The sequence below is a fragment of the Stenotrophomonas sp. SMYL20 genome (genome assembly GCF_036320045.1).
GTDB lineage: Bacteria > Pseudomonadota > Gammaproteobacteria > Xanthomonadales > Xanthomonadaceae > Stenotrophomonas > Stenotrophomonas maltophilia_A.
Window position 1 is genome coordinate 20,805 of sequence record NZ_JAWIRT010000006.1, and the last position, 112,471, is coordinate 133,275.

At 66.5% G+C, this 112,471-nt stretch carries 100 protein-coding genes, 14 tRNA genes and 1 other RNA gene (1 of these 115 running past the window's edge); 37 read left to right on the forward strand and 78 right to left on the reverse strand.

From position 1 onward, the window contains the following. The first annotated feature begins 189 nt into the window (after positions 1-189). From mgtE to V3B48_RS06025, 3 genes are all read left to right on the forward strand, one after another. A complete protein-coding gene (mgtE, locus tag V3B48_RS06015; protein WP_010483662.1) occupies positions 190-1,551 on the forward strand; it encodes a magnesium transporter in 1,362 nt (453 codons plus the stop codon). A gap of 59 nt (positions 1,552-1,610) precedes the next feature. Next, on the forward strand, positions 1,611-1,877 hold the full coding sequence (locus V3B48_RS06020) for a hypothetical protein (protein WP_010483664.1): 267 nt from the start codon (positions 1,611-1,613) through the stop codon (positions 1,875-1,877). A 70-nt stretch (positions 1,878-1,947) separates the two neighbouring features. Beyond that, entirely contained in the window at positions 1,948-2,766 is an 819-nt protein-coding gene (locus V3B48_RS06025; protein ID WP_329893382.1) for a prolyl oligopeptidase family serine peptidase, read from the forward strand. Positions 2,767-2,953: 187 nt separating this feature from the next. On the opposite strand, the gene V3B48_RS06030 is transcribed toward V3B48_RS06025, so the two are convergent. From V3B48_RS06030 to V3B48_RS06045, 4 genes are all read right to left on the reverse strand, one after another. Continuing rightward, positions 2,954-3,445 (reverse strand): transposase, encoded by a 492-nt coding sequence (locus V3B48_RS06030; protein WP_293798953.1) that lies wholly within the window; start codon positions 3,443-3,445, stop codon positions 2,954-2,956. 199 nt (positions 3,446-3,644) lie between these two features. Beyond that, positions 3,645-4,595, reverse strand: a complete 951-nt coding sequence (locus V3B48_RS06035) for an aspartate carbamoyltransferase catalytic subunit (protein ID WP_329893383.1) — start codon at positions 4,593-4,595, stop codon at positions 3,645-3,647. Positions 4,596-4,611: 16 nt separating this feature from the next. Further along, positions 4,612-5,106 (reverse strand): Holliday junction resolvase RuvX, encoded by a 495-nt coding sequence (ruvX, locus tag V3B48_RS06040; protein WP_253143563.1) that lies wholly within the window; start codon positions 5,104-5,106, stop codon positions 4,612-4,614. Then, a complete protein-coding gene (locus V3B48_RS06045) occupies positions 5,099-5,665 on the reverse strand; it encodes a YqgE/AlgH family protein (RefSeq protein WP_005408377.1) in 567 nt (188 codons plus the stop codon). Before V3B48_RS06045 ends, ruvX begins: the two co-directional genes overlap by 8 nt. A gap of 91 nt (positions 5,666-5,756) precedes the next feature. On the opposite strand from V3B48_RS06045, the gene V3B48_RS06050 reads away from it, so the two are divergent. After that, positions 5,757-7,544: a DUF4153 domain-containing protein gene (locus tag V3B48_RS06050; protein ID WP_253143562.1), complete on the forward strand. Its 1,788-nt coding sequence runs from the start codon at positions 5,757-5,759 to the stop codon at positions 7,542-7,544. Further along, positions 7,541-8,083 (forward strand): DNA-3-methyladenine glycosylase I, encoded by a 543-nt coding sequence (locus tag V3B48_RS06055; protein ID WP_110711396.1) that lies wholly within the window; start codon positions 7,541-7,543, stop codon positions 8,081-8,083. Before V3B48_RS06050 ends, V3B48_RS06055 begins: the two co-directional genes overlap by 4 nt. Before the next feature lie 73 nt (positions 8,084-8,156). Here the strand turns inward: V3B48_RS06055 and V3B48_RS06060 are convergent, their stop codons facing one another. The 3 genes from V3B48_RS06060 to V3B48_RS06070 all read right to left on the reverse strand — a co-directional run bounded on the left by V3B48_RS06060 (position 8,157) and on the right by V3B48_RS06070 (position 9,716). Next, on the reverse strand, positions 8,157-8,864 hold the full coding sequence (locus V3B48_RS06060; RefSeq protein WP_094002035.1) for a YitT family protein: 708 nt from the start codon (positions 8,862-8,864) through the stop codon (positions 8,157-8,159). Between the two features lie 93 nt (positions 8,865-8,957). Next, positions 8,958-9,407 carry a GNAT family N-acetyltransferase gene (locus V3B48_RS06065; RefSeq protein WP_253143561.1) on the reverse strand — a complete coding sequence of 150 codons (450 nt, stop codon included), beginning with the start codon at positions 9,405-9,407 and terminating at the stop codon, positions 8,958-8,960. A 96-nt stretch (positions 9,408-9,503) separates the two neighbouring features. Beyond that, on the reverse strand, positions 9,504-9,716 hold the full coding sequence (locus V3B48_RS06070; RefSeq protein WP_049400678.1) for a DUF4287 domain-containing protein: 213 nt from the start codon (positions 9,714-9,716) through the stop codon (positions 9,504-9,506). Between the two features lie 93 nt (positions 9,717-9,809). Between V3B48_RS06070 and V3B48_RS06075 the strand changes: the two genes are divergently transcribed. After that, positions 9,810-10,709: a LysR family transcriptional regulator gene (locus V3B48_RS06075; protein WP_253143560.1), complete on the forward strand. Its 900-nt coding sequence runs from the start codon at positions 9,810-9,812 to the stop codon at positions 10,707-10,709. Positions 10,710-10,749: 40 nt separating this feature from the next. Here the strand turns inward: V3B48_RS06075 and V3B48_RS06080 are convergent, their stop codons facing one another. From V3B48_RS06080 to V3B48_RS06090, 3 genes are all read right to left on the reverse strand, one after another. Continuing rightward, positions 10,750-11,733: an aldo/keto reductase gene (locus tag V3B48_RS06080; protein WP_253143559.1), complete on the reverse strand. Its 984-nt coding sequence runs from the start codon at positions 11,731-11,733 to the stop codon at positions 10,750-10,752. Between the two features lie 180 nt (positions 11,734-11,913). Then, positions 11,914-13,056, reverse strand: a complete 1,143-nt coding sequence (locus tag V3B48_RS06085; protein ID WP_005408369.1) for a PilT/PilU family type 4a pilus ATPase — start codon at positions 13,054-13,056, stop codon at positions 11,914-11,916. Between the two features lie 100 nt (positions 13,057-13,156). Further along, positions 13,157-14,194, reverse strand: coding sequence for a type IV pilus twitching motility protein PilT (locus tag V3B48_RS06090; RefSeq protein ID WP_006422551.1), 1,038 nt, complete (start codon positions 14,192-14,194; stop codon positions 13,157-13,159). A gap of 87 nt (positions 14,195-14,281) precedes the next feature. Between V3B48_RS06090 and V3B48_RS06095 the strand changes: the two genes are divergently transcribed. Together V3B48_RS06095 and proC are read left to right on the forward strand one after the other, a co-directional pair. Beyond that, positions 14,282-14,959, forward strand: coding sequence for a YggS family pyridoxal phosphate-dependent enzyme (locus V3B48_RS06095; protein ID WP_107431432.1), 678 nt, complete (start codon positions 14,282-14,284; stop codon positions 14,957-14,959). Between the two features lie 18 nt (positions 14,960-14,977). Continuing rightward, on the forward strand, positions 14,978-15,799 hold the full coding sequence (proC, locus tag V3B48_RS06100) for a pyrroline-5-carboxylate reductase (RefSeq protein ID WP_049400673.1): 822 nt from the start codon (positions 14,978-14,980) through the stop codon (positions 15,797-15,799). A gap of 59 nt (positions 15,800-15,858) precedes the next feature. Here the strand turns inward: proC and V3B48_RS06105 are convergent, their stop codons facing one another. Continuing rightward, positions 15,859-16,734 (reverse strand): LysR family transcriptional regulator, encoded by an 876-nt coding sequence (locus V3B48_RS06105; protein ID WP_253143558.1) that lies wholly within the window; start codon positions 16,732-16,734, stop codon positions 15,859-15,861. A gap of 100 nt (positions 16,735-16,834) precedes the next feature. On the opposite strand from V3B48_RS06105, the gene V3B48_RS06110 reads away from it, so the two are divergent. Continuing rightward, positions 16,835-17,437: a short chain dehydrogenase gene (locus V3B48_RS06110; protein WP_164079946.1), complete on the forward strand. Its 603-nt coding sequence runs from the start codon at positions 16,835-16,837 to the stop codon at positions 17,435-17,437. Positions 17,438-17,511: 74 nt separating this feature from the next. Here the strand turns inward: V3B48_RS06110 and soxR are convergent, their stop codons facing one another. Beyond that, complete coding sequence (gene soxR / locus V3B48_RS06115) at positions 17,512-17,946, reverse strand: redox-sensitive transcriptional activator SoxR (RefSeq protein WP_032127734.1); 435 nt, start codon at positions 17,944-17,946, stop codon at positions 17,512-17,514. Between the two features lie 29 nt (positions 17,947-17,975). On the opposite strand from soxR, the gene V3B48_RS06120 reads away from it, so the two are divergent. After that, positions 17,976-19,397, forward strand: coding sequence for an MFS transporter (locus tag V3B48_RS06120; RefSeq protein ID WP_253143557.1), 1,422 nt, complete (start codon positions 17,976-17,978; stop codon positions 19,395-19,397). A 38-nt stretch (positions 19,398-19,435) separates the two neighbouring features. Here V3B48_RS06120 and V3B48_RS06125 read toward each other — a convergent pair whose 3' ends face one another. After that, complete coding sequence (locus V3B48_RS06125) at positions 19,436-21,457, reverse strand: alpha/beta hydrolase (protein WP_253143556.1); 2,022 nt, start codon at positions 21,455-21,457, stop codon at positions 19,436-19,438. Continuing rightward, a complete protein-coding gene (locus V3B48_RS06130; RefSeq protein ID WP_253143564.1) occupies positions 21,457-22,431 on the reverse strand; it encodes a DUF4105 domain-containing protein in 975 nt (324 codons plus the stop codon). Before V3B48_RS06130 ends, V3B48_RS06125 begins: the two co-directional genes overlap by 1 nt. A gap of 171 nt (positions 22,432-22,602) precedes the next feature. Between V3B48_RS06130 and V3B48_RS06135 the strand changes: the two genes are divergently transcribed. Continuing rightward, positions 22,603-23,007, forward strand: coding sequence for a GFA family protein (locus V3B48_RS06135; protein ID WP_012510263.1), 405 nt, complete (start codon positions 22,603-22,605; stop codon positions 23,005-23,007). Between the two features lie 269 nt (positions 23,008-23,276). Here the strand turns inward: V3B48_RS06135 and V3B48_RS06140 are convergent, their stop codons facing one another. Then, entirely contained in the window at positions 23,277-26,378 is a 3,102-nt protein-coding gene (locus tag V3B48_RS06140) for an efflux RND transporter permease subunit (RefSeq protein ID WP_329893384.1), read from the reverse strand. A 4-nt stretch (positions 26,379-26,382) separates the two neighbouring features. Next, positions 26,383-27,561 (reverse strand): efflux RND transporter periplasmic adaptor subunit, encoded by a 1,179-nt coding sequence (locus V3B48_RS06145; RefSeq protein ID WP_049400666.1) that lies wholly within the window; start codon positions 27,559-27,561, stop codon positions 26,383-26,385. A gap of 152 nt (positions 27,562-27,713) precedes the next feature. Here V3B48_RS06145 and V3B48_RS06150 point away from each other — a divergent pair, with 152 nt between their 5' ends. The 3 genes from V3B48_RS06150 (at position 27,714) to V3B48_RS06160 (ending at position 31,950) form a co-directional block, all read left to right on the forward strand. Continuing rightward, positions 27,714-28,397 carry a response regulator transcription factor gene (locus V3B48_RS06150; protein WP_032127741.1) on the forward strand — a complete coding sequence of 228 codons (684 nt, stop codon included), beginning with the start codon at positions 27,714-27,716 and terminating at the stop codon, positions 28,395-28,397. Beyond that, positions 28,375-29,760, forward strand: coding sequence for a HAMP domain-containing sensor histidine kinase (locus tag V3B48_RS06155; protein WP_049400664.1), 1,386 nt, complete (start codon positions 28,375-28,377; stop codon positions 29,758-29,760). Before V3B48_RS06150 ends, V3B48_RS06155 begins: the two co-directional genes overlap by 23 nt. A gap of 99 nt (positions 29,761-29,859) precedes the next feature. Next, positions 29,860-31,950 carry a TonB-dependent siderophore receptor gene (locus V3B48_RS06160; RefSeq protein ID WP_329893385.1) on the forward strand — a complete coding sequence of 697 codons (2,091 nt, stop codon included), beginning with the start codon at positions 29,860-29,862 and terminating at the stop codon, positions 31,948-31,950. Here the strand turns inward: V3B48_RS06160 and V3B48_RS06165 are convergent. Continuing rightward, entirely contained in the window at positions 31,934-33,451 is a 1,518-nt protein-coding gene (locus V3B48_RS06165) for an MFS transporter (protein ID WP_329893386.1), read from the reverse strand. The two genes, V3B48_RS06160 and V3B48_RS06165, sit on opposite strands and share 17 nt — an antisense overlap. Positions 33,452-33,558: 107 nt before the next feature. Here V3B48_RS06165 and V3B48_RS06170 point away from each other — a divergent pair, with 107 nt between their 5' ends. Next, positions 33,559-34,458: a LysR substrate-binding domain-containing protein gene (locus V3B48_RS06170; RefSeq protein WP_253143552.1), complete on the forward strand. Its 900-nt coding sequence runs from the start codon at positions 33,559-33,561 to the stop codon at positions 34,456-34,458. A gap of 13 nt (positions 34,459-34,471) precedes the next feature. On the opposite strand, the gene V3B48_RS06175 is transcribed toward V3B48_RS06170, so the two are convergent. The 3 genes from V3B48_RS06175 to V3B48_RS06185 form a co-directional block, all read right to left on the reverse strand. Continuing rightward, complete coding sequence (locus V3B48_RS06175) at positions 34,472-35,350, reverse strand: LysR family transcriptional regulator (RefSeq protein WP_253143551.1); 879 nt, start codon at positions 35,348-35,350, stop codon at positions 34,472-34,474. A gap of 38 nt (positions 35,351-35,388) precedes the next feature. Then, positions 35,389-36,270, reverse strand: coding sequence for an SDR family NAD(P)-dependent oxidoreductase (locus tag V3B48_RS06180; protein ID WP_253143550.1), 882 nt, complete (start codon positions 36,268-36,270; stop codon positions 35,389-35,391). A 158-nt stretch (positions 36,271-36,428) separates the two neighbouring features. Beyond that, a complete protein-coding gene (locus V3B48_RS06185) occupies positions 36,429-37,292 on the reverse strand; it encodes a DMT family transporter (protein WP_253143549.1) in 864 nt (287 codons plus the stop codon). A gap of 133 nt (positions 37,293-37,425) precedes the next feature. Here V3B48_RS06185 and V3B48_RS06190 point away from each other — a divergent pair, with 133 nt between their 5' ends. Then, a complete protein-coding gene (locus V3B48_RS06190; RefSeq protein ID WP_253143548.1) occupies positions 37,426-38,805 on the forward strand; it encodes a PLP-dependent aminotransferase family protein in 1,380 nt (459 codons plus the stop codon). Here the strand turns inward: V3B48_RS06190 and V3B48_RS06195 are convergent. Next, positions 38,744-39,703: a LysR substrate-binding domain-containing protein gene (locus V3B48_RS06195; RefSeq protein ID WP_329893387.1), complete on the reverse strand. Its 960-nt coding sequence runs from the start codon at positions 39,701-39,703 to the stop codon at positions 38,744-38,746. The two genes, V3B48_RS06190 and V3B48_RS06195, sit on opposite strands and share 62 nt — an antisense overlap. A 100-nt stretch (positions 39,704-39,803) precedes the next feature. On the opposite strand from V3B48_RS06195, the gene V3B48_RS06200 reads away from it, so the two are divergent. Further along, complete coding sequence (locus tag V3B48_RS06200) at positions 39,804-40,502, forward strand: glutathione S-transferase family protein (RefSeq protein ID WP_049421564.1); 699 nt, start codon at positions 39,804-39,806, stop codon at positions 40,500-40,502. Between the two features lie 87 nt (positions 40,503-40,589). Then, complete coding sequence (locus tag V3B48_RS06205; RefSeq protein WP_107431417.1) at positions 40,590-41,264, forward strand: class I SAM-dependent methyltransferase; 675 nt, start codon at positions 40,590-40,592, stop codon at positions 41,262-41,264. A 3-nt stretch (positions 41,265-41,267) separates the two neighbouring features. On the opposite strand, the gene smqnr is transcribed toward V3B48_RS06205, so the two are convergent. Further along, on the reverse strand, positions 41,268-41,915 hold the full coding sequence (smqnr, locus tag V3B48_RS06210) for a SmQnr family pentapeptide repeat protein (protein ID WP_032127748.1): 648 nt from the start codon (positions 41,913-41,915) through the stop codon (positions 41,268-41,270). Positions 41,916-42,074: 159 nt separating this feature from the next. Here smqnr and V3B48_RS06215 point away from each other — a divergent pair, with 159 nt between their 5' ends. Further along, on the forward strand, positions 42,075-42,851 hold the full coding sequence (locus tag V3B48_RS06215; protein WP_100437429.1) for a DeoR/GlpR family DNA-binding transcription regulator: 777 nt from the start codon (positions 42,075-42,077) through the stop codon (positions 42,849-42,851). Between the two features lie 11 nt (positions 42,852-42,862). Further along, entirely contained in the window at positions 42,863-43,996 is a 1,134-nt protein-coding gene (locus tag V3B48_RS06220; protein WP_329893388.1) for an MFS transporter, read from the forward strand. Between the two features lie 9 nt (positions 43,997-44,005). Here the strand turns inward: V3B48_RS06220 and V3B48_RS06225 are convergent, their stop codons facing one another. The 4 genes from V3B48_RS06225 to V3B48_RS06240 all read right to left on the reverse strand — a co-directional run bounded on the left by V3B48_RS06225 (position 44,006) and on the right by V3B48_RS06240 (position 48,784). Then, positions 44,006-45,511 carry a PepSY domain-containing protein gene (locus V3B48_RS06225; RefSeq protein WP_253143546.1) on the reverse strand — a complete coding sequence of 502 codons (1,506 nt, stop codon included), beginning with the start codon at positions 45,509-45,511 and terminating at the stop codon, positions 44,006-44,008. 11 nt (positions 45,512-45,522) lie between these two features. Then, positions 45,523-47,661, reverse strand: a complete 2,139-nt coding sequence (locus V3B48_RS06230) for a TonB-dependent receptor (RefSeq protein ID WP_253143545.1) — start codon at positions 47,659-47,661, stop codon at positions 45,523-45,525. Between the two features lie 130 nt (positions 47,662-47,791). Next, positions 47,792-48,187 carry a DUF2946 family protein gene (locus V3B48_RS06235; protein ID WP_164079958.1) on the reverse strand — a complete coding sequence of 132 codons (396 nt, stop codon included), beginning with the start codon at positions 48,185-48,187 and terminating at the stop codon, positions 47,792-47,794. Positions 48,188-48,403: 216 nt separating this feature from the next. After that, the gene (locus tag V3B48_RS06240) at positions 48,404-48,784 is read right to left on the reverse strand and encodes a tautomerase family protein (RefSeq protein ID WP_253143544.1); all 381 of its coding nucleotides are present in this window, start codon (positions 48,782-48,784) and stop codon (positions 48,404-48,406) included. Between the two features lie 288 nt (positions 48,785-49,072). On the opposite strand from V3B48_RS06240, the gene V3B48_RS06245 reads away from it, so the two are divergent. Further along, complete coding sequence (locus tag V3B48_RS06245; protein ID WP_049463479.1) at positions 49,073-49,636, forward strand: hypothetical protein; 564 nt, start codon at positions 49,073-49,075, stop codon at positions 49,634-49,636. 84 nt (positions 49,637-49,720) lie between these two features. Here the strand turns inward: V3B48_RS06245 and V3B48_RS06250 are convergent. The 14 genes from V3B48_RS06250 to V3B48_RS06315 all read right to left on the reverse strand — a co-directional run bounded on the left by V3B48_RS06250 (position 49,721) and on the right by V3B48_RS06315 (position 61,105). Continuing rightward, positions 49,721-49,795, reverse strand: a tRNA-Val gene (locus V3B48_RS06250). A 135-nt stretch (positions 49,796-49,930) separates the two neighbouring features. Further along, positions 49,931-50,284 (reverse strand): PilZ domain-containing protein, encoded by a 354-nt coding sequence (locus V3B48_RS06255; RefSeq protein WP_005412452.1) that lies wholly within the window; start codon positions 50,282-50,284, stop codon positions 49,931-49,933. Then, on the reverse strand, positions 50,281-51,237 hold the full coding sequence (locus V3B48_RS06260) for a DNA polymerase III subunit delta' (RefSeq protein WP_329893389.1): 957 nt from the start codon (positions 51,235-51,237) through the stop codon (positions 50,281-50,283). The genes V3B48_RS06255 and V3B48_RS06260 overlap by 4 nt, the downstream gene beginning before the upstream one ends. Next, positions 51,234-51,899 (reverse strand): dTMP kinase, encoded by a 666-nt coding sequence (tmk, locus tag V3B48_RS06265; protein ID WP_032127760.1) that lies wholly within the window; start codon positions 51,897-51,899, stop codon positions 51,234-51,236. The genes V3B48_RS06260 and tmk overlap by 4 nt, the downstream gene beginning before the upstream one ends. Continuing rightward, positions 51,896-52,957, reverse strand: a complete 1,062-nt coding sequence (mltG, locus tag V3B48_RS06270; RefSeq protein WP_049400647.1) for an endolytic transglycosylase MltG — start codon at positions 52,955-52,957, stop codon at positions 51,896-51,898. Before mltG ends, tmk begins: the two co-directional genes overlap by 4 nt. A 137-nt stretch (positions 52,958-53,094) precedes the next feature. Continuing rightward, a complete protein-coding gene (locus tag V3B48_RS06275) occupies positions 53,095-54,459 on the reverse strand; it encodes an aminodeoxychorismate synthase component I (protein WP_329893390.1) in 1,365 nt (454 codons plus the stop codon). Positions 54,460-54,660: 201 nt separating this feature from the next. Beyond that, positions 54,661-55,923, reverse strand: a complete 1,263-nt coding sequence (gene fabF / locus V3B48_RS06280) for a beta-ketoacyl-ACP synthase II (RefSeq protein WP_049463472.1) — start codon at positions 55,921-55,923, stop codon at positions 54,661-54,663. A gap of 143 nt (positions 55,924-56,066) precedes the next feature. Then, entirely contained in the window at positions 56,067-56,306 is a 240-nt protein-coding gene (gene acpP / locus V3B48_RS06285; protein ID WP_005415509.1) for an acyl carrier protein, read from the reverse strand. 152 nt (positions 56,307-56,458) lie between these two features. After that, on the reverse strand, positions 56,459-57,202 hold the full coding sequence (gene fabG, locus V3B48_RS06290) for a 3-oxoacyl-ACP reductase FabG (protein ID WP_004146899.1): 744 nt from the start codon (positions 57,200-57,202) through the stop codon (positions 56,459-56,461). A gap of 82 nt (positions 57,203-57,284) precedes the next feature. After that, positions 57,285-58,229: an ACP S-malonyltransferase gene (fabD, locus tag V3B48_RS06295; RefSeq protein ID WP_032127764.1), complete on the reverse strand. Its 945-nt coding sequence runs from the start codon at positions 58,227-58,229 to the stop codon at positions 57,285-57,287. A gap of 135 nt (positions 58,230-58,364) precedes the next feature. After that, positions 58,365-59,147, reverse strand: a complete 783-nt coding sequence (locus V3B48_RS06300) for a hypothetical protein (RefSeq protein WP_032127765.1) — start codon at positions 59,145-59,147, stop codon at positions 58,365-58,367. 77 nt (positions 59,148-59,224) lie between these two features. After that, positions 59,225-60,202, reverse strand: a complete 978-nt coding sequence (locus V3B48_RS06305) for a beta-ketoacyl-ACP synthase III (protein WP_032127766.1) — start codon at positions 60,200-60,202, stop codon at positions 59,225-59,227. A gap of 91 nt (positions 60,203-60,293) precedes the next feature. Beyond that, the gene (gene rpmF, locus V3B48_RS06310; RefSeq protein ID WP_004154640.1) at positions 60,294-60,488 is read right to left on the reverse strand and encodes a 50S ribosomal protein L32; all 195 of its coding nucleotides are present in this window, start codon (positions 60,486-60,488) and stop codon (positions 60,294-60,296) included. Positions 60,489-60,595: 107 nt separating this feature from the next. Next, on the reverse strand, positions 60,596-61,105 hold the full coding sequence (locus V3B48_RS06315) for a YceD family protein (RefSeq protein ID WP_032127767.1): 510 nt from the start codon (positions 61,103-61,105) through the stop codon (positions 60,596-60,598). Positions 61,106-61,218: 113 nt separating this feature from the next. On the opposite strand from V3B48_RS06315, the gene V3B48_RS06320 reads away from it, so the two are divergent. After that, positions 61,219-61,788, forward strand: coding sequence for a Maf family nucleotide pyrophosphatase (locus V3B48_RS06320; RefSeq protein ID WP_049400644.1), 570 nt, complete (start codon positions 61,219-61,221; stop codon positions 61,786-61,788). Between the two features lie 98 nt (positions 61,789-61,886). Here the strand turns inward: V3B48_RS06320 and V3B48_RS06325 are convergent, their stop codons facing one another. Next, a complete protein-coding gene (locus V3B48_RS06325) occupies positions 61,887-63,722 on the reverse strand; it encodes a glycosyltransferase family 39 protein (RefSeq protein ID WP_032127769.1) in 1,836 nt (611 codons plus the stop codon). A 42-nt stretch (positions 63,723-63,764) separates the two neighbouring features. Here V3B48_RS06325 and V3B48_RS06330 point away from each other — a divergent pair, with 42 nt between their 5' ends. Genes V3B48_RS06330 through V3B48_RS06345 form a run of 4 tightly spaced genes read left to right on the forward strand, consistent with a single transcriptional unit; the run spans position 63,765 to position 68,131 of the window. Then, positions 63,765-64,718 (forward strand): MoxR family ATPase, encoded by a 954-nt coding sequence (locus tag V3B48_RS06330; RefSeq protein ID WP_032127770.1) that lies wholly within the window; start codon positions 63,765-63,767, stop codon positions 64,716-64,718. Positions 64,719-64,741: 23 nt separating this feature from the next. Beyond that, positions 64,742-65,665, forward strand: coding sequence for a DUF58 domain-containing protein (locus tag V3B48_RS06335; protein ID WP_032127771.1), 924 nt, complete (start codon positions 64,742-64,744; stop codon positions 65,663-65,665). Beyond that, positions 65,658-67,607: a DUF3488 and transglutaminase-like domain-containing protein gene (locus V3B48_RS06340; protein WP_149908909.1), complete on the forward strand. Its 1,950-nt coding sequence runs from the start codon at positions 65,658-65,660 to the stop codon at positions 67,605-67,607. The genes V3B48_RS06335 and V3B48_RS06340 overlap by 8 nt, the downstream gene beginning before the upstream one ends. Continuing rightward, positions 67,604-68,131 (forward strand): Slp family lipoprotein, encoded by a 528-nt coding sequence (locus tag V3B48_RS06345; protein ID WP_032127773.1) that lies wholly within the window; start codon positions 67,604-67,606, stop codon positions 68,129-68,131. Before V3B48_RS06340 ends, V3B48_RS06345 begins: the two co-directional genes overlap by 4 nt. A gap of 98 nt (positions 68,132-68,229) precedes the next feature. Here the strand turns inward: V3B48_RS06345 and V3B48_RS06350 are convergent, their stop codons facing one another. The 4 genes from V3B48_RS06350 to dnaX all read right to left on the reverse strand — a co-directional run bounded on the left by V3B48_RS06350 (position 68,230) and on the right by dnaX (position 71,760). After that, positions 68,230-68,589 (reverse strand): histidine triad nucleotide-binding protein, encoded by a 360-nt coding sequence (locus V3B48_RS06350; RefSeq protein ID WP_014646179.1) that lies wholly within the window; start codon positions 68,587-68,589, stop codon positions 68,230-68,232. 66 nt (positions 68,590-68,655) lie between these two features. Beyond that, positions 68,656-69,255, reverse strand: coding sequence for a recombination mediator RecR (gene recR / locus V3B48_RS06355; protein ID WP_121504037.1), 600 nt, complete (start codon positions 69,253-69,255; stop codon positions 68,656-68,658). Positions 69,256-69,396: 141 nt separating this feature from the next. Further along, positions 69,397-69,717: a YbaB/EbfC family nucleoid-associated protein gene (locus V3B48_RS06360; protein WP_004154630.1), complete on the reverse strand. Its 321-nt coding sequence runs from the start codon at positions 69,715-69,717 to the stop codon at positions 69,397-69,399. Between the two features lie 6 nt (positions 69,718-69,723). After that, complete coding sequence (gene dnaX, locus V3B48_RS06365; RefSeq protein ID WP_183080197.1) at positions 69,724-71,760, reverse strand: DNA polymerase III subunit gamma/tau; 2,037 nt, start codon at positions 71,758-71,760, stop codon at positions 69,724-69,726. A 162-nt stretch (positions 71,761-71,922) separates the two neighbouring features. On the opposite strand from dnaX, the gene V3B48_RS06370 reads away from it, so the two are divergent. The 3 genes from V3B48_RS06370 to V3B48_RS06380 all read left to right on the forward strand — a co-directional run bounded on the left by V3B48_RS06370 (position 71,923) and on the right by V3B48_RS06380 (position 74,152). Beyond that, a tRNA-Ser gene (locus tag V3B48_RS06370) sits at positions 71,923-72,015 on the forward strand. Positions 72,016-72,526: 511 nt separating this feature from the next. Then, positions 72,527-73,633: a DUF3667 domain-containing protein gene (locus V3B48_RS06375; RefSeq protein WP_049400639.1), complete on the forward strand. Its 1,107-nt coding sequence runs from the start codon at positions 72,527-72,529 to the stop codon at positions 73,631-73,633. 75 nt (positions 73,634-73,708) lie between these two features. Further along, positions 73,709-74,152 carry a GNAT family N-acetyltransferase gene (locus V3B48_RS06380; RefSeq protein ID WP_329893391.1) on the forward strand — a complete coding sequence of 148 codons (444 nt, stop codon included), beginning with the start codon at positions 73,709-73,711 and terminating at the stop codon, positions 74,150-74,152. Positions 74,153-74,209: 57 nt separating this feature from the next. Here the strand turns inward: V3B48_RS06380 and V3B48_RS06385 are convergent, their stop codons facing one another. Then, the gene (locus V3B48_RS06385; protein ID WP_329893392.1) at positions 74,210-85,090 is read right to left on the reverse strand and encodes an autotransporter-associated beta strand repeat-containing protein; all 10,881 of its coding nucleotides are present in this window, start codon (positions 85,088-85,090) and stop codon (positions 74,210-74,212) included. A gap of 357 nt (positions 85,091-85,447) precedes the next feature. After that, positions 85,448-85,765 (reverse strand): quaternary ammonium compound efflux SMR transporter SugE, encoded by a 318-nt coding sequence (sugE, locus tag V3B48_RS06390; RefSeq protein WP_010483859.1) that lies wholly within the window; start codon positions 85,763-85,765, stop codon positions 85,448-85,450. A gap of 300 nt (positions 85,766-86,065) precedes the next feature. On the opposite strand from sugE, the gene ffs reads away from it, so the two are divergent. Continuing rightward, positions 86,066-86,162, forward strand: an RNA gene (gene ffs / locus V3B48_RS06395) — signal recognition particle sRNA small type. 78 nt (positions 86,163-86,240) lie between these two features. Here the strand turns inward: ffs and V3B48_RS06400 are convergent. From V3B48_RS06400 to V3B48_RS06410, 3 genes are read right to left on the reverse strand one after another with little or no spacing between them, the layout of a single operon-like run. After that, the gene (locus V3B48_RS06400) at positions 86,241-86,630 is read right to left on the reverse strand and encodes a nuclear transport factor 2 family protein (protein WP_180838460.1); all 390 of its coding nucleotides are present in this window, start codon (positions 86,628-86,630) and stop codon (positions 86,241-86,243) included. Next, on the reverse strand, positions 86,627-87,394 hold the full coding sequence (locus tag V3B48_RS06405) for an MBL fold metallo-hydrolase (protein ID WP_121504042.1): 768 nt from the start codon (positions 87,392-87,394) through the stop codon (positions 86,627-86,629). The genes V3B48_RS06400 and V3B48_RS06405 overlap by 4 nt, the downstream gene beginning before the upstream one ends. Next, positions 87,394-88,143: a 3-deoxy-D-manno-octulosonic acid kinase gene (locus V3B48_RS06410; RefSeq protein WP_049400634.1), complete on the reverse strand. Its 750-nt coding sequence runs from the start codon at positions 88,141-88,143 to the stop codon at positions 87,394-87,396. Before V3B48_RS06410 ends, V3B48_RS06405 begins: the two co-directional genes overlap by 1 nt. A gap of 20 nt (positions 88,144-88,163) precedes the next feature. On the opposite strand from V3B48_RS06410, the gene V3B48_RS06415 reads away from it, so the two are divergent. Further along, positions 88,164-89,210 (forward strand): glycosyltransferase family 9 protein, encoded by a 1,047-nt coding sequence (locus V3B48_RS06415; protein ID WP_049434295.1) that lies wholly within the window; start codon positions 88,164-88,166, stop codon positions 89,208-89,210. An 18-nt stretch (positions 89,211-89,228) separates the two neighbouring features. Here V3B48_RS06415 and V3B48_RS06420 read toward each other — a convergent pair whose 3' ends face one another. Then, entirely contained in the window at positions 89,229-89,633 is a 405-nt protein-coding gene (locus V3B48_RS06420; protein WP_046982834.1) for a DUF6165 family protein, read from the reverse strand. A gap of 278 nt (positions 89,634-89,911) precedes the next feature. Next, a tRNA-Ser gene (locus V3B48_RS06425) sits at positions 89,912-90,002 on the reverse strand. 164 nt (positions 90,003-90,166) lie between these two features. Here V3B48_RS06425 and V3B48_RS06430 point away from each other — a divergent pair. Then, entirely contained in the window at positions 90,167-90,871 is a 705-nt protein-coding gene (locus V3B48_RS06430; protein WP_032129328.1) for a PP2C family serine/threonine-protein phosphatase, read from the forward strand. Between the two features lie 67 nt (positions 90,872-90,938). Here V3B48_RS06430 and dnaQ read toward each other — a convergent pair whose 3' ends face one another. Genes dnaQ through V3B48_RS06445 form a run of 3 tightly spaced genes read right to left on the reverse strand, consistent with a single transcriptional unit; the run spans position 90,939 to position 92,785 of the window. Continuing rightward, the gene (gene dnaQ, locus V3B48_RS06435; RefSeq protein ID WP_049420978.1) at positions 90,939-91,670 is read right to left on the reverse strand and encodes a DNA polymerase III subunit epsilon; all 732 of its coding nucleotides are present in this window, start codon (positions 91,668-91,670) and stop codon (positions 90,939-90,941) included. A 4-nt stretch (positions 91,671-91,674) separates the two neighbouring features. Beyond that, positions 91,675-92,127: a ribonuclease HI gene (rnhA, locus tag V3B48_RS06440; RefSeq protein WP_032129326.1), complete on the reverse strand. Its 453-nt coding sequence runs from the start codon at positions 92,125-92,127 to the stop codon at positions 91,675-91,677. Between the two features lie 13 nt (positions 92,128-92,140). Further along, on the reverse strand, positions 92,141-92,785 hold the full coding sequence (locus V3B48_RS06445; RefSeq protein WP_049400387.1) for a methyltransferase domain-containing protein: 645 nt from the start codon (positions 92,783-92,785) through the stop codon (positions 92,141-92,143). Positions 92,786-92,796: 11 nt separating this feature from the next. Here V3B48_RS06445 and gloB point away from each other — a divergent pair, with 11 nt between their 5' ends. Together gloB and V3B48_RS06455 are read left to right on the forward strand one after the other, a co-directional pair. Then, the gene (gene gloB, locus V3B48_RS06450; protein WP_032129324.1) at positions 92,797-93,561 is read left to right on the forward strand and encodes a hydroxyacylglutathione hydrolase; all 765 of its coding nucleotides are present in this window, start codon (positions 92,797-92,799) and stop codon (positions 93,559-93,561) included. Further along, positions 93,558-94,757, forward strand: coding sequence for a transglycosylase SLT domain-containing protein (locus tag V3B48_RS06455; protein WP_329893393.1), 1,200 nt, complete (start codon positions 93,558-93,560; stop codon positions 94,755-94,757). The genes gloB and V3B48_RS06455 overlap by 4 nt, the downstream gene beginning before the upstream one ends. A 189-nt stretch (positions 94,758-94,946) precedes the next feature. Here the strand turns inward: V3B48_RS06455 and V3B48_RS06460 are convergent, their stop codons facing one another. The 17 genes from V3B48_RS06460 to V3B48_RS06540 form a co-directional block, all read right to left on the reverse strand. Continuing rightward, positions 94,947-96,902, reverse strand: a complete 1,956-nt coding sequence (locus V3B48_RS06460; protein WP_032129322.1) for a peptidyl-prolyl cis-trans isomerase — start codon at positions 96,900-96,902, stop codon at positions 94,947-94,949. Between the two features lie 182 nt (positions 96,903-97,084). Next, positions 97,085-97,161, reverse strand: a tRNA-Asp gene (locus V3B48_RS06465). Between the two features lie 106 nt (positions 97,162-97,267). Then, positions 97,268-97,344, reverse strand: a tRNA-Asp gene (locus V3B48_RS06470). A gap of 87 nt (positions 97,345-97,431) precedes the next feature. Beyond that, positions 97,432-97,508, reverse strand: a tRNA-Asp gene (locus V3B48_RS06475). Positions 97,509-97,592: 84 nt separating this feature from the next. Further along, positions 97,593-97,669 (reverse strand) — tRNA-Asp (locus V3B48_RS06480). A 26-nt stretch (positions 97,670-97,695) separates the two neighbouring features. Then, positions 97,696-97,770 (reverse strand) — tRNA-Val (locus V3B48_RS06485). Positions 97,771-97,781: 11 nt separating this feature from the next. Further along, positions 97,782-98,054 (reverse strand): HU family DNA-binding protein, encoded by a 273-nt coding sequence (locus tag V3B48_RS06490; protein ID WP_004146343.1) that lies wholly within the window; start codon positions 98,052-98,054, stop codon positions 97,782-97,784. A 217-nt stretch (positions 98,055-98,271) separates the two neighbouring features. Continuing rightward, positions 98,272-100,722, reverse strand: a complete 2,451-nt coding sequence (gene lon / locus V3B48_RS06495; protein ID WP_032129321.1) for an endopeptidase La — start codon at positions 100,720-100,722, stop codon at positions 98,272-98,274. Between the two features lie 142 nt (positions 100,723-100,864). Continuing rightward, positions 100,865-102,154: an ATP-dependent Clp protease ATP-binding subunit ClpX gene (gene clpX, locus V3B48_RS06500; protein WP_032129320.1), complete on the reverse strand. Its 1,290-nt coding sequence runs from the start codon at positions 102,152-102,154 to the stop codon at positions 100,865-100,867. 126 nt (positions 102,155-102,280) lie between these two features. Then, positions 102,281-102,907 (reverse strand): ATP-dependent Clp endopeptidase proteolytic subunit ClpP, encoded by a 627-nt coding sequence (clpP, locus tag V3B48_RS06505; protein WP_004146318.1) that lies wholly within the window; start codon positions 102,905-102,907, stop codon positions 102,281-102,283. A gap of 76 nt (positions 102,908-102,983) precedes the next feature. Then, positions 102,984-104,279 (reverse strand): trigger factor, encoded by a 1,296-nt coding sequence (gene tig / locus V3B48_RS06510; protein ID WP_049400909.1) that lies wholly within the window; start codon positions 104,277-104,279, stop codon positions 102,984-102,986. Between the two features lie 189 nt (positions 104,280-104,468). Next, positions 104,469-104,553 (reverse strand) — tRNA-Leu (locus V3B48_RS06515). A 139-nt stretch (positions 104,554-104,692) separates the two neighbouring features. After that, a complete protein-coding gene (locus tag V3B48_RS06520; protein ID WP_071228865.1) occupies positions 104,693-105,058 on the reverse strand; it encodes a hypothetical protein in 366 nt (121 codons plus the stop codon). A gap of 442 nt (positions 105,059-105,500) precedes the next feature. After that, a tRNA-Lys gene (locus V3B48_RS06525) sits at positions 105,501-105,576 on the reverse strand. 198 nt (positions 105,577-105,774) lie between these two features. Next, positions 105,775-105,850: transfer RNA gene (locus V3B48_RS06530), tRNA-Lys, on the reverse strand. Between the two features lie 79 nt (positions 105,851-105,929). Continuing rightward, positions 105,930-106,006, reverse strand: a tRNA-His gene (locus V3B48_RS06535). Between the two features lie 168 nt (positions 106,007-106,174). Further along, positions 106,175-106,399 carry a hypothetical protein gene (locus tag V3B48_RS06540; RefSeq protein ID WP_149908921.1) on the reverse strand — a complete coding sequence of 75 codons (225 nt, stop codon included), beginning with the start codon at positions 106,397-106,399 and terminating at the stop codon, positions 106,175-106,177. Positions 106,400-106,834: 435 nt separating this feature from the next. Between V3B48_RS06540 and V3B48_RS06545 the strand changes: the two genes are divergently transcribed. Continuing rightward, entirely contained in the window at positions 106,835-107,755 is a 921-nt protein-coding gene (locus tag V3B48_RS06545) for a hypothetical protein (protein WP_032129316.1), read from the forward strand. Between the two features lie 75 nt (positions 107,756-107,830). Then, positions 107,831-108,256: a hypothetical protein gene (locus V3B48_RS06550; protein WP_165929922.1), complete on the forward strand. Its 426-nt coding sequence runs from the start codon at positions 107,831-107,833 to the stop codon at positions 108,254-108,256. A 318-nt stretch (positions 108,257-108,574) separates the two neighbouring features. Here V3B48_RS06550 and V3B48_RS06555 read toward each other — a convergent pair. Then, positions 108,575-108,651: transfer RNA gene (locus tag V3B48_RS06555), tRNA-Arg, on the reverse strand. 39 nt (positions 108,652-108,690) lie between these two features. After that, positions 108,691-108,767 (reverse strand) — tRNA-Pro (locus V3B48_RS06560). Between the two features lie 180 nt (positions 108,768-108,947). On the opposite strand from V3B48_RS06560, the gene V3B48_RS06565 reads away from it, so the two are divergent. Then, positions 108,948-109,706 carry a Bax inhibitor-1/YccA family protein gene (locus V3B48_RS06565; RefSeq protein ID WP_049400915.1) on the forward strand — a complete coding sequence of 253 codons (759 nt, stop codon included), beginning with the start codon at positions 108,948-108,950 and terminating at the stop codon, positions 109,704-109,706. Positions 109,707-109,766: 60 nt separating this feature from the next. On the opposite strand, the gene V3B48_RS06570 is transcribed toward V3B48_RS06565, so the two are convergent. From V3B48_RS06570 to V3B48_RS06585, 4 genes are all read right to left on the reverse strand, one after another. After that, positions 109,767-110,516 carry a sulfite exporter TauE/SafE family protein gene (locus V3B48_RS06570; protein WP_329893394.1) on the reverse strand — a complete coding sequence of 250 codons (750 nt, stop codon included), beginning with the start codon at positions 110,514-110,516 and terminating at the stop codon, positions 109,767-109,769. Positions 110,517-110,541: 25 nt separating this feature from the next. Beyond that, positions 110,542-111,450 carry a LysR family transcriptional regulator gene (locus V3B48_RS06575; protein WP_329893395.1) on the reverse strand — a complete coding sequence of 303 codons (909 nt, stop codon included), beginning with the start codon at positions 111,448-111,450 and terminating at the stop codon, positions 110,542-110,544. A 53-nt stretch (positions 111,451-111,503) separates the two neighbouring features. Further along, entirely contained in the window at positions 111,504-112,247 is a 744-nt protein-coding gene (locus tag V3B48_RS06580) for a cysteine hydrolase (protein ID WP_032129083.1), read from the reverse strand. A gap of 161 nt (positions 112,248-112,408) precedes the next feature. Continuing rightward, positions 112,409-112,471: the 3' end of a hypothetical protein gene (locus tag V3B48_RS06585; RefSeq protein ID WP_329893396.1), read on the reverse strand. 348 nt of this gene lie beyond the right edge of the window; the window shows 63 of its 411 coding nt (coding positions 349-411); its start codon lies off the right edge, out of view; it ends in the stop codon at positions 112,409-112,411.

A 112,471-nucleotide genomic window follows, 5' to 3' on the forward strand; every position in this document is an offset into this window, starting at 1 on the left:
TTGGGGGGGCCCGCCGCGGGCCCGCACCCCCGGGGGCCGCGGGGGGGCCCCCCCCCCGCCCCGCGCCCGCCACTACCACCGCCCGGCGGCTATGCGTTGAAACATCCCCTTGCGATAATGACGCGCTGAACACCCCTGTTGCCGCATCCTTGCCGGGATCGCGGCTTTTCTTATCCCGCGGGAGCTGCGATGGCTGAAGCTGTACGCCACGACAAGACTGCGCGCCAACTGCGGATGCTGTCCGACGCACTGGACAGCGGTCGGCTGGGCCCGGTGCGCCGCCTGGTCAACACCCTGGCCCCGGCCGAGATCGGCAACCTGCTCGAATCGCTGCCGCCGGGCAAGCGCGAGGTGGTCTGGGGCCTGGTCGATCCGGAAGATGACGGTGAGGTGCTGGTCCACGTCGGCGACGACGTGCGCGAGAGCCTGCTCGCCGACATGGACCCGGACGAGATCATCGCCGCGGTCGAAGACCTGGACATCGACGATCTGGCCGACCTGGTCGAAGATCTGCCGGACACGGTCATCGACGAAGTCCTCAAGTCGATGGACCGCGAGAACCGCGAGCGCCTGGAGCAGGTGCTGTCCTACCCCGAGGACAGCGCCGGCCGCCTGATGAACCCGGACGTGGTGACCGTGCGCGCCGACGTCAACGTTGACGTGGTGCTGCGCTACCTGCGCCTGCGTGGCGAACTGCCCGACCACACCGACCACCTGTTCGTGGTCAGCCGGCGCCATCAATACCTCGGCCGGGTGTCGCTGGCGGCACTGGTGACCCACGAGGACACCACCCCGATCAACCGCCTGATCGACGACGAGCAACCGGCGATCGATGTCGGCGAAAGCGACCAGGAAGTCGCCCGCCAGTTCTCCGACCATGACTGGATCTCCGCGCCGGTGGTGGACGACAACAACATCCTGGTCGGCCGCATCACCATCGATGACGTGGTCGACATCATCCGTGGACAGGCCGAGCACCAGGCGCTGGGCGCCGCCGGCCTGGACGAGGACGAGGATCTGTTCAGCCCGGTCTGGCGCGCCATGCGCCGCCGCCTGATGTGGCTGTCGGTCAATCTGTGCACGGCATTCCTGGCGTCCAGCGTGGTCGGCCACTTCGAGGGCACCATCGACAAGCTGGTGGCGCTGGCGGTGCTGATGCCGATCGTTGCGGGCCTCGGAGGCAACGCCGGCACCCAGGTGCTGGCGCTGATGGTGCGCGGCCTGGCGCTGGGCCAGGTGGGCGCCTCCAACGCGCGCACGCTGCTGTGGAAGGAAGTGCGGGTCGCCTTGTTGAACGGCGTGATGCTGGGCTCGGTACTGGGCCTGATCGTATTGGCCTGGTTCCATTCACCCGGACTGTCGGCGGTGATCGCCATCGCGCTGACCTGCAACCTGCTGTTCGCCGCGTTGGCCGGCGTGCTGGTGCCACTGACCCTGAAACGCTTCGGCTTCGACCCGGCGCTGGCCAGCGGCATCTTCCTGACCGCCGTGACCGACTCGATGGGCTTCTTCACCTTCCTCGGCCTGGCCACCCTGGTGCTGCTGCACTGACCGCATAAAGGATCGGGCCCCGCCAAGCGGGGCTCGGACCCCACTCAACGGGAACACCCATGGCAACAACGATAGAAAACTACTTCCAGCCCGGCTGGCGCGACCAGCAGCACACCTGCCCGGCCTGCGAATGGAAGGGCAGCTCGCGTGCCATGGAGATGGAGCTGGACGAGGACGCCACCGAGTACGACTGCCCGGTCTGCGAGAACCCGCTGCTGGTGGTGCTGCACCCGGATATGGCGCAGGTGCAGGCTGCGGCCGCCGAAGGCAATGCCGAGGCCCAGGAGCAGCTGGACATCATCGCCAGCTTCCCGCGCCCGCAGTGACGCGGCGCACGATGCCGGGCCGACGTTGGCGGACTACGATGCAGGCGTTCTCGCCGCTTCGGAAAACCCCATGGTCCGTTTGCTGTCGCGCTGGCTGCCATTGCTGGCCCTTCTGATGATGAGCGGTTGCACTTCGCTGCCGGACAGCGCGCGCGGTCGCTTCGAAGCACGTGCGGTGAAGGTGGATGGGCACACGGCTTACTACCAGGTGTTCATTCCCGCGGGCCTGCAGGCCCGCAGCCCTGGTGGGCAGACGCCCGCAACCTCCACCGTCCCGGTCATCCTGTTCCTGCACGGTTCGGGCGAGCGCGGCGCCGATGGCATCAAGCAGACCCACGCCGGGCTGGGGCCTTATCTGCGCGAGCATCCCGACTTCCCTGCCCTGGTGGTGTTTCCACAGGTACCGGGCCATGAGGAATGGAGCGGCCGCAACAACCGTGCGGCCGTTGCCGCGCTGGACGCGACGATCGCCGAGTTCGGCGCCGACCCGGCACGGCAGTACCTGACCGGCATGTCGATGGGCGGCTACGGCAGCTGGAACATCGCCCTGGACGACCCGCGCCGCTTTGCCGCGATCGTGCCGGTGTGCGGTGCCGTGCTGGCACCACGCGCAAAGCGCCCGACCCTGTTCGTCGAGCAGGTCGCCCAGGAAACCGATCCGTATGCCGTGATCGCGCAGCGCCTGCAGCACACGCCGATCTGGATCTTCCACGGCGCGCTGGATGACGTGGTGCCACCGGATGACGACCGCAGGCTGCATGCCGCATTCCAGAGCGCCAACGCACGCGATGTGCGCTACACCGAGTACCCGGAAGGCAATCACAATGCCTGGGACGCTACCTACGCCGACCCGGCAATGTGGGCGTGGCTGTTCGCGCAGAAGCGCTGAACCGCAGTTTCTGCTGGGAAACAACTGTTGGTGGATGCCTACCCGTTGCTCGGCTTGGGTATTGGTGGATGCCTACCGTTGCTCGGCTTGGGTATTGGTGGACGCCTACCGTTGCTCGGCTTGGGTATTGGTGGGTGCCGACCGTTGGTCGGCTTGGGTATTGGTGGGTGCCGACCGTTGGTCGGCACTATCTCTCCGCCTCGGGGTAATCCATTGCTTGGTACCTCCCATCGATCTCCCATCGGCACCAGGCATACGGATACTCTCCCACGCAGCTCACCAAGTTCGCCCTGACCGGGTTGGCGACGATGTACATCGCATGGCGAAACAGTGATTCTTCAGAACGAATGGCATGATCGTGATAGCTCGATTGCCAGAATGGTCCTGTCCTGCCCAGCATGCGGTTGATCCGCAATGCACTGCTCGATTTGAATCGTTGCATGATGTAGTCCAGCGAGAACGCACGGAGCTCCACAAGCCAATGGATGTGGTCCGGCATGACTACATAGGCAAGTGAGTACGTCAGGCCTTCAGTATCAAGGCGACGGACCACGTCCATCACCAACTGCGCCGCTGTGGCATCGTCGAAGTAGCGTCGACGCCCCTGGGTGACGGTCGTCAGGATGTAGGATTGCCCGATCCGGGAATGGCGGCCAAGCCTCAGGCGTGCGCGGTTCATGGGTACAAGCGTGTGCCTGCCGACCGCCTTCTTCTATCGGGCAACCCCATCAGTCCAGGTAGGCCCGTAGCTATTCAATGTCTGAGCCCGGCACTTCACGGGACTGATGGTTCTGTGCCGACCAACGGTCGGCACCCACCCAGACAGTTCAAGGTGAATCCCTTTTGTGCCGACCAACGGTCGGCACCCACCAAAGTGGTCAGCCCAGCAGCGTTTCCAGCACGGCCATGCGCACGGCGACGCCGTTGGCGACCTGGCGCAGTACCCACGACTGCGGGCCGTCGGCCACTTCGTCGGTCACTTCCACGCCACGGTTGATCGGACCCGGGTGCAGCACCGCGGCATCCTTGCCAGCGCGGGTCAGGCGTTCGTTGGTCAGTCCGTACTGGGCGTGGTACTGCTCCAGCGACGGCACCAGGCCTTCTTCCATGCGCTCGCGCTGCAGGCGCAGCATCATCAGCGCGTCGACGCCTTCCAGCATCGCGTCGAAGTCATCGCCGACCACGCAGCCCTTCAGGGTCTCGTCGTCCGGCAGCAGCGACTGCGGGCCGCACACGCGGATCTCGCCCACGCCCAGCGTGCGCAGCGCATGCAGGTCGGTGCGGGCTACGCGCGAGTGCTTCACATCGCCGACGATCACCACCTTCAGCTTCGAGAAATCCGGGCCCTTGGCCTGGCGCAGGGTCAGCATGTCCAGCAGGCCCTGGGTCGGGTGCGAGCTGCGGCCGTCGCCGGCGTTGATCAGTGCGGTGCCCTCACCCGCGGCGTCGGCCAGCGCGGCCACGGCGCCATCATCCGGGTGGCGCACCACGAAGCCGCGCACGCCCATTGCTTCCAGGTTGCGCAGCGTGTCGCAGGCGGTTTCGCCCTTGCGCGTGGACGAGGTCGAGGCATCGAAGTTCAGCACGTCGGCGCCCAGGCGCTGCGCGGCCAACTGGAACGAACTGCGGGTGCGCGTGGACGGTTCGAAGAACAGCGTGCACACCGCCGAACCGGCCAGCACGTGGCGCTTGTTGCCAACGCGGCCGACCGCGGCATCGCGGATCTGTCCCGCCCGGTCAAGCAGCTGCAGCAGGGTTTCGCGTGGCAGGCCCTCCAGGGTCAGCAGGTGGCGCAGGCGTCCGGAGGCATCGATTTGCTGTGCAGTCATGGCGGGAGTCGGGCAGTCAGGGAATGGGGGTGGCGTCGTCCGGCGACGACAGCCAGCGGTCGATGATCACCGCCGCGGCCACGGCATCGAGGGCGGCCGCATCACGGCGGCGCTTGCGCCCTTCGGCGCGCTCGACAGCGAAGCGGCGGGCAGCCTCGACCGAGCTGGAACGCTCGTCGATCATCACCACCGGCAGCTTGAAGCGTTCCCGCAGCTGGCGGGCGAAGCCCTGCGCGCGCTTGCGGTTGGGCTGGTCCTGGCCGTCCAGGGTCAGCGGGTCGCCGACCACCAGGCCGTCGGGCTTCCATTCCTTGAGCAGGCGTTCGATCGCGGTCCAGTCCGGGCCATTGCCGTGCACATCGACCACGGCCACCGCGCGCGCATGCGCGGCGAAGGCACTGCCGATGGCCACGCCGATCCGCCGCGAGCCGACATCGAAACCCAGGACCGTGCCGTCACGACGGATGGCCGGGACAGCAGGATCCGGCGCGGGCGTGATGGGCTCAGACATGGCCGCTGTAGTCGGTCAGCCGGAACAGGTCCACGCCGATGCGCGAGGCCGCACCCTGCCAGCGTTGCTCCAGCGGCAGCTGGAACACCAGTTCGGCATCGGCCGGCACGGTCAGCCAGCTGTTCTCGGACAGCTCGCTTTCCAGCTGCCCTGCGCCCCACCCTGCACAGCCGAGGGTGACCACGGCATTGGCCGGGCCTTCGCCACGCGCCATCGCTTCGAGGATGTCGCGCGAGGTGGTCAGGTACAGGCCGTCGCCCACGGTCAGGCTGGAATCCCATGCGCGCGCGTCGTCATGAATGACGAAGCCGCGCTCGGGATGCACCGGGCCGCCATTGAGCACCATGCGCGCCTGCAGGTCGCCATCACCGGTGGTGATGTCCATCTGCGCGAGCACTTCACCCAGCGTGTATTCGGAAGGCTGGTTGACCAGTACGCCCATCGCCCCGTTCTCATCGTGCTGGCAGATCAGCGCGACGCTGCGGGCAAAAGTCGCGTCGAGCAGCGACGGCAGCGCGACGAGCAGGTGATCGGCGAGGGAGGTCGGCGTTACAGGCATGCGCCCATTCTACCTGCTGGGGGCGGGATGGTCGCGCGATGGCGCCGAACGGCGATGGGCTAGGATGGCGCTTTGCCATGGAAGGTCTTCGATGCAGTCTTCATCGCCCCTGACCCTGCCGGCACGCAGCGCCATCGTCCTGCTTGCCCTGCTGCAGGGTCTCATGCTGTATGCCGCGCAGGAGCTGTCCGACGCGTGGCCGTTCCGCGATATCGGCTGGCGTTACTGCTGGTATGCCTGGGCGCTGGCCATTCCGAGCGCGGTGGCGCTGAGCCTGGTCGAGCTGGGCCAGCGCCGACTGTGGCTGCAGGCCGTGCTCGGCTCGGCGGTGGTGCTGGCGCTGGCCGCCTGGATCGGCTGGAACCTCAATGGCGAGACCGCACTGGAATCGGGCGCGTTGCAGGTTCCGTTGACCCTGGGCATTGCCGTGGCGGTGTTCGTGGCGCTGCCCTGGTGGCAGTTCCAGCTGCAGCATGGGCACTGGCGCGCCAGCTATCCCGAGCTGTTCGAGCGCGCCTGGCAGAACGGCCTGACCCTGGCGCTGGCGACGCTGTTCACCGGGTTGACTTGGCTGCTGTTGTGGCTGTGGGCGGCACTGTTCCAACTGCTGGAAGTGAATGTCTTCCGCGATCTGTTCCGCCAGGATGCATTCATCGCGCTGGCCACCGGCAGCCTGGCCGGCTTCGGCGTGCTGATCGGGCGCACCCGGCACCGCGCGATCCAGATCACCCGCCAGGTGCTGTTCGCGATCTGCCGCGGGCTGCTGCCGCTGCTCTCGTTCATCGCCGTATTGTTCGTGCTGAGCCTGCCGCTTACCGGGCTGGAGCCGCTGTGGAAGACCCGTTCAGCCGCCAGCCTGCTGGTGGTGGTGTCGCTGCTGCTGGTGACGTTCACCAATGCGGTCTACCAGCAGGGGGAAGACAGTGCACCCTACCCCCTGGTACTGCGAAGGCTGGTCGAGGCCAGCCTGCTGACACTGCCGGTGTACGCCGCGTTGGCGCTGTATGCATTGGGCCTGCGCGTGACGCAGTACGGCTGGACCGTGGACCGGTTCTGGGCGGTACTCGTCGCATTGGCCGTGGCCGGCTATGCCGTGGGCTATGCGCTGGCGGTGCTGCGCCGGCAGAGCCGCTGGTTGCAGATGCTGGAGCCGGTCAACCGCTGGATGTGCTGGGCGGTGCTGGCACTGGCATTGCTGGGCAACTCGCCGCTGCTGGATCCGGTGCGGCTGACCCTGTCCAGCCAGCTGGCGCGCCTGCGTGCGGATCCGCCGGCGATCACCAGTAGCGACGTCAACGTGCTGCGCTTCGATCTTGGGCGCCGTGGCGTGCAGGCGCTGCGCGAGTTGCAGCGTGATCCAGCCATCACCACCGATGCCAACGCGCCACAGGTGATCGCTGCAGCACTGGCACGTACCTCACGCTGGGACGACGGCCACCGCCTCGACAAGGGGCCGCAGGATGTCGCTGCCCTGCAGCGCGCGCTGAAGCTGGCCAAGGGATCCAGCTCGCCACCGGACGACTGGTGGCAGGCATTGGCCACCCGCGCGATCAATGGCGAATCCTGCGCCCAGAGCGAGCGCGACTGCCTGATCGTGCACCGCGACCTGGACGGCGATGGCACCGGCGAAGTGCTGCTGTGCGAGCTGTACACCCACCGTGGGCCGGACTGCGTGCTGTATGCACGTGGCAGGGATGCCCACTGGCGCCGGGCCGGTTCGCTGTTCGGCACTGTCAGCGGCCAGGCCGAAGCCATCAACCAGGCCCTGCGTGATGGCGAGCTCACTCTCGAACCGCCGCGCTGGCCGATGCTGTCCATCGGCGGGCGCCCCGCGGTGGCCATCGATCCCGAACCCGAATCCAACGAGTCTTCTCCATGAGCGGTTACTGCCTCATCGCCCCGGGCCATCCGGTGCACGACTACTACCACGCCAACGAATACGGCTTCCCGCAGCGTGACGAGCGCGAGCTGTTCGAGCGGCTGGTGCTGGAGATCAACCAGGCCGGGCTGAGCTGGGAGACCATCCTGAAGAAGCGCGAGGGCTTCCGCGCGGCCTATGACGGCTTCGATGTGGATCGGGTTGCAGCCTACGCCGAGCAGGACATCGAACGCCTGCTGTCGGACGCGGGCATCATCCGCAACCGGCTGAAGGTGCTGGCGGCGATCCACAACGCGCAGGTGATCCAGCAGCTGCGGGCCAACCACGGCAGCTTCGCGGCGTGGCTGGACGCGCACCACCCGCGCAGCAAGGCCGACTGGGTGAAGCTGTTCAAGAAGACCTTCCGCTTCACCGGCGGCGAGATCACCGGCGAGTTCCTGATGAGCCTGGGCTACCTGCCCGGTGCGCATGCCGAGGACTGCCCGGTGCATGCGCGGCTGCTGACGCTGTCACCACCGTGGTTGCAGGCCTCCCGGTAGCGCCGGCCGCTGGCTGGCAGCCTCGGAACGCCTCAGGTGTTGCCGGCCAGCGGCCGGCACTACCGTCGAATCGTCACACGCCCATGTAGCGGCCCGGGCGGTGGTTGAACATCAGCACCAGGCTGAGCACCACCGCGCCGATCGCCGAGTACAGCACCTTCGACGGCGACAACACGAAGAAGGCGGCCACCATCAGGCAGGCGTCGTAGGACATCTGCACCTTGCCCGCGCTCCAGCCGCGGGTGCGCTGCAGGTACACCGCCAGGATACCGATACCACCGAGGCTGGCACGGTGGCGGATGAAGAACAGGATGCCCAGGCCGGACAACGCACCGCCCACGATCGCCGAATACAGCGGGTTGATGTGCGAGAAGTCGATCCAGCGCGGCAGCAGGTCGGTCAGCACGCCACAGGCGGTGACCGCAGCGAAGGTCTTCAAGGTGAATTCCCAGCCCATGCGACGCAGCGCCACCCAGTAGAACGGCAGGTTGACCAGCACGAACACCAGGCCGAAGTTCCAGCCCATCGCGTAGTGCAGCAGGAACGCCATGCCGGCCATGCCGCCGATCATCAGCCCACCCTTGGCGAAGATGGCCAGGCCCAGCGAGGCCACCATCGTGGCCAGCACCATGCCCTGCACGTCCTCGGCAATCGAGTGGCGCAGCGCTTTTTCGTCAGCGGTGGTGCCGGCGCTGTCGGGCGGTGGGGTCAGCGGACCAGCGGTGACCAGGTGGCCGTCAGCGTCGTCGCACGGCGCGGAGCCATGGGCGGGAAGAGACATACGGGTGGGGGAACAGCAGGTGGGGAGCGATATTAGACACGATCTGCATGACAGTTGCAGATGAAATCGTTCAGCTGCGCTCGCCCATTCAGATTATTTCGGAGGCGTCACCGGCAGCACGGCCAGCATGTCCTCGCCATCGTCGTCCATGCCGGTCTCGACGAACCCGAAGCTGCCGTAGAAGGCGCCGGCCACCGGATTGCGCGGGTTGTAGCAGATCTCGATCTCGGCCAGCCCGGGCGTGGCCCGGATCTGCGCCAGCGCCAGTTCCAGCGCGCGGCGCCCGATGCCTCGCCCCTGCCAACGCTGGTCGACCATGAAGCGCCAGATCGAGATGCGCTGCGGCGTCTCCGGCACCCACATGAAGAACCCGACCAGCTCGCCATCGGCCTGGATGGCGCGGGTCTGGTAGCCCGGATGGAATGCTGCCTGCACCAGCGACCAGGTGTTGCCGGCGACGAAATCCTGCTGCGCCTCACTGACCTCGAGGTCGCACACGGCTTCGTAGTTGTCGACGGTGATCGCGTCCAGCGTGACCTGCATGAGGGCGTCCTGCCTCGGGATGAACGCCCAGTCTGCCTGACCCCGGAGGCCGTGTAGCCTGACCCCCACACGGCCGTTCAGCGCCGGGTTGCCTGCTCAGCCCTTTCCGGCCAGATGGTGCGCCACCAACGCATTGGCATGGCCGTGGCCCACCCCATGCTCGCTTTTCAGGAAGCTGACCAGTTCCATGTGTTTCAGGCCCTTCTTGCCCGCCAGCAGGCCGAACCAGTGCGTCACCGGTTGCCCGTAGGTCTTCTCGATGGAGGGGAAGTACGAGGCCGGGCCTTTCGGCTTGGTGTCAGTGCTCATGTGGAAGCTCCTTGCATTGGATGTACGGGTACGACGAACCGGGGAGCCGGAAATCGACAGATCCGTTCAATCCGGGAGCCGTATCATCCCTTCATGCCCCGTGAAAACCTCAACGACCTGCAGGCCTTCGTCCACGTTGCCCGCGAAGGCAGCTTCACCAGGGCCGCCGCCCAGCTGGGTGTCTCCCAGTCCGCGCTCAGCCATGCCATGCGTGGCCTGGAAGAGCGCCTCGGCGTGCGCCTGCTGACTCGTACCACCCGCAGCCTGTCCACCACCGAAGCCGGTGCGCGCCTGCTCGAGACCCTCGCCCCGCGCCTGGCCGAGATCGAGGACGAACTGGCCGCACTGGCCGAGTACCGCGAACGCCCGGCCGGCACCATCCGCATCAATGCCACCGGCCATGCCGCCGAATACATCGCCTGGCCGCGGCTGGCGCCATTGCTGCAGCAGTATCCGGACCTGAAGGTGGAACTGGCTGCCGACTACGGGCTGGCCGACATCGTCGCCGAGCGCTACGACATCGGTATCCGCCTCGGCGAACGGCTGGCGCGCGACATGATCGCGGTACCGGTCAGCCCACCGCTGCGCATGCGCGTGGTCGGTGCGCCCAGCTACTTCCGCCAGCATGTGGTGCCACGGCATCCGCACGACCTGGCCAACCACAACTGCATCACCCTGCGCCTGCCTACGCATGGCGGACTGATGCCGTGGGATTTCGGCCAGGACGGCAACGAACTGAGCGTGCGCGTGACCGGTCAGTGGACCTTCAACACCATGGGCATGACCCGCGCGGCTGCACTGGCCGGCAGCGGGCTGGCCTGGCTGCCGGAAGACCAGGTGCAGCCGATGCTGGACGATGGCCGGCTGCAGTCGGTGCTGGACGATTGGTGCCCGCACTTCGATGGCTACTACGCGTATTACCCGTCACGCCGCCACGTCACCGTGGCGATGCGCACGGTGCTCGATGCGTTGCGCGGGCCGATGGCTGGATGAGCTGAGGAGTGCGGACCAACGGTCCGCACCCACCTGGTGATCAGCCCTTGGCCTGCGCGGCGCGCTGCGCGTTGTAGCGCTCACCGACAATCGACACTTCATCCAGCGCCTGCGCGATGCGTTGCAGTTCCTCCGGCGCCAACTGCAGGTCGGCCGCGCCCAGGTTTTCTTCCAGGCGATGGATCTTGGTGGTGCCCGGAATCGGCACGATCCACGGTGCCTGCGCCAGCAGCCAGGCCAGCGCTACCTGCGCCGGCGTCGCGCCACGTGCGGCAGCGATCGTGCTGATGCGGTCAACCAGCGCCTGGTTGGCACGACGCGCCTCCACTTCAAAACGCGGTACGGTGTTGCGGAAGTCGTTGGCGTCGAAGGTGGTATCGGCGTTGATCGCGCCGGTCAGGAAGCCACGGCCGAGCGGGCTGAACGGCACGAAACCAATGCCCAGTTCCTGCAACGTCGGCAACAGTTCGCGCTCCGGCTCACGCCACCACAGCGAGTACTCGCTCTGCACGGCGGCCACCGGCTGCACTGCATGGGCGCGACGCACGGTGGCGGCACTGGCCTCGGACAGGCCGAAGTGGCCGACCTTGCCTTCGGCGATCAGGTCGCGCACGGTACCGGCCACATCCTCGATCGGCACGTTGGGGTCGACGCGGTGCTGGTAGAACAGGTCGATATGGTCGGTGCGCAGGCGCTTGAGGCTGGCCTCCGCCACCGCGCGGATGTTCTCGGGACGGCTGTCCAGCCCGGTATCGACGCGCGCATCCTTGAAGCCGAACTTGGTGGCGATCACCAGCCTGTCGCGGTACGGCGCCAGCGCCTCGCCGAGCAGGTCTTCGTTGGTGTAGGGGCCATACACTTCGGCGGTGTCGAAGAAGGTCACGCCACGCTCGACGGCGGCCTGCAGCAGGGCGATGCCCTGACTGCGCTCCACCGGTTGGCCGTAGCCATGGCTCAGGCCCATGCAGCCCAGGCCGAGGGCGGAAACCTTCAGGCCACCGCGGCCGAGTTCACGTGTCTGCATCGTCGTGCTCCAAAGGGGGAGCGCTGACGATACGCCTGCAGAGCCCACGGATTGAATGGGCAGCATTGCAGTTGGTCATGACTGGAATTCATCAATACGCGCAGCCGCCCGCCCGTAGCGTCGAGCTTGCTCGACTCGACAAGAACAGTCGAGCAGGCTCGACGCTACGGAACACCCAGGTCACCGGATCTCGGAAATCTCCACGCCATCCAGCCCCTGCGACAGGGTGCGGGCGTCGCCGCCCTGGCTGAGCTTGATGCGCAGGCGCACTTCGTTCTGCGAATCGGCGTAGCGCAGCGCGTCCTCGTAGCTGATCTCGCCCGCCTGGTACAGCTCGAACAGGCTCTGGTCGAAGGTCTTCATGCCCAGCTGGACCGAGTCCTTCATCACTTCCTTCAGCTTGTGGATCTCGCCGTCGCGGATGTAGTCCTGCACCAGCGGCGTGCCCAGCAGGATCTCCATCGCCACCTTGCGCGAGCGGCCATCGGGCGACGGCACCAGCTGCTGCGCGACCACGCCCTTGAGGTTCAGCGACAGGTCCATCAGCAGCTGGTTGCGGCGGTCTTCCGGGAAGAAGTTGACGATGCGGTCCATCGCCTGGTTGGCGTTGTTGGCATGCAGGGTGCACAGCACCAGGTGGCCGGTTTCGGCAAACGCGATGGCGTGGTCCATGCCTTCGCGGGTACGCACCTCGCCGATCATGATCACGTCCGGCGCCTGGCGCAGGGTGTTCTTCAACGCGGCTTCCCAGCTGTCGGTATCGATGCCGACTTCGCGCTGGGTGATGATGCAGCCCTCGTGCTTGTGCACGAATTCGATCGGGTCTTCGATGGTGATGATGTGGCCAGTCGAGTTCTGGTTGCGGTAACCGATCATCGCCGCCAGCGAGGTCGATTTACCGGTACCGGTGGCACCGACGAACAGGATGATGCCGCGCTTGGTCATCGCCAGCGTCTTGATGATCGGCGGCAGGCTCAGCTCTTCCACGGTCGGAATGCGCGTCTCGATGCGACGCAGCACCATGCCGACCTGGTTGCGCTGGTAGAAGCAGCTCACGCGGAAGCGGCCGACGCCGGACAGGCCGATGGCGAAGTTGCACTCGTGGGTCTTCTCGAATTCCTCGCGCTGCGCCGGGGTCATCACGTTGAGGACCAGGTCGCGGCTCTGCTGCGGCGTGAGCGGGGTCTGCGTGATCGGCGAGATCTTGCCGTTGACCTTCATCGCCGGCGGCATGCCGGCGGTGATGAACAGGTCCGAGGCACGCTGGTGCGCCATCAGCTTGAGGAACGAAGTGAAATCGATGGTGGTCGCGGTGGTGTTCACGGCGGGCTCCCAATGGGGCATGTACCAGGAAACGGTCGGAGGCGGAAACGGCGCGGAAACGGCGGCGCACTGGCGCACGCCGTCCCGTTGCGGCCCCGCCTTACTCGAACAGGCGCTTGTCCTTGGCGTAGTCGCGGGCCTGGTTGCGGGTGATCAGGCTGCGCTTGACCAGGTCCTGCAGGTGCTGGTCCAGGGTCATCATGCCGTACTGCTGGCCGGTCTGGATGGCCGAATACATCTGCGCCACCTTGTCCTCGCGGATCAGGTTGCGGATGGCCGGGGTGCCGACCATGATTTCCCACGCAGCGGTACGGCCGCCACCGACCTTCTTCAGCAGCGCCTGCGAGATCACCGCACGCAGCGATTCGGACAGCATCGAACGCACCATCGGCTTTTCGCCGGCCGGGAACACGTCGATGATACGGTCGATGGTCTTGGCCGCCGAGCTGGTGTGCAGAGTGCCGAACACCAGGTGGCCGGTTTCCGCGGCGGTCAGTGCCAGGCGGATGGTTTCCAGGTCACGAAGTTCGCCGACCAGGATGATGTCCGGGTCTTCACGCAGTGCCGAGCGCAGCGCTTCGTTGAAGCCATGCGTATCGCGGTGCACTTCGCGCTGGTTGATCAGGCACTTCTGCGAGGTGTGCACGAATTCGATCGGATCCTCGACGGTGAGGATGTGGCCGTATTCGTTTTTGTTGATGTAGTCGATCATCGCCGCCAGCGTGGTCGACTTGCCCGAGCCGGTCGGGCCGGTCACCAGGATCAGGCCCTGCGGCTGCTGGATCACTTCGCGGAACAACGGCGGGCAGGCCAGGTCCTCGAGGGTGAGCACCTCGGACGGAATGGTACGGAACACCGCACCGGCGCCGCGGTTCTGGTTGAACGCGTTGACACGGAAGCGCGCCAGCGACGGGATCTCGAAGGAGAAGTCCACTTCGAGGAATTCCTCGTAATCGCGGCGCTGCTTGTCGGACATGATGTCGTACACCAGCGCGTGGACCTGCTTGTGGTCCAGGGCTGGGATGTTGATCCGGCGCACGTCGCCGTCCACGCGGATCATCGGCGGCAGGCCTGCGGACAGGTGCAGGTCGGACGCTTTGTTCTTTACGGAAAACGCCAACAGCTCGGCGATATCCATGAGCGGCTACTCCCCAATAACGGCTTCGACTGGAAGGATCTTTCCCCGGGCGGCAGTATAGCCTCCTGATTCAACGGAACGCGTTACGTGGCCACTCCCCTGCCCCAGATCCTGAGCAACCTGCACGCCGCCGCCGAGGCCGCTGGCAGGCCCGACCCACGCCTGCTGGCGGTGTCCAAGACCCAGCCGGCCGAGGCCGTGGCCGCGCTGGCCGCACAGGGCCAGCACGCCTTCGGCGAGAACTACGTGCAGGAAGCACTGGCCAAGATGCAGGCGCTGCAGCACCTGGCGCTGGAATGGCACCTGATCGGCCACCTGCAGTCGAACAAGGCCGATGCCGTGGCCAGCCATTTCGACTGGGTGCAGAGCGTGGACCGTTCCAAGCTGGTGACCGCGCTGGCACGCCATCGCCCAGCCGCGCGTGGCCCGCTGAACGTACTGATCCAGGTCAACATCGACGATGAATCCAGCAAGCATGGCTGTGCACCGGAAGAAGTGGATGCACTGGCCGCCGCGATTGCCGCCGAACCCAGCCTGCGCCTGCGTGGCCTGATGGCGATTCCCGCACCGTGGCCGGAAGCGGAGCGCCGTCGGGATGCATTCGTGCGCATGCGCACACTTTTCCAGTCGCTGGCTGCCCAGCACGCGCGGATCGACACGCTGTCGATGGGCATGAGCAGCGACTACGCCGAAGCCATCGCCGAGGGTGCCACCCTGGTGCGCATCGGCACCGCCCTGTTCGGCGCCCGCCCGGGCCCGGCCTGATTTTCCAAGGAGACTTCCATGGCAGCTGATTCCATCACCTTCATCGGCGGCGGCAACATGGCCCGCAGCCTGATCGCCGGCCTGATCCGCCAGGGCGTGCCTGCCGCGCACATCCACGTGGCCGAACCGGTGGCCGCACTCCGCGAGTCACTGGCTGCCGACTTCGGCGTGCAGGTGCACGACAACGCCGCCGATGCCGCCGCGCACGGCCGCACCTGGCTGCTGGCGGTGAAGCCGCAGGTGCTGCGCGATGTGTGCCAGTCGCTGCAGGCGCTGGCGCAGGCGAACCGGCCACTGGTGGTGTCGATCGCCGCCGGCATCACCAGCGCGCAGCTGGAACGCTGGCTGGGCGGCAATCTGCCGGTGGTGCGCGCGATGCCGAACACCCCGGCTCTGCTCGGCGCCGGCGTGACCGGCCTGTATGCCACGCCATCGGTGGATGCACAGCAGCACGCGCGCGCCGAACAGGTGCTGGCCAGTGCCGGGCGCACGGTGTGGATCGACAGCGAGTCGCTGATGGATTCGGTGACTGCCGTATCCGGCAGCGGGCCGGCCTATGTGTTCCTGCTGGCCGAAGCGATGGAAGCGGCAGGTATCGCCCAGGGCCTGCCGGCCGACGCTGCGCGTGCGCTGGTGGTGCAGACCCTGCTGGGAGCCTCGCGCATGCTTGATGAGGCCGGTGAAAGCCCGGCCGAGCTGCGCCGTCGCGTGACCTCGCCGAACGGCACCACCCAGGCCGCGATCGAGAGCTTCCAGGCCGGTGGTTTCGAGGCGCTGGTGGACACCGCGCTGCGCGCCGCGCAGGTACGTGGGCAGGAACTGTCTGCGGCGAATGATTGATCCCGATGTGTGCCGACCAACGGTCGGCACCTACCATCATCCACGCATGGCGTGGATGTTCATTGCCCCAATGTGGCCATGACGAAATCGACGAAGCACTGCAACCGCGGGCGCGGCCGTCGATCCGGCAGGTAGATCAGATGCATGGGCCGCGGTTCGGGCAGGTAGTCGCGCAGCAGCGGCTTCAACCGCCCGGCCGCGATTTCGCCGCCCAGCAGCGCGGTCGGCTGCAGCACCAGCCCTGCGCCGGCCACGGCGGCCTCGCGCAGTGCAACACCGTCGTTGCAGGTCAGCCGCGCCTCCCAGTCCACCTGTTCGCCGTTGGCCAACTGCCAGCCATGGCCGCCGCGCCAGGCCAGGTGGCTCAGGCAATCATGCCCCTGCAGATCCGCGGGCGTGCGCGGCGTGCCGCGCCGGCGCAGGTAGGACGGTGCCGCACACAGGCTCATTGCATACGGCGGCAGCGGCCGCGCCACCACCTCCTGCGATGGCAGCGGCCCGACCCGGATCGCCACGTCGAAGCCATCCTCGATCAGGTCCACGCGGCGGTTGCTCAGGTCCAGCTCGATGTTCAACTGCGGCTGCGCGCGCAGCAGGCCGGCCAGTTGTGGCGCCAGCACACAACTGCCCCAGGTGGTTGGCGCGCTGACCCGCAGCAGTCCGCGGGGTTGTACCTGCAGGCCGGCCACGTCCGCCTCCGCCTGCTGCACCTGCTCCAGCACCTGCCGGCACCCGGCCAGGTAGGCGCTGCCGGCTTCGGTCAGGCGCTGGCGGCGGGTGTTCCGTTGCAGCAGCGCGGTACCCAGGTGCGCCTCCAGTTGCTGGATGTACTTGCCGACCATCACCGCCGACACCTGCAGCTGTTCGGCGGCGCCTGCAAAGCTTCCGCACTCGGCCACGGCGACGAAGGCCTGCATGCAGCGAAGGGTATCCATTGCTAATCCAGAGTTAGGAATCTGCGAAGCATACGCCGCTTACCTAACCCCACTGTGAGGGCGCAGACTGCGCTCATTCCCCCTCTCGCAAGGAACGGCCATGAAGATTCTCCTCGTCGGTGCCAGCGGCACCCTCGGCCAGGCAGTCGCCCACCAGCTCGGCCAGCAGCATCAGATCCTCGCCGCCGGCCGCAACAGCGGTGAGCTGCGCGTCGACCTGACCGACGACGGCAGCGTCGCCGAACTGTTCTCGCGCATCGGTCCGGTCGATGCAGTGATCTCCACCGCTGGCAAGCTGCACTTCGGTCCGCTGAAGGACATGACACCCGAGCAGTTCAACCTCGGCCTGCAGGACAAGCTGCTGGGCCAGGTGCGGCTGGCACTGGTCGCCCAGCACCACCTCAACGCCGGCGGCTCGATCACCCTGACCAGCGGCATCGTCAGCGCACAGCCGATCCGCGATGGCGCCAACGCCACCTCGGTGAATGCCGCACTGGAAGGCTTCGTGCGTGCCGCCGCGTTGGAGCTGCTGCCCCGTGGCCTGCGCATCAACGTGGTCAGCCCGAACGTGCTGATCGAATCGATGGCGGCTTACGGCCCCTATTTCCCAGGCTTCGAAGCGGTGAGCGCGCAGCGCGCGGCGCTGGCCTTCCAGCGCGCGGTGGAAGGCATCCAGAGCGGCGAGACGATCACGGTCTGGTAAGAAAAAAAGGGGACGGAGGGGATTAAGTCGTTAATGCACAAACGACATAATCCCCTCCGTCCCCTTTTCGCGGGTCACTCCCAGCGCATCGGGCCGTCGCCGCGTTCGCCGAGGACGTCTTCGGGGTTGGCCAGGCGGCAGCGCTGCAGCGACAGGCAGCCGCAGCCGATGCAGCCGGTCAGTTCATCGCGCAGCAGTTCCAGCATGTGGATGCGCTCCTCCAGCTCGGTGCGCCAGCGCGCGGACAGCTTGGCCCAGTCGGCCTTGGTCGGCGCGCGGCCCTCGGGCAGGCTTTCGAAGGCACGGCCGACAGCTTCCAGTGGCATGCCCACCCGTTGCGCGACGCGGATCACGGCCAACCGTCGCAGCACATCACGGCTGTAGCGCCGCTGGTTGCCCGAGGTGCGCAGGCTGCTGATCAGCCCCTTGCGCTCGTAGAAATGCAGCGCGGAAACCGCCACGCCACTGCGCTGGGAGACTTCACCAACGCTGAGTTCCTGGGAAACCATTGCTTGACCTAAACTGCAGTTGAGGTGGCATGCTGCTATCTTCGCCGCCAGTTGACAAGCGCGGCCCGCATCTGACTCGTATGTCCCCCACTCTTTCGCCCGCCGACGCCCGTGCGCCGGCTGATACGTCGATCCTGTCTCCCCGCTATCGCGCCACCACCATCGGCATGGTGGCACTGGTGGCGCTGCATGCCTTCGAGGCCCTGGCGGTGGCGGCCGCCATGCCGACCGTGGCCGAGGCGCTGGATGGCCTGCGCCTGTATGCGCTGGCCTTTGGCGGCACCCTGGCCACCAGTGTCATCGGCATGACCCTGGCCGGACGCTGGGCCGACCGCCATGGGCCAGCTCGGCCGCTGTGGTATGGCCTGGGCTGCTTCGTGCTGGGCCTGCTGCTGGCCGGCTTCGCCATGCGCATGGGCATGCTGGTGGCCGGGCGCCTGCTACAGGGCCTGGGCGCAGGCGCGATCTCGGTCTCGCTGTACGTGATGGTTGGCCGCAGCTATCCCGAACACCTGCGCCCGAAGGTATTCGCCGCGTTCTCCGCCGGCTGGGTGGTGCCGTCGATGATCGGTCCCGCGCTGAGCGGGCTGATCGTGCAGCATCTCGGCTGGCGCTGGGTGTTCCTGGCCGTACCACTGCTGGCGGTCCCGGCCGCGCTGCTGCTGCGCCCGGCGCTGGCACGCATGCAGCCCACTGATGCTGCCAGCAGCGACGATGGACGCGGCAGCGTGGTGCGCTGGGCCGGCGGTGCTTCGCTGGCGGCGCTGCTGCTTTACTTCGGCGGCCAGCAGCAGGGCCTGCCTGCGCTGCTCTGCATCGGCGTGGCCATGCTTGCGCTGCTGTTCTGCGTGCACCGCCTGTTGCCAGCCGGCACGTTGCTGCTGCGCCGCGGATTGCCCAGCGTGATCGCGCTGCGCGGCGTCGCGGCGGCCGCATTCTTCGCCTGTGAGGCCTACCTGCCACTGCTGTTGCAGCGCGAACGCGGGCTCTCGCCCAGCTGGGCCGGTGCCGTGCTCAGTCTTGGTGCACTGGGCTGGTTCGCCGGTTCATGGCTGCAGGGCCACCAGCAGCGCGGCTGGTCACGCCAGCAGCTGCTGCGCGTTGGCACACCGCTGATGACGATCGGCATCGCCGCCACACTGGCCGTGCTGTTCAACGCAGTGCCGCTGCCGGTGGCACTGGTCGGCTGGGCCATGACCGGCTTCGGCATGGGCATGATCTACGCCAGCTTGTCGGTGCTGACGCTGTCGTTGTCCGCACCGCACGAGCAGGGTGCCAACACCTCGGCGCTGCAGTTGAGCGAGGCGCTGTCGGTGACCACCGCGCTGGCGGTTTCCGGTGCGCTGTTCGCGCTGTTCGTGGAAGCCGCGCCACACACCGGCTACCTGCTGTGCCTGGCGATCACCTTCGGACTGGCGCTGCTGTCCACGGTGATCGCGCGGCGGGTGTAGCACCGCCGCATTGCGGGATTGCCGGCCAGCGGCCGGCACTACCGGGTACCCGTCCCCATGTCATCGATATCCCGGTGCAGGATGCGCCTCACCTCCAGCACCGCCTGCGGGGTTTCCTGCACGCTGTGGCCGGAGATGATCACCTTCTCCGACAGCGCGCCCGGCAGATGTGCGCTCCAGTACGGCACCAGCCCATCATCGGATTTTTCCACCGGCAGCTCCGGCTTGCGCTGGGCGATGATCGAGTGGTACTTCAGGCCCGCCTCAATCGGCAGCTGTGCGGCCGCCTTCACGAACGGATCGCTGGCCTTGAGGTTGTCGATGCTGTTCGGGATCTTCGGCTTGGCGGTGCCATCGACCTGCTGCTCGGCCTGCGCCAGCGCCATGAACACGTCCTCGAACTTGCCGAGGATTGTCAGCGGCAGGCGTACCAGGCGACCAATCAGGCGACCGACCTTGTTGCCGGCAATGTCGGTGCCCTGGTGCGGCGCGGCGATGAAGATCGCACGCTCCACGTTCGGCTGTGCCTTGAAATGCAGCAGCGGACCCAGCTTGTTCTGCACCCGCTTCAGCCGCTCCCCCTTCAGGTCGTAGTTGGCCAGCAGGTCGTTCCACAGCACATCACCCGAATCGCTGACCAACAGGCGCGCCAGCACGCCGCCCATGCTGTGGCCGATGTAGACCATGTCCTTCGACGCACGCGTGCTGCCGTTGGGGTCGAAATGCTTCAGCGTGTCGTTGAATGCATTGGCGATCTCGTAGCGGTTCAGCGCGATCGGCGCATTGGTCGGGTAATAGACCTGCCACACCTGGAACTGCTGGCGCAGCTCGGGGTCACCCATGATCTCGTTGGCCAGGTTCACCCACGCTTCCGGGCTGCTGGCCAGGCCGTGCAGCATGAAGATGATGCGGCGGTTCGGGTCCCACGGCTGCATCAGGTAGATGTGCGGCTCGCCGATGCCCTCGCTCATACCGAACAGGGTACGCAGCGACTGCCGGGCGAAGCCACTCTGCGCCAGCCACAGGCCGTAGGCGGCAGTGAAGTTGCCGGCCAGCGGTACCTGCTCACCGTGCAGAGTGATGCGCTCGGTCGCTTCCGGCGAATAGGCATCCAGCTCGACCCGGCGCGTGCGCATCACGTCTTCCAGGCTGCTGCCCTCGAACCGCAGCAGTGCGGTGACGTTGATCGAGGACATCTCACTGAACTCGGGCACCGAATCGTCATGGCGGTGGCGGCGGCCACGACGCTCGTCGTCCTCGTCGTCCTGCGCGGTTTCAGCCTTCGGGCCGTCGGGCGCGATCACTGGCGCGACCAGTTTCGGCGGGTCCATCACCATCACCAGTTCGGCACCGAAGCCATCGCGGCGATAGGTGCTGCGCAGGCCAACGAAGCTGACCGTTCCCGCTGGCACCAGCTGCGCCGGAATGCTCTTCAGACCCAGCTGCTGGTAGTTGGAAGCCAGCGACCAGCTACCGACCGTGAGCGGCTTCGTATAGTCCTCGCCGGCCAGCGCAGCGGCGCGTGCGCGCACGAACAGCACCACCGCCGCCTTCTCGGCCGCGTAGTTGTAGTAGTCGCGCACCTGCGTCTGCCGGTCCTCGAAGGCCCGGTCGGACGGTGAGCGGCCACTGTAGAACAGGTAGGCATAGGCATAGCGCGCGGCTTCCAGCCAGGCATCCAATGCCGCATCGCCCATCGGCGGGTCGCCTGCGGCGGTCTTCTTTGGCGTCATCGCCAATGCAGCCTTCACCCACAGCTCGGACAGCGCCGACAGCCGCTGCTCGACATTGAGGTCGTCGGTCATCAGCAACGTGCTGCGGCAGACCAGGAAGTCCTTCTCGCACTGCGATTCGTCCAGGCCCGCTGCGCTGAGCGTTTCACGCGCGGCGGGGCTGAGCTTGCCAGTGTTGAGCACATCCGCGCGCTTGTTGACCAGTGAATCACTGGATTTGACCTGCTTGACGGTGACCATCGCGCAGCCGCTGCTGCCCAGCAGCAGGAAGGCGGCGAACAACACCGGCAGCAGGCGCTGCCAGCGGGTCAGAAAGAGTTGGGTCATTACTGCGGGTCCTGCTCGGTGCCGGGCACGCCCTGGCGGATCACGGTGGAGAAATGCTCGCCATCACCCAGGTCCAATGCGCGCTGGGTGATGCGGCCCTTGTCGTGCAGCTCGGTGTACGGCACGCCCGGCGTGAGCGCGCCGACCTCCTGCGCGTACTCGGCCAGGTAACCGGACAGCAGCAGGCGGTAGTCCAACGGCAGGCGCGGTGCGATGTGGCGGGCCAGGTCGAAGACGATGGTCGTGCAGTTGCTGGTCAGCGTGTTGTAGAAACCCGGCTTCGCATCCAGTTCACGCGCCTGCTCGATGTACGCAGCGAACAGTTCCTTCAGCTGCTCGCGGTCCATGCCATGCAGGCGGTACAGGTAGACATCTTCGCCACGCGCATTGGTGCGGGTGCGGATGATGTCGGTCTCCTCCGAAGCCACCAGGGTCATCTCGAACTTGCGGAAGAAGCCGCCCAGCGCGGAGAACGACTCACCGCGCTCCTTGCGGATCTCCAGCGAGAACACCACGTGGCGACCATCCTCGAAACCGAACGAGATCAGCGTGTGGGCGATCGCCGGGCCCATCCAGTACGACAGCACCAGGTCGGCCGAGCGCAGCTGGTCCAGGTCGTATTCGCGGCGCACCCAGTGCGCGTCGTAGTCGGTTTCGCTGCGCCAGCTGAAGTCGCGCACGTTGTCCAGCACCACGTGGCGCCCGTCGAAGGACACCACGTGCAGGCGCTGGGCCACGTCGTCGGCCCATACGCGGTCCTGGCGCGGGGTCAGCAGCAGCCACCACAGGCCGGCCAACGCCAGCGCCACACCGAAGGCCGTGCCCAGGCGGCGCGAGGCACGCCCGCGCGCGACCCGCCACGACGCCCACAGCGCCACCAGCAACCACAGCACGGCCACGCCGGTGGCCAGCCAACCCGGCCCCGGCAGCTGGTAGGCCAGCAGCCCGCTCACCCACAGCGCCGCCAGCGCCATGGCACTCCCTGTCATCCAACGTCCTGCGGCGTTCACTGGCATCCTGTCGCGGTCTCGAAGCCGCATAGTTAGCCACAAGCGGGTTCACCGTGGCATCTACGGACCGTTCAGGCTGGGCGGCGCACCGTCGGCGGCGGCCTCTGCGGCCAGGTTTACTTCACAGGAGCAACGATGGGCATCACTTCCGTGGCCGGCGTTCCGGTCCAACCCCGGCACCGAGCCACCTGCCACTGCGGCACGGTCGAACTGCTGCTGGACCTGCCGGACGGTATTGTCGAACCCCGCCGCTGCGACTGCTCTATGTGCCGGCGCCGGGGGGCCATTGCCGCCAGCGTCAGCCGCGCGGGCCTGCAGGTGGTGCGCGGGCAGAACCACCTGCAGCTGTACCAGTTCAACACCCATGTGGCCGAGCACTATTTCTGTGGCGTGTGCGGCATCTACACCCATCACCGGCGCCGCTCCAACCCGGAACAGTACGGCTACAACGTGGCCTGCCTGGAAGGCATCGACCCGTTCGCGCTGGGTGTGATCCCGGTCAACGATGGGGTCAACCATCCCGCCGACCGCACCGGTTAGTGGCGCGTGCGCCGTGGCGGTGCGGCAACCTTCTGCCAGGGGGCCATGCCGCTGCGGCCGGCCCGCACCGGGCGCTTCAGCCAGGGCCGGCGGGGCGTCGCCTGCGGTTCAGTGGCGACCGGGGGAGGAACAGGTCTGCGGCCGGGCCAGAGATGATCGAGCAGCCACATGGCAGGTCTCCGTGGGGGACGGGGACGACCTACGCTAGCGACACCTGGGCAAAGAACGGGTGAGGGTGCTGCGGCAGCCAGATGACAGCCGCGCCCCCCTCAGTCCTGCGGCCGTGACCGGCCCAGGCGGCGCACCAGCACGAAGAACAACGGCACCAGCACCACTGCCAGCACCGTGCCGGAGACCATGCCACCGATCACGCTCATGCCGATTTCACGGCGGCTGACCGCGCCCGCGCCGGTGGCCAACGCCAACGGGATCACACCGGCCACGAAGGCCAACGACGTCATCACGATCGGGCGCAGGCGCAGGCGTGCGCCCTGCAGGGCCGCTTCCACCGCTGAACTGCCGGCACGATAGCGGGCCTCGGCAAACTCCACGATCAGGATCGCGTTCTTGGCCGACAGGCCGATGGTGGTCAGCAGCCCCACCTGGAAGTAGATGTCGTTGACGAACCCGGCCGCGGTGGTCGCCAGCACGGTACCAATCACGCCCAATGGGATCACCAGCACCACTGCCACCGGCACCGTCCAGCTCTCATAGAGCGCTGCCAGACACAGGAAGATGAAGGCAATGGAGGCGATGTACAGCCACAACGTCTGGTTGCTGGCCAGTTGTTCCTGGTAGGACAGGCCACTCCACTGCAGGTCGAACCCGGGTTGATCGGCAACCAGCGCCTGCATGCGCTGCATCGCCTCGCCCGAGCTGCGGCCTTCGGCAGCGCTGCCCTGGATCTGCATCGCCGGCAGGCCATTGAAGCGCTGCTGCAGCTGCGGCCCGCGTGCCCAGTGGCTGCTGGCGAAACTGGCGAACGACGCCATCTGGCCGTTGCCACCGCGCACATACCACTGGCCGATGTCGTCGGGCACGCTGCGGTAGGGCTGGTCGCCCTGCATGTAGACCCGCTTGACCCGGCCACGGTCGAGGAAATCGTTGATGTAGCTGCCGCCCCAGGCCGCGGACAGCGTGGAATTGATGTCGGCCTGGGCCAGGCCCAGTGCGCTGGCCTGGGCATGGTCGATGTCCAGCCGCAGCTCGGCCTTGTCGCCCAGACCGTTCAGGCGCACCGAGGTGAGCCCGTCGTCTTCGCCGGCCGCGCGCACCACCTGTTCCTGCGCCGCCTGCAGGGCCACGCGCCCGGCCGCGCTGGTGTCCTGCAGCCACAGTTCGAAGCCGCTGGACTGGCCCAGTCCACGCACCGCCGGCGGTGCCAGTACATTGACCTTGGCATCCGGCAAGCTGCGGAAGTAGGCATTGGCACGCGTGATGATCGCCGCGGCGGTGTTGTCGCCCGTGCGCTCATCCCAGGGCTTCAGGGCGAGGAAGCCCTGCCCGGCGTTCTGGCCAGTGCCGGCATTGTTGCGGCCGACCACCACGAACACCACATCCAGGTTCTGCTTTTCGTGCTCCATGAAGTAGCGGCTGATCTGCTCGCCCAATGCTTCGGTACGCGCCATCGGCGTACCTTCCGGCGTGGAGAACTGGAAGGTTACCTGGCCCTGGTCTTCCACCGGCAGGAAGCCGGTCGGCATCCGCGCGTACAGCGCGACCATGGCGACCACCAGCAGCAGGTAGAACGCCATCCAACGCCGCGGCCGGGTAACGACGCCACCGAGCTTTCCCTGGTAGGCCAACTGGCTGCGCTCGACGCCCCGGTTGAACGCCCGGAAGAAGCGGCCCTGCGGTTTCTGCGCCGAAGACGGCTTGAGCAGGGTCGCGCACAGCGCCGGGGTCAGCGTCAGCGCCACCAGCGCCGACAATGCCATGGCAGACGCAATCGTGATCGAGAACTGCCGGTAGATGATGCCGGTGGAACCACCGAACAGCGCCATCGGCAGGAACACCGCGCCCAGCACCACGGTGATGCCGATCAACGCGCCGGTGATCTCGCCCATCGATTTTTCGGTCGCTTCGCGCGGCGGCAGATGCTCGTCGTGGATGATGCGCTCCACGTTCTCCACCACCACGATCGCATCGTCGACCAGCAGGCCGATCGCCAGCACCATCGCGAACAGGGTCAGTGTGTTGATGGTGAATCCGGCAACGGCCAGCACGCCGAAGGTGCCCAGCAGCACCACAGGCACCGTGATCGCCGGAATCAGCGTGGCGCGCAGGTTCTGCAGGAACAGGAACATCACCACCACCACCAGAACGATGGCTTCGATGAGGGTATGGATGACCCCCTCGATCGAGACCCGCACGAACGGTGTGCTGTCACGCGGGTAGGCCACCTGCAGGCCGGGCGGGAAAGTCGGCCGCAGCCGCTCGATCTCCGCGCGCACCGCGTCGGCCGTGGCCAACGCATTGGCGCCGGAGGCCAGAGTGACCGAGAAGCCAGCCGCCGGATAGCCATTGAGATAGCTACTGGTCTGGTAGTTCTCCGCGCCGATCTCGACCCGTGCGACATCGCCCAGCAACACCGCCGCGCCATTGGGCAGCGTGCGCAGGATGATCGCGCGGAACTGTTCGGGCGTCTGCAGGCGCGACTGCGCGGTGACCGTGGCGTTGAGGCTCTGCGTCGGGCTGGACGGCATCGCGCCCAGCTCACCCGCCGTCACCTGGGTGTTCTGCGCCTGGATCGCAGCGCGAACGTCCGAGGGCATCAGGTCATAGGCGCGCAGCTTGTGCGGGTCCAGCCACACGCGCATTGCGTAAGCCGAGCCGAACACGTTGATCTCGCCGACACCGGGTATGCGGCTGATCGGGTCCTGCACGTTGCTGACCAGGAAGTCGGAAACATCCACCCGTTCCATGCGCCGGCTGGTGTCGTACAGCGAGACCACCATCAGCGAGTCGCCCTGCGACTTGGCCACCGTCACGCCCTGCTGCTGCACTTCCTGCGGCAGCCGGTTGATCGCCTGGTTGACGCTGTTCTGCACCTGCACCTGGGCGATATCCGGGTTGGCGCTCTGGTCGAAGGTGACCGTGATGCGCGCCTGCCCGGACGAGGAACTGGTGGACGAGAAATACAACAGGTGATCGATGCCTTTGATCTGCTGTTCGATCACCTGGGTGACGCTGTCTTCCACCGTCTGTGCCGAGGCACCGGTGTAGTTGGCGGTGATGTTGACCTGCGGCGGCGCGATGTCCGGGTACTGCTCCACCGGCAGCTGGGTCACCGCGATGGTGCCGAAGGCCATGATGCAGATCGCCAGGACCCAGGCGAATACCGGGCGATGGATGAAGAAGCGCGGCAGCATCTGCTCAGTCCTTCCCGGCCGGTGCCGGTGCAGGCTTCACCCGTACCGTCATGCCATCGGCCAGGCCCTGCGCGCCGGCCACCACCACCTGCTCACCGGCGGCCAAGCCATCGAGCACCAGCCACTGATCGCCCACCGCACGCGCGGTGCGGAACAGGCGTAGCCGCGCCTTGCCGTCCTTGTCCACCAGCCACGCCTGCGCCTCGCCCTTGGGGCTGCGATCGACCGCCGCCTGTGGCACCAGCAGCGCCTGCTGGCGGGTCCCCTGCCCCACCAATGCGCGCACGTACATGCCCGGCAGCAGCTGCCCATCCGGGTTGGGGAAACGCGCCCGCAGGGTGATGCTGCCGGTTTCCTGCTGCACGTCCACGTCGGCAAATTCCAGCGTGCCGGGCAGCGGGTAGTCGGTGCCATCGGACAGGCGCAGCCGCACCGGTGCTGTGTCGGCCTGCACGCCACCGTCGGCGATGGCGCGGCGCAGTGCCAGGTACTCATTGCTGGACTGGGTGATGTCCACGTTCATCGGGTCCATCTGCTGCACCCGTGCCAGTGGATCGGCCTGGCCCGAGGTGACCAGCGCCCCCGGCGTGAACAGCGCGCGGCCGATGCGCCCGGCAATCGGCGAGGTCACCGTGGCGAACCCCAGCCGTGTGCTGGCCGTGTCACGCGCGGCCTGTGCGGCCTGCGCCGCGGCGGCAGCCTGCTGGTCGCTGGCGATCGCATCGTCCACGTCCTGGCGCGCGGCCAGCTGGTCCTTGCCCAACGCCTGCATGCGCTGCGCCCGCAGGCGCGCGGTCACCGCAGCGGCCTCGGCCGTTTTCAGGTTGGCCTGCGCCTCGTTCAGCGCCGCCTGGTACAGCGCCGGTTCGATCTGGAACAACGGCTGCCCGGCCTTCACCCACTGGCCCTGCTCGAACAACCGCTTCACCAGCACGCCATCGACCTGCGGGCGCACGTCCGATTCCTGCGAGGCAACGCTGCGCCCAGGCAGTTCCTGCTGCAGTGCCAGCGGCTGGCTGCGCAGGGTCAGCACCGTCACCTCAGGCGTCGTCGCGCCGGGCTTGGGCGCGTCCTTGCCGCAGGCGCTGAGCAGGCCGGCCAGGGCGAGCGCCAGCAGCGGCAGGCCCGCGGTTCGCGGCAGCCGCCAGGCACGGTACGGACGGGAGGGGTTCGGAAGGATCATCGGCTGCAGGTTCCACGCGTGGGGGAGCGTTCGGCGCCGAATATAGAAGACGTGGCGGCACGATCCTGCTAAATGGCGCATGAAACATTTTTCATTTGCAGTCGCTGCCCACGATTGCGAGGATGCCCCTGTCCCACTCTGCACACTGGCCCATGCCGCGCGTACTCACCATCGAGGACGATCTTGTCACCGCAGAGGAAATCGCCACCGAACTGCGCAGCCACGGCTTCGACGTGGACCTGGCCAGCGACGGCAGCAACGGCCTGGCGCTGGCACGTGCAGGCGACTACGCGGTAATCACCCTGGACCGCATGCTGCCCGGCATCGACGGGCTGGCCCTGGTCACTACCTTGCGCCGCGAAGGCATCACCACGCCGGTGCTGATGATCAGCGCACTGTCGGACGTGGATGAACGCGTGCGTGGCCTGCGCGCCGGTGGCGACGACTACCTGACCAAGCCCTTCGCTTCCGACGAAATGGCTGCACGCGTGGAAGTGCTGATCCGGCGCCAGGGCCAGGCCGCTGCCATCGACAACGTGCTGCGCGCCGGTGACCTGGAACTGGACCTGATGACCCGTTCGGCGCGACGCGGCGGGCATGAAATCGCGCTGCTGCCGACCGAGTTCAAGCTGCTCGAATTCCTGGTCCGCAACGCCGGCCAGGTGGTCACCCGCAGCATGCTGTTCCAGGAAGTCTGGGGCTACCACTTCGATCCGGGTACCAACCTGATCGACGTGCATATCGGCCGCGTGCGCAAGCGCATCGAACAACCCGGCCGACCGCAGCCGATCATGACCGTACGGGGAACCGGCTATGTCTTCGACGCGCAATCCTGACCACTGGCGCTCTTCCAGCAGCAGACTGCTGGGCCTGTACTGCATCCTGTTCGTGGCGTGGTCGAGCCTGCTGCTGGGCGTGATGTACTGGCGCATCTCGGATTACCTGAGTGACCTGACCGAATCGGGCCTGCAGCAGCGCGCGCACCTTTTCATGAGCTTCGACGGCCCGGCACTGGATGAAGCATTGCGCGACAGCCAGCGCTTCGATCTGCACCAGGTCTATACCTATGGGTTGTTCGACAAAGCCGGCATGCCGATGGCGGGCCCGCTGACAGCGATCCCCGAGGGACTGCCGCTGGATGGCAACTCGCATGCGGTGGACGGTTGGACGCTGGCCGATGGCCGCCACGACAACGGCGGCAGTGCGCTCGGCGTGGTGACCCGCGATGGCCGCACGCTGGTATTCGTGCGCCAGAATGGCAAGCTCATGGCGGTCAACAGCATCATCCTTGATGCACTGCTGTGGGGCGTGTCGCTGACCGTCATTCCCGGCCTGGTGGGCTGGCATCTGCTGCGCCGGCGCCCGTTGAAACGGATCCAGCAGATCGAAGCGGCCACCAACCGCATTGTTGCCGGCGACCTCGGCCAGCGCCTGCCGGTCTCCAGCCGTCGCGACGAGATCGATCGGCTGTCGAGCATCGTCAATGCCATGCTGGAACGCATCGAACAGCTGATGACCGAGGTCAAAGGCGTGTGCGACAGCATCGCCCACGATCTGCGCACCCCGCTGACCCGCCTGCGCGCGCATCTGTACCGCATGCGCGTGGGCCTGGACGAACGGGACCCGCATGCCGATCCACTGGACAAGGCGCTGGCCGAGACTGACATGCTGATGGCGCGCTTCGCCGCGCTGCTGCGGGTGTCGGAACTGGAGAGCCACCAGCGACGTTCGGCCTTCGACGCGGTCGACGTCACCGAGCTGCTGCAGGAACTGCACCAGTTCTACCTGCCGCTGGCCGAAGAGAAGCAGCAGTTGCTGGAGCTGCAGGTGGACCCGAAGGTGGGCCCGCTGCGTGGCGACCGCGAGCTGCTGTTCGAAGCGCTGGCCAACCTGTTGTCCAATGCCCTGCAGTTCACCCCTGCACACGGCCGCATCCTGCTGCGTGCGGTCGATGATCACGGCGCCCCGAGGATCGATGTGATCGACAACGGGCCGGGCATTCCGCCACAGGACCGCACGCTGATCTACCAGCGCTTCTTCCGTGGCAGCAGCAGCGCCGGCCAGGGGCCTGGATTCGGCTTGGGCCTGTCGATCGTGGCCGCCATTGCCGGCCTGCACGGCTTCCGTGTCCGCGCCGGCAGCGCCCCCGGTGGTGGCGCCTGGATGAGCATCCGCGGCGCGACGGACGGCCTGCCCTGACGCCGGGCCAGTGCACCTCAATCGCACTTGGGAATCATTTGTATTTGAAGGCGGGCATCCGGATAATCCGCCGTCACCGCCCTTCCCGGATCACTCTCGATGCCCGCTCTGCCGTCGCGTCCGCTGCTGTACACGCTCGCCCTGCCCACCCTGCTGGCCTCGGCCATCGCCCAGGCCCAGGACACCCCGGCGCCGCGCACCCTGGACAAGGTAACGGTGGTGGCCGAGCGGGCCAGCACCGCGACCAAGACCGACACCGCCCTGACCGAGACGCCGCAGGCGATCAGCGTGGTCACCCAGCAGCTGTTCACCGATCGCGGCGCGCACAACCTGCAGGAAGTGCTGCGCTACAGCGCCGGCGTCACCGCCGATGCGTGGGGGCTGGATACCCGCAACGATGCGACCTCGGTGCGCGGGCTGGACCCGGTGCAGTACCAGGATGGCCTGCGCCGCAGCTACGGTTTCAGCCCCCTCGCCCGCCCGGAAATCTATGGCCTGGAGCGGGTGGAAGTGCTGCGCGGCCCGTCCTCGGTGCTGTATGGTGCCGGCGCCACCGGCGGCATCATCAATGCAATGAGCAAGCGCCCGACCTTCGGCGCCCTCAACGGCGAGGTCGGCGTGCAGCTCGGCAGTTTCGACCGCAGGCAGCTGCAGGGTGACATCGGCGGCGCATTGAACGATGCCGGTACGCTTGCCGGCCGCTTCGTCGGGCTGGTGCGTGAATCGAACATGCAGACCGATGTATTGAAGGATGACCGCGTCTATCTGGCACCGTCGATCAGCTGGCGCGGTGAACGCAGCACCTTGACCCTGCTGGCCAGCTATCAGCATGACAAGACAGGCTCCAGCCAGCAGTTCCTGCCGCTGGCCGCGACCCTGCTTGCACCGCCCGGACGCCGCCTCGACCCGTCCACCTTCATCGGCGATCCCGACTTCGACCGCATCGACTCGCGCGTCTACAGCCTGACCGCGCTGTTCGACCACAGCTTCAACGACACGCTCAGCCTGCGCTCGGCAGTGCGTTACATCGATGGCAGGACCACTCTGCAGCAGATGTACGTGGACAGCTACAGCAATCCGGAAGATCCCTTCATCGACGCCGAGCGGCGCGTGGTCAACCGTACGGCCTATGGCACCCGCCCCGACGTGCAGATCTTCAGCGCCGACAATGCGCTGCAGTTCGACTTCGCCACCGGTGCCTTCCAGCATCTGCTGCTGGCCGGCGTGGACTACAGCCAATACAAGGAGCAGCTGCAGCGGCTGGACGCCACCGGCACGCCGATCGACATCTACACCCCGGTATCGGTCGCACCGATCGTGCGTGGCTGGGATCGTCAGCCGGACCAGACCTCCACCCAGCTGGGTGTCTATGTGCAGGACCAGATCCGCTGGGCCGACCGCATCTCGCTGGTGCTGGGCGCGCGCCGCGACCATGCACGCTCGAAGACCGAAGGCCAGCCCAGCCAGACCGACAATGCCACCACCTACCGCGCCGGGCTGATCGGCGAACTGGGTGCGGGCGTTTCGCCCTACCTGAGCTACAGCGAATCGTTCCTGCCGGTGTCCGGCCAGGATCTGTTCGGCAGCGCCTTCAAGCCGATGCGCGGCCGCCAATCCGAGGCCGGCATCAAGTGGCAACCGGCGCGCAACCTGCTGCTGACGCTGGCGGCGTACCGCATCACCGAAACCAACCGGCAGACCAACGATCCGGACAATGTGCTGAACGTGGTGCAGACGGGGCAGATCCGCTCCAAGGGCGTGGAGCTGGAAGGGCAGTTCCAGTTCGCCAACGACCTGACGGTCACCGCTGCCGTTGCGCGCAACGAGGCCGAGGTCAGCCGCAGCAACTTCGCATTGGAAGTAGGCCAGCGCCTCAACGACACCCCGCAGGACCTGGCCTCGGCCTGGGTTTCGAAGGGCTTCCAACTGGACGATGCCGCACGCCTGCGCCTGGGCCTGGGCGTGCGCCATGTCGGCAACACGGTGTCGCTGGGCAATGGCGGGCGCATCATCACGCCCAGCTACACGCTGGCAGACGCCTTGGTGGAAGTACAGGTGACTGACTGGACGATGGCGTTGAACATCACCAACCTCACCGGCAAGCGCTACTACGCGCCGTGCCGCACCTTTGGCGACTGCTTCGCCGGCTACCCGCGCGTGGTGACCGGCACCATCAGCTATCGGTTCTGATCACGGCCAACGCTGGCCGCCGCAGCAGCAGGTGCAACAGCACCGCGCATGCGGCGGTCAGCAGCGCCAGGACACGCAGCAGTATCGCCAGCGCCTCGGCACTGGCCTGCTGCAGCTGTGCGCCACTCATCGCCGGAAGCAGTGCCTGTGCCTGTGCATGCGCACCCGTTGCCAGATAGGCACCGGCGCGCGCCAGCGATGCGGGCGATGCTCCCTGCAGCTGGTGGCCGATCAGCAGCGCAAGCAAGGCCGTGACTGCGGCCAATGCGATGCCTTCACCGGCCACCCGCACGGTTCCGAAGATGCCGGCGGCCATGCCCGCACGCTGCACCGGCACCACGCTGACCGACAGCCCATCCATCAAGCCCCACGGCAAGGCCGTTCCAGCGCCGATCAGCATCAGCAACGGCACCCACTGCGACGGCGACGGATGCGATGCGTGGCGCGACAACAGGTACAACCCAGAGGCACAGACCAGCAGGCCCAGCGTACACAGCCGCGTACTTCCAACGCGCTCCGCCCAGCGCGCGGCCAGCATCGGCAGCACCAGCATCGGCGCGGACAAGGCCAGCATCTGCAGCCCGATCAATGTCGCGCTCTGTGCATGCACGCCCAGCAGCTGCAGAGGCAGCACCACCAGCAGCACCACGTAGCCGAAGCAGGTTGCGACCGGCAGCAGCTGGACACCGAGGAACGCCGGTTGCGAGAACAGCGAGAGGTCCAGCAACGGTGAACGGTGCAGCCGTTCGATGCAGACGAATACCCCGCCCAGCATCAGCGTCGCCAACAGCGCCAGCTGCACGCGCATGGCATGCAGGCCGAATTCACCCAGCCACAGCAGGGCCAGGGTCAACGCCGCCAGCATCAGGCTGAAGCCCAGCATGCCGCCGACATCCAGCCGCCCGCGTTCGCCATGGCTTTCGGACAACGCGCGCGCGCCCACGGCGAACGCCGCCAGCGTCAGTACACCGCCCGCGGCGAACACACTGCGCCATCCCAATGCCTGCAACAGCAGACCCGCGAGCAGCGGCCCCAGCGCCAGCCCCGCACCGAATGTGGTGCCCAGCAGGGCGAACACACGGGCACGCACCGGGCCCTGCCAGGCATGCGCCAGCGCAGCGGTGCCGGACGCCAGCGCCGCTGCAGCGGCAACGCCCTGCAGCCCGCGCGCCAGATCCAGCCACAGCAGCGTGGGCGCAAGGCAGACGACGGCAGTGGCGATGCTGAAGCCCGCCGTACCCAGCAGGAACAACCGCCGCCGACCATAACGATCGGCCAGGCCACCGGCAGCGAGCAACAGGCTGCCGAAGGTGAGCATGAACGCATTGGTCACCCAGGCCAGCGCGGTGGGCGACGACGCCGCGGAACGGGCCAGCGCCGGCACCGCGACGGCACCGGCCGAGAAGGACAACGGCAGCGCCAGCGCGGCCAGGCAGACGGCAAGCAGCGCCCACCGCTGCTGCGTGTGGGAAGGTACGGGGAGCATCGAAACCGGGGCCATGTGGGCCTCCATCCATCAGGGGCATTGATGATGGACAGGCCGCTATTCCAGAAAAACAGGCTCGATGGACGTTGATTGCGGCCCGATGTTCCGTAATCATGCCCCGCATGGATTCCATCTCTGCCCTGCTGGCCTTCGTCCGTACCGCCGAAGCAGGCAGCATCGTCGGCGCCGCTCGCGTCCTCGGCCTCTCCGCGTCGGCCGTGGGCAAGCGCATCGCCCGCCTTGAACAGGAACTCGGCACGCGCCTGTTCCAGCGCACCACCCGCCGCGTGCACCTCACCGACGAAGGCGAACTGCTGCTGCAGCGCTGCCGGCGGGCACTGGATGAACTTTCCGAAGCGCAGGCGGATCTGGCGCAGCGACAGCACGCCCCGAGTGGACTGCTGCGCATCGGCCTGCCCACCATCGGCTACCGCTTCCTGTTGCCGGTACTGCCGGGGTTCCAGCAGCGCTACCCCCAGGTGCAGCTGGAACTGGACTTCAACGACCGCATCGTCGACGTGGTCAGCGAAGGCCTCGACGCGGTGATACGCAGCGGTGAACTGGCCGATTCCAGCCTGACCGCACGGCGGCTGGGCGGCTTCCGTTTCATTCTCTGTGCGGCGCCGGGCTATCTGCAGGCGCATGGCACGCCCGGTGATGTGAGCGAGCTGCGCCTGCATAGCGCGCTGCGCTTCCGTTACCCCACCACCGGAAAGCTGCACCCGTGGCAGCTGCCGGGCATCGAAGGCGATGCTGGAGCGCGCCTTCCCACGGCGATGACCTGCAACAACATGGAGGCCGTGCTGGCCGCTGCGATCGGTTGCATGGGCCTGGCCTGGATGCCTGACTTCCTCGCAGCCGACGCGCTGGCCGATGGCCGCCTGCAGCGGGTACTGCCTGCACTGCCCACGCACCAGGGGCAGTTCTCATTGCTATGGCCCGGTGGGCGCCATCCCAGCGCACGCCTGCGGGTGTTCATCGACTATGCCGTTGCGCATCTGTTCCAAGGCGACAAGGCGTAGCAGGTCCACAGAATCAGTTGGTGCCCGCCGTCTGCAGGAAATTGCGCAGCACCGGCGACGGCTGTTCCGGCCGCATGCAGAACGGCAGGTCGAAACGCGCTGCTTCGTCCTCCAGCACGCGATAGACGATCTCCTGCGGGCGGAAGCTGGCCATGCTGGCCGGGACGATCGCCACGCCGGCATCCACCGCCACCAGCGACAGGACCGCATGCATGCCCTGCGCTTCCTGCACGACGCGCGGGGTGAATCCCGCCGCAGTGCACAGGCCCAGCACCTGCGCGTGGAAGCCGATGCCCTCGCCCGCCGGCCATGAAACGAACGGTTCTTCAGCCAGCATCGCCACACTGACCTCCGGCGCGTCGGCCAGCGCATGAGCGCGCGGCAGCGCAATCGCCAGGCGGTCATGGTCGAAGGCGTGCAGTACCAGCTCGGCGGCGGGAATCGGTGGAATCAACACGCCAACGTCGATGCGCTGCTCACGCAGCCACAACTGCTGCTGGCGCGACGTGGCTTCCTGCAGGTGCAACTGCACCTGCGGGTACTGCTGGCGGAAGCGGCGGATCAAACCTGGCAGGCGGCCATACAGCGCACTGCCGACATAGCCTACGCGCAGGCTGCCGGACTGCCCCGCTGCAGCTTCGCGCGTGCGCTGCAACCCCTGCTCGGCCTGCTGCAGCGTTGCCCGCGCCTCCACCAGCAAGGTCTGCCCGGCCACGGTCAGGCCCAGCGTGCGGTTGCCGCGCACGATCAGTTCACTTCCGAGCTCGTCTTCCAGCCGTCGTATCGCCGCGGTCAGCGGCGGCTGCGACATGTGCAGGCGGGCGGCGGCGCGGTGGAAATGCAGTTCTTCGGCCACGGCCACATACTGGCGAAGCAGGCGCAGGTCGATCATCTCGAAGCAGGCAGTGGGAACCCGCCTAGGGTACGCCCTCAGCCGCGCACGTCGACGCTGGCGCGGGCGATGGCCGGCCACTGCAGCGCCACCGACTCGATGCTGTCGGCACTGACCGCGCGCAGATCCCTTGGGTATGCCACATGCTCGGCCTCCTGCATGCGCAGTGCGTGGAACTGGCCGTTGCTTGCGCGCAGCACCCAGCCGCCGTCCTGGCAGCGCGTGGATGCCAGATAGGCCACACCTTGCGCAACAGCTTCCGGATGCAGCTCATCGGGCTCACCCTCGATGCCCCACATGCGCGTCTTTGCCACCGGCGAAACCCCATTGACCACGATGCCATGCTCGGCACCTTCCAGTGCCAGCACATTGACCAGACCAAGCGCGGCCAGTTTGGCCATCGCGTACGCAGACAGCCCGCACTGTGCGTACTGCGGATACAGCGCGCGATCGGACGTGGTGATGACGATGCGCCCACCGCCCGCCGCGCGCATTGCCGGCCACGCCGCCTGCGCCAGCCACAACGGCGTCTTCGCGGCCAGGCACAGCATCTGCTCCAGCGCATCGTCCTCGATCGCTTCCAGCGTCTGGTACTCGACCCAGCCGGCGTTGTGGATCAGGAAATCGATGCGGCCGTGCTGCTGCAGCAGATCCTGCACCAGCCCGTGGCAGCCCGTGCGATGGTCGATGGGATCACTGACGGCCTGCACCGATAGCCCCCGCGCCTGCAACGCTTCGGCACTGTGCTGGATGCGAAGCGGATCGGTACCACGGCCATCGGTGCCGGCACCGACGTCATGCATCACCACATGCGCACCGCGCTCGGCCAGCAGGCGGCTGTAGGCCAGGCCCAACCCACCCGCGGCACCGGTCACCAGGCCCACCTGGCCCTCGAAGGAAATATGCGAAATCGGCTTCATGCGCACAGCTTCAGCCAAGCTCACCGCCCCCGCCAATACCGTTGACCATCGGCCACGATACGCTCTCGCTATCACCTGAAAAGGGGACGGAGGGGATTAAGTCGTAACTCACCCTACCGTGCCTGAAACGACTTAATCCCCTCCGTCCCCTTTTTCGCTCAGCGGCTGAAGCGGCGCGCGCCGGCGACGCAGATCACCGCGACCACGGTCACCAGCACCATGCTGAGGCTGACCGATTCGTGCAGCAGCAGCGCGGCCAGGGCCAGGCCGAAGAACGGCTGCAGCAACTGCAGCTGGCCTACAGCGGCGATGCCGCCCTGGGCCAGCCCGCGGTACCAGAACAGGAAGCCGATCAGCATGCTGAACACCGCCACGTAGCCCAGCGCCCACCACGCCGACGCACCGACCGCGGTGAACGAGGCCGGGCGCATCAGCACCGCCAACGGCAACATCACTGGCAGCGCCAACAGCAGCGCCCAGCTGATCACCTGCCAACCGCCAAGGTGGCGGGCAAGTCGACCACCTTCGGCATAGCCGAGCCCACACACCACGATCGCCGCCAGCATCAGCAGGTCAGCCTGAAGCGAGGCCTCGATGCCGTTGCGCACCGCATAGCCGACCACGCAGGCACTGCCCAGCAGCGAGAACAACCAGAACGCCGGGCGCGGTCGATCGCCGCCGCGCAGCACGCCGAACACCGCAGTGCTCAGTGGCAGCAGGCCGAGGAACACGATGGTGTGTGCCGATGACGCATGCCGCAGCGCGAGCGCGGTCAACAGCGGAAAGCCGACCACCACCCCCAGACTGACCACCGCCAGGCCTGGCAGGTCATTGCGCCGCGGCCACGGCTGGCGCAGCAGAAGGAGCAGGCCAAGGCCGAGCACAGCGGCAATGGTCGCGCGTGCAGCAGTGACGAATCCGGCATCCAGCTGCAGCACCGCCAAGCGGGTGGCCGGCAGGGAGCCCGCGAAGATCACTACACCGATGAAGCCATTGATCCAACCACTCGCCGACCGTTCCACGCCTGTACTCCTGAAGATGCCGGACGATGCCCGGCTGGACCTGTATGGAAGCATCCAGCGCGGAACGACCCCAGCTACAATCCAGTACAGTCGCAAGTAACTGTACTGCCCACACTTCCACTACGGTTCCGCCATGCCACGTTCGCTCACCCGCATTGAATCGGTCATCCAGACCGTCCGCGCCCGCATCGGTGCGCGGGTGGATGGCCCCGGCTCGCGCCTGCCTTCGGTACGTGCGCAGGCGGCGGCGATGGGGGTGTCGGTCTCGACCGTGGTCGAGGCCTACGAGCGCCTGGCCGCCGAAGGCCTGATCAGTGCGCGCGCAGGATCCGGCTTCTACGTCAGTGGGCCGGCCGCCCCGCTGGCGCTGGCTGAAATGGAGCCGCGGCTGGACCGCGCGGTGGATCCGCTGTGGGTGTCGCGGCAATCGCTGGAAACGCCGGCGGGCCACCTCAAGCCTGGCTGCGGCTGGATGCCCAGTGATTGGCTGTATCACGATGGCGTGCGCCGCGGCCTGCGTCGGCTCGCACGTGCCGATGCCCTACAGCTGGTCGACTACGCCGGCCCGCTCGGGCTGCCCGCATTACGCCAGCTGCTGCAACGACGCAGCGCGGCGCTGGGCATCGATGCGCCGATGGAGCAGATCCTGCTGACCGAATCCGGTACGCACGCGGTCGATCTGCTCTGCCGTTTCCTGCTCAAGCCCGGCGACTGCGTGCTGGTGGATGACCCCAGTTACTTCAACTACCACGCGTTGCTGAAGGCGCACCAGGTGCAGGCCATCGGCGTGCCGTACACGCACAGCGGCCCGGACCTGGAGGCGTTCGCGCAGGCAGTTCAGGCGCATACGCCGCGGCTGTACATCACCAACTCGGGCCTGCACAACCCGACCGGCGCCGTATTGTCGGCCAGCACCGCACACCGCCTGCTGGGCCTGGCCGAACGCAGCGAACTGATCATCGTCGAGGACGACATCTTCGCCGACTTCGAACTGCAGCCAGCGCCGCGGCTGGCCGCGCTCGATGGGCTGTCGCGGGTGATCCACGTCGGCAGTTTCTCCAAGACGCTGTCGGCGGCTTCGCGCTGTGGCTACGTGGCCGCTCGCCCTGAGTGGATCGAGGCGCTGACCGATCTGAAGCTGGCCACCAGTTTCGGCGGCGGCCATCTGGCGATGCAGTTGATGCACATCGCGCTGACCGACAGTGGCTACCGCCGCCACATGCAGTCGGTACGTTCGCGCCTGGCCGATGCGCGCCGGCACACGCTGCGCAAGCTGCAGACGCTGGGCATCACGCCGTGGCTGCAGCCGGAAGCCGGGCTGTTCCTGTGGTGCCAGCTACCCGATGGCCGCGATGCCGCTGCACTGGCGCGGCAATGCCTGCGCGAGGGCATCGTGCTGGCGCCGGGCAACGCGTTCAGCCAATCGCAGCGCGCGGCCGACTATGTACGTTTCAACGTTTCGCAGTGCCAGGACCCGAGGATCTGGCAGGTACTGGCGCGCGCGCTGCGTTGAGCTGGTAATGCGCGACCAGCGCATCTACCACCACGCGCACGCCAGGCAACTGGCCGCGACGATGCGGCAGCAGCACGCTGGTGGTCACTTCGCCGGCATGCCACGCCGGCAGCACCTGCTGCAGGCGGCCGGCGGCAAGGGCTGCGGCACACAGGCTGTGTGGCAACACGGTGATGCCAAGACCCGCTTCGGCCGCCGCGATCAGCAGCTGCGATTCATTGCCGACCAGCGCCACCTGCGGCTCCACCTGCACAGTGCGAGCGTCGGGACCGTGCAGCGTCCAGCGCGTTGCATGGCGCGCGGTCAGCAGGCCGGCATGCGCACGTAGCTGCTCGGGCGTATCCACTGCCGGCGCGGCTGCCAGATAGCCAGGGGACGCCACCAGCACGATGCGCTCGCTACCCAGCGAGCGCTGCACCAACCCGGAATCCGGCAGCGGACCGAAGTGGCTGCGCAGGGCGATGTCGATGCCCTCCTGAGCCAGATCGATGAAGCGATCACTTACTTCAACTTCGATGCGCAGCCGTGGATAGCGGCGGGCCAGTGCAGGCAGGCACGCGGCGAGCTCGCCCTGCACCACCGGAATCGAAGCGCTGATGCGTACGGTGCCGCTGGGTTCGGCCTGGCGGTCGCGGACGATGGCCTCGGCGGCCTCGACCTCGGACAACGCTGCGCGTGCGCGCTCGAAGAACTCCTGACCGACCTCGGTCAATGCGAAGCGGCGCGAACTGCGTTGCAGCAGCCGCACCTGGAGCTGTTCTTCCAGCAGCGCCACGCGCTTGCTCAGGGTCGAGCGCGGCAGGCCCAGATGGCGCCCGCCTGCGGCGAAACCGCCCTGCTCCACCGCAGTCACGAACAGGGCCAGATCGTTGAGGTTGAGCATGCGCAACGTCCACATATGTAGACTTCAGGATGCCATTCGGACGGCTTCCGGAGCAATGTCCACGCGGGCACGCTTTCCTCACCCGCCGCATCGCGGCTCGAACCGGAAACCTGCCATGACCCCGATACTCTTCTACGGCGTGCCCTCGGGCTGCTCGTTCGGCTCCATCATCGCGCTGGAGTGGCTGCGCCAGCCGTATCACCTGTGCCGCATCGAGATGCCCGGCCAGGTGCAGGGCGAAGACTACCGCCGCCTCAATCCACTGGGCGAAACCCCGACCCTGCGAACCACACAGGGCGAGCTGCTCAGCGAGAGCCTGGCCATCCTCAACCACCTGGCCGCGAAGGGCATCGCACAGGGCCTGGGCTTCGCACAGGGCACCTCCGGCTTCGATCGCCTCAACCATCGGCTGGCCTATCTCAACACCAGTTTCTTCGGTGCCTACGCGCCGCTCTGGCACGCACTGGAGCATGCGGAAGGCGATGAAGGCGAGGCGCTGCGTGCCTATGGCACGACCAAGGTGCGCCACGCCCACCAGGCGCTGGAGCAGATGATCGGCACGGGCCCGTGGCTGCTGGGCGAACAGCGCAGCTTTGCCGACGCCTACTTCGCAGGCATCGCGCGCTGGAACGACTATCACCAGGTGGTCGATCGACGCGAGTTCCCAAGGGTGCAGCAGCTGTTCGAGCGCCTGCAGGACGACGCCGGCGTGCAGTTCGCCCACGCCATCGAAGCGCAGCAGCCGGCAACCAGCGGCGGTGGATTCCTCGGCGAGGTGCGGCTGGAAGACGTGCTTGAGGCCGCAGCGGCCTGAGCCCTGTCCTGCCCGTGCGGCAGCGGCGCGCAATACCTCTTGCGCGCCGCGCTACAGTGGTATGTCCCCCGCTGCAGGAATCCGCGCATGTCCACGTTCTCCGATCCGCAGGCGGTGGCCCGCTATGCCGAAGCGCCGCTGCGCCAGGTGCCCGGCTTCCTCGCCCTGCAGCAGATGAGCCGGCTGCTGCTGGCCGAACGTGTCCCTGCGCAGGGCCGCGTGCTGGTGCTGGGTGCCGGTGGCGGGTTGGAACTGAAGGCCTTCGCCGAGGCGCAGCCGGGCTGGCAGCTGCTGGGGGTCGACCCGGCCGCGCCGATGCTGGCCCTGGCCGAGCAGACACTGGGTCCGCTGATGTCGCGCGTGCAGCTGCTGGAAGGCTATATCGACGATGCACCCGATGCGCGCTTCGACGGTGCCAGCTGCCTGCTGACCCTGCACTTCCTCGATGCCGGGCAGCGCCTGCACACGCTGCGCGAACTGCACCGGCGCCTGCAACCCGGCGCGCCGCTGGTGGTGGCGCACCACAGCGTGCCACAGGACCCGGCCGGCAAGCTGCGCTGGTTGCAGCGCTACGCGGCGTTCGCCGAAGCCTCGGGGGTTGCCCACGCCGATGCGCAGCGCGCGATCGACGCCATTGCCGAACGGTTGCCGTTGCTGTCGCCGGAGCAGGAGGTTGTGCTACTGCAGGAGGCCGGCTTCGACAACGTGGAGCTGTTCTACGCCGGCTTCAGCTTCAAGGGCTGGGTGGCGTACGCCGGATGATGCCTACGGCACCACGGTAATGCCGATGCGCTGCATCAACAGCGCCACCTGCTGCACATCCAGCGTGGCGCCACGCAGGTTGGTGCTGCGCAGGTCCAGCTCGCCCAGCTCGGAGTTGGTCAGGTTGCAGTCTGTGAAGTTGGCACTGTTCCAGTCGATCCCCTCGAACTGGCCACCGGACAGATCCGAACCGGCGAAACTGGCACCGCTCACGTTCGCGCCATCCCAGCGGTTCTCCCACAGTTCGCACTTTTCCAGCGTCACTCGCGAGAAATTGGCATAGCGCAGGTTCGACTTCTTGATGAACGCGCTGCAGAACCAGCTGCGCGTGGTGATCTGGTTCATGAAGCTGGCGTTGCTGAAATCCGCGCCCTGCGCACGGCACTCGCTGATCTCCAGGCCCAGCGCCTTGATGAAACTGAAGTGGCACATGCTGATGTCGCAACTACGGAAGCTGGCTTCCTTCAATGTGGCGCCGTTGAAGCGGCAACCGGCGCGGTTTTCAGCGTCGTAGAAGCTGCAGTTGATGAACTCGGTGGCGGTCAGGTCCGCGCCGGAGAAATCGCATTCGTAGAACTGCTGGTCGACCACTTTCTGGCCGGTGTACTGGTCCGCGCCGATGCGCAGCTTGCGGTGAACGGTGGGGGACATCGTGGATTCCATGCCGGGTGCCCCGCCATGATGCCGGGCCGCGAGGGCGATCCATAGACGCTGGCGCGGTTGGGTTCACCGGCAGTCCAGCCGATCTGTGGTCACGCCCGCCAAATGCACGTTGTTGCACGTTAATGCACGAACGTGCAGACTTGCGGCATGAGCTCCGATCCCAGCCCCCTCCCCGCCCAGCGCACCCTGCAGATCCTCGAGGAACTACGCCAGCAGGGCCGCGTGGTCGCCGCCGAACTGGCGCGCCGCTATGCCGTCTCCGAAGATTCGATCCGCCGCGACCTGCGCGAGCTGGCCGCCCAAGGCCTGTGCCAGCGTGTCTACGGCGGCGCCGTGCTGCCGCCCCCCAAGGAACGCCCGCTACGCGAGCGACTGACCCGCGACCGCGGCGACAAGGCCGAGCTGGCCGCCCGCGTCTGCGCGCTGCTGCAGCCCGGCCAGGTCGTACTGCTCGACGCCGGGTCGACCAACCTGGCGATCGCCCAGCAGCTGCCGACCGCTCTCGGCCTGACGGTGATCACCAATGCTCCGCAGATCGCCACCGCCGCCAGCATGCTTGAAGGCACCTCGGTGCAGCTGATCGGCGGCCGCCTGGCCAGCGGTGGCGGCGCGGTCGGCGCCGAAGCGTTGGCGCAGGTGCAGCGCCTGCGCGCCGACGTATACCTGCCCGGCCCCTGCGCGGTGGACGGCGACACCGGCGTCTGGGCAATGGATTCGGAAGAAGCCACGCTGAAACGCGCGATGGTGGCCTGCAGCAGCCGCGTCATCGTCGCCGCAACCACTGAAAAGCTCGGTGCCCGCGGTAACTGGCAGATCGCCAGCCTCGACGAGATCGACGACCTGGTGCTGACCACCACCGCGCCCCCCGCATTGGCGGCGCGCTTCCGCGCCGCAGGCATCGCGGTACACCCCACTCCGCCCTGACCGTACCGCTCATGTCCCTTGCCAACCGCGCGCGTGCCGAACAGCACGCGACCCGCGCTGCGTTCTTCATTCCCGGCTTCGCCACGGCGTTGTGGGCCACCCTGGTGCCATTCGCCAAAGCGCGCACCGACATCAACGACGCTACGCTGGGCCTGGTGCTGCTCTGCCTCGGTGCCGGTTCGCTGCTGGCCATGCCGCTGTCCGGTGTACTGGCCGCACGCCTGGGCTGCCGGCGGGTGATGGTGGCCAGCAGCCTGCTGATCTGCCTGACCGTGCCCGGCCTGGCGCTGGCCGGTTCGGCCTGGTCACTGGGGCTGGTGCTGTTCGTGTTCGGCGCCGCCGTGGGCGCAATGGACTGCACGATGAACGTGCAGGCCGTCATCGTCGAGCGCGAAGCACGGCGGGTGATGATGTCCGGCTTCCATGCCTTCTTCAGCATCGGCGGCTTCCTCGGCGCGGCCACCATGACCGTGCTGTTGTCCGCACAGCTGCCGCCACTGGCATCGGTGCTGATCGGCGTTGGCGCCATGCTGCTGGTGATGCTGCTGTCGGCGGCGTACTGGCACAGCGAACGCATGCCGCACGACGCACCGATGTTGGCCCTGCCGCACGGCATCGTGCTGTTCATCGGCGTGCTGGCGTTCGTCGCCTTCCTCGGTGAAGGCGCGATGCTGGACTGGAGCGCGGTCTTCCTCAGCGATGTGCGTCGCGTCGATGCCAGCCTCGCCGGTATCGGCTACGTAACCTTCACCCTGACCATGACCGTGGCGCGCTTGTTCGGCGACGCACTGGTGGAGCGCGTAGGCCGTGAGCGCGCGATCGTGTTCGGCGCGCTGCTCGCCGCCGCGGGAGTGCTGGTGCTGACCGTGGTCACGCCGTGGCAGGCGTCGCTGGCGGGCTATGTGCTGGTCGGCCTCGGTTGCGCCAACATCGCACCGGCACTGTTCTCGCTGGCCGGCCACCAGACCCGCATGCCCGGCGCACTGGCAATCACCGCCGTTTCCACGCTGGGCTTTGCCGGCATCCTTGCTGGCCCAGCACTGATCGGTTTTGCTGCCAACCACTTCGGCCTGATCGCTGCGTTCATCGGCGTGGCCACGGCCTTGTTGCTGGTGGCCGTGTCCACACGTTGGCTGCGGATGTAGCCCAGGGCCTCAGCGCCGCCTGTGCCGCAGCTTCATCCGCAATCGCCGATAGCCGATCACCGTCGCCGTGGCACACAGCGCGGTGCCAGCAGCGCTCAGCAGCAGCAACACCGCCAGCCGGGCACCTTCCTGGCGCAGCATCGCCGGTAGGTCCCAGCTGTGCAGGAAGTAGAACAACCAGCGCCCCACGCGCTCGCGATGCCCCATCGTCAGCAACGGATCGCCCGTGGCCAGATCGAGATAGACCCGCGTCGCCTCGGCATCGCCGAAGTCCACCACTGCCACCGGGAAGCGGCGTACCGCTGCACCATTCATGGCTTCCGGTGCACGCGGATAGAAGTAGGCGTCCGCTGCACGCTGCACCACGAAGCCCTGCATCGGCGCAGCGGACAGCGCACGCACCTTCTGCTGCAGCCACGCTGCCGGCAGCAACCGCGCAACCTGCAAGTGCCCATTGCCGCTGGACACGATGCGGGTCTCGCCCCGCCCGTCCAGCAGCACTGCGAACAGCTCGCCTCCGATGCGGCGCCACTGGATCTCGACCGGTTGGAAGCGCTCAGCATCGGCCACCGCCAGAAGCTTCACCGGCTCACCCAACGCGCCATCCACCGTTACCGCGCTGCCACGATAGCGTTCAACATCGATCGCCTCGCGCGTGCTGCTGAAGACCCCCAATGGATTCATCGACATCAGCCCGCTGAAGATCCAGGTGAACACGAAGGCCGCAGCCATCAGTCCGATCAGATGGTGCCAGTGCATCCACGGTTCGACGTACGGCGTCTTCGCACCGGAGCGGTAGCGCCCGCGGAAACGCCAGCGCCACACACCCACCACGATGCCGCTGACCGCCGCCACCGTGCACAGCGCGGACAGCACGATCACCACCCACGTCCAGACCGGATCCACCGACTGCATGCGCAGGAAATACAGCCAGTGCAGCCAAGCCCCCACATAGTTCCAGCGCTGCTGCACATGCGGTGCGTCCAGCACCACTTCACCGGTGCGCGAGGACACATACAGGTCACCGGGCTGTACGCCCCCCACCTCCACCCGATACAGCGGCCGATGCACATCCAGTGCGCGCGAATGCGTCCAACGGTCCTCTTCCACGCGCATTGCACCGACAAAGGCCGGGCCGCCAGCAAACTGTGCCGCTGACGCTTCGGCGCGCTGTGCCGACACTGGCAGCAGGGCCTGGCCGGTGACGGCTGACCACGCCCCCACGTTGCTTCCCGTGCGCACCACATACGCAGGCTCGCCACGCAGCGTGGTCAGCGCCACGGCCTCCGGCTCAGCCTGCACGGCTGCAGGCAGCACCGACAGCCCGCGCAGATCGCGGGCCTCCGGCAGCACCGGCAATGCCGCCAGACGTTCACCGGGCGTCAGCTTCGGGTAGCCAATGAACAACATCACCATGCCGCTGACGAACCACAACAGCATCAGCAGGCATCCGCCGATGCCGAGCCAACGGTGCACCAGGTAGGTCCAGCGCTTGGCAGTGGATCGCAGCGACATGGTGCGCGTCCTCAGAAGCGATGGTCGACGGTGAACTCGACGCGGCGATCCGCGCCCAGCAGCCACTGCGTGCTGGTGTAGTACGCGGTGGCGTAGTACGCCTTGTCGAATACGTTGAACAGGCGCGCTGACAATCGCGTGCGCGGTGCTGCCTGCCAGGTCAGCGCCAGATCAGTGGTGCTGTAGCTGGGCAACTCCAGCGTGTTGGCATTGTCTGCGTAGCGCTTGCCGACATAGCGAACGCCACCCGCCGCGCTCCAGTCCGGTGCGAACTGCCAGCTCAACCACACATTGGCCAGGCGTTCGGCCACGTTCGGCGGCACGTTGCCATCGCGCGAGACCAGCATCGGCGGCGAACCTGTGGTCTCCAGGAAGTCCTCGAACTCGGCCTTCAGCACCGTGGCGTTGGCATCCAACGTCCAGTGCGGCGCGACGTTCCAGTTCAACGACGCCTCGATACCACGCGAGGTCTGCGCGCCCACCTGCACGCGGCGGTCCGGCACCAGCGGATCGCGGCTGAGCAGCCCGGTCTTGCGGATGCGATACGCCGCCAGCGTCCACTCGCCGCCATCGAAGGCCTGCTTCAGGCCCACCTCGATCTGCCGCCCCTTGGCCAGGTCGAAGGCACCGTTGGCCGGGCTGATCATCAGCAGCCCACTGACCGGGTCCGCCGCCTGCGAGTACTGCGCATACAGGCTCAGCGTCGGCCGCAGCGCGAACACCGTACCTGCGCGCCAGCCGGTGCTGCTGTAGGTCTTCGAGAACGCATTCTGGCCGCTGATCAGATCGGTACGGTCGATGCGCGCGCGGTCGTGGCGCAGCCCACCCAGCACCGACCAGCGCTCGCTCAGCGCCAACCGGTCTTCCGCGAACAGCGCGTACTGCTCGGCACGATTGCGGTAGCGCGGCAGGTTCGGCGCGTCGCTGGCGAACTGGCCCGGCACCGGATCGAACGGGTCGACCGGGCCCGAGCTGCCGGCATAGGTGTTGTTGGTGTGCTTGAAGTGCGCGCGGTTGGCGTCCAGGCCCACCGCGAAGCTGTTCTGCAGGCCACCTGCGGTCCCCTGCACGCGCAGCGTCGAGGTCAGTCCGGTCTGGTCCTGGTTGTGGGTGATCTCGGTGTTTCCCGAGCGATCGATCAAGCCGGTAGCGCGACTGTAGACATAGGCTTCGGCATTGCGCCAATCGCGCTGGCTGTCGATCTGGTAGAGGCGCGTGCGCCATTCCACGTTCGCGTTCGGCGTCCACAGCGCATCGAGCTGGGTCCAGCGGTCGCGATAGCGGATCTGGCTGTCTTCCACGTTGTAGTTGCGGTGGCGCAGCGCCTCCAGCTGGCGGCCCTCGACCAGCGGCGTGCCGAAGTAGCGCATCGGTTGCTGGTAGCCCTGCGCATGGGTGAGGGTCAGCTGCAGGTCCGCGCGCGGCTGCCACAGCAACGCACCGGAGAATGTCGCGTCACTGTTGCGCCCACGATCGACCCAACCACCGCTGTAGTTGCCACTCACGTCCAGCCGGTAGGCCAGCTCGGGCGTCAGCGCGCCACCGCTGCCGAAGCCCAGGCGCGCGGTGTCCTCGCTGCCCACGGTTACGCTGATCTCGTTCTCGATCGCACCACGCGTGGGCTTCTTCGGCACGATGTTGATCACGCCGCCGATCGCACCGTCGCCATGGATGACCGAGGCCGGGCCGCGCAGCACTTCGATGCGCTCGATCGACCAGGTATCGAACGGGAAGGTGATACCCACGCCACCGTACTGGCGCAGCCCGTCGTACAGGCGCATCACCGAAGCGCCATCGGTGAAGCCGCGGCTGGACAGCGCACTCAGGCCGTTGCCCGGGTGCGGCATCGCACTGATCGCACCTGCCCGGCTGATCGCATCGTTGAGGTTGCTGTCGCCACGCTGCTCCAGTTGTTCGCGCGAAATCACCGTCAGGCTGGCCGGTGTCTGCAGCACGCTCAGGCCCAGCGCGGAACCGGCGTTGGCGGTGGACGACAGCTCACCGCCGCGGGTATCGACCACCCGCACGGTATCCAGCGTGGTCGGTGGTGCCGCATCGGCGGCAAGCAGGGGCGCGGCGTGCAGGAGCAATGCGCACAGGACAGGCAGCGTCGCCCGGCGCAGGTGCGCGGAGTTGGGGTTCGTTTTCATTTTTTTCACGGCATGCAAGGCCACCCCGCAATGGCAGGGCAGCAATCAGAAAGGGGCAAACACGCGCGTGCGGGCACCGGCCGTGGCCGGCAACCTCATGGAAAAATGTTCAATGCAACGCGCGTGCGGCTCAGGCAGCCATCAGTGCCGGCGGCCCACGCGCTCCCAATGTGCCGCTGATACGTTGCGGCAACGCCCGCACCGCACCGCGCAGCGCGCGGCACACCGGTGCCATCGGCGCCAACAGCAGCACTGCCGCCACCAGCAGCGTGATCAGCCGTGCAGCGATCAGACAGTAGTCGCAGTCCACGCCCATTTCATGATCGGCATGTGGGTCGGCGGGCGGCTTCTTTGCGGCGTCGCCATGCGGCATCGCCATCGCGTGATGGTCGTGGTGCCCGTCCATCGCGTGCTGCGCATGCTCTGCGTGCATCGCGTGATCCATCGCCGCCGCCGGCACTGCAGCAGCCACGTGACCGTGCGCCAGCCAGCGGCTCACCAGCGGGGCGAGCAGCACCAGCAGCATGGCAAGCCATGCCAGGGCCTGGAACCGGCGGTGGAGGACAGAACGACGCACGCCGCCATTCTACGGGGCCCTGACCAACCTTGGACCCGGTTCAGGGTTTGCCCCCTGCGACACGGTGACGCAGGGCTGTGCTGCCGGCCACAGCGATGGGCACGCCCTCCCTGCGCACGCCCACCACGCTGTGGAACCACGCCATGCGTGGATGCGCTTCGCGCATCAACTCACGTACTGCGCCTGCCCGTTCCCGAACGACCAGTTTTCCCGCTTCACTTCCACCAGGTTGATGAACACATCCTCGCGGCGGATACCCACCGCCGCGTGCAGGCCCTCGGCGATGCCGGCGTACAGCGCCTTCTTCTGCTCCAGCGTGCGCCCTTCGTTCCAGGTGATCTGGATGCAGATGAAATCGTCGGTGCGGTCCACGCCCAGGTAGCCGGGGTCATAGATCAACGTGCCCGGCTCATGTTGCTGGAAGATCTGGAAGCGATCGTTCTCCGGCACGCCCACCGAGCGCATGGCCTGGTAGATGGTTTCGCCGACGCGTTGCAGGTAGTCGGCGGATTTACCTTTGCGAAGATCAATGCGGGCGAGCGGCATGGTGGCACTCCAGAGTGGATGGGCACGGCGACGGGCTGAGACTACGCCTGCCCGGGGCGGCGGGACAGCGCAGGGATGGAACCCTCTGCTTCCATTCGTGGCACGGGCCCGCCCACGTGCGTAACGAAGGCGACCCGGACGAACAGTTGGGCGCCTTCCACACCGACGGGCTGATCGTGGCCGCGCGACAGCTGGTACGCGAGGCACATCATTGCCTCTCCGGCGACGACGCCTGACCGGCCCGGATATGCGCCCGCTACAATCGAGCAGGGAGCGCAGGAGACCGCAATGGACGCCGAACACCTGGAGTACTTCAAGGCCGCACTGGAAGGCCGCGCAAGCGTGGGCTGGAACGTCTGGTTCACCGCCAACCAGCAGGCGCTGGCACAACACCTGAGCCGTCCTGCACTGCTGCGCTTGAAGTTCAGCAAACTGGATGAAGCCGAACGCCTGCTGGCCGAGGCCGGCATCGTGCCCTGCAGCACAGCGGGCAAGCGCTACGAAATGTACTGCGCGCAGTTCTCGGCGGACGTGGTGGACGCGAACGGTCGCCCGCTACCGGCCATCTGGCGCGCGGCGCACGGCGGTGCCATCGGCCTGCTTGCCGATGGTGAGCAGGAGGCCGGCCAGGCGAAGCTGCTCGCGGAGTTCCGCCGCGTCCGCAAGCGCGGACTGCAGCAGGCCCATGAATGGTTGGCCGATCTGTGCTTTGAAGGCGAGATGGAACTGAGCGGCGGCAATGCCGATGTGGGCCGTAGCCTGCTGGCGGTGGTGGTGCGGGCCGGCAGCGGTCACGACCTGCTGGATGCAACCGCGATGATCGCGCGCGAGCTGCTGGAGGACCTCGGCTGAAACGGTGATCGCTTCGGCGGGTACTACGGAATCACAGGCAACAAAAAAGCCCCCATTGCTGGAGGCTTCTTTCGTTCTGCAACATGGTGGGCGGTACAGGGATCGAACCTGTGACCCTTGCCGTGTGAAGGCAATGCTCTACCGCTGAGCTAACCGCCCGGTGTGTTGCTGAGCCGCTCATTATAGGGGCTTTTCAGAGGCCGTCAACCGTTTTTCACATTCGTGTTCACAGGCATTTCGAGGGACGCCGCCGGGCATGGCCCGGCGCTACCGAGGGCGGCAATCCGCGCGCCGTTACATCGTATGGGTCGGCTTGTCCGAGCCGGTCAGGCCGGCCAGCAGGGTCTCGATCTTGTGGCGCACGCCCTCGCCTTCGGCACCGTCGGCCAGCTGCACGCCGATGCCGGCGGTGCGGTTACCCTGCGCGCCGGCCGGGGTCACCCAGATCACCTTGCCGGCCACCGGCAGGCGCTCGCTGGAATCGGGCAGGGTCAGCAACAGGAACACTTCGTCCCCCAGGAAGTAGCGCTTGGGCGTGGGCACGAAGATGCCGCCGTTCTTCACGAATGGCATGTACGCGCTGTACAGCGCGGCTTTGTCCTTCACGGCCAGGGACAGGATGCCCTGGCGGGCGTTGCTGGCACTCATCGATTTCCCCTTGCGGCAGGCCGCTCGTTCACCTTGTTCCAGGCCAGCAGCAACTCGACCACGGCAAGGTCTGCACGCACCGTGGTGCGCAGCAGGTCGCGGGTGCGGTTGGCCGCATCGAACCAGGCTGCAAGCTTGTGCAATCGCTCCGGCGTGGTCAAGGCATCGGTGCTGGCCTGGGCCAGCGCCAGGTCGGCGGCGAAGCGCAGGCGCAGCGCCGCGTTGTCATCACCGCACCACTTCTGCGCCAGCTCCACCGCGCCGGTCTTGCCGGCGGCCAGCTGTTCCAGCTCGCGGCCCACTTCGCGGCGCAGGCTCAGGCCATCTTCGCGCAGCCAGTTGTCGGCCTGGCCGGGATGGCCGCGCGCTGCGTCCAGCGCTTCGCGCGCGGCCGCTTCGCTGTGCCTCTGCTGCTGCAGCCACGCCATGGCTTCCTCGCGCGGCGGCAGTTTGAATTCCAGGCGCTGGCAGCGGCTGCGCACGGTCTGCGGCAGGCGTGCCGGGTCGCTGCTGATCAACCACAGATAGCGGCCGGGCTGCGGCTCTTCCAGCGTCTTCAGCAGCGCGTTGGCCGCCGAGCGGTTGATCGCATCGGCCGGGTCGACGATCACCACCTGCGCCACGCCGTACTGCGGGGTCAGCGCCAGCTTGTCGGTGATCTCGCGCACCTGCTCGATGACGATCTCGGTGCGCAGCTTGTCGCCGCTCTTGTTCGGAATGAAGCTGACCAGCTGCAGGTCAGGATGGGTGCCGGCGGCGATCAGCTGGCGCGTGCGCATGGCATGCGCGGCATCGCCGCGCGCCAGCACGTGGTCGGCCAGGGCCAACGCCACCTCGCGCTTGCCCAGCCCGGCCGGGCCGCAGATCAGCAGGCCATGACCAAGGCGGTCGGCATCGAGTGCGGCCACGGTCTGATCGAAGGCGCGCTGCTGCCAGGGCGAGAACGTACTCATGCGCCCTCCCCGCCCTGCAGCCACCGCTCGACCTGCGCGACCACATCGGCCGCTACACGCGCCTGCACCTGGCCGGCGTCGATCAGCGCGAAGCGCTGCGGGTCCTGCTGCGCGCGGCTGCGGAACACTTCGCGCACGCGCTGGAAGAAATCATCCTGTTCGCTCTCGATGCGGTCTGGCCACAGGTCGCGGCCATTGGCGCGCGCGCGGCCCACTGCCACGTCCACGTCCAGCAGCAGGGTCAGGCCCGGCAGCAGGCCCACCGCGCGACGTTCCAGATCGGCAATCCACTGCGGATCGAGGCCGCGGCCACCGCCCTGGTAGGCATAGCTGGAATCGGTGAAGCGATCGCTCAGCACATAGGCGCCGCGCTGCAGTGCCGGCTGGATCACCTGGCGCACATGCTGCGCACGTGCAGCGAACACCAGCAGCAGCTCGGCTTCGGCGCTGAGCGGCTCGGCGGCGATCTCGGCATCGGGTTTCAGCACCAGGCCACGGATGCGCTCGGCCAGCGGCGTACCGCCCGGCTCGCGGGTCAGCACCACCTCGTGGCCGTGGCTGCGCAGGCAGTCACGGATGGCATTGATGGCGGTGGTCTTGCCTGCGCCCTCGCCGCCTTCCAGGCTGACGAAACGCGGGTGGCGAAGCAGCGCTGGACTCATTGCGCCGGGGTCTCCTTGGTACGTTGCTGGCGCAGCTGCTGCAGGTAGCGGGCCACTGCGGCGTTGTGCTGGTCCAGGCTGGGCGAGAACACGTGCGCGCCACTGCCATCGCCCACGGCGACGAAGTACAGCGCGTCGCCCGCTGCGGGTTGCGCGGCCGCCATCAGCGCATCGCGGCTGGGCATGGCGATCGGGGTCGGGGTCAGGCCGGCGCGGGTGTAGGTGTTGTAGGGCGTATCGGTGGTCAGGTCGCGGCGGCGGATGTTGCCGTCATACGCAGCACCGATGCCGTAGATCACGGTCGGGTCGGTCTGCAGGCGCATGCCGATCTTCAGGCGGCGCATGAACACGCCGGCAATCTGCGGACGCTCGCTGGCCAGCGCGGTTTCCTTCTCGATGATCGAGGCCATCGTCAGCAGCTCGTAGGGCGTGTTGATCGGCAGGTCCGGCGCGCGGCTTTCCCAGGCTTCATCCAGTGCGTCCTGCATTGCAGCGTGAGCACGCTTGAGCACATCCAGATCGCTGTCGCCACGCTGGTAGACGTAGGTCTCCGGCAGGAAGCGGCCTTCCGGATGCTGGCCACCGAAGCCGAGGCGCTGCATCAACGCGGCGTCATCGAGGTTGTCGGTGGTGTGCAGCAGCGGCTCGGCGCGCTTGAGCGCGGCACGCAACTGGCGGATGTTCCAGCCTTCAATGATCGTGACGCGGTGCTGCAGCACCTTGCCGGCGCGCATGCGCAGCAGCAGATCACGCGGGGTCAGGTCGCTGCTGAGCGCGTACTCACCCACCTTCAGCTTGCCGGCCGCATCGAGCTGGCGCGCCAGCAGCTGCCACTGCGCGTCCTGGCCCTCGTCCACGCCGGCGTCGCGCAGCTTGCGCAGCACGCTGTTCATGCCATCGCCGCTGGCGATGACCACGCTCTCGGCGGACGGGGTGATCGGAGCGTCGGCGAACCGGGTCTGCTGGTAGAAGAACCATGCGCCCGCGCCGGCCACGACGGCGGCCAGCACCACCACCAGCGTTACCACGAACAGACACCCGCGCTTGGCTCCCGCCATGGACTACCTCTGAACTCGATTCCGTCGTGCAGGATACCGTGCCGGTGGATTGGGGTCATGACCGGGGTGGCGCCTGCGTGCCGACCAACGGTCGGCACCCACCGTGGGGGAATGGGGTTGCCGGCCAGCGGCCGGCACTACCCCTGCTGGCCGAGCGCGCGCAGCAGGCCGCGGGCCTTGGCGCGGGTCTCGTCCAGTTCCTTGTCCGGGTCCGAGTCAACCACGATGCCGGCGCCGGTGCGGAAGCTCACCTCGTGGCCATCCACTTCGGCGGTACGGATCAGGATGTTCAGGTCCAGGTCGCCATCGCGGTTCAGCCAACCGAAGGCGCCGGTATAGGCACCACGCGGCACCTGCTCCAGCTCGCTGATGATCTGCATGCAGCGCACCTTCGGGCAGCCGGTGATGGTGCCACCCGGGAACGTGGCGGCGATCACCTCGCCGGGGGTGACCTCCGGGCGCAGATGGCCGCTGACGTTGCTGACGATGTGATGCACGTGCGCGTAGCTCTCCACGGTCATCAGCTCATCGACCACCACGGTACCAGGCAGGCAGATGCGGCCCAGGTCGTTGCGCTCCAGGTCGATCAGCATCACGTGCTCGGCACGCTCCTTCGGGTGACCGACCAGTTCCTGGATGCGCGCAGCATCATCGTCCCCCTCGAAGCGCGGACGCGTACCGGCAATCGGCCGGGTCTGCGCGTGGCCGGCATGCACCGACACCAGCCGCTCCGGCGAGGAACTGACCACATGGCGGCCGTGCGCGCTGAACAGGCCGGCGAACGGTGCCGGGTTGGCACGGCGCAGCTGCGCGTACAGCGCCTGCGGGCTGACCGGTGCGGCAAACTGCGCGCTCCAGCGCCGCGACAGGTTCACCTGGAACACATCGCCGGCACGCAGGTACTCGATCACCCGGCGCACGCCGTCGGTGAAGCGCTGCGGCGCGTCCTCGCCGACCGACTGCGGTGGCTGCCAGCCCTGCCCGGCTTCGGGCAGCGTGGCCGAGGCCAGTGCCACCAGCGCATCCAGCAACGCCTGCTCGCCGGCTTCGGCGATGACGAAGCTGGCCTCGTTGTAGTGGTCGTGCAGCACCGCGGCCGGGCAGCGCAGCGCCAGCGCGGTCGGGCGGCCGTCCTCGCGTGCGCGCGCCGGCAGCACCGGTTCTATCTGGCTGGCCACTTCGTAGTCCAGCATCAACGCCCAACCGCCGCGGAACGGCAGGCTGTGGCTGCCGTCATGCAGCAGGCGTTCGTGCTGCCAGGCGCGATCCAGAACCTGCAGGAAGCTGCCGGCCTGCACCGCATCATGCTGGTCGCGCACCTGGCCATCGGCATCCAGCCGCAGGCTATCGCCCTGCGCGGCCAGCAGCAGGCTCCAGCGGCCCTGGGCAGTGCCCGAGGCGGTGGATTCCATCAGCAGCGGGAAGCGCGACGGGTCGTGCTGCTGCAGGGCCAGCAGATCGATCGGGTGCGGCAGCGGGTGGATCAGCGGTGCGTGGGTCATGGCGGCCAGTTCGGGGATTCAGATGCACGGAAGCCGCCTTGCGGCGGCCTCCTCGTGCGTAGAGTCGAGGGTTGTAGGCAGTTTTTGAGGTGTAGTGCTGGAACGAGGGAGGTTTAAACTACGGCCTCGCGTGGGGGTTCAGGGGGGTTTGCTCGTTTGTTTGCCAGAAGCAGGCGAGCAAGCTCGACTCTACAACGTCGGTCAGACGCGCTTGAAGATCAGCGTGCCGTTGGTGCCGCCGAAGCCAAAGCCATTGGACATCACCACGTCGACCTTGGCCTGGCGTGCTTCATTGGGCACGTAGTCCAGGTCGCAGCCTTCGCCCGGCTGCTGCAGGTTGATGGTCGGCGGGATGACGTTGTCCTGCAGCGCCATCACCGAGAAGATCGCTTCCACGCCGCCGGCAGCACCCAGCAGGTGGCCCGTCATCGACTTGGTGGAGCTGACCATCATCTTGTAGGCGTGGTCGCCGAAGGCAGTCTTCATCGCCATGGTCTCGCCCAGGTCGCCCAGCGGCGTGGAGGTGCCGTGCGCGTTGAGGTAGCCCACCTGTTCCGGGGTCACGCCGGCATCCTTCATGGCCATGACCATGCAGCGGGCGGCGCCTTCGCCGTTCTCGCTCGGTGCGGTCATGTGGTACGCGTCGGAGCTGGCGCCGAAGCCGGCCAGTTCACAGTAGATCTTCGCACCACGCGCCTTGGCGTGTTCGTACTCTTCCAGGATCAGGATGCCGGCGCCGTCGCCCAGCACGAAGCCATCGCGGTCCTTGTCCCACGGGCGCGAAGCCTGTTCCGGGGCGTCGTTGCGGGTGCTCATGGCCTTCATCGCGCAGAAGCCACCCAGTGCGGTCGGCGACGAGCCACGCTCGGCACCACCGACCACCATCACGTCGGCATCGCCGTACTGGATCATGCGCATCGCGGTACCGATCGAATGGTTCGAGGTCGCGCATGCCGACACCGCCGAGAACGACGGGCCCTTCAGGCCGGTGATGATGCTCAGCTGGCCCGGCAGCATGTTGATGATGGTCTTGGGCACGTAGAAGGGCGAGATCTTCTTGCCCTCGTGGAACTCGATGGTCTGCTCTTCGATGCCGAGCAGGCCGCCGATGCCGGCACCGACGATGGCGCCGATGCGCTCGGCATTGGCGTCGGTGATTTCCAGGCCCGAGTCGTGCAGGGCCATGAACGAGGCACCGAGGCCGTAATGGATGAACGGGTCCATCTTCTTGGCATCCTTGCCGCTGACCCGGAATTTGCCGAACAGTTCATTGTCGGCGGTGATGTCGAATCCCTTGACCTCACCTGCAATCTTGGTGGTGAACCGATCCAGATAGGCATCAGAAACGTTGGTCAGCGGACCGATGCCCGAACGACCCTGGGTGATGCCTTCCCAGCTGCTGGCCAGATCATTGCCCAACGGCGAGACGATACCCAGGCCGGTTACGACGACGCGACGCTTCATTGCTGATTCTCCTGGCCCGGATGATTTCAACGGGCAACTCGGTTTGCTTCGGTGTGATGCTCAAACACACGGGGCCGCAACAGCGGCCCCATGGGGTGCGGTGCGCGGCGAGCGTGAGCCCGCGCGCGCACTGCCGTCTGACATCAGGCCTTGACGTGGGCCTTGATGTAGTCGATGGCGGCCTGCACGGTGCTGATCTTCTCGGCTTCTTCGTCCGGGATCTCGCACTCGAATTCTTCTTCCAGGGCCATCACCAGCTCGACGGTGTCCAGCGAGTCAGCGCCCAGGTCATCGACGAACGATGCGCTGTTGGTGACTTCTTCTTCCTTGACGCCAAGCTGTTCGACGACGATTTTCTTGACGCGTTCTTCGATGGTGCTCATGGGATCTCGCTCCAGATGGAGTTGTGGTTCAAAAGTGGTCGCCATCAAAGGCGATGGCCGTGGGATAGTGTAGTGGAAACCGGCGCGGCCTTGCATCGCAGCAAAAACCTCCGCAGATCAACCACTTGCGGCGCAATCCCTGCGCCCCTTGCTTACGGCATGTACATGCCACCGTTCACATGGAGGGTTTCGCCGGTGATGTAACCGGCAGCCGGGCCGGCCAGGAAGGCCACCGCATGGGCGATGTCTTCCGGCGAACCCAGGCGTTCGAGGGCGATGTCGTTGATCAGCGCGGTACGCGCTTCTTCCGGCAACGCCTTGGTCATGTCGGTGTCGATGAAGCCGGGTGCGACAACATTGACGGTGACACCGCGCGAACCGATTTCCTTGGCCAGCGACTTGCTGAAGCCGATGATGCCGGCCTTGGCGGCAGCGTAGTTGGCCTGGCCGGCATTGCCGGTCACGCCCACCACCGATGCGATATTGATGATGCGGCCCTTGCGCGCCTTCATCATGCCGCGCATCACCGCCTTGCTGGTGCGGAACACGCTGGTCAGGTTGGTGTCGATGATCGACGCCCAGTCCTCGTCCTTCATGCGCATCAGCAGGTTGTCGCGGGTGATGCCGGCATTGTTGACCAGGATCGAGATCGGGCCGAATTCCTTGGCAATGCCATCGAGCACGCTGTCCAGCGCGGCGGCGTCGGTGACGTTCAGCGCGCGGCCGTGGCCACCGTGGGCGGCCAGGCGCTCACCGATCGCGGCGGCGCCGGATTCAGTGGTGGCGGTGCCGATGACGGTGGCGCCCTGGGCGGCCAGCAGATCGGCGATGGCGGCACCAATGCCACGGCTGGCGCCGGTGACCAGTGCGATTTCACCCTGCAGGGGCTTGCTCATGATGTTTTCCTCAGGCTGGGACGGCCGCCGTACCCGTACCGCTTGCAGCGGCCACCGGTACGGTCGGCAGGAACAAGGGGGATCAGGCCGACCATGCCTCGCGGGCGGCTTCGAAGTCGCCTGGCGTGGCCAGCGAACGGCCGTCGATGGCCTTGTCGATACGCTTGACCAGACCGGTCAGCACCTTGCCCGGGCCGCACTCGGCGATCCGGGTGACGCCACGGCCAGCCAGCGCCTGCACGCACCCGGTCCACTGCACCGGCTGGTACAGCTGCTGGACCAGCGCGGTACGGATCGCGTCAATGCCGTCATGCACCTTGGCGTCGACGTTCTGCACCACCGGCAGCTGCGGCGCCTGCCAGGCCAGGCCGGCCATCACTTCGGCCAGGCGGTTGGCGGCTTCGCGCATCAACGGGGTGTGCGAGGGCACGCTCACGGCCAGCTTGACCGCCTTGCGCACGCCCTTCTCGGCCAGCAGCGCCAGCGCACGGTCGACCGCGTCGGCGTCGCCACCGATCACGATCTGGCCCGGCGAATTGAAGTTGGCCGGCACCACCACCTGGCTGCCTGCGGCTTCGGCGCAGACGTCCAGCACCAGCTGGTCTTCGGCGCCGAGCACGGCGGCCATGGCACCGACGCCGGCCGGTGCGGCTTCCTGCATCAGCTGGCCGCGCAGGCGCACCAGGTGCGCACCGTCATGCAGGCTCAGCGCGCCAGCGGCAACCAGGGCGGTGTACTCGCCCAGGCTGTGACCGGCCAGCACCGACGGGCGCGGACCGCCCACGGCGTTCCAGGCGCGCCACACGCCGATGCTTGCGGCCAGCAGGGCCGGCTGGGTGTATTCGGTGCGGTTGAGCATTTCCTCCGGGCCACCCTGGGACAGCGCCCACAGGTCGACGCCGGCACCATCGGATGCCTCGGTGAAGGCTTCACGCACCTGCGGGTGCAGTTCAGCCAGCTCGGCCACCATGCCCACAGACTGCGAGCCCTGGCCGGGGAAGACAAAAGCGAGGGTGGATACGGTCACGCGGTCATCCGCTTGTTGCAATCGAAGCGGGCCATGATAAGGGGGAACATGCCGTGTCGTCTGTACGTGCGCGTATGCACGCGTATGGTGGGCCAGCCGCGGAACGCCGCCGGGCATGGCCCGGCGGACGCACAGTCAGCAGAACAGCTGCAGGACGTCCAGATCGCCGTCGGCGAGGAAATCCACGCACAGGCCCACCAGCATCAGCACGCCAGCGGTGCTGGCGCCATGGGCGATGAAGATGGAGTGGGCCAGCGCGCGCGCCGAGCGGCCCAGCTTCATGCAGACCCGGGCCAGGCTGCGCAGGCGGCCAGTGACCGCGTGCACGTGCTCGCGCACCGGCGCCTGCGCATCGCCCATCGCCTCGGCCATCATCGCCTGCAGGTGCTCGGGGCGGTCGGCGTAGTACTTGGCCACGCCATAGCCGAACATCAGCCAGTCGCGGGCCTGCGCTTCGGACAGATCCATCACTTCCAGCGGATCTTCCTCGAAGTCGATGAAACCGACCTTCTCGCCATCCCAGGTGAGATTGCGCGGCAACGGCTGACCGAAATAGGCGCCGCGCGCATGCGCTGCGGCAATGGCCAGCATGGCCGCCATCACCAGGCGGTCGCGACCGGCCTCGTCGGCTTCGCGCAGGCAGGTATTGAACGAACTGCCGTTGTCGCCGATCACCAGCGCAGCATGGCCGGTGCCCAGCACATCGGGCACGTTCACGCCCTGCGCCTGCAGTTCTGCAAGGCGACGGGCTTCGGTTTCGCGCGCGGCGTCACCGCCACGGTGCGGCGGCGGGCGCAGGGCATCCAGATGAAAACGACGGGCAACAAAATTGAGCAGGCCAAGGGCCAGCGCGCGGCTTCCCTTGCCGTACTGCTTCAGCCAGGCACGTTGCCCTTCTATGACGATGGGCTCAACCATGACAGGTCCTCCTTAAACGCGTTACGGCCCCAGAGGGGCCGCAACGACAAAGCTTCACGTTGTCGTAACTTGCACTATCAATAGCGCAGCAGAGCCGAACCCCACGTGAAGCCGCCGCCGAAGGCTTCCAGCAGCAGCAGCTGGCCACGTTCGACCTTGCCCGAGCGCACGGCGGCATCCAGCGCCAGCGGCACCGAGCCGGACGAGGTATTGCCGTGCTTGTCGACGGTGACCACGACCTGGTCCATCGACATGTCCAGGCGCTTGGCGGTGGCTTCGATGATGCGCAGGTTGGCCTGGTGCGGAATCAGCCAATCCAGGTCGGACTTGTCCAGGCCGTTGGCAGCCAGAGTCTCGTCCACGACCGAGTCCAGCGCCTTGACGGCGTACTTGAACACGTCGTTGCCCTTCATGTTGATGGTGCCGCCGCCATTGGCGCCGTCCTTGAAGCCGGTCGAAACGCCAACCGGGTTCCACAGCAGCTCCTTCTTGCTGCCATCGGCATGCAGGTGGGTGCTGAGGATGCCGGTGTCTTCGTCGGCCTTGAGCACGACAGCACCGGCGCCATCGCCGAACAGCACGCAGGTGGTGCGATCGTTCCAGTCGACCATGCGGGTCAGCGTTTCGGTGCCGATCACCAGCACGTGCCTGCAGTCGCCGGAGCGGATGAACTTGTCGGCCACGCCCAACGCGAACACGAAGCCCGAGCAGGCGGCGTTGACGTCGAAGGCGGGGCACCCGGCCACACCGAGCTTTGCCTGGATCAGGCACGCGGTGGACGGGAAAATGAGATCAGGGGTGGTCGTGCCGACCACGATCATGTCGAGCTGCGAGGCGTCGATGCCTGCGGCTTCAAGCGCGCGCAGGGCGGCGTTGTAGCCAAGGTCGCTGGTGGTTTCGCCTTCGGCCGCGATGTGCCGCTCACGAATGCCGGTGCGCGACTGGATCCACTCATCCGAGGTTTCGACCATTTTTTCCAGGTCGGCGTTGGTCAGGACTTTTTCCGGCAAATAGCTACCGGTGCCCGCGATCCTCGAGTAGATCCGCTTGCTCATCATGTTTCCTGTTGCGCGGGCCGCCGATCACCGGCACACCCGGGAAAGAAGGCAAAGGCCGCTGCCCGGGGGCAGCGGCCTTCCCGGCACATCAATCTTCTTCGACGGCCGAGGTCTTGGTCTGGATGACCTTCTTGCCGCGGTAGAAACCATCGGCAGTGATGTGGTGACGCAGGTGCACTTCGCCGGTGGTCGGGTCGGTCGACAGCTGCTTGGCGCTCAGGGCGTCATGCGCACGACGCATGCCGCGGCGGGACGGGGTGACACGGGATTTCTGCACAGCCATGGGATTGCTCCAAACTCGGTTCGTTTTGCTTCGTCGTATCGTCGCGCAGGACGCCAGCGCCCAGCACACTTTCGCTTTCGCCGCAGCCGCCGACGACAATCCGGCTGCTATTGTTTCTTCAGTGCCGCCAACGCCGCGAACGGGTTGGCCTGCTTTGTTTCTTCTTCGCTCGGCGCCCAGTCCTTGTCGACTGCTTCACCGTCGGGCGACAGCGGCACCACAGGCACCGCCAGCACCAGCTCGTCCTCGACCAGGTCCAGCGGACGCAGCTGGCCGTCTTCCGGCACCAGCAACGCCTCGTACTCCTCCGGCAGGGACGATTCCTCGTCCTCGTCGCGGATCAGGCCAAGCCTCTGGGTCATCTTCACCGGCAACAGGAATCGCTGCATGCTGCGCTGACAAGTCAGCGGCAACGCGGTGTCGATGGTCAATTCCACATAGGATACCCGCAAGACGTCGTCGCGACCGAATTCAAGCGAGTAATTGCACTCACCGTCGGTATCTGCGACCAACCCCTGCAGGCGGGTCAATTCAGCCAGGGACACCTGACCGTCGAAGCGCCTTCGCGCTACAACCATCCGCCAGGCATCCAGCGTTTCGGGCACGTTCGCGGACATAAGCCGCTGAATACTAAGGATCGGGGCGGCGGCTGTCAAATGCCCGCCATACAGGACTTGCCGCTGGCGCTGCGGACACGCCAGACTGCCGCGCCCTGCCCCGGTATTCTCGCATGTCACTGGTCCTGGCCTCCACCTCCCGCTACCGCCGCGAGCTGCTGCAGCGATTGGGCCTTGCCTTCGACTGCGCGCGCCCGGAGGTGGATGAAACCCCGTTGAATGGCGAAGCGCCGCGGGCTCTGGCCACGCGCCTGGCTGCGGCCAAGGCCGCCGAGGTGGCTGCCCGCCATCCGGGCGCCTGGGTAATCGGCTCGGACCAGGTCGCGGACCTGAACGGCCAGCCGCTGGGCAAACCCGGTACGGTCGAGGCCGCCTGTGCGCAGCTGGCAGCGATGTCCGGGCAGACCGTGCGCTTCCACACCGCCGTCTGTCTCAGCCGTGATGGAGAATCATTCACGGCCGTCGATCTGACCGAAGTCTGCTTCCGCGCACTGGAACCGGACGAGATCGCCCGCTACGTGACCACCGAGCAGCCACTGGACTGCGCCGGCAGCTTCAAATGCGAGGGCCTGGGCATCAGCCTGTTCGACGCCATCGACAACCGCGACCCGACCGCGCTGGTCGGCCTGCCGCTGATTGCGGTATGCGGATTGCTGCGCAGGGCCGGTTTCGCGGTGCCCTGAACTGTAGCGTCGAGCCCTGCCCGACTGCTTCTGCTGTAGATGGCAGGCGGCCCGGAAAAAGCAGTCGAGCATGGCTCGACCCTACAAAAGCAGAGGCCTCAACGGACCTCGAACGGCTGCTCCTGCCATTGCTCCACGCTGCCATCGCGGCCATACAGGCGCAGGCCCAGCCAATGCCTGCCCGGCGCCAGCGTGGTGGTATCCAGCGATGCGTCGAAGCCCACCGCCGGGTGCTGCGGATCGGTGCTGTCCGGCCACACGGGGCGCACGTCGAACACACGCCCATAGCGGGCGTCACCGATGGAACGGCCATCGACCAGCACTTCGACACGTGCCAGGCCGACGCCATCCTTGAACGCCCAGCCCTTGATCGCGAACGTGCCGGACACCTTCTCGCCATTGGACGGCGCATCCAGCCACGCCATCGCCGGCGTCACGCACGGCCCTTCCGCGCGCTGCACCGGCAGGCGGAACAACAGGAAGCGCTGGAACCCGTGATCACTGCTGACCACGCGTGGCGCCGGCATCGGCCCCACCTGATCGCAGATGGCGTGATAGCGCTCCAGCAGTTCGCGATAGCGCTGGTCGCTGGGTGACAGCACCAGCAGCATCGGCGCCGTGCGCTCGCCCTCATGCAGCAGGCCCCACTGTGCCAGCTGCGCGGTGCGGCCATGCTTGTCATTGAGCGGATGCGGCAGCACCTCGATGTTGCCATTGCCCAGCTGGAAGCCCAGTTCGGCGCCGACCTTGAAGTTGCCGGCCAGCACGCGCGTCCCTTCCGGCATCTGCCGAAGCTCTTCATGGACCGCTACGGCCAGTGGTTGCCAGCCAGCGAAATTGCGCGGGTAGTACTTGCTGCCGGCCATCTGCTCGCGCAGTGCCGGCGTGGATGCCATCAGGTAGTAGCCGAACGCCAGCACCATGCCCGCGCCTGCCAGCCACCAGCCGGTGCGGCGCAGCCAGCGCGGCCAGCCGTTGAGCACTACCGGCACCGCCACCAGCAGTGCGAGGTAGCCCGGCAGCGGCCAATGGAAACTGATCCGCTCGACGTCAGTGAAGAAGCCAAGCACGAAAATGCCCAGTGTGGATACGCCGCCCACCAGGCCGAAATAGCGCCACTGCACGCGCGCACCGCCACCGCTCCGGGTTCCTGCCAGCGCCACCTTCCACATCGCCATGCACAGGATCGGCGTCACCAGCATCGGCTGGATCACCAGGAACCACAGCCCGCCCCATTCAAAGGCCCAGGGATGACGCTCGACCACCTGGAATTTCAGACCGGCATCGTGGTTGTCCGCATTCCACGCCAGCAGTGGCAGCCATGCCAGCACGCCCACCGCCAGTGCGACCCATACGCGCGGATCGGCCAGCATGCGCCGCCCCTGCGGCAATGCCAGCAGCGCGATGAAACCGACGCCGATGACACCGATGAAACGGTAGTGGCTGAGCGCACCGATCAGCAGGCCCAGCGCCAGCTTCATCGCCGAGGAGGCATCCACGTTGTGCAGCAGGCGCGCACCGGCGTGCAGGCAGATCACCGCCGCCAGCGCCATCGGCACGTCGGGTACCGCCAGCAGGCCCAGCGTCGCCGACAACGGCATCAACAGCGTGAGGCTGCCCGCCTGCCAACCCGCCACATTGCCGAACCAGCGCGTGGCCGTGCGCACCACCAGCAGCGGCAACAGCGCACCGATGGCCAGGAACGGCAGGCGCAGCGCAAGCACGTGATGACCGCCGAGCTCCACGCCCAGGCGGGCCAGCCAGGCGGTCAACCCGGGCAGATCCGAATAGGCCGCGGCCAGATGCTGGCCTTCCTGCCAATAGAACGCTTCGTCGACGAACAGCGGCAAGCGCGCGGCAACGATCAGCTTGGCCGCTGTGACCAGCGTCCATAACCAGAGAAATATCGTCCGTGCGCGCTGTTCGCCTTGCATTGCTCTATGGATAATCGAGTGGATTCCAGATCTGAGACGATCATGCCAGCTTCGTCCCCCAACCCCAGCATGCTAACCGATCAATTGCGTCAGGCCCTGCGGGAGGCACAGGATCAGGTGAACGCACTGGTACTGGGCAAGGTGCCGGAAGTCAGGCTGGCGTTCGTCGCATTGCTGTCCGGCGGTCACCTGCTGATTGAAGATCTGCCCGGCCTGGGCAAGACCACGCTGGCGCATGCGCTGGCCAGCAGCCTCGGCCTCAGCTTCCAGCGCGTGCAGTTCACCTCCGATCTGTTGCCCGCCGATGTGCTGGGCGTGTCGGTGTATGAAGCCGGCAGCCGTCAGTTCCAGTTCCACCCCGGCCCGGTGTTCACCCACGTACTGCTGGCCGACGAGATCAACCGCGCACCACCGCGCACGCAGAGCGCGTTGCTGGAAGCGATGGCCGAGCAACAGGTCACCCTGGATGGACAGACCCATGCCCTGCCCGATCCTTTCTTCGTGATCGCTACGCAGAACCCGGTGGATCTGTCCGGCACGTTCCCGCTGCCGGATTCGCAGCTGGACCGCTTCCTGTTGCGGCTGGCGATGGGTTACCCCAGCGCGCAGGCCGAGCGCGAGCTGCTGCGTGGCAGCGACCGTCGCGACCTGATCGCGCGTGCCGTACCGAAACTGGATGACACCCAGGTGCGCGCGCTGCGCGACGCAGTGAACCAGGTGCATGCCAGCGACGCGCTGATCGACTATGTGCAGGCGCTGCTGACCCGCAGCCGCCAGCATGCCGGTGTGCGCGTGGGCCTGTCGCCACGTGCGGGCCTGGCGCTGCTGCGCGCGGCCAAGGCACATGCACTGCTGCTGGGGCGCGGCCATGTGGTGCCCGAAGACGTGCAGACCCTGTTCGTGGCGGTGGCCGGTCACCGACTGGTGGCGGAAGCCGAATCCAGTTCGGGTCCGGCACTGGCGCGCGCGATCCTGCAGACCGTCGCGGTGGACTGAGCGTGGCCACACGCTGGGCACGCATGCAGCTGCTGGCTCGGCCACGCAGGCCCGAAGCCTTGCCGAGGCGGCTGGACCGCCATCGCATCTATGTGCTGCCCACCCGCTTCGGCCTGTTCGTTGCCACCCTGCTGGCGGCCATGCTGCTGGGCGCACTGAACTACAACAACAACCCGGCGCTGCTGCTGGCCCTGCTGCTCGCGGCAGCAGCAATCGCCAGTGCCATTGCCGCGCATCTCCAGTTGTCCGGCGTGCAGATCGATGCGATCTCCGCCGAGCCGGTAGCGGCCGGGCAACCGTTGCGTCTGCGCGTGGACCTCTCACTGCGTGACCCGCGTGCGCGGCACGGCCTTCATCTGCAGCTGGGTGACAGCAACGCCTGGACCTCGCTGCCTGCGCACGGCCGTGGCGAAGTGGAACTGGACGTTCCCAGCGAACGCCGTGGCTGGCTGGAACTGCCGCGCATCCGACTGTCCACCACCCAGCCGCTGGGCCTGGTGCGGGCGTGGTCGTGGGTGTGGCCGGAACAGCCGCTGCTGGTCTACCCGCTGGCCGAAGCCGTGGCGCCTGCACTGCCGGAGAGCGGCAGCGATCCGCTGCACACCCGCGCCCATGCCAGCGGCGAGGAACTGCATCAGCTACGCCCCTACCGGGCCGGCGATGCGCCGCGCAGCATTTCCTGGAAGCACTCGGCACGCCGCGACAGCCTGCTGGTGCGCGAGTACGAAAAGCCGGTCGGCATCGAAGTGATCCTCGACTGGCGCTCGTTGGCGCCGTTGGGCCATGAAGCACGCATCGCTCGATTGGCGCGCTGGGTGGATGTGGCCGAGCGCGAGGGCCGCCGCTACACCCTGCTGCTGCCTGCACACCCGCCGTTCGGGCCCGGTCAGGGCGCCAGCCACCATCACCTGTGCCTGCGCGCGCTGGCGCTGATGCCGCATGACTGAGACCCCGGCCCTGCTCGACCGCAATGCCCGCAACTGGACCCTGGCCAGCGCGGCGCTGGCCTTGTTGCCGTTGCTGCTGCAGCTGCCGCCACTGCTGGCTGGTGTGATCGCGCTGGCGGCGATCATCACCGCCGCCCTGTCGTGGCGGACAGTGTTGCCGATGCCGGTACGCCTGCTGCTGGTGCTGGGCATGCTCGGCGCCATCGTCTGGCAGATGGGCATGGTGCGCCCCGGGCGCGATACCGGTTGCGCACTGCTGGCCGCGATGCTGGCGATCAAGTCCAGCGAGCTGCGCAGCCTGCGTGATGCCCGCAGCCTGCTCGGCTTCGCGCTGTTCTCGCCCTTTGCAGCATTCCTGCTCGACCAGGGGCCGCTGACAACCGCGCTGGCCGCGCTGGCCGGGGGCAGCGCACTGATCGCGCTGCAACGCCTGGCCCAGGATGAAGGTCATGCCGGCCGCCTGCCACTGCGCGGGCAGCTGCATGGTGTCGGCCGCCTGTTGGCGATCGGCCTGCCGCTGGCATTGGCCTGCTTCTGGCTGTTCCCGCGCCTGGCCACACCACTGTGGGGTGTTCCCGAGCGCGCCGTGGGTACACCGGGGTTGTCCGACAGCATGGAGCCCGGCCAGTGGTTGGACCTGATGGCCGACGACAGCCCGGCGCTGCGCGTGCAGTTCTTCGGCACTCCACCCGAGCCGGCGCAGCGTTACTGGCGCGGCCCTGTACTGACAGCCTTCGATGGACGGCGCTGGACACGCGACCGCGCCAGCGCGCGGCGGCCTGCTGCGGTGGTTGAAGCAAGTACACAGGGCTGGGATTACCAGATCGACTACGAGCCGACCGACCGCCGCCAGCTGGTGGCGCTGGACCTGCCCAGCCGCGCGCCTGCAGGCAGCATGCTGGATGCGGACATGAGCCTGAGCAGCGAACGCCCGCTGGCCTCGCTCAGCCGCTGGCGGTTGCATTCGGCCCCTCCCCTGCGTTTCGACAGCACGCTGTCGCCCTATCTGCGCCGCGCGACGCTGCAGCTGCCGACCGGCTTCAACCCGCGCACCGCCACGTTGGCGCAACAATGGCGACAGGAGGCTGGCAGCGATGACGAGGCCATCGTGCGCCGCGCGCTGCAGTGGATCACCACCGACTTCTCGTACACGCTGGACACCCCTGCGGCGGGACGCGACCCGATCGACGAGTTCCTGTTCGGCTACAAGGCCGGCTTCTGTGAACACTTCAGCTCGGCCTTCGTGGTGCTGATGCGCAACGCCGGCGTCCCGGCGCGGGTGGTGACCGGTTTCGCCGGCGGCACCCGCAACCGCATCGGCGACTACTGGGTAGTGCGGCGAATGGATGCCCACGCCTGGGCCGAGGTGTGGCTGCCGCAGCGCGGCTGGGTCCGGGTCGACCCGACCGCAGCCGTGGCACCGGAACGCATCCTGGACACACTGGATGACCGCCTGCAGGCCGGCACGGACACGCCACTGCAGCAGCGTTGGCTGCAGCTGGGCCAGCTGGGCGACTGGCTGCGCCGCGGCTGGAACGACCTGGTGCTGTCGTTCGATGCGCGCCGCCAGCAACAGCTGCTCAAGCCGTTCGGGCTGGACGATCTGGGCCCTGGGCAGCTGGTCGCTGGCTTCGTGGTGGCCGCACTGCTGGCGCTGGCGTGGATGGCCTGGCTGCTGGCCCGTGGCGAGCGCGAACGCGACCCGCTGCTGCGCGCCTGGCACCGGCTCGGACGGCGCTACGCCCGCCTCGGCCTGGCCCGTGAACCGCACGAAACCGCCCAGGACTGGGCACAGCGCGTACACCGGCAGCGTCCTGACCCGGCCCTGCTCGCGCTCAGCCAGCGTTTCGCTGATGCGCGTTACGCTGGAACTTGCACCGACCTCGCTTCATTATTGCGGGACCTGCGCAGGCATCGCCCGACTTCCGGAGCCTCCCCATGAACACCAAGTTCCTTCTCACCGCTGTGGCCACGCTGGCCCTGTCGGCCTGCGCCACGGCCCCCAAGCCGCTGCAGGGACAGTTCAGCCTGGTCTCCCCTCGCGATTCAGTCGCTACCCAGCAGGTCGGCACGCCGGTCCGTTGGGGCGGTCGCATCATCGAAACCAAGCCCGGCCAGGGCGAGACCTGCTTCCAGATCATCTCGCGCCCGCTCAATGGCAGTGGCCGCCCGAACACCACTTCGTCCGATGCCAGCGACGGTCGTTTCATCGCCTGCCGTGCCGGCTTCTACGACCCGGCGGTGTTCGAAGCCGGTCGTGACGTGACCTTCATCGGCAAGATCGACGGCTACCAGAACACCCGCATCGGCGAATACGACTACCGCCTGCCGAAGCTGTCGGCCGATGTGATCTACCTGTGGCCGGAACAGCGTCAGGTCGACGTGGTGCCCTACCCCTATGGCCCGTGGGGCCCGAGCCCGTATGGCCCGTACTGGGGCGGCTATGGTCGCTGGGGCTGGTGGTGATCATCACCGCACAGGCATGACGGAAAAGGCCGCCCTCGGGCGGCCTTTTCCATCCACGCCGGGATACGGTAGATCCACGCCATGCGAGGATAGGGGCTTCAACGCCCCGGGGTACCGAAGTGCCCCAGCGGTGCACCGGCCAGCAGGTGCATGTGGATATGGAACACGGTCTGCCCGGCATCCTCGCGGCAGTTCATCACGATGCGGTAGCCGTCCTGAGCAAAGCCCTCGCGGCGCGCGTACTCGGCGGCAGCCAGCGCCAGCTTGCCGATCAGGTGCGCCTGCGACGGCTGCAGGTCATCCAGGGTCGGAATGATCTCGTTCTTCGGAATGAACAGCACGTGCACCGGCGCCTGCGGTGCGATGTCCTTGAAGCCCAGCACCTCGTCATCCTCGTAGACGATGGTGGCCGGGATCTCGCGACGGATGATCTTGCTGAAGAGGGTTTCGTTGCTCATGATCGGCCTCGGCGGGTATGTCGTCCGCATTGTAGGCCGCCCGCGCCCGGCCATGCCGGCCGTTGCTCAATCGCGGAATTCGCTGCGCGTCCCGAACGCGTGCGACAGCGTGCCACGATCGACGTATTCCAGTTCACCGCCCAGCGGCAGGCCCTGCGCCAGGCGGCTGGGCTGCACCTTGCGTGCGCGCGCCAGCTGCGCCAGGTAATGCGCGGTGGCCTCCCCCTCCACAGTGGCGCTGGTGGCGATGATCAGCTCCTGCACCTCGCCTTCGGCCAGCCGCCGCTCCAATTGCTCCAGGCCCAGCTCGCGCGGGCCGATGCCATCGAGCGGCGACAGCCGCCCCTGCAGCACGAAGTAGACACCGCGGAAACCTGTGGCGTTTTCGATGGCCAGGCGGTCGGCCGGCGATTCGACCACGCACAGCTGGCTGCGTTCGCGGCTGCTGTTGGCACAGGTCGGGCACAACTCGGTTTCGCTGAAGTCGCGACATTGCGAGCAGTGGCCAATGCGCTCCACCGCCAGCGCCAGGGTTTCGGCCAGGCGCTGGCCACCTTCGCGCTCGCGCTCGAGCAGGTGGTAGGCCATGCGCTGCGCCGTCTTCTGGCCCACGCCAGGCAGCACCCGCAGTGCGTCGATCAATTGTTCAAGCAGGGGTGCGGACACGGCGGCAGGCTTTCATTGCGTCGAGCAGGCTCGACGGCTGTTTGTAGAGTCGAGCCATGCTCGACTGAAGGTTGGAACAGTCGAGCAAGCTCGACTCTACGGGATCCGTGGCACCCGGTTACACGGGTGCCACGCTGAAAATCAGAACGGCAGCTTCATGCCCGGCGGCAGCTGCATGCCGGCGGTGGCCGAACCCATCTTCGACTTCGACTCGGCATCGATCTTGTTCGAGGCATCGTTGAAGGCGGCGGCGATCAGGTCTTCCAGCATCTCCGGGTCGCTGGCCAGCGACGGGTCGATGCGCACCTTGCGGCATTCCTTGGCGCCGGTCAGAGTCACGCTGACCATGCCGCCACCGGCGCTGCCGGTCACTTCGATCTTGGCGATTTCTTCCTGGGCCTTCTGCAGGTTTTCCTGCATCTTCTGGGCCTGCTGCATCAGTTGGGCGATGTTGCCGCGCATAGTGTCTTACTCGTCAAAAGAACGGATGGAATCGGAAACAACCCGGGCGCCGTGCTGTTGGATCAGCACCTGCACTTCCGGATCGTCCATGAAAACAGCCTCTGCCACCTGCTGCCGCTCGCCACGCTGGCGATCGGCACGCTGGTGCAGGGTCTCGGCCGGAACGTGTTCGGTTTCCACGGTCTCGACCACGATCTTCGGCGCCTGGCCGAGGGCCTTCTCCAGCATCTCGCCCAGGGCGGCCAGCGCGCGCTCCGAGCGCAGATATTCAAATCCGGGCGAAAGACCCAGTTTCAAGGTCCCGTGCTGGCAACTGATGAAGGCGGCGTTGGCGGCCAACTGCCGCGACGGGCCGCTCAGGCCACTGTTGGCGACCAGATCCAGCCAATCCTCGGCGCTGGCCAGATCGCTGACACCTTCCTGCGGCACGGCATCACGTGCCGGGGCCGGCTCAGCCGGCGCGATGGCAATGCCTTCAGTGCGGAACGGGCGCTCGGGCGGCGCAGGCTCGCTGGGAGCCGCGACGGGAGCTGGCGGTTCATGCCAGGGCGCCACCATGGCGGCGTCCGGCCCAGCCATCTCGGCCGCCAGCGCCTCGTCACGCGCCTCGGCTTCGTCGGTGGCCCACGGCGGCAGGTCGTCGCCCGCTTCGGCTTCAACGGATGCCGGTGCCGCTGCTTCGGCCTTCACCGGCGGCGGTGACACGGGCTCTTCCACCGGAACCGGCTCGGGCTCCGGGGTCGGGTCCGGTTCGGGTCGTGGGGCCGGCTCAGGTTCGGGTTCAGGTTCGCGCGGCGCGGCCTGCGCCGGAGCGGCCACCTGCGCTACTACGGCCGGGCTTGCCGAAGTGGCGGCAGCAACCGGTGTCGCTTCATGGGTACCCGTACCGCTGCCACCACCGGCAGCATTGCCACCCGGCGCATTGCCTGCACCGTCCACCGACTTCGGCACCGGCGGGACCGCCGCGGCCGGGCGGAACGCCAGCATGCGCAGCACAGCCATTTCAAAGCCCGCGCGCGGGCTAGGCGCCAGCGGCAGGTCACGACGGCCGTTCAAGGCCATCTGATACCAGAGCTGCACCACTTCCGGACGCAGGCGTTCGGCGAACACCGTCGCATCCAGGCCTTCGGCAGCCGCTGCGGCACCCGGTACCAGCTGCTGCACCTGGATGCGATGCAGGCCTTCGGCCAGCGCTTCCAGTACGCCGCTCCAGTCCGGCGAGAACTCCGCCAGCGCAGCCACCACCTGCAACAGGCGCGGACCATCGCCTTCGGCCAGCGCATCGAGCATCGCTGCCACCTGGGTGCGGTCGACCGTGCCCAGCATGGTGCGCACCACGTCCTCGCGCAGCGCGCCGCCGGCGTAGGCGATCGCCTGGTCCAGCAGCGACAGGCCGTCACGCAGGCTGCCGTCGGCGGCCTTGGCCAGCTGCACGATCGCGCTGCCGTCGGCCTCGATTTCCTCAGCCGCCAGGATGCGGGTCATCTGGCCCTGGATCTGATCCTCGTCCAGGCGCTTGAGGTTGAACTGCAGGCAGCGGCTGAGCACGGTGACCGGCAGCTTCTGCGGGTCGGTGGTGGCCAGCAGGAACTTCACGTGCTCCGGCGGCTCTTCCAGCGTCTTCAGCAGCGCGTTGAACGCCGCCTTGGACAGCATGTGCACTTCGTCGATCAGGTAGACCTTGTACTTGCCACGCGAGGGCATGTACTGCGCGTTCTCGATCACCTCGCGCACGTCATCCACACCGGTGTTGGACGCGGCGTCGATTTCCAGCAGGTCGATGTAGCGGCCGGCGTCGATGTCCAGGCAGGCCGCACACTGGCCGCATGGGTCTGCGCTGGTGCCCTGCTCGCAGTTCAGCGACTTGGCGAAGATGCGCGCGATGGTGGTCTTGCCCACGCCGCGGGTACCGGTGAACAGGAACGCATGGTGGACCCGGCCGCTGTCCAGCGCGTTGCTGAGCGCACGGACCACGTGTTCCTGGCCCACCAGCTCGGCAAAACGCTTCGGACGCCACTTGCGGGCAAGGACGAGATAGGACATCAGGCCACCGTTTTCCATCGGATGTTCCATTGTGCCATGCCTGTCCAGCCCCCTCGCCTCCGGCACGTCCTTCGCAGGTTCCTGACCGGGGTGCTTGTGAAGTGCCGCGCGGCCCGCTAGAATCTGCGCCCCTGCTGAGGCGTTTGCCGATGGCAGGGATCCGGAGAGGTGTCCGAGTGGTTGAAGGAGCACGCCTGGAAAGTGTGTAAGCGTCTAAACCGCGCTTCGGGGGTTCGAATCCCCCTCTCTCCGCCAGACAAACGCAAAAGGGCCGCCCACAGGGTGGCCCTTTTGCGTTTGTCTGGCGGATGGGATGGGTGGTGAGAAGCCACGCCGGGGTTCGACGGTTCTGCAGGAGCAGAACCGGACCGCCGCAGGCGGGTCCCGAGGCGCAACGCGCATCGGGATCGGGTGCATGGATGCACACGACAATCCCCCTCTCTCCGCCAGATAACTGAAAAAGGCTGCCCCCAGGGGCGGCCTTTTTCAGTTATCTGGCGCGGGACGCGAAGTGCGCTGCGCGCGCTTCGCCCCAAACGTTGCTGTGCAACCATTGGGCCCCTCCCTTCGCCTGCCTCTCCCCGCCCCTGTCGGGGCAGCCCCTCAACAGAGGGACTTGTTCCTCCAGATCCATCAGTAGATCCACGCCACGCGTGGATGCTTTTGATCGCCTTACGCACGCTCGTTGGCACTCCAAAACAAAGCTGAACGAAACCTGAAAATTCGCTATCGTAGACGCCTTCATCCGACGCCTGGCCCATTGCCCATGAGTTCGACCGACAGCGCTCACGCCGACTGCGAGAACTGCAACACCGCCCTGCAGGGCCACTACTGCCATCGCTGCGGGCAATCGGCGCACAACCCGCTCAAGCACGTGGGCCATGCCATCGAAGAAGTGTTCGAATCCTTCTGGCACCTGGACGGGCGCATCTTCCGCACGCTGCGCGATCTTTGGGTTCCCGGCCGCATCACGCAGAACTACCTCAAGGGCCGCCGGGTCGGATACGTGCAGCCTTTGCGGCTGTTCGTCATCCTCACCCTGTTTACGTTCTTCATCGGCAAACTGTTCGTGCACGTCGACGACATCCGCATGGGCGGAGGCAATTCGCTGTATGCCAAGTCCATCACCGTTGAACAGGTCGAGGCCGCACGCGCGAAACAGCTGACGATGATCGATCAACAGCAGGCCAGCTCACCTGCTACCGGCAACGCCGGCTTCGCCATGGCCAGAGCGGCGGTGAATGCGGCAGCCGCACAGCGCAAAGGCGAGCTCACCGGCACCAGCAAGGAGGTCGCCACGACCGAGCCCGGCACCTTCTTCAACCACACCGTCAACGGCAAACCGTGGGACGCTGACACCAACCCCATCGTGGTGGCAGGCTGGCCCCGGTTCGCCAACAACTGGCTCAACAAGCGCCTGCACAACGGCAACGCCAACATCCAGCGCATGGGGGGCAAGACCGATCTGTACATGCAGGCGATCCTGACCGCATTGCCCGGTGCCCTGTTCTTCCTGATGCCGGTGTTCGCGCTGGTACTGCGCATCGCCTACGTGCCACGGCAGATGGGGTATCTGGAACATCTGGTGGTGGCGCTGTACAGCCACTGCTGGCTGATGATGGTGCTGCTGGCAACCTTCCTCATCGCCGGCATCAGCAGCGCGCTCGCATCCCCCGCCTTCGCCGCCGCCAGCCAATGGCTGTATGCCCTGCTGTGGCTGGCGGTCCCGGTCTATCTGCTGTGGATGCAGCAACGCGTGTATGGCGGCAACAAGGCGCTGACCGTGTTGCGCTACCTTGCCATCGGCGGCGTCTACCTGTTCCTGGTGAGCTTCGTGGTGATGTATGCGGTGCTGGCGGGAATCTCGGCCTGAGGGATACACGCACGGCATCCGGCCCATGAATCCACGTGTAGCGTGGATCTACTGACGATCGTCTATCGTGGGCCCATGAACCTCCGCCTCTACCGACCCGCAGATGCCAGCGCCTGCCTGTCGATTTTCGACAGCAACGTGCCCACCTACTTCGCGCCCGAAGAGCGCAGCGACCTTGAACGCTTCCTGCGTGAGCAGGCCATGGACTGCGCCTTCCAGGTGATCGAGCGCGACCACCGCATCGTGGCCTGTGGCGGCCTGTCGCGACGCGGTGATGGCAGTGCCGGTTTCTGCTGGGGCATGGTGCAGCACGCGCTGCACCGGCATGGATTGGGACGCGAACTGGCGCTGGCGCGCCTGCGCCAGGCCGAAGCGGATCCCTCGATCAATCGCGTCACGCTCAGCACCAGCCAGCACACCCAGGGCTTCTACGCCGGCCTGGGCTTCCAGGTGATACGTGTGGTGCCCGATGGCCACGGCGCCGGGATCGACGCTGTGGAAATGGAGCGGGAGCTCTAGCGCTCCCGCCCCGGTCCCATCCACGCCCGCCGTGGTTCTACCGCTGGCCCGCTCCCCTCAGAAGCCCACGCGCAGGTTGATCTGCCCGCCGACATCGCGGCGACCGTCGCCGTGCTGGCCCTGCACGAACATCGACAGCTGGCTGTTGCGGCCGAGCCCAACCGCCACGCCCAGCTGGCTGACCAGCGCGTTGCGTGCCATCACCGCGCTGTACACATCGAACGCATTGCCGCCGACCGCGAAGCGGTTGCGGCTGGCCACGTCGGTGTCACCCGAAGCATGCTGCCAGCCGAGGCCGACCGTCAGCTGTGCAGGGAAGCGCTCGCCGCTGCCCACGTCCCAGCGGCCCCGCACGCCCACGGTGCTGACATTGAGCGTGTCCTTGCCGCCTTCCAGCTCCAGCGCAGCAGTGCCGCCCTGCTCCACCGCGCGATCACTGTCGACCCAGTGCTTGGTGAACTGCACATACGGCTGCAGCTGGGTCCTGCCGTGGGTCCAGGTCCAGCTGCCTTCCACCTGGGCGATGGTCACATCCGAGTCCTGGCGGCTGTACAGGGTCTGGCCCAGCAGCGGCACCTCACGTGTGGTGCGCGTGCGGTAGTCGCCGCGCGACACGCTGCCACCGACCGCAAAGCCGTTGTTCCACTGGCCCTGCGCATACAGGCCGAAGGTGTTGCCACGCAGGCGGGCGCGCGAGCTGCGATCGTACAGGCGCGTATCCAGCCGTTCGTTGCCGGCCGCTGCACCCAGCACCACGTGCTCGCCCAGCTGCCAGTCCACGCCGGCCATCAGCGCATTGCGGTTGGAGCGGATGTCGTCGCCGTTGCCATCACCATCCTGCCTGAACACCTTGCCGCTGCCGGCCAGCCAGGCCGAGGCACGCTCACCGCGCACGGTCGGCAGCTCACTGCCCAGGCGCTGGCGGATACCCTCTTCCAGGTAATTGTCGTACAACAGCACCGCACGGCTGGCCGCATGCACTTCACCGGACAGCTGGTCGAAGGCCGCGCGCGCGGTACCCGCGTCATACATCAGCAGCGTGTTGTACAGGCCCAGTGCCGGACCACTCTGCGGCAGGCTGTCCAGCGCTGCGGCGGTGTTGTACTGGTTGCGCGTCTTCGCCGCCGTGGTGAAGGCTGCGGTCTGCGCCACATCGATCTGCAGATTGGCCGTGTTCGCCGTGTAGACCGGGGTGATGGTCAGGAAGGCCGACGGCGTCTTCGCCGAAGCGAACTGCCCGCTCACGCCACCGCCCGCATTGACCACGGTGTACTGCTGGCCCTGCTGGTAGCTGGTGCTCGGCGAGATGGTATTCACCTGCACGCTGCTGCCACCCACGTTGGCACTGCCACCCACCTGCACCGTGTCGCTGCCGGTGGCACCCAGATCGATGCCCAGCGTGCTGCCCGGCGACAAGGTCAGGTTGCCACCCACCGTGATCGTGCCGGTGCCATTGCCCGCACCGCTGCCATTGCCTGGGCCATTACCCGGCGACAGCACGCCGCCACTGGATACCGTCACGCCACCACCGGTACCCCCGATGGTGCCGGTGCCGGACAGCGTGGTACCGCTGCCGATGGTCCACTGGCCGCCGATGTTGCCGGTGACATTCAGGCCACCGCCGGTGACCTGGCCGGTACCGCTGAAACCACCGCTGTTGCCGCCAAGGTTCAGCCCCCCCGGACCGGCCTGCACGATGCTGCCGCCACCGCTGATGCTGCCGCCCAGCGTGGTGCTGCCACCGGTGTTGATGATCAGCCCACCGTTGTTGGTGATGTTGCCGGTGATCGAGCCACTGGCGCCGCCATTGCCAACCTGCACGGTGCCACCGGCGTTGATGGTGGTGCCGCCGGTGTAGGTGTTGTTGCCGGTCAGGGTGATGGTGCCAGCGCCGGCCTGGGTCAGGCCACCGCTGCCGCTGATGGTGCCGCCAACGGTGGTATTGCCACCGACGTTGAACACCAGGCTGCCGTTGTTGCTGACGTTGCCGGCAATCGATCCGCTCGCGCCGCCGTTCCCGACCTGCAGCGTGCCGCCGGTGTTGATGGTGGTGCCGCCGCTATAGGTGTTGTTGCCGCCCAGGATCAGCGTGCCGCTGCCGGCCTGGGTCAGGCCACCGCTGCCGCTGATGGCGCCGCCGACGGTGGTGTTGCCACCCACGTTGAAGATCAGGCTGCCGTTGTTGGTGACGCTGCCGCCAATCGCACCGGTCGCGCCGCCATTGCCCACCTGCAGGGTGCCACCGGCAGTGATGGTGGTCGGGCCGGAGTAGGTGTTGTCGCCGGTCACGGTCAGTGTGCCGCTGCCGGCCTGGGTCAGGCCACCGCTGCCGCTGATGGTGCCGCCCAGCGTGGTGTTGCCCGCGACGTTGGACACAAGCGTGCCGTTGTTGGTGATGTCGCCGACGATCGAGCCGGTCGCACCACCATTGCCCAGCTGCAGCGTGCCGCCGGCATTGATGGTGGTACCGCCGGTGTAGGTGTTGGTGCCGGTCAGCACCAGCGAGCCACTGCCCGCCTGGGTCAGGCCACCCGTACCACTGATGGTGCCGCCCAGCAGGGTGTTGCCCGCGACGTTGGAGATCAGCGAACCATTGTTGGTGATGTCGCCAGCGATCGAACCGGTCGCTCCACCATTGCCCACCTGCAGCGTGCCACCGGTATTGATGATGGTGCCGCCGGTGTAGGTGTTGTTGCCGACCAGGGTCAGTACGCCGGCACCGGCCTGGGTCAGGCCACCGCTGCCACTGATCGCGCCGCCAACCGTAGTGTTGCCCGCCACGTCGAACACCAGGCTGCCGTTGTTGGCGACGTTGCCGGTGATCGCACCGGTCGCACCGCCATTGCCGACCTGCAGCGTGCCACCGGCATTGATGGTGGTGCCGCCGGTATAGGTGTTGTTGCCGGTCAGCACCAGCGTGCCAGCGCCGGCCTGGGTCAGGCCACCACTGCCGCTGATGGTGCCGCCCAGCGTGGTGTTGCCCGCCACGTTGGACACCAGCGCGCCGTTGTTGGTGATGTCGCCGACGATCGCGCCGGTCGCACCACCGTTGCCCACCTGCAACGTGCCGCCGGCATTGATGGTGGTACCGCCGGTATAGGTGTTGTTGCCGGTCAGCACCAGCGTGCCGCTGCCGGCCTGGGTCAGGCCACCGCTACCGCTGACCACACCGCCCACGGTTGCGGTGCTGCCCAGGTTGTAGACCAGGCTGCCGTTGTTGGTGATGTCGCCCAGCACCGAACCGGAGCTGCCACCGTTGCCGAGCTGCAGCGTGCTGCCACCGTTGATGGTGGTGCCACCGGTATAGACGTTGTCGCCGCTCAGGGTCAGCGTGCCGGTGCCGCTCTGCACCAGGCCACCGGTGCCACTGAGCACACCGCCGAAGGTGGTGCTGCCGTTGTTGCCGCCGGTGGTCAGGGTCGCACCGCCCAGCACCACGCTGGATCCGGTTACGCCGGCCAGGCCTCCGATGCTCTGGTTGCCACCGGCACTGATGTCCAGCGTACCGGCACCGGTCAGATTGACCGTGCTCGCACCCGACAGGGTGCCACCGGCCGCCACCGCCAGCGTGCCGCTGTTGATGGTGGTGTTACCGGTGTAGGTGCTGGCACCGCCGAGGGTGACCGTTGCTGCGCCATCCTTGAGCAGGCCGCCAGCGCCGCTGATCGGGCCGTTCAAGGTCAGCGCGTTGCTGCCGGCAAGGGTCAGCGTGCCACTGGCCAGCTGCACGGTATTGGCCAGCGTCAGCGCGCTGGTGCCGTCCAGGCTGGCATTGCCGCCCACGGTCAGCGTGCCGGTTCCCAGTGCATTGTTGTTACCCAAGGCAAGGCCACCGGCGTTGAGTGCCACGCCACCGCTGAAGGTATTGCTGCCGGTCAGGCCCTGGATGCCTGCACCATTCTTCACCAGGCCACCGGTACCGGTAATGTCACCAGCGAAGGTCGTGTTTCCTACGCCATTGAGGGTCAGCGTGCTGCCGCCGAGCGCGACCGTACTGCCGGTAACACCCGCCAGTGATCCGATGCTCTGCGCGCCACCGGCAGAAATATCGAACGCTGTTCCGGCGTTGGCCAGTGTCACCGCGCCATTCGCTGCCAAGCTTCCTCCGGCGCCAATCGCCAGCGTGCCCGCATTGATGGTGGTGCCACCAGTGAAGGTATTGGCACCGGTCAGGGTCTGGGTGCCGGTGCCTTCCTTGATCAGCCCACCGGTACCCCCCACCGAACCACTGAACGTGCCATTGACGGGACCACCAATGGTCAAGGTGTTGCCGCCCAGGTTCACCGTGCCGTTGCCGATCAGGGTACCGAACTGCTGCGTGCCGCTGCCCGCCGACAGATCGAAGGTCGCACCACTGGCCAGGTTGACGATGCCACTGGCATTCAAGCTCGCGCCGGCGCCCAATGCCAACGTACCGGCATTGATGAAGGTGCCACCGGTATAGGTATTGGCACCGTTCAAGGTCAGCGTTGCTGCGCCCTCCTTGGTCAGCGCCCCGGTGCCACTCAGGTTGCCGTTGAGGGTGAGGTTGTTGCTGCCGAGCACGGTCAGCCCGGCATTGAGGACGAAGTTGTTGGCCAACGTCACCGCAGTGTTCGAATCGAGCGTACCGTTGCCACCCACCGTTACCGCCCCGGTGCCGAGAGCGGCATCGTTGCCGACCACCAGGCCGCCTGCATTGAGCGTTACACCGCCACTGAAGGTGCTGGCGCCGTTGAGGGTCTGCACGCCTGCGCCGTTCTTGACGAGGCCACCATTGCCGGTGATCGCACCGTTGAACGTGCTGTCTACCGTGCCGCCCAGGGTCAGCGCACTGCCCCCCAGCGCCACGGTGCTGCCGGCCACACCGGCAAGCGAACCGATGCTCTGGTTGCCCGCAGAGATATCGAGGGTACCGGTACCGGCCAGGTTCACCGCGCCGGTCGACGCCAGGCTGCCGCCGGCGCCGATCGCCAGCGTGCCGCTGTTGATGGTGGTGCCTCCGGTGTAGGTATTCGCACCGGTCAGGGTCACGGTGGCCGCACCGTTCTTGATCAGCCCACCGGTACCGGAAATCACACCGCCCAGTGTCAGCGCCTGGCTGCCGAGCAGGTCGAGGTTGGCGCCCGCTGCAAGCCCGATGTTGTTGGCCAGGTTGACGCCTGTCGATGCATCCAGCGTCGCGTTGCCGCCCACCGTCAGCGCACCGCTGCCGAGCGCGGCGTTGTTGCCGACCACCAGGCCGCCGCCATTGAGCGCCAGGCCGCCACTGAACAGGTTGGCGCCGCCCAGCGTGAGGATGCCGGTGCCGTTCTTGACCAGGCCACCGGTGCCGGAAATCGCGCCGTCGAACACGCTGTTGCCGTTGCCGCCGAGGATCAGCGACTGCGCGCCCAGAGTGACCGTGGAGCCAGTCACCCCGGCCAACGAACCAATGGTCTGGCTGGCACCGGACGTCGAGATGTCGAAGCCGGTTCCCGCTGCGGTAAGTGTCACTGCACCGGTGGCCGCCAGGCTGCCGCCCGGACCGATCGCCAGTGTGCCGGCATTGATGAAGGTTCCGCCGGTGTAGGTGTTGGCACCGGTCAACGTCTCGATGCCCGCACCGACCTTGGTCAGGCCACCCGTACCTGCGATAGAGCCACTGAAGGTGCCATTGGTCGCCCCGCCGACTTCGATCGAATTGGCGCCCAGGTTGACCGTACCGTTGCCGACCAGGGTGCCGAACACCTGCGTGCCACTGCCGGCCGACAGATCCAGCGTCGCGCCGGTGGCGAGGTTCACGGTACCGCTCGCCGCCAGGCTGGCACCGGCACCCAGCGCCAGTGTGCCGGCGTTGATGTTGGTACCACCGGTATAGGAGTTGATACCGTTCAAGGTCAGCGTTGCGCCACCATCCTTGGTCAGGCTGCCGGTACCGGAAATCACCCCGTTGAGCGTCAGCGCATTGGTGCCCAGTACGGTCAGGCCTGCGTTGAGCGCGATGTTGTTGGTCAGTGCTGCCAGGCCGGTGGTGTCCAGCGTGGCGGCACCGCCGACGGTCAATGCACCCGTGCCCAGCGCCGCGTCATTGCCGAGCACCAGCCCGCCAGCGTTGAGCGTCACGCCGCCGCCAAACGTGTTGGCGCCGGACAGCGTCTGCACGCCCGCGCCCACCTTGACCAGACCGCCACCACCACTGATCACGCCGTCGAAGGCGGCATTGCCGGCCGTGCCGAAGGTCAACGAATTACCGCCCAGCGCCAGCGTGCTTCCGCCCGCACCGTTGAGCGCGCCGATGGTCTGGCTGCTGCCGGCACCGGAGATATCGAAGCCAGCGCCTGCGCCCAGCGTGACATCACCCGCCACGGCAAGGCTGCCACCTGTTCCCAGTGCCAGCGTACCGGCGTTGATGGTGGTACCGCCGGTATAGGTGTTGGCACCGGACAGCGTCAGCGTGGTGGCACCGTTCTTGATCAGGCTGCCGTTGCCATCGATCACACCCGACAGCGTCAGCGCATTGCTGCCCGGCAATGTCAGTGCAACACCCGAGCCCAGCGTGACCGCATTGCCGAGCGTCACTGCAGCACCCGCATCCAGCGTGGTGCTGGCATTCACCGCCAGCGTGCCGGAACCGAGTGCGCCGTTCGCGCCGACCACCAGGCCACCACCGTTCAAGGTCAGGCCGCCACCGAAGGTATTGGTGTTGTTGAGCGCCAGCAGGCCTGCACCGTTCTTGATCATGCTGCCGCTGCCGGCCACCACGCCTGCAAGGGTGAGATCGCTGCTGCCGCCCAGCGTCAGCTGCGTACCCCCACCGAAGTTCACGGCGTTGGCCAGATTCAGTGCCGTCGTTCCGTCCAGGCTGACGTTGCCGCCGATGCCCAGCGTGCCCGTGCCCAGCGCCCCCGAATTCCCGAGGATCAGGCCACCTGCATCAAGCGCGACACCGCCACTGAAGGTATTGGCACCGGACAGCGTCTGCACGCCAGCACCGACCTTGATCAGCCCACCGCTGCCATCGATGACACCGGCAAAGCTGCCATTGCTGGCGCCACCGAAAGTAAGGGTCTGCGTGCCCAATGCCACATGGCTGCCTGCCACGCCGTTCAACGCGCCAATGGTCTGCCCGGCACCCGCTGCGGAGATGTCCAGCGTCGCGCCGGCACCGGCGAGGTCCACCGCACCGATGGCGGCAAGACTGCCACCCGCGCCGAGTGCCAGCGTACCTGCGTTGACCGTGGCGCCACCGAGGAAGGTATTGGCACCGGACAAGGTCAGCGTCGAGGCGCCGTCCTTGATCAGGCCACCGGCACCACTCACCACACCGCTCAGAGTGAGATTGCTGCTGCCCGACAGGGTCAGCGTATTGGCGCCCAGGTTCACTGCATTGACCAGCGAAACCGGGGCGCTCGCATCCAGAGAAACATTGCCGCCGATGTTCAGTGCACCGGTACCCAACGCACCGTTGGCGCCGACCGACAGACCGCCCGCATTCAGCGCCAGACCACCACTGAAGGTGTTGCTGTTGTTCAACGACAGCACGCCAGTGCCGGTCTTGATCAGGCCACCGGTGCCGGTGATCAGTCCGCCCAGAGCAACATTCTCATTGCTGGTCAGGCTCAGCTGCGCACCGGCATCGAGATCGATGGCATTGCCCAGGTTCAATGCCACCGTACTGCCCAGGGTCGCGTTCGCGCCCACGGCAAGCAGCCCGGTTCCCAGTGCGCCAGCGTTGCCCAGCATCAGGCCACCGCCGTTAAGCGTCAGCCCACCGGCGAAGTTGTTGGCGCCGTTGAGCGTGAGCGTGCTGGCGCCGTTCTTGACCAGGCCACCGGCTCCGGAAACCACCCCGCCAAGCGTGATCGCCTGCGAACCCGGCAGCGACAGCGCAGCCCCACTACCCAGAGTGACATTGTTGACCAGGTTCAACGCCGTGCTGCCATCGAGCGATGCATTGCCACCCACGCTCAATGCGCCCGTCCCGAGTGCACCGCTGTTGCCCAGCAGCAGGCTGCCGGCATTGAGGTTCAGGCCGCCGCTGAATGCATTGGTACCGTTCAAGGTCAGCAGCGAGGCACCGTTCTTGGTCAGGCTGCCGGTGCCGGTGATGTTGCCGCCCAGGGTGAGGTTCTGGCTGCCCGGCAGGGTCAGCACCGCGCCAAGGTTGATGGCATTGCCCAGATTCATTGCTGCGGTTGCGTCGAGCAAGCCATTGCCGCTGACCGTCAATGCGCCGGTACCGAGTGCACTGCCGTTGCCCAGCAACAGGCCACCGGCCGCCAGGTTCAGGCCACCACTGAAGGTATTGGCGCCGTTGAGCGTCTGCGTGCCCGTTCCCTGCTTGACCAGGCCACCGGTACCGCCGATCACGCCGCCGAATGTCTGGTTGGTGGCATCACCGAAGGTGAGCGTGCTGCCGCCCAGCGAGAGGATGCTGCCTGCCGCACCGGACAGCGCACCGATGGTCTGGTTGCCGCCGAGCGAGATGTCCAGTTCGGCGCCGACCCCCGCCAGGCTCACCGCCCCGGTGGCCGCCAGACTGCCGCCACTGGCCAGTGCCACCTTTCCTGCGTTCACGTTCAGACCGCCGGTGAATGCGTTGGCCCCACCCAGCGTGAGCGTGGAGGCGCCGTTCTTGACCAGGCTGCCGGTACCACCGATCACGCCGCCCAGCGTCAGCGCGTTGGAGCCCAGCACGTTGAGCGAACCACCCACCCCCAGGTTGATGCCGTTGCCCACGGTCAGTGCCGAGCTGGCATCAAGCGTCACCGCGCCACCGACATTCAATGCGCCGGTTCCCAGCGCACCGCCGTTGCCGAGCACCAGTCCTCCAGCCGTGAGCGACAGCCCTCCACCAAACGTGTTGGCGTTGTTGAGGGTCAAGGTGGCCGCGCCGTTCTTGACCAGGCTGCCGGAGCCACCGATCACGCCGTTGAAGGTCAATGCCTGGTTCCCGGACAGATTGAGGATGCTGCCCGCGCCCAGATTGACCGCGTTGGCGAGAGCGAGCGCCCCGGTGCCATCGAGAGACACGTTGCCGCCAACACTAAGTGTTCCAGTACCCAGCGCGCCTGCATTGCCCAGCAGCAGGCCACCGCCGTTGAGCGTGACGCCACCTGTGAAGGTATTGGCGCCCGACAGGGTCTGGGTACCCGTACCGACCTTGACCAGCGCGCCGCCGACACCGCCGATGACGCCGGAGAAGCTGGTGCTGGTGTTCAAGCCACCCAACGTGAGGCTGCGCGCGCCAAGGTTGAGCGCACCGGATCCGGCGAGTGAGCCGATGGTCTGGCTGGCCGCAACCGAGAGATCGAGGTTGGTACCTGCGCTCAGCGAGATCGCACTTGTCGGCGACAGGCTGCCACCGGCGCCCAATGCCAGCGCACCACCGGTGACCGCGAAGGAGCCCGTAAGCAGGTTGGCACCATTCAAGGTGAGGGTACCCGGACCCGCCTTGACCAGGTCGCCAGCGCCGGAGATCGAACCATTCAGGCCCAGCGCGTTGCTGCCCAGCAGGTTGAGCGTGCCGCCACCGTTGATGACGAGGTTGTTGCCCAGATTGAAGTTGGCCGAGGTATCCAGCGAAGCGTTGCCACCGACGGTCAGACTGCCGCTGCCGAGCGCACCGGCATTGCCGAGCACCAAGCCGCCGGCATTGAGGTTGACGCCACCGCTGAACAGGTTCGCACCGCCCAGGGTGACGATGCCGGTGTTGTTGACCGTCAGCCCACCGGTACCGGATAGCACGCCACTCAAACCGAAGCCTTGGGCACCGCCCAGGTTCAACCCGCCATTGAGGGTGAAATTGTTGCCCAGCGACAGGCCTGCACCACTGGCCGCGATCGAGCCGCCAGTGACGGTAAACAGGCCGGAACCGAATGCGGCGTTGTTGTTGAAGTTCACCACGCCGCCACCGAGGGTGATCGCGCCCGTGCCCAACCACGGCCCCTGCAGGTTCCAGGTGCCGCTGTTGACGGTGAGCTTCTGGAAGCCGATGTAGTTGGTCCAGCCGATGCTCGACGCAGGCCCGTTGTTACTGGCGTTGTCCTGCAGCACCAGGGTGTTGTTGGCGGCACCGGTGCCGATGCCTGCATCAACCGTGCCCGCCGCTGCGACCTTGACCCCGGTTACGCCGGCGAGCAGGCCTGCAGGTGCGCTACCGCCACCGGTAACCACGGTGGACCCTGCCACGGCAGTGAAAGTATTGCCGCCGGTGGAATCACCCAGATGCACACTGCCCGAGATCGTGCCCGAATTGGTGAACGTATTGCCTGTCGAAGCACCCAGGCCGACACGACCGGTGATGCTGCCACGGTTGGTCACGTTGGCCTGTGCTCCGCCATAGGTCACCACCGACGTCGCATCCGCAAGCTGCCCTATCCCCAGCAGCGACATTCCAATCGAACCATCATTGACCAGCGTGGTGGTCCCACCTGCGGCATTCTGCGCGGTGACCGCCTGGCCGCCGAAACCCAGCAAAGTGCCGATGTTGAAGATGCCCTTGATCTGGCCGCCAGTCTGGTTGTTGACCGTGATCGCGCTGCCACCGGCGGTGTTGTTGCCGACCACCAGGCCGGCCGCGGCCAGGCTGAGACCACCGGTCAGGAACGGATCGATCGTGCCGGCGTTGTTGACCGTGGTGTTGCTGCCGCTCAACGTCACCGCATTGCCGCCCAACAGCAGAGGCACGCTGAACACCGCGCCATTGGCGATGTTCAACGTCAGGCCGCTGGTCGGGTTGACGTAGTTGTTGATGTTGGTGGAGCTGTCGCAGTTGACGGTCGTGGTGCCAGTGCACGCCGCGAATACCGAACCACTGGCCAGCGTGGCAGCCAATGCCACCGCCAACTGGTGCGCCCTCAATCGCGGCACCCGCCCTGCGCAGACCGCGCTTCCCCCGGGATTCTGGGCGACCTCCGAAGCAACCTGCATTACGCCGAGGGCACGATTGAAAACCAGACGGTAAATGCGGTTCATCGGTAAATCTCCATGAAAAGACCGGATGGCACTGCAGGCAGGTTTTTTGAAGACAATGCGGCCCACCCCGGCTCCCGACACGGGAACAAGGCCTGGCTTCATTAACTTCTGAAAATCTTCACATCTTCACGCGACCGCACCTGGAAAAGGCAGGTCAACGTGTCCGTCAAGGCGAAAACTCCCCGATTTCGCATGACGAATGGCGGCACTGTGCGGCCGATGGCGCCAGCGGCATGTGAATCACGCTCGTTATTTTCATGACGCACGTCAAATAAAACGGGCGGACAAAATGGTTTTGCCGAAAATGCATATACCTGCAGCAGGCGGAGATTCCTTTCTCCGCCCAACTAAATGCATTCAGCTGCTCGAGAGTTTCATCAGCACCAGGCCGGAAACGATCAGCACCGCCGCACCGATCCGCATCGGGCTGACCTGCTCACCGAGGAAGACGATGCCGACCACGAACGCACCGACCGCGCCGATGCCGGTCCAGATCGTGTAGGCGGTGCCCAGCGGCAGGCTGCGCATGGCCACCGCCAGCAGCCAGAAGCTGGCGATCATGCCGATGATGGTGACCACGGTAGGGGTGAGCTTGGTGAAGCCTTCGGACTGCTTCATGGACACGGCCCAGACGATTTCCAGCAGGCCGGCGAACAACAGATAGATCCAGGCCATGACAGCCCTCCTCTTGGTAGGGCCAGGCCGTCCTGGTCATTGATTCCCGATGCGGGGGAGGTCGTTCCTCCTGGCCGGCATTCTAGCAACGCCGGTCGGCGCGGGGCGTTGCCGGCAGACGCGGGTTACAGCCGATTCAGTGCACGAAGCTGGCGTCGATGTACCTGCCTGCGCTATAGTTGCCGTCTGCCATCGGCCAGCCGATGTGCAGTCCGGCTGTGGTCTCCGGCGCATCGCGCGCTGCTTCCCCTGATCCGTGAACCGGCCGCCCACTGGGCGGCCAACGTCTCTATGGTGGCCCCGTCGGCCCCTCGCGACGCTAGGTCGAAAATCCCGCCAGGGCCGGAAGGCAGCAACGGTATCGATCGACGCGGGCGCCGAGGTCAGCCGGCGGGGCCATCGCCTTTTCGGGCGTGGCCCCACTTCTGGTAGCTGCCAATCTTGGTTGGCGCTTTTCGCCGGGCATGGCCCGGCGCTACCGCGCCTCAGGCGTGCCCTGGTGAAACACCACCCTCCATTCCTGCGCATGCCGTCGCCACAGCGAACTGCGCAACACCCAGCCCTGGGCCTGGCCATCAACGTGATAGCGGCTGCGGTAGCGCACCTGGGCCAGATCCTCGGCCAACAGCCACACCGCGTACTGTTCCGATTCGATCAGCACCTGAGCGCGCTCCAGCGGGATCTCCTGCAACGCCGCATCACGGCCGTAGCATCGCCCGGAACTGCCGATCTCGCTGAAATCCTCGTCCAGAAGTGCCGCCAGTTGCTCGCGATCGGCCCGCACCTGCGGCGCATGCAGCGCGCGTTCCAGCGCCTCCAGCTCGGCAGCCAGCGCCGCGTCGGCGGGCTGGCCAGCACCGCTCACGGCGGATCCTGCACCAGCACGTGCGCTGCAGTGGGGTTGGCCAGCGGCACGCACTGCCCCGGCTGCGCCACACGGTGCCCCCGCGCGGCCAGCGCCTGGCCGTCGGCCGCGCTCGCATAGTGGTAGAGCATCATCCGCGCCTGCAGTTCGGCGCTGTACTCGCGCTCCAGGTCGTCCACGCCAGTGTGCGACGGGTTGCCGTGCAGGCCGCAGTCGTGCGCGATCAGTTCATTGTCGTTGGCGAAGCGGGCCAGCATCTCCGGAATCGGCCGGGTATCGCCGCTCCAGGTCAGCGCGCCCTGCAGGCGCAGGCCATAGGCCGTCTCCGGCCAGTGGTGGCGCACCGGGAACACTTCCAGGCGCACGCCCTCGTGCCAGAACGCCTCGCCCACCACGACCAGCTGGAACGCATCCCAGAAGTTGGCACCGCCCTCGGCCAGCACATTCGGATAATCACCGATGCGCTTGTGCAGCAGCGGCACCACCGTGGCGGGCACGTACAGGCGCACCTTGCCGCGCCGGTGCGCATTGAAGAAGGTGTCCACGAACAGGCGCTCGAAGCCGGCCACGTGGTCCAGGTGCACATGGGTGACGAACAGCGCCTGCGGCATGTGCCCGTAGTGCGCCTTGAACGCGGTCAGGCCTTCGCCGCCACAGTCGATGGTCAGCCACGGCCGACCGTCCCGTTCGATCACCGACATCGGCGACCCCAGCTCGACCGCCGACGCATTGCCGACGCCGAGGAAACGCAACGACCAGTCCATCAGGTGCCCCGGTTCCAGGCCATGTCATAGGCGCGGCGCAGCCGCGCGTAATCCTTCTGCACGTCTTCCATGCTGCGCTCGCCGCGCAGCTTGATCAGCGAGCGCAGCAGGCGCTTGAGATTGCGTTCGCGCCAGGCGGTCGCCGGGATGCGGATCACCCCGCGGTCGAAGTCGATCAACCAGCCGTGGCCGTTGCCGTCGAACAGGATGTTGTGCGCATTGAGGTCGGCATGGTCCAGGCCGGCACGATGGAAGCGGGCGATCAGCCGCCCGGTCTCCTCCCACGGTGCGCCCCGGCCCGCGACCAGCGCGCGGTCGGCCAGCGAACGGACACCCTCGATCCGCTCCATCAGGATCGCAGCCCGGTAGCGCAGGCCCTCGCGCATGTAGAACGCCGCCAGTGGCCGGGGCACCGGCAGCTTTTTCTCGCGCAGCGCGCGCATCAGCCGGAATTCGGCGAAGCTGCGCGTCCGGTCCGCGCCGCGCCAGAGGTACTGGTCATGGCTGATCTTCGCCGCCAGGCCACCGCGCAGGTAGTGGCGCAGCACGCTGGCGCCGAACGGCGCATCGACGAACCAGGCGCTGCCACGACCGCCCTCGCCTACCGGCCGAGCCCTGCTGCCCCAGTGCTGGGGCGAGAACAGGCCGATCTCGGCTTGCCGCAGCCGCTCGCGGTCGAACAGAATGGCCCCGATGCCGCGACCCTCGCGGCATGGCGTCAGCGCTTCATTGGCGTCGAATGCGACCATTTCATTGAGTCTAACAACACATGGCATCAGCGTCCTCCTCCTTGTGCCTCCTGCGCCTGTCCGCACTTGGCGATGTCACCCACGTGGTGCCCCTGGTGCGCACCCTGCAGGCTGCGCGCCCGGATACGCCGATCCACTGGATCATCGACAAGGCCGGCCACAAGCTGCTCGACGGCCTGCCCGGTGTCACCTTCCATGCCTACGACAAGAAGAGCGGCATGGCCGGGGTCAAGGAACTGCGCAGGCAGCTGCCGCCGGGGCGCTTCGAAGCGCTGTTGCAGATGCAGGTGGCGTTCCGCGCCAACCTGCTGTCGGCCTTCATTCCCGCAGAGCGTCGCATCGGCTATGACCGCAGCCGCTCGAAGGACCTGCATGGTCTCTTCATCAACGAACGCATCCCCGACCGCCCCGGCATCCATGTGCTGGATGCCATCGGCAGTTTCTGTGAACCCCTTGGCCTGCGCCAGACCGAGGTCAGCTGGGACCTGGCGGTGCCACAGTCCGCGTATGAGTGGGCTGCCGCGCAATGGCAGGACGATGGCCGCCCGGTGTTGATGATCTCACCCTGTTCCAGCCACGTGCGCCGCAACTGGTATGCAGACCGCTACGCCGCCGTGGCCAACCACGCCGCACAGCGCGGTTGGCAGGTGGTGCTGTGCGGAGGCCGCAGCGAACTGGAGCGCAGCATGGCCGATGCCATCCAGGCGCAGCTGCACACACCGGCGCTTGACCTGGTCGGCAAGGACACCTTGAAGCAGCTGCCGGCGCTGCTGGCCCGCGCCAATCTGGTGATGACCCCGGACTCGGGCCCGATGCACATCGCCAACGCGATGGGCGCCAAGGTACTGGGCCTGCATGCGGCCAGCAACCCGAACCGCAGCGGTCCCTATTCCGACCGCCGCTACTGCGTGGACCGCTACGACGATGCCGCGCGCAAGTACCTGGCCAAGCAGGCCGCCGATCTGAAGTGGGGCACCAAGATCGAGTTCGACGATGTGATGGAACTGATCACCGTGGAAGACGGTATCGCTGCGTTCGAACGCTACGTCGCCGACCACCTGGGGTGAGCGGCAGGCTGCCCCGGATTACGCGCGCTGCGCGTAATCCTGGTAGGACTTCTCTTCCACGTACGCCGAACCCAGCGCCAGGTTGATCGCCTTCTTGATGCGCGCGCGTTCGTCATTGCGCAGGTAGACGCTGCGCGCCAGATCGATGAAACCCTGGTCGAACGCCTGCGCCTTCTCTTTCAGGCGGATGTCGTCCTCGATGTCCCACAGCTGCTCGTTGACCGCCTTCAGCTCGGCACGCAGCTTGGCGATGTCCTTCACCGCCGCCGGGTGTGCCATCCAGGTCTGCTCCAGCGCCGACAGTTCTTTGCGCACATTGGCCAGCTTGCCCTCGTCACTGATGCGCTCGGACTTGATCTGCAGGATCGAGATCTTGTCCAGCAGCTCGCCGAAAGAAACGGGAACGAGGATTTCAGCGGTCATGGGGAAAGCTCCAACAGGTGATGCAGGCAGTTTAACCCGCAGCTCGCGATGGAATGGGTAGATCCACGCCATGCGTGGATGAGCCTGCCAGCAGGAACAGCATCCACGCATGGCGTGGATCTACTGATGCATCTGCCCCGACAGGGGCGGGGAGAGGCCGGCAAAGGGAGGGGCCCACAGGTTGCGCAGCAACGTGTGGGGCGACGCGCAGAGCGCGGCGCGTCCCGCGCCAGATTAAAGAAAAAGGGCTGCCTTTCGGCAGCCCTTTTTCTTTAATCTGGCGGAGAGGGGGGGATTCGAACCCCCGAGGCGCTATAAACGCCTGCCTGATTTCGAGTCAGGTACATTCAACCACTCTGCCACCTCTCCGGGTGGTCCCCGGCGGACCGGGGACGCGCATCATACGAGGAAGTGAGGCCGACGACAAGTCATTCCGGCCAACGAAGTGAAAATTTCCTGAGCACACGCCTTGCCGGATGCGCGCAGCCACCCGATGATGCCTGTCTCCCCAGCAACACCCCGCCCCAGCGCCCATGATCGAATTCGGACACCTCACCCACCCCGGCATGCGCCGCGAGCTCAACGAGGACACCTACTACGGTGACAGTGAGCTGGCCCTGTGGCTGGTGGCCGACGGCATGGGCGGGCACGCCTGCGGTGAAGTGGCCAGCGCGCTGGCGCGCGAGACCATCGTGCGCGAGATCCGCCGCGGCGCACCGCTGGCGCAGGCCATCCGCACCGCCGACGAAGAGATCATCCGCGCCTCGCGCCGGCGCAACGACACGTTGCCGATGGGCACTACCGTGGTCGCCGCACGGGTACAGGGCAACCGCTATGAAGTGGCGTGGGTCGGCGACAGCCGTGCCTACCTGTGGCGCGACGGACAGCTGGCCCAGCTCAGCCAGGACCACAGCGTGGTGCAGGAGCTGGTCGCGCAGGGCAACCTGACCGCCGAACAGGCGCGTGCGCATCCGCACCGCAACGTGGTCACCCAGGCGCTGGGCGTGACCGATCCGGCGCATCTGAACGTGGCCACCACCAGCGGCGAACTGCGCCCGGGCATGCAGCTGTTGCTGTGCAGTGACGGCCTGACCGAGGAAGTGGACGACCGCAGCATCGCGCGCACCCTCGCCTTCGAGGATGCCAGCGCACAGGAATGCGTGGACACGCTGGTCGCCGCCGCGCTCGATGGCGGCGGCCGCGACAACATCAGCGTGATCCTGGTGCGCTGCCACTAACCGGTAGATCCACGCCATGCGTGGATGCGGCGCTGCCGGCCAGCGGCCGGCATTACCCCACCAGGCATTAAGCGCTGGCGGGCTCTTCCACCTTCGGGCCATCCCACAGCGCGTGGCCAGCCTTCTTGCGCAGCCGCTCCAGTCGCGCCGCATGCGCTTCCAGCTCCGACGGCGTGGCCACCACGCGCGGGCGCGGCAGCAGCTTGCTGGTGTCGAAGGCCTGCAGCGCCGCACCGGCAGCACCGCCATCGTCATCGCCCAGACCAAAGCCGATTTCTTCCTGGCCCGAGGTCAGCGCGATATAGACGTCGCCCAGGATCTGCGCATCGAGCAGGCCGCCGTGCAGCGCACGGTGCGAGTTGTCCACGCCCAGTCGCTTGCACAGCGCATCCAGCGAGTTGCGCTGGCCCGGGAAGCGCTCACGCGCCATCACCAGGGTATCGATCACGGCGCAGCGGTCGGTGATCTTCCCGTACTGCGGCCCCAGCAGCGACAACTCGTTGTCGAGGAAGCCGAGGTCGAACGCCGCGTTGTGGATGATCAGCTCGGCGCCATCGATGAAGGCCAGGAACTCGTCGGCGATCTGCGCGAAGTCCGGCTTGTCATCGAGGAACTCCAGGGTCAGGCCGGTGACTTCCTGCGCGCCCTGTTCGAACTCGCAGTCCGGCTTGATGTACTGGTGATAGTTGTTGCCGGTCGGGCGGCGCTTGAACAGCTCCACGCAGCCGATTTCGACGATGCGGTTGCCCTTCTTCCACTCCAGGCCGGTGGTTTCGGTATCGAGGATGATCTGACGCATGGGCTCAGTTTACCGGGCTGGCGTCGCGGATCTGGATCGCCGCGTTGCGGGCCAGCGTATCCACCCGCTCATTGTCCGGGTCGCCGGAGTGACCCTTCACCCAGCGCCAGTCGATCTGATGCCGCAGCGTGGCCGCCTGCAGGCGCTCCCACAGCTCGCGGTTCTTTACCGGATCGCCGCCAGCCGTCTTCCAGTTCTTGCGGATCCAGCCCGGCATCCACTGGGTCAGACCCTGCCGCACATACTGCGAATCGGTATAGAGCACGATGTTGCACGGCTCGGTCAGCGACTCCAGCCCGGAAATGGCCGCCATCAGCTCCATCCGGTTGTTGGTGGTGTGCGCCTCGCCACCGCTCAGTTCGCGCTCGTGGCCCTTGTAGCGCAGCAGCGCAGCCCAGCCGCCGGGGCCGGGATTGCCAAGGCAGGAACCGTCGGTGTGGATTTCGATGGTTTTCAATACAACTCCAGAATCAGGTAGCTACGGTGCCGTGCCAGCGCACCGGCAGCGGTTTCGGCCCAGGCAGGGCCAGCGTACGTTTTTCCGCATGGAACAGGCAGGCCGCGCGCAGCGGTGCCCAACCTCCGGGACGACGGCTGCCCGCACCGCGCCAGAGCGGGCCCAGGTAACGCATATCGTCGCATTCCAGCCCATGACGGCCGAGCAGCAGGCGGATCCGCTGCGGCGTGCGCACCACCAGTCCATGCTGGCGCCATCGCGTGCGATACGGACTGAACGGATTGAGGCTGCTCAGCCACAGATGGCCGCCCGGCATCAGTACGCGCTCGCACTCGTCGAGCAGCCGATCAGCGTCGGCCGCGGTGACATGCTGCAGCACGATCGCATTGACGCTTTCATTGGCCAGCGGCAGCGGCAGCGCACAACGGGTGTCGCCGGCATAGCCCTGCCCCTGCCGGAACAGGCGCAGACCGCGTCCGCCCAGCTGTGCATCGTCCAGCCAGGCCGCACTTGGTGCGATCCACAGCCAGGGCTGCGCCGGCAGCACCGACAGCTGCGGCAGCAGCAATTGCCGCTCCAGCACACGCAAGGCCTCCGCCGGTTCGCTGTCGAACCACGGGGTCTGGCTCGCTTGACGGGTGCTCTGCAGCGCGGGCATGGTCCAATTCTATGCGACTGACTGCCCTGCCCGCATTTGCGGATAACTACATCTGGACGCTGATCGACAACGAGGGCGCTGCCGTGGTCGTCGACCCCGGCGATGCCGCGCCAGTGCTCGCACTGGCCGATCAGGGCCTGCGCGTGGACACGATCCTGCTCACCCATCACCACGACGACCACATCGGTGGCGTGCCGGCATTGCAGGCGCGTTTCCCCGGCGTACGGGTCATCGCGCCGGTCGAGGAACGCATTCCCACGGCCACCGAGCGGGTCGGCGAAGGTGAACGCGTTCAGGCACTGGGCCGGACGTTCCACGTACTATCCGTGCCCGGGCATACCCGCAGCCACATCGCGTTTCACACTGCTGAACATCTTTTCAGCGGAGATTCGTTGTTCAGCCTGGGCTGTGGACGCCTGTTCGAAGGTACGCCGTCCCAGCTGCTGGCGTCGATGCGCAAGCTGGGTGCCCTGCCCGCGCAACTGCTGCTTTGTTGCGCTCATGAGTACACCGTGTCAAATGCCGTCTTCGCGCGGCATGTCGACCCCGCCAACGCTGCCTTGTGGCAGCGCCAAGAGGAGGCTTTGGCCATGCGCCGCGATGACCGTTCCACCCTGCCGGTAACCCTGGCCAACGAATTCGACTGCAATCCCTTCCTGCGTGTGCACGCTGCACCGATCCGTGCGTCGGTGTCGGCACACCTGGGCCGTGACGTCGTGGACGACGTCGACGTGATGGCCGGTCTCCGGCACTGGAAAGACGGCTTCCGCGCATGATGCGCCGAAGTCTGCCGCTGGCCCTGGGCCTTGCCCTGGGGCTGGCCGGAACTGCGGGCGCACAGTCGCTGGGCGCCGGCATCAGCCAGAACCTGACCGCCGCTGCGGCGCTGCCGCTGGATCCGTCCGCGCTGCCTGCGCCCTCGGTGCGCAATGGCCAGGAGATCTTCACCAGCTTCCGCGACGGCCTGGCCGAGCCCAGCTGCGATGCCGAGGCTACCAGCCCGCGCTGGCAGAAGCAGTTCGCCCACGCCCCCTCGCGCCTGGCCAACCAGGATGACGATGCGCTGGTGCTGTTCGGCTATGTGGTCGAAGAGCTGCGCAAGGCGAACCTGCCCACCGAATTCGCGCTGATCCCATTCGTGGAAAGCGGCTATCGGCCCAATGCCCGCAACGGCAGCGGCCCGACCGGCCTGTGGCAGTTCATCGCCACCACGGCGCGCAACCACCGCGTACCCATGGCCAACGGCTACGACGGCCGCCTGTCGGCGGTTGATTCCACCCAGGCCGCGGTGCGCTACCTGAAGACCCTGCACGGCATGTTCGGCGGCGACTGGCGCCTGGCCACCATGGCCTACAACGCCGGCGAGTACCGGGTGCTGCAGTCCATGCGCAAGGCCGGCATGAACGCGCAGAATGCCAAGCCGGCAGCCCTGCCGGGGCTGTCGCCGGTTACCCATGCCTATGTCGAGAAGCTGCATGCCCTGGCCTGCGTGCTGGAAGACGTGGAGGACCAGCCTCGCGTAATGGCCTCGCTGGACCGCACCGTGCCGGTGTTGAAGGACCACACCCTGCCGGCCGGCACCAGCGTCCAGCAGTGGGCCGCACAGCGCGCCCTGGACCCCGCCAGGATCGCCCGCCTCAACCCGGCCCTGGCCGCCGGCAGCCGCGCCTCCGGAACCACTCGGGTCCTGGCCCCGGTCTCGGCCGCCAATGCGACGGTGACGGAAGCCGCGACCACGCAGGTGGCCAGCACCGCACCGGTTGCCACGACCACGCCGACGCCGCAGGTGGCCAAGACCGTGGCCGCGATCGCCGATCGCCCGCGCAGCCGCCGCCACACCGTGCGTGATGGCGAGTCGGCCTGGACCATCGCCCGCCGCTACGGCATGCCGGTAAAGGCCCTGCTGTCGCTGAACGGCCTGAGTGGCAGCAGCGTGCTGAAGCCCGGCGCAGTGCTGCGCGTCGAGGACTGACGCGCTCCAACCCCGCTGTATCTGCTCTTTGTAGAGTCGAGCGATGCTCGACTGCATCTGCACGACTCTACAAAAGGCGGTCGAGCAAGCTCGACCACTACCAAAGCTCAAGCGCGCCACAGACGACGCGAAGGCACAAAAAAGGCCCGGCAATGCCGGGCCTTCTTCGATCCTGCCCCGCCGCGAGGCTTACAGGTTCTCTTCGGTGGTCTGGATCACGAACTTCCTGCGCATCGCCTCGACGTAGGCCTTGGCTGCGGCCATGCCGTCGATCTGGCTCAGCTGATCCTTGAGCTGCTTCTGCTGCTCGGCGGTCACTTCCTTGATGTCGCCCGGGTTGACCTTGTTCACGGCGAACAGCAGCGCGTGGCCGTTGACGTCGACCTTGCCGTAGCTCGGCTTGCCTTCCGCCGGCACCGGCGCACTGAAGATCGCGCGGTTGATTTCCGGGGTCGGCACCGGCTGGCTGCGCGGCAGGCCCGGCATCGGGCTCAGCTGCAGCTTCTCGCTGGCGGCCAGCGACTGCAGGGTGGCGCCCGCCTTCAGCTTGGCCAGCACGGCGTCGGCGGCCTTGTCGCTGGCCTGGCGCTGGCGGTCGGCACGGATCGCGGCGATCACCTGCTCACGCGCCTTGTCCAGCGGCATCGCCTGCTCCGGGGTATGCGCGGCCACGCGGATGACCACGCTGTGGTTGGTGGCACCGCCCAGGGCGATCGGGTCGCTGGCAGTACCATCCTGCACCAGCACTTCGGAGAAGGCCGCACGCAGCACAGCCGGATCGGTGGCGATGCCACTGGCGGTTGCGCGGGTGATCGGGCCCAGGGTCTGCAGCGGCAGGTTTACTTCCTTGGCCGCAGCAGCCAGATCACTCGGGCTCTTGTTGATGGCATCGACCAGGTGGCCGGCCAGCTCGTTGAAGCCGCGCTCGCCGTCGGCCTTCAGCTGCTCGGCGGCCAGCGTGTCACGCACTTCCTCGAACGACTTGCCTTCGCCGCCACGCACCGCGGCGACCTTGATGATGTGGTAGCCGAAGTCGGTCTTGACCGGGCCGATCACGTCACCCGCCTTGGCGGCGAACAGGGCGTCTTCGAATGGCTTGACCATCGCGCCACGCTCGACCCAGCCCAGATCACCGCCCTGGTCCTTCGAACCCGGGTCTTCCGAATTGGCCTTGGCCAGTGCAGCGAAGTCGGCACCCGCCGCCTTGGCTTCGGTGGCGATCTTGTTCGCCTTGGCTTCGGCACCGTCACCGGTGATCAGGATGTGCGCGGCCTGGCGCTGTTCCGGCGAAGTGAACTTCGCCTTCTCGTCCTCATAGCGCTTGCGCAGGGTCGCTTCGTCGGCCGCGGTCGGTGCCGGCAGGTTGGCGCCATTGATCTCGACGTATTCCAGCGACACGCTTTCGGCCTGGCGGAAATCCTTGCCGTGGCTGTCGTACCACTGCTTGATCTGCTCATCGGTGACCGGCGCGGTATCGGCCGGAACCTCCGGCAGCGCGGCCAGTTCGACGTCGCGGGTCTCACCCAGCAGCTTCAGCAGGCGCTCGGTCTCGGCCTGGGTGACGAAGCCCGAATTCTGCAGGCCCGACGGGATCACCGACTGCTGCAGGCTCTCGCGCACCAGCTCCTGGAACTGCGTGGGGGTACGCGGCGGATTGCCACCGGCCAGAGCCAGGCGGTAGTTGTTCTCGTTGAACTTGCCGTTCGAATCGAGGAAGGCCGGGATGGTGGCGATGTACTCGCGCACCGCGCCATCGCCGATCACAACACCGGCCTGCTCGCCCACCAGGCGCACGACCTGCTCGTCGATCAGCTGATCGAGCACGGCCATCTTGTTTTCAGTGCTTTCGAACGCGCGCGGGTCGAAGTTCTCGCCCTGCTGCTGGCGCTCACGCATGCGCTCCTGCTCGAAGCGGGTGCGGAAATCCTGCGCGCTGATCTCGTGGTGCTGCCACAGCATGCGCACCGGCCACCACGACGGTGCCGAACGCCACCAGGTCGGAGGCGCGGAAACCTTGGCCACGTTCTGTGCGCCAACGCCACCCAGGTAGCTGTTGTCGATCACGAACAGGAACGGAATCATCAGCAGCCCCAGGATCACGGTGACGATCCAGCCTGAGGTCTTGTCGCGGAGTTTCTGCAGCATGGTGAGGAATCACAAGGCCTGATTGGCGAGCCCGGCAGTGTAACCCGCTTCGTCGCAGGGACCAAAAGCAGCGCCGGCGTGGCCTGCGCCGATCTCCGCGGACCTGTGCCGTCAGCACCTCGGCAGGCCTGCCGCAGGGCACAAAGAAAAAGCCCCCGGCTTGCGCCGAGGGCTTTTAAAGTTGGCGGAGCGGACGGGACTCGAACCCGCGACCTCCGGCGTGACAGGCCAGCATTCTAACCAGCTGAACTACCGCTCCGCGCTGAAACTTTGCAGGCGCCCAGTATATCCGAAGACTCCCTGGAAACCCAGCCCGATGAACACTTTTTTCAAAGTTTTTTCACAGGGACTTAAGAATTCTGCAATGGCGGAGCGGACGGGACTCGAACCCGCGACCTCCGGCGTGACAGGCCAGCATTCTAACCAGCTGAACTACCGCTCCGTTCTTGCAAAAACCTTTTCGCCTTCCTTCCGAACCTGTCGGTGAGAAGACAAGGCCCCCAGCTTTAGGCCGGGGGCCTCGATGTAGTGGCGGAGCGGACGGGACTCGAACCCGCGACCTCCGGCGTGACAGGCCAGCATTCTAACCAGCTGAACTACCGCTCCGCATTGTTGCTATTTTTGTTTTTCCACCGGCCTGGACCGGGGAGAAAACAAAGCCTCCAGCTTTTGGCCGGAGGCCTCGTTGAATGGCGGAGCGGACGGGACTCGAACCCGCGACCTCCGGCGTGACAGGCCAGCATTCTAACCAGCTGAACTACCGCTCCACACTCAAACTTTTACCGCGGTGCTGTGGTGGGTGCTGAGGGTTTCGAACCCCCGACCCTCTCCGTGTAAAGGAGACGCTCTACCGCTGAGCTAAGCACCCCAGCGAGCCGCTTAGTTTACAGCATCCTTCAGGGCCTTACCAGCCTTGAACGACGGATTCTTCGAAGCAGCGATCTTGATGGTGTCGCCGGTCTTCGGGTTGCGGCCGGTGCGGGCAGCACGGTCGCGGACCTGGAAGGTACCGAAGCCAACCAGGGTGACCGCATCGCCGTCCTTCAGCGCCTTGGTGACGGCAGCAACGACGGCATCGACAGCGCGGCTGGACTCGGCCTTGGTCAGGTCGGCAGCTTCAGCAACGGCATCGATCAATTCGGTCTTGTTCATTCTCTACAACTCCTTTGGCGGTGGGTTCCGCTTATTCGACAGGGAAGCAACCGCACGCCTTCTGCATGCGGCCGCCATGTGGAAACGGTTCGCCGATTCAGTCATCGCTGACAGCGATCACTCATTCGCGAGTGCTGCTTTTATACCAGTGGCCCTACCCCCACGCAAGCTGGAAAGCCAGCAACGACGCGGGTTTCGGGCCATCGGACAGCGCGCGTCAATGCTTGACGCGCGCGCTTCCACTCGGTTTGGCCTTGCTGCGCACCGTGACACGCTGCGCACTCTTGCGCGCCTTCTTCGGTGCCAGCGGGCGCTCCAGCGCCAGGTCCAGGACTTCTTCGATGTACTTCACCGGCACGATCTCCAGATCGCGGGTGACGTTGGCCGGAATGTCTGCAAGGTCCTTGCGGTTCTCTTCCGGAATGATGACCGTCCGGATACCACCGCGCAGTGCGGCCAGCAGTTTCTCCTTCAAGCCACCGATGGCGGTGACACGACCACGCAGGGTGATCTCACCGGTCATCGCCACGTCGGCACGCACCGGCACCTTGGTCAGCATCGACACCAGCGAGGTGACCATTGCCGCACCGGCACTCGGTCCGTCCTTCGGCGTGGCACCATCGGGCACATGCAGGTGCACGTCGTGCTTCTGCAGGAAGTCGCTGTCGATGCCGAAGCCGACCGCGCGCGAACGCACCACCGACAACGCCGCCGACGCCGATTCCTTCATCACGTTGCCGAGCTGGCCGGTCAGGATCAGCTGGCCCTTGCCCGGCACCAGCGTCGATTCGATCTGCAGCAGATCGCCACCGACTTCGGTCCACGCCAGGCCGGTGACCAGGCCGATCTCGTTCTCTTCCTCGGCGCGGCCGAAGTCGAAGCGACGCACACCCAGGTACTTGTCCAGGTTCTTGCTGGACACGCTCACCAGCGCCTTGGACTTCTTCGCGCCCTTCTTCGCCTTCACCGGCTGCGGGCCGGCCAGCGCGATCTCCTTCACCACCTTGCGGCAGATCTTGGCGATCTCGCGTTCCAGGTTGCGCACGCCCGATTCGCGCGTGTAGTAGCGCACGATGTCCTGGATCGCATCGCTGCCGATCTCCAGTTCTTCCGGCTGCAGGCCGTTGGCCTTGATCTGCTTCGGCACCAGGTAGCGGGTGGCGATGTTGAGCTTCTCGTCCTCGGTGTAGCCGGGGATGCGGATCACTTCCATACGGTCCAGCAGCGGGCCGGGAATATTGAGCGAGTTCGAGGTGGCCACGAACATCACTTCGGACAGGTCCAGGTCCACTTCCAGGTAGTGGTCGTTGAACGCGTTGTTCTGCTCCGGGTCGAGCACTTCCAGCAGCGCCGACGACGGATCGCCACGGAAGTCCATCGACATCTTGTCGATCTCGTCGAGCACGAACAGCGGGTTCTTGCTGCCGACCTTGTTGAGGTTCTGCACGATGCGGCCCGGCATCGAACCAACGTAGGTACGACGGTGGCCACGGATCTCGGCTTCATCGCGAACGCCGCCCAGCGACATGCGCACGAACTTGCGGTTGGTAGCCTTGGCGATGGACTGGCCGAGCGAGGTCTTGCCCACGCCCGGCGGCCCGACCAGGCACAGGATCGGGCCCTTCATCTGCTTCACGCGCGACTGCACCGCCAGGTATTCAAGGATGCGCTCCTTGACCTTCTCCAGGCCGTAGTGGTCGGCGTCGAGGGTGTCCTGCGCGGCCTTCAGGTCCTTGCGCACCTTGCTGCGCTTCTTCCACGGCACGCCCAGCAGCCACTCCAGGTAGTTGCGCACGACCGCCGCTTCGGCCGACATCGGCGACATCTGCTTGAGCTTGTTCAGTTCATTGCGTGCCTTGGCTTCAACCGCCTTCGGCATGCCGGCTTCGGCGATCTTGCGGGCCAGCTCTTCCAGCTCGCCTGGTGCGTCGTCCAGGTCACCCAGTTCCTTCTGGATGGCCTTCATCTGTTCGTTGAGGTAGTACTCGCGCTGGCTCTTCTCCATCTGCGACTTCACGCGGCCGCGGATGCGCTTTTCCATCTGCTGCACGTCGATCTCGCCATCGACCAGGCCGACCAGCATCTCCAGGCGGTCACCGACGGCCAGCGTTTCCAGCAGGCGCTGCTTGTCGGCCAGGCGCACGCTGATGTGCGCGGCGATGGTGTCGGCCAGGCGGGCCGGCTCATCGATGCCCGACAGCGTCTGCAGCAGCTCTGGCGGCAGCTTGCGGTTGGTCTTCACGTACTGCTCGAACAGCGACATCAGCGAGCGGGCGATCGCCTCCACCTCGCGTGCTTCGCGCTCGTCGGTGGCGTCGATCTCCACGGCCTGGCCGTGCAGCGAGCCGTTACGCTCATCGACGTGGGTGACCTGCACGCGCGACAGGCCTTCGACCAGCACCTTGATGGTGCCGTCGGGCAGCTTCAGCAGCTGCAGCACCTGCGCCAGCGTACCGACCTGGTAGAGGTCGGCCGCATGCGGGTCGTCGGTCTCGGCCGACTTCTGCGCCAGCAGCAGGATGCGCTTGTCCGACTCCATTGCCTGTTCGAGCGCGTGCATGGACTTGTCACGGCCGACGAACAGCGGGATGACCATGTGCGGGAACACCACTACGTCGCGCAGCGGCAGGACCGGCAGGTCGAGGGTTTCACTTGGGGAACGGGCCATGGGGGCTCCAGGGAAGGGGAAAACCGCCTCCGGGAGGGCATCTTCCGGAGACAAAAAAAGCCGATGGCCCCGTTATGGGGCCATCGGCTTTCAGATGCAAGGCATTCCTTGAAAATCCTTTCCAATCAACAACCTGGAAGGATCACTCGGCGCCTGCGGCCTTCTGTTCAGGGGCCGCCGGGGTCTGGTAGATCAGGTACGGCTCGGACTTGTGCTCGATCACCGACTCGTCCACCACCACCTTGCTGACGTTTTCCTGCGACGGCAGGTCGTACATGGTGTCCAGCAGGACCGATTCGACGATGGTGCGCAGGCCACGGGCACCGGTCTTGCGCTTGAGCGCCTTCCTGGCGATGGCCGACAACGCGTCCGGACGGAACTCCAGCTCGACGTTCTCCATCTCGAACAGCTTCTTGAACTGCTTGGTGATGGCGTTCTTCGGCTCGGTCAGGATCCTGATCAGGGCCGGCTCGTCCAGCTCCTCCAGGGTCGCCACCACCGGCAGGCGGCCGACGAACTCGGGGATCAGGCCGAACTTGATCAGGTCTTCCGGCTCGACTTCGGCCAGCACCTTGCCCACTTCCTGCTTGCGCTCGCTGCTCTTCACCTTGGCGCCGAAGCCGATGCTGCCGACGTCGGTGGAACGGGCCTGGATCACCTTGTCCAGCCCGGCGAACGCGCCGCCGCAGATGAACAGGATGTTCTTGGTGTCCACCTGCAGGAATTCCTGCTGCGGGTGCTTGCGGCCGCCCTGCGGCGGAACGCTGGCCACGGTGCCTTCGATCAGCTTCAGCAGGGCCTGCTGCACGCCTTCGCCGGACACATCGCGGGTGATCGACGGGTTCTCGCTCTTGCGCGAGATCTTGTCGATTTCATCGATGTAGACGATGCCCTGCTGCGCCTTCTCGACGTCGTAGTCGCACTTCTGCAGCAGCTTCTGGATGATGTTCTCCACGTCCTCGCCCACGTAACCGGCTTCGGTCAGCGTGGTGGCGTCGGCCATGGTGAACGGCACGTTGAGCAGGCGGGCCAGGGTCTCGGCCAGCAGCGTCTTGCCCGAACCGGTCGGGCCGACCAGCAGGATGTTCGACTTCGCCAGTTCGACGTCGTCGTTCTTCTGCCGGCTCTCGATGCGCTTGTAGTGGTTGTACACGGCCACTGCCAGCGTGCGCTTGGCGCGGTTCTGGCCGATCACGTACTGGTCGAGGACCTCGAGGATCTCGCGCGGCTTGGGCAGCGAACTGCGCGCCGACTGCGCCTTTTCCTCAAGTTCCTCACGGATGATGTCGTTGCACAGCTCCACGCACTCATCGCAGATGAATACGCTCGGACCCGCAATCAGCTTGCGCACTTCATGCTGGCTCTTGCCGCAGAAAGAGCAGTAGAGGATCTTGCCGGTGTCCGTGGAACGACCTTGGCGGTCTTCGCTCATGCTTCGCTTACCCAGTTACCCCACCCGCTGAACGGGGGTTCGATTCGAGAATAGCACAGGGCCGAGGGGACACCAGTCCCGCCCGACCCTGCAGGAACGGGGCCTCCATGGCCCCGTGATGGCCGGTCAGCCGGCCTGGATCGACTCGTCCGGACGACGCTCCAGGACCTGGTCGACCAGACCATAGGCCTGCGCCTCGAAGGCGCTCTTGAAGTTGTCGCGCTCGGTGTCGCGGGCGATCGTCTCCAGCGACTGGCCGGTGTGCTTGGCCAGCACCTCGTTCAGGCGCGAACGCAGGGTCAGGATCTCACGCGCGTGGATGTCGATGTCGGTGGCCTGGCCCTGGTAGCCACCCAGCGGCTGGTGGATCATCACGCGCGAGTTCGGCAGCGCATAGCGCTTGCCGGCTTCGCCCGCGGCCAGCAGCAGGGCGCCCATCGAGGCGGCCTGGCCGATGCAGGTGGTGCTCACATTCGGCTTGATGTACTGCATGGTGTCGTAGATCGCCATGCCGGCGGTGACCACGCCACCCGGCGAGTTGATGTAGATGTTGATGTCCTTTTCCGGGTTCTCCGACTCCAGGAACAGCAACTGCGCCACCACCACGTTGGCCATGTGATCGTCGATCGGGCCCACGAGGAAGATCAGGCGCTCCTTCAACAGGCGCGAATAGATGTCGTAGGCACGCTCGCCGCGGCTGGTCTGCTCGACCACCATCGGAACCAGGTTCAGGGCTTTGGTTCGGTTGTCCATTACGTGAGGTACCTATCTTGGGGGGCAACAACCCCGCGCCGGCAAAGGCGCGGGGCATCCGGTGATCCGCCCGGGCTTACTGGCGGATCGCGTCCTGGAACGACAGCTTCTCTTCGGTGTGCTGGGCACGCTCGGCGATCCAGTCGATCACCTGCTCTTCCATCACACGGTTCTGCAGGCCAGACATCAGCTGGGGGTCGTTGCGGTACATCTCAATGACCTGTTCCGGCTCTTCGTAGGTCGAAGCGATCAGACGCATCGTTTCGTTCAGGCGCTTGGCTTCCAGGCGCAGGTCGTTGATGCGGGCCACTTCACCGACCAGCAGGCCGACCAGCACGCGCTTGGCGGCCGCTTCCTTGAAGCCTTCGTGGGCATCGGCCGGGATCTCGCCGACGTTCTGGCCGTTGCGGCGGATCTGCTCGACCTGCTGGGCCAGCATGGCGCGGGCTTCGTTCTCGACCAGGCGCGGCGGCATTTCCACCGACGAATAGGCGGCGATCAGCTGCTCGCCCACTTCGCGGCGCAGGCGGTTCATCAGGGCACCCTTCAGCTCGCGCTCCAGGTTGGCGCGGATGTCGCTGCGGAACTGCTCGACGTCGCCGCCCTTCACGCCGAAGCTCTTGATGAAGGCTTCGTCGACCGCCGGCACGACCGGCTCGGACACTTCGGCAACCTTGACGGTCACCTGCACGGTCTTGCCGGCCAGCACCGGCACGCGCCAGTCAGCCGGGAACTCGACGTCCAGGGTCTTTTCTTCGCCCTTGGCCAGGCCGACCAGGCCCTTTTCGATGGTGTCGAACATCATGCCCTGGCCGAGCACGATCGAACCCTTCTCGGTGCCCTCGGCCGGCAGGCGCTCTTCGCCGGCCTGCGACCAGGTTTCCACCGCGACCAGGTCACCGTCCTGCGCGCCACGGCTGACCGGGGCCCAGGTACGACGCTGGTTCTGCAGGTTCTCGATCATCTGGTCGATGTCGGCGTCGGTGATCTCGGCGCTGTGGCGCACGACGGTCAGCTTGCTGACGTCGATATCGCCGAAGTCCGGCACCACTTCCACGGTGGCCACGAAGGAGAATTCACCCTCGTCGCCCTTGTCGATGCGCGGGCTGCCGACGATGCGCAGGTCGTGCTCACGCACGGCGGCATCGAAGGTTTCGCGCAGCAGGCCGTCCAGCGCCTCGCCACGGACCTGCGCGCCGAAGCGCTGCTCGATCACCTTGGCCGGCACCTTGCCCGGACGGAAACCCTTGATGCGGGTGGTACGGGCGATTTCGCCCAGGCGGCCGACGATGTGGCTCTGCAGACGCTCTTCCGGCAGCGAGAAGCTCAGGCGGCGTTCCAGGTTGCCGGTGGATTCGATCGAAGCTTGCATGTTGACTCCTGCCACCGGTGGCCCACGCCCCCGGCTCGATGATTGGGATGAAACGGTTGTAAGGACACGACGTCTGGGACGCGCCTGCTTGCCGCAGCCCTTTAGTTTCGCCCAATTCGGCCTGCACTGCCAGCGCGTGCCGGTCAAGGGGGCGCAGATGGCCCAATCAGGGCGGGGACAGGCCGGCACTGGTGCGAAAGGGGGGACTCGAACCCCCACGCCTTGCGGCACTGGAACCTAAATCCAGGGCGTCTACCAATTCCGCCACTTTCGCGTGGCCGGCTCAGGCGTTCATTGTCGCAGGCGGGGGCAGGAAGCGGAAGGCCTGCACAAAACTGAATCTGCCGCGATGGCCGCGCCCCCTGCATCGCTGCCGCCCCGGCGGGCGCACCGCCCGCCAGGACGACTGCGGCTTACTGCTGCGGTACAGCGCGGGCCGGTGCCATGCCGGCATGTTCGGCGGGCGCCTCCCCCTTGCGGATCTCCACGCCCCCGTCGTCGGTACGGCGCAGGGCCACCGACTCCGGCATGGCCTTGCGCACATCCACCGAACCGTCCGCATTGCGCTGCACATCCACCGCGTCAGGCAGGACCTCCGCTTCCGCAGGCTGAGCCGGCTGCATCTGCATGGCGTCACCCACCGGGCGCGCCGGAGTGCTCTCCGTGCCCGCATCGCGTTCAACGGTCTTCGCGGGATCATTGGCTGGTGCGCAGGCCGCCAGCGCCATCAACGCAAAGGGAACCCACAGCGTGCGGTGCAATCGATTGATATCAGCCATCAACATCTTCCTTCGTGCATGCGCCATCGGCGCGGAAGATCCATTGGGTGCGATACAGGACGCGATGCGGTGAGAAGCAGCGCACAGCATTGAAAACACTGATGACGCGTATGTCCCTGATTTCAGCATCGCTTCAGTAGATTCACGCCATGCGCCGTTTCAGTAGATCCACGCCATGCGTGGATGAAGCCCAACCCGGCGTGCAGGCAAGAAAAAAGCCACTTGGCGAACCAAGTGGGAAGCTGCCGCGCATTCGCGCCGCAGCCCCACGCTTTGCGCGGCAAACCGCGGGCCCCACTTCATCAGCCCCCACATCCCCGCGGCTTTGCCGCGCCCCCTTGACTCAAGGGGGCTCCACACCAGCCAGCGCACAGACATCCGCACGCCCAACCCGGCGTGCAGGCAAGAAAAAAGCCACTTGGCGAACCAAGTGGCTTTCGTCTGGTGGGCTGTCAAGGATTCGAACCTTGGACCTATTGATTAAGAGTCAACTGCTCTACCAACTGAGCTAACAGCCCGAAATCGGGGCGCGAATTATGACCCGATCCGCTCGGTGGGTGCAAGCACTTTTTTCAACATCGTTGAAACCAGCACTGCGGTCCCGCTGCATTGCAGATCCACGGCCAAGCGGGGCTCTGCAACCCGTGATCCATCGAAACGATGGGAGTCACACTTATAAGAAAAAAGCCACCTGGGATACCAGGTGGCTTCTGTCTTGGTGGGCCGTCAAGGATTCGAACCTTGGACCTATTGATTAAGAGTCAACTGCTCTACCAACTGAGCTAACGGCCCGTAAAACTCAGACGCACATTGTAGCGTGCTTTCTGTTTATTGCAATACCGTTTCGGCTGCGCCGATGCGGTTCAATCAGTGGGGTGGCTGAGGGGATTCGAACCCCCGACCACCGGAATCACAATCCGGTACTCTAACCAACTGAGCTACAGCCACCACTGAAACTTTCGCTCCACCGCCGATGAGGCTGACGCTGGACCTTGATGCTTTGCTAGCGGGTGGAACCAGAAGTCCGTCCCCCGAAGCGAGTCCGGCATTTTCCGGGAGTCGCGAAGGAATTGCAAGCACTTCTTCACATTGATGTGCAGGGGCCGGAACAGGAGATCAATGCTGCTCCGCCGAGGTCACGCGCGCGATGTCCGCATGCCCATCCAGGAATGACAGCGTGGCCTCCCCTTTCGGCGTGACCTGCAGCTGCAGGCGTGGCTGGCCAGCTCCGTCGAGCAACTGAAGCATCACGTTGCGCGACTGCGTCCTGCCAAGAAGCACTCGACGGGTAATCGCTTGCACACCCTGCGCGTGCAAGCGCTCATCGTCGGCCCAGAACATCGGTCGCAACTGTCCATCGGCGACATCGTTTCGATCACATCGAACGACGTGTTGCGTTCGGCCGTCACCCCCATCAGCAGGCCAGCAAACGCCCGCAAGGCGACAGCACCGCGGCAGAAGGTAAGCCGCCGTTGGCGCCTGCGCCGCCGATGTACTTCGACCAGCACCTGCTTCACCTCACCCACGCCGTTCGAATCTGCATCCATCCCGAGCTAGAGAAGGCGCGTGCCGCACGCACCGGATGTCAGGCGCTGGCGAACAGCCCGCCCGTCGTCGGGCACGCCCCGAGAGCATGAACGCATAGTGAACAAATCGTGAATGAATCTCAAATAGGGATGGGGGAGATCCATTCATACAACGTTAGCTGCAGGACATGGAACGCAGGGCGCGCGTTTGCAACCATGCCGATTCCTGCAATGAAGGTGAGATCAATAGATGAGCAAGCGGCTAATCGGATTCGTCGCGCTGGCAGCCGTGCTGGCAGTGGCAGCCGTTGCAATGTCCGGCTACCGGCAGCAGGCAACTGCGGATGCCACGGCAGAGGAATCCGGGAAGAGTGGCAGCCTCGATGAACGGCCTGACCAGGGAAGGCAGCTTCCGGCGTCAGGTGCGGCGGCCGCGCAAAGGCTTGAGCGGGACAACAAGATCCCGCCGGGCTCGTACAAGGCCGTGGGCCCCAAGGCCTACGAAATCGTAAGAGGCAATGAGTTCCGGCCTCCCGGTGACGCGCTTGCCCACGTCAAGCAACTGATGCTGCGCTCCGAATCCGGAGATGCCACGGCAACCTACGAAATCTATCGAACCATCGAGCAATGCCAGACCTTCATCTCGGATCGCGCTGACAAGCTGGCGGATTCGGCCACCACGGTCGGGGCCGGCAACTGGTTCCTGGAGCGGTCGGAACGAATCCTCAAAGAGTGTGAGTCGCTGGCTCTGGATCAGGACATCTATCACGCCGATTGGCTTTCGAAGGCCGCCGCCATGGGCTCGCAGGAAGCGATGCGCGCCTACTCGCGATCGCCGGAGAAAGTCATCGGTTCGCTTGATGACGCAATCCGTGATCCCGCGGCGCTCGAGGCGTGGAAGGACACCGCCACCGGATATCTGCGCGAACTGGAATCACAAGGGAACGTCAATGTCATCAGCGACATGGCGATGGCCTACACCTATGGCGGCATCGTTCCTGCGGATCCCGTTGCGGCCCTGGCGTACACCCGCGTCCTCAACCGGCTGGACCCACGTTTTGCCACCACCAATGACATTGCCAACCATGAGAAAAACCTGAGCAGCCAAGAGAAAGAGAAAGCCCGCATTTCATCGAACGAAATCTTCAAGAACTGTTGCATCCCACGATAAGGACCTATTGTGAAAGCTAGACTGATTGGGATTATCCCTTCGCTTGGTAGAAACTCCATTCCCGCCATTGCAGGCGTGCTGCTGTTCATGGCGGCCGGGAGCCTTCAAGCGAAAAAGCTTCCTGGCGTCATCAACTGCACCGCCGGATGCACGCTGACAACCCCGTATCCCGATCCGGTGACCAACCAGCAGCTTTCCCAAGAGGTCCAGAAGCTCAATGACGGCCGGACCACGGTCTGGACTGCCCAGACGCGCGTCCAGACCGGCGATGTCCTGACCGTCTGTAACGGTATTTCCTGCGTCAACTACACGTGGCGAGGTGCAGGTTTCGACTCCGGCGAAGTGATTTCGACCGTCCTCCCGCCCAACTCCCGCGGCGGTGGTGGTGGCGGCGGCGGTGGCGGCGGTGGTGGCGGCGGCAGCGGCCCGATCAGCGGCGGCTGCCACGGCAACTGCGGCGGTGGCGGCAAGGTGCGAGTGGGCGAACTGGAACAGATGTGATCCATCCGGGGTGCACTCGACCAGAGTGCATCCATCGCGACATTGAAAAAGGCCAGCGCATAGCGCTGGCCTTTTTTCTTTGCCGGGTGCATTGCCCCATCCCAGGCGGCGCTGCTCAAGCACCTGCGGAGTGAGCCGATCGACGTCAGACGCCGGTCAACCGCAACCGGAATGACATCACGTCGTGCGACTGCACCCCATACAAAGGGCATCTTTCATCGGAAAAGAGGAAGGTGGAATGCTCGCCACCCAGGGTCGTGCAGCCATCGAATGGGAACCAATGTTCACGGATGTGAGCACTTAAACCATTGATTCCAATGGCGCGCCCGACAGGAATCGAACCTGTAACCGCCGGCTTAGAAGGCCGGTGCTCTATCCAGTTGAGCTACGGGCGCCCGAACCGGAACGGTGTCCAATCCGACGTGATGTGGGATTGGTCGGGGTAGAGGGATTCGAACCCCCGACATCCTGCTCCCAAAGCAGGCGCGCTACCAGACTGCGCTATACCCCGGTCTTGCAATCCCCTCGGGCCATGCCCGGGGAGCTGGTCATTGTCGCCAAGCGCATTGGGAACTGTCAACGCAGGATGCGTAGATCCGGCGCCTGCCACAACGCCGAAAGCAGTCATCGGCTATGCTCACGCCCATCGGCCGGATGGCCGTCCTGACCCTCATTCGCACGGAGAACGCGTATGCGCAGCGGCAACCCGGCTCTTTCCGAGTCCACCTTCCTCGACCTCGCCAGTGGCTCGGTGGTGACCAGCCCCGACCAGGCCATGACCCTCAACGGTACCGTCAACAAGACCGGCTTCCTGCTGCTGTTGACCGTGCTGACCGCCGCCTTCGCCTGGAACCAGACCATCGATGACTACGGCCAGGTAATGGCCGGAGCCAAGCTGTATGCCATGGGCGGCGCCATCGGCGGCCTCGTGCTGGCGCTCATCACCGTCTTCAAGAAGGAATGGTCGCCGGTCACCGCACCGATGTATGCGCTGGTGGAAGGCCTGTTCCTGGGCGCCATCTCGGCCGTGTTCAACGCCAAGTTCCCGGGCATCGTGTTCCAGGCGGTGCTGCTGACCTTTGGCACCCTGTTCGCGCTGCTGTTCGCGTACCGCAGCGGCCTGATCAAGGCCACCGAGAACTTCAAGATGGGCGTGGTCGCCGCCACTGGCGGCATCGCCCTGCTCTACCTCGCGTCATTCGTGCTGGGCTTCTTCAACATCGACGTGCCGGTGATCCACGACTCCAGCTGGCTGGGCATTGCTTTCAGCCTGTTCGTGGTGGTCGTGGCCGCGCTGAATCTGGTGCTGGATTTCGACTTCATCGAAACCGGTGTCGCCCAGCGTGCACCGAAGTACATGGAGTGGTATGGCGCATTCGGCCTGATGGTGACCCTGGTCTGGCTGTATGTTGAATTCCTGCGCCTGCTGTCGAAGATCCAGCAGCGCTGAGCCGAAACATGCCGTAGACGACAAAGGGCGCCCTTCGTGGCGCCCTTTTTCGTTCTTCCCTCAGCGCGCCAGCAGTACCGGCAGCGACGACGCCAGCAACGCGATGCCTGACGCGGTCAGCAGGCCCAGCACGACCTGCCGGAAGCGTGCCTCGCTGATGCCGATGTAGACCCGCGCGCCCAGCAGGGTCGGCACCAGCATGGCCGGTGCCACGATGGCGAAGTACAGCAACATCTGCCGGCTCACCAGGCCGCTGCCGACATAGGTGGCCATGGTCACCGCCAGCATCGCCAGGTTGAAGTTCTGGATGACCGCGCGCTGCTCGTCCTTGCCGAAGCCTCGCAGGGTGCTCCACAACGTCGGCACCGGCCCGGCAAAGCCGCCGATGCCACTGAGCACGCCACCGGCCATGCCAGCAATCGCATCACCGATACGGCCGCCGACGCGGACCGGAGGCAACGAGCGCGCCATCAGCATCACCGGGCACCACAGCGCCAGGAAGCCACCCAGCAGCGCCTTGAACCAGTCCATGTCCAGCCGTGGCAGCACCGTCACGCCCAGCGGAATGCCGGCCAGCCCACCCAGCACGAACGGCAGCAGCAGGCGCAGGTTGAAACCGCGGCGCACGGTGAACACTGCGACCAGCTGCCCGACCAGCGCACCAAACACCGAAAGCGTCGCCGCCAGCCGCGGCTCCAGTCCCCACGCCCAGAACGACATCGCCACCATGCCGAAGGCGAAGCCGGACAGGCCCTGCACGAATCCGGCGACGATCGCGCCCAGCGCGACCAGCAGATACACCGACTCCATCACCACCCCGGTTGCAGCCGCGCGACTACCCCGCCGCGCCCACCTGTGCAGCGTAGTGCGCCGCAAGGTGCTCGACCAGCGCACGCACCTTCGGCGCCAGCGCCCGCGCGTGCGGATACAGCGCGAAGTAGCGCCGCTGTCCGGCGTGCCAGGCGGGCAGCACACGGATCAGGCGGCCGGCACGCAGGTCCTCCTGCACGGTCAGCGCAGTGAACAGGCTGATGCCCATGCCAGCCAACGCAGCGGCATACAACGCTGGCGTCGCATCCACCCGCAGGCGCTGCCCCGCCTCGATGCTCGCGGCGGCACCGCGTGGCCCCTGCAGCTGCCAGGGCGACATCGCCGCTGTGGGACTGAAACCCAGCAGCGTGTGCTGTGCGAGGTCCGAAACCTGCCGGGGCAGACCGTGCCGCGCCAGATAGGCCGGTGCGGCGACCAGGATGCGTGGGCAGCTGGCCAGCTCGCGCGCAACCAGCTGGCTGTCCGGCAAGGAAGGCGCGATGCGCAGCGCCAGGTCGAAGCCGCCCCCGACCACATCAACCAGCTGGTCGTCGGCGGAAAGATCCAGCGTGACCTGTGGGTAGCGCTGCAGGAACGACGGCAACCAATGCGGCAGTTCCTGGCTGGCGACCACCTGCGGCACGCTGATCCGCACGGTGCCGCTGGGCTGTGCCTGCCCTGCGCGTGCGCGGTCATCCGCCTCCTGCAGGCGATCCAGCAGCGCTGCCGCCTCGCGGTAGTAGTCGCGACCGGCTTCCGTCAGTGACAGCCGGCGGCTGTTGCGATCGAGCAGTCGAACCTCTAGATGTTCTTCCAGCTGCCGCAGTTGCCGTGACATCGCCGAATGGGTGGTACCCAGTCGTTCGGCGGCGGCGGTGAAACTGCCTGCATCGACGATGGCGCGCAGCGCACGCAGGGCGGCGAAATGGTCCATCGGCGGGCAGCTCCAGGTGGCGGGGCCCGCGGCGTGCGGGCCCCGTCAGCTTATCAAGCGCCGTCGCCGGCCTTGCGCACCGGCAGTGCCAGGATCGCGTCAGTCGCCATGACATCGCCAAAGGTGTCCTCAATCTGCGCCAGCGAGGCGTCATGCAGCGCGCGATGACCGATGCGCTGGCCTCCGGCAAGATCCAGATCACGGCTGGCAGTTGCATCGGACGACACGATGACGCGGTAGCCACGCGGTGCCGCTGCGGCATCGCGGGCGGCACCTGCCACGCAGGCATGGGTCTGCAGGCCGGTGACGATCAGGGTGTCGATGCCGGCATCCTTCAGCACCTGGTCGAGCACTGCGGCCGAGTCACCGGCGAACACGCTGACGTTGTCCTTCTGCACCACGGTCTCGCCCTTGCGCGGCTGCAGGTCGCGATGGAAGGCGGCATTGACGCTGCCCTGCGCGAACAGCGGCGCACCAGCCGGCAACACGTGCTGCACATGGATCACGCGGATGCCGTGGGCATCGGCGAACTCGACCACCCGCTTCGCCTGCCGCAGTGCGGCCACGCCATCGGGGATGACCATGCGGCCACCGGCGAAGCCCGGCACAGCGCTGCCGTCGAAGTATTCGTTCTGGAAGTCGATCACCAGCACGGCGGTCTTCGCCGCATCCAGCGAAGCCACAACGGGTGCGCCAGCCATGTGGCGGATGGTGGGATGGGCCGGTTCGGCAGCGGTGACGGGGGTAACGGTGGCCATGCCGATCAGGCTGGCCAGACCAAAGGCGGTGAGGTTCATGTTCAAGCTCCTGTGCGGTGAAAAGTGGGCACATGATGCGGAGCGGATGGCGCACGAACCAGCCGTGTAGAAGCACATGATCTGTGCAAATTTCGCACAGAATGTCCTTGTAGCGTCGAGCCATGCTCGACTACGCAGGAGCAGTCGAGCATGGCTCGACTCTACTGGGCCAGCTTGACTCCCTTGCGTCGCACGCTCATCGCGTGGGGACGACCCAGCACCAC

Bases quoted from the DNA above. Each gene is read 5' to 3' on its own strand.
- mgtE (WP_010483662.1), top strand. From the start codon at position 190: ATGGCTGAAGCTGTACGCCACGACAAGACTGCGCGCCAACTGCGGATG.
- V3B48_RS06020 (WP_010483664.1), top strand. From the start codon at position 1,611: ATGGCAACAACGATAGAAAACTACTTCCAGCCCGGCTGGCGCGACCAG.
- V3B48_RS06025 (WP_329893382.1), top strand. From the start codon at position 1,948: ATGGTCCGTTTGCTGTCGCGCTGGCTGCCATTGCTGGCCCTTCTGATG.
- V3B48_RS06030 (WP_293798953.1), bottom strand. From the start codon at position 3,445: ATGAACCGCGCACGCCTGAGGCTTGGCCGCCATTCCCGGATCGGGCAA.
- V3B48_RS06035 (WP_329893383.1), bottom strand. From the start codon at position 4,595: ATGACTGCACAGCAAATCGATGCCTCCGGACGCCTGCGCCACCTGCTG.
- ruvX (WP_253143563.1), bottom strand. From the start codon at position 5,106: ATGTCTGAGCCCATCACGCCCGCGCCGGATCCTGCTGTCCCGGCCATC.
- V3B48_RS06045 (WP_005408377.1), bottom strand. From the start codon at position 5,665: ATGCCTGTAACGCCGACCTCCCTCGCCGATCACCTGCTCGTCGCGCTG.
- V3B48_RS06050 (WP_253143562.1), top strand. From the start codon at position 5,757: ATGCAGTCTTCATCGCCCCTGACCCTGCCGGCACGCAGCGCCATCGTC.
- V3B48_RS06055 (WP_110711396.1), top strand. From the start codon at position 7,541: ATGAGCGGTTACTGCCTCATCGCCCCGGGCCATCCGGTGCACGACTAC.
- V3B48_RS06060 (WP_094002035.1), bottom strand. From the start codon at position 8,864: ATGTCTCTTCCCGCCCATGGCTCCGCGCCGTGCGACGACGCTGACGGC.
- V3B48_RS06065 (WP_253143561.1), bottom strand. From the start codon at position 9,407: ATGCAGGTCACGCTGGACGCGATCACCGTCGACAACTACGAAGCCGTG.
- V3B48_RS06070 (WP_049400678.1), bottom strand. From the start codon at position 9,716: ATGAGCACTGACACCAAGCCGAAAGGCCCGGCCTCGTACTTCCCCTCC.
- V3B48_RS06075 (WP_253143560.1), top strand. From the start codon at position 9,810: ATGCCCCGTGAAAACCTCAACGACCTGCAGGCCTTCGTCCACGTTGCC.
- V3B48_RS06080 (WP_253143559.1), bottom strand. From the start codon at position 11,733: ATGCAGACACGTGAACTCGGCCGCGGTGGCCTGAAGGTTTCCGCCCTC.
- V3B48_RS06090 (WP_006422551.1), bottom strand. From the start codon at position 14,194: ATGGATATCGCCGAGCTGTTGGCGTTTTCCGTAAAGAACAAAGCGTCC.
- proC (WP_049400673.1), top strand. From the start codon at position 14,978: ATGGCAGCTGATTCCATCACCTTCATCGGCGGCGGCAACATGGCCCGC.
- V3B48_RS06105 (WP_253143558.1), bottom strand. From the start codon at position 16,734: ATGGATACCCTTCGCTGCATGCAGGCCTTCGTCGCCGTGGCCGAGTGC.
- V3B48_RS06110 (WP_164079946.1), top strand. From the start codon at position 16,835: ATGAAGATTCTCCTCGTCGGTGCCAGCGGCACCCTCGGCCAGGCAGTC.
- soxR (WP_032127734.1), bottom strand. From the start codon at position 17,946: ATGGTTTCCCAGGAACTCAGCGTTGGTGAAGTCTCCCAGCGCAGTGGC.
- V3B48_RS06120 (WP_253143557.1), top strand. From the start codon at position 17,976: ATGCTGCTATCTTCGCCGCCAGTTGACAAGCGCGGCCCGCATCTGACT.
- V3B48_RS06125 (WP_253143556.1), bottom strand. From the start codon at position 21,457: ATGACCCAACTCTTTCTGACCCGCTGGCAGCGCCTGCTGCCGGTGTTG.
- V3B48_RS06130 (WP_253143564.1), bottom strand. From the start codon at position 22,431: ATGGCGCTGGCGGCGCTGTGGGTGAGCGGGCTGCTGGCCTACCAGCTG.
- V3B48_RS06135 (WP_012510263.1), top strand. From the start codon at position 22,603: ATGGGCATCACTTCCGTGGCCGGCGTTCCGGTCCAACCCCGGCACCGA.
- V3B48_RS06140 (WP_329893384.1), bottom strand. From the start codon at position 26,378: ATGCTGCCGCGCTTCTTCATCCATCGCCCGGTATTCGCCTGGGTCCTG.
- V3B48_RS06145 (WP_049400666.1), bottom strand. From the start codon at position 27,561: ATGATCCTTCCGAACCCCTCCCGTCCGTACCGTGCCTGGCGGCTGCCG.
- V3B48_RS06150 (WP_032127741.1), top strand. From the start codon at position 27,714: ATGCCGCGCGTACTCACCATCGAGGACGATCTTGTCACCGCAGAGGAA.
- V3B48_RS06155 (WP_049400664.1), top strand. From the start codon at position 28,375: ATGTCTTCGACGCGCAATCCTGACCACTGGCGCTCTTCCAGCAGCAGA.
- V3B48_RS06160 (WP_329893385.1), top strand. From the start codon at position 29,860: ATGCCCGCTCTGCCGTCGCGTCCGCTGCTGTACACGCTCGCCCTGCCC.
- V3B48_RS06165 (WP_329893386.1), bottom strand. From the start codon at position 33,451: ATGGCCCCGGTTTCGATGCTCCCCGTACCTTCCCACACGCAGCAGCGG.
- V3B48_RS06170 (WP_253143552.1), top strand. From the start codon at position 33,559: ATGGATTCCATCTCTGCCCTGCTGGCCTTCGTCCGTACCGCCGAAGCA.
- V3B48_RS06175 (WP_253143551.1), bottom strand. From the start codon at position 35,350: ATGATCGACCTGCGCCTGCTTCGCCAGTATGTGGCCGTGGCCGAAGAA.
- V3B48_RS06180 (WP_253143550.1), bottom strand. From the start codon at position 36,270: ATGAAGCCGATTTCGCATATTTCCTTCGAGGGCCAGGTGGGCCTGGTG.
- V3B48_RS06190 (WP_253143548.1), top strand. From the start codon at position 37,426: ATGCCACGTTCGCTCACCCGCATTGAATCGGTCATCCAGACCGTCCGC.
- V3B48_RS06195 (WP_329893387.1), bottom strand. From the start codon at position 39,703: ATGTGGACGTTGCGCATGCTCAACCTCAACGATCTGGCCCTGTTCGTG.
- V3B48_RS06200 (WP_049421564.1), top strand. From the start codon at position 39,804: ATGACCCCGATACTCTTCTACGGCGTGCCCTCGGGCTGCTCGTTCGGC.
- V3B48_RS06205 (WP_107431417.1), top strand. From the start codon at position 40,590: ATGTCCACGTTCTCCGATCCGCAGGCGGTGGCCCGCTATGCCGAAGCG.
- smqnr (WP_032127748.1), bottom strand. From the start codon at position 41,915: ATGTCCCCCACCGTTCACCGCAAGCTGCGCATCGGCGCGGACCAGTAC.
- V3B48_RS06215 (WP_100437429.1), top strand. From the start codon at position 42,075: ATGAGCTCCGATCCCAGCCCCCTCCCCGCCCAGCGCACCCTGCAGATC.
- V3B48_RS06220 (WP_329893388.1), top strand. From the start codon at position 42,863: ATGTCCCTTGCCAACCGCGCGCGTGCCGAACAGCACGCGACCCGCGCT.
- V3B48_RS06225 (WP_253143546.1), bottom strand. From the start codon at position 45,511: ATGTCGCTGCGATCCACTGCCAAGCGCTGGACCTACCTGGTGCACCGT.
- V3B48_RS06230 (WP_253143545.1), bottom strand. From the start codon at position 47,661: ATGAAAACGAACCCCAACTCCGCGCACCTGCGCCGGGCGACGCTGCCT.
- V3B48_RS06235 (WP_164079958.1), bottom strand. From the start codon at position 48,187: ATGCTGCTGGTGCTGCTCGCCCCGCTGGTGAGCCGCTGGCTGGCGCAC.
- V3B48_RS06240 (WP_253143544.1), bottom strand. From the start codon at position 48,784: ATGCCGCTCGCCCGCATTGATCTTCGCAAAGGTAAATCCGCCGACTAC.
- V3B48_RS06245 (WP_049463479.1), top strand. From the start codon at position 49,073: ATGGACGCCGAACACCTGGAGTACTTCAAGGCCGCACTGGAAGGCCGC.
- V3B48_RS06255 (WP_005412452.1), bottom strand. From the start codon at position 50,284: ATGAGTGCCAGCAACGCCCGCCAGGGCATCCTGTCCCTGGCCGTGAAG.
- V3B48_RS06260 (WP_329893389.1), bottom strand. From the start codon at position 51,237: ATGAGTACGTTCTCGCCCTGGCAGCAGCGCGCCTTCGATCAGACCGTG.
- tmk (WP_032127760.1), bottom strand. From the start codon at position 51,899: ATGAGTCCAGCGCTGCTTCGCCACCCGCGTTTCGTCAGCCTGGAAGGC.
- mltG (WP_049400647.1), bottom strand. From the start codon at position 52,957: ATGGCGGGAGCCAAGCGCGGGTGTCTGTTCGTGGTAACGCTGGTGGTG.
- V3B48_RS06275 (WP_329893390.1), bottom strand. From the start codon at position 54,459: ATGACCCACGCACCGCTGATCCACCCGCTGCCGCACCCGATCGATCTG.
- fabF (WP_049463472.1), bottom strand. From the start codon at position 55,923: ATGAAGCGTCGCGTCGTCGTAACCGGCCTGGGTATCGTCTCGCCGTTG.
- acpP (WP_005415509.1), bottom strand. From the start codon at position 56,306: ATGAGCACCATCGAAGAACGCGTCAAGAAAATCGTCGTCGAACAGCTT.
- fabG (WP_004146899.1), bottom strand. From the start codon at position 57,202: ATGAGCAAGCCCCTGCAGGGTGAAATCGCACTGGTCACCGGCGCCAGC.
- V3B48_RS06300 (WP_032127765.1), bottom strand. From the start codon at position 59,147: ATGGTTGAGCCCATCGTCATAGAAGGGCAACGTGCCTGGCTGAAGCAG.
- V3B48_RS06305 (WP_032127766.1), bottom strand. From the start codon at position 60,202: ATGAGCAAGCGGATCTACTCGAGGATCGCGGGCACCGGTAGCTATTTG.
- rpmF (WP_004154640.1), bottom strand. From the start codon at position 60,488: ATGGCTGTGCAGAAATCCCGTGTCACCCCGTCCCGCCGCGGCATGCGT.
- V3B48_RS06315 (WP_032127767.1), bottom strand. From the start codon at position 61,105: ATGTCCGCGAACGTGCCCGAAACGCTGGATGCCTGGCGGATGGTTGTA.
- V3B48_RS06320 (WP_049400644.1), top strand. From the start codon at position 61,219: ATGTCACTGGTCCTGGCCTCCACCTCCCGCTACCGCCGCGAGCTGCTG.
- V3B48_RS06325 (WP_032127769.1), bottom strand. From the start codon at position 63,722: ATGCAAGGCGAACAGCGCGCACGGACGATATTTCTCTGGTTATGGACG.
- V3B48_RS06330 (WP_032127770.1), top strand. From the start codon at position 63,765: ATGCCAGCTTCGTCCCCCAACCCCAGCATGCTAACCGATCAATTGCGT.
- V3B48_RS06335 (WP_032127771.1), top strand. From the start codon at position 64,742: ATGCAGCTGCTGGCTCGGCCACGCAGGCCCGAAGCCTTGCCGAGGCGG.
- V3B48_RS06340 (WP_149908909.1), top strand. From the start codon at position 65,658: ATGACTGAGACCCCGGCCCTGCTCGACCGCAATGCCCGCAACTGGACC.
- V3B48_RS06345 (WP_032127773.1), top strand. From the start codon at position 67,604: ATGAACACCAAGTTCCTTCTCACCGCTGTGGCCACGCTGGCCCTGTCG.
- V3B48_RS06350 (WP_014646179.1), bottom strand. From the start codon at position 68,589: ATGAGCAACGAAACCCTCTTCAGCAAGATCATCCGTCGCGAGATCCCG.
- V3B48_RS06360 (WP_004154630.1), bottom strand. From the start codon at position 69,717: ATGCGCGGCAACATCGCCCAACTGATGCAGCAGGCCCAGAAGATGCAG.
- dnaX (WP_183080197.1), bottom strand. From the start codon at position 71,760: ATGTCCTATCTCGTCCTTGCCCGCAAGTGGCGTCCGAAGCGTTTTGCC.
- V3B48_RS06375 (WP_049400639.1), top strand. From the start codon at position 72,527: ATGAGTTCGACCGACAGCGCTCACGCCGACTGCGAGAACTGCAACACC.
- V3B48_RS06380 (WP_329893391.1), top strand. From the start codon at position 73,709: ATGAACCTCCGCCTCTACCGACCCGCAGATGCCAGCGCCTGCCTGTCG.
- V3B48_RS06385 (WP_329893392.1), bottom strand. From the start codon at position 85,090: ATGAACCGCATTTACCGTCTGGTTTTCAATCGTGCCCTCGGCGTAATG.
- sugE (WP_010483859.1), bottom strand. From the start codon at position 85,765: ATGGCCTGGATCTATCTGTTGTTCGCCGGCCTGCTGGAAATCGTCTGG.
- V3B48_RS06405 (WP_121504042.1), bottom strand. From the start codon at position 87,394: ATGGACTGGTCGTTGCGTTTCCTCGGCGTCGGCAATGCGTCGGCGGTC.
- V3B48_RS06410 (WP_049400634.1), bottom strand. From the start codon at position 88,143: ATGGTCGCATTCGACGCCAATGAAGCGCTGACGCCATGCCGCGAGGGT.
- V3B48_RS06415 (WP_049434295.1), top strand. From the start codon at position 88,164: ATGGCATCAGCGTCCTCCTCCTTGTGCCTCCTGCGCCTGTCCGCACTT.
- V3B48_RS06420 (WP_046982834.1), bottom strand. From the start codon at position 89,633: ATGACCGCTGAAATCCTCGTTCCCGTTTCTTTCGGCGAGCTGCTGGAC.
- V3B48_RS06430 (WP_032129328.1), top strand. From the start codon at position 90,167: ATGATCGAATTCGGACACCTCACCCACCCCGGCATGCGCCGCGAGCTC.
- dnaQ (WP_049420978.1), bottom strand. From the start codon at position 91,670: ATGCGTCAGATCATCCTCGATACCGAAACCACCGGCCTGGAGTGGAAG.
- V3B48_RS06445 (WP_049400387.1), bottom strand. From the start codon at position 92,785: ATGCCCGCGCTGCAGAGCACCCGTCAAGCGAGCCAGACCCCGTGGTTC.
- gloB (WP_032129324.1), top strand. From the start codon at position 92,797: ATGCGACTGACTGCCCTGCCCGCATTTGCGGATAACTACATCTGGACG.
- V3B48_RS06455 (WP_329893393.1), top strand. From the start codon at position 93,558: ATGATGCGCCGAAGTCTGCCGCTGGCCCTGGGCCTTGCCCTGGGGCTG.
- V3B48_RS06460 (WP_032129322.1), bottom strand. From the start codon at position 96,902: ATGCTGCAGAAACTCCGCGACAAGACCTCAGGCTGGATCGTCACCGTG.
- V3B48_RS06490 (WP_004146343.1), bottom strand. From the start codon at position 98,054: ATGAACAAGACCGAATTGATCGATGCCGTTGCTGAAGCTGCCGACCTG.
- lon (WP_032129321.1), bottom strand. From the start codon at position 100,722: ATGGCCCGTTCCCCAAGTGAAACCCTCGACCTGCCGGTCCTGCCGCTG.
- clpX (WP_032129320.1), bottom strand. From the start codon at position 102,154: ATGAGCGAAGACCGCCAAGGTCGTTCCACGGACACCGGCAAGATCCTC.
- clpP (WP_004146318.1), bottom strand. From the start codon at position 102,907: ATGGACAACCGAACCAAAGCCCTGAACCTGGTTCCGATGGTGGTCGAG.
- tig (WP_049400909.1), bottom strand. From the start codon at position 104,279: ATGCAAGCTTCGATCGAATCCACCGGCAACCTGGAACGCCGCCTGAGC.
- V3B48_RS06520 (WP_071228865.1), bottom strand. From the start codon at position 105,058: ATGGCTGATATCAATCGATTGCACCGCACGCTGTGGGTTCCCTTTGCG.
- V3B48_RS06540 (WP_149908921.1), bottom strand. From the start codon at position 106,399: ATGTTCTGGGCCGACGATGAGCGCTTGCACGCGCAGGGTGTGCAAGCG.
- V3B48_RS06545 (WP_032129316.1), top strand. From the start codon at position 106,835: ATGAGCAAGCGGCTAATCGGATTCGTCGCGCTGGCAGCCGTGCTGGCA.
- V3B48_RS06565 (WP_049400915.1), top strand. From the start codon at position 108,948: ATGCGCAGCGGCAACCCGGCTCTTTCCGAGTCCACCTTCCTCGACCTC.
- V3B48_RS06570 (WP_329893394.1), bottom strand. From the start codon at position 110,516: ATGGAGTCGGTGTATCTGCTGGTCGCGCTGGGCGCGATCGTCGCCGGA.
- V3B48_RS06575 (WP_329893395.1), bottom strand. From the start codon at position 111,450: ATGGACCATTTCGCCGCCCTGCGTGCGCTGCGCGCCATCGTCGATGCA.
- V3B48_RS06580 (WP_032129083.1), bottom strand. From the start codon at position 112,247: ATGAACCTCACCGCCTTTGGTCTGGCCAGCCTGATCGGCATGGCCACC.